Genomic DNA, 115,343 nt, shown 5'->3' with positions numbered 1-115,343 from the left:
CCCGGTCGATCACATCCTGCACTGGTCGACCTGGAGACGACGACGCCAGCACCAGGCCCGCATCAGTCACTACAAGCGACGCGGACACAGTCCCTGAACTGGTCAGCAATCAGCACAAGCACCGTTGCAGTACTAGGGTGTGTGTCGAAAGTGGATCTTGAACGTGAGATGATCTTGCTTCGTGGCACGTGGAGATCTGACGGACGCGCAATGGGCGGTGCTGGAACCGCTGTTGCCGAAGGGCAAGAAGCCCGGACGGCCGCCGACGTGGGCCAGGCGGCAGCTGATCGACGGCATACGGTTCCGGGTCCGTACTGGCGTTCCGTGGCGGGACCTGCCCGCCGAGTACGGGCCGTGGGGCCGGGCGTACGACTTGTTCCGGCGGTGGCAGCGGGACGGCACCTGGCATCGGATCTTCACCGCGCTCCAGGCCCGGGCCGACGCGAAAGAGCTGATCACCTGGGACATCAACGTCGACTCCACGGTGTGTCGGGCCCACCAGCACGCCGCCGGGGCAAGGAAAAAGGGGAGCTGCAGAAGGAGCCGCCCGGCGGCGTCGGCGTCGAGCCCGACGACCACGGCCTCGGCCGCTCGCGCGGTGGCCTGACCACCAAGCTGCACCTGGCCGTCGAACAAGGCCAGAAGCCCATGTCCATCGTGATCACGGCCGGCCAGCGGGGCGACTCCCCGCAGTTCGAGCCTGTCCTGAACAAGATCCGCGTCCCGCGTCTTGGCCCAGGCAGGCCGCGCACCCGGCCCGATCGTGTGCGCGCCGACAAGGCGTACGCCTCCCGGAAGAACCGCGCTTACCTGCGGCAGCGCAGGATCCGCTGCACCATCCCGGACAAGGCCGACCAGGCCCGCAACCGCAAGAAACGCGGCTCGCGCGGCGGCCGACCGCCGAAGTTCGACCCGCAGGACTACAAGGCTCGGCACGCGGTCGAGTGCGGCATCAACCGCCTCAAAAGGCACCGGGCCGTGGCCACGAGGTACGACAAGCTCGCGGTCCGCTACGAGGCGACCGTCCTCGTAGCGGCCATCAATGAATGGCTGTGACCAGCACATTCGATACACGCCCTAGTGAATAACGAGGTTACGCAGGAGCCAGTACTCTCCGGGCCGTGACCAGCACGGACCTTGGAGACGTCCTCACGGGCGGCGGTGTCCCGGAACAAGTGGAGCGGGTTTTCGATCACCCAGTGCGCCCTCAGGTTCTTCGCGATCCGTTCGGGGGATACCGAGCCGCTGGTCAGGTCGGTGATGACGTAGACCGTCTCCCGGCTCCGTTTACCGGTCCTGGTGTCGATGAGATGCCGTACCGCCCTGGCGACTTGATCGCCGCACCGGACGCCGACGCGTTTGCCGGTGACTGAACACACGAGCTCAAACCTAGCCCTGATCACGTTCGCCCCGCGCGCACCGTTCCGGACGGCACGAAACTCATCCGGACAGGGCCCCCACGACAGCGTTGTCACGACTCCCGGCTTGCACAGCCCACCGGCCCATCGAGGACCGCAATACCGACCAGGCAGATTTCGGTCCCGCGCCGACCACGCGGAGGCCGGGACCACGGGGCTGCCTCGGTCATCACCGCGCCGGCAAGTCAACGACTTGGCGCGTTTTTTGAGCACATCCGAACTATGGGGGGAACAGCAGGATGTTACCTGTGTCTGGTGTCGCGAATGTCCGCCGACAGAGCGGTGAGACCACGACACCGCTCTATGTCCAGATCAAGGTGAGACTCAGAGCAGACATAGCGTCCGGCCTGTATGCCCGGGGAGAACAACTTCCCCCGGCGGACCAACTCGGCAAGAAATACGGGGCCAACAAGAACACCGTTCTGCGGGCACTGCGGATGCTGCGGAGCGAGGGAATCATCGATTTCGGCCGTGGCCGCGGCCCCGTCGTCCTCCATTCCTCACATCCGATGAACATGGACGACATCTCCGCACAACTCCAGCAGGTCGTCAACCTGGCGGATGTATCCGGCATTTCACGCACCGCGATCATCTCCGCCATCGAGCGAATGCCTCGCGTGGTGGCGCGCCACGGGCGGACGCAGTGCGGTCCACTCCACTCGCCGCAGGCCCGGCGGACTCTGTGACACCACTGCTGGATCGGCGTGGTGCCAATGAAGCTCATACGGAGAGTGAAGAAGAACCTAAGAAAGCCAGGTCGATCCACTGCGCCGGGTCTACCCGCCCCACGAGTGGACGGCACGTCTTCGCGCTGGTGGCAGCCATGTCGGTGGACGCCGAACGGCGGACCGGGCGTGGCCACCCAAAGTGGTGGGCCCGGACTGCTTCTTGATCGGTTCTCGGAGTGGGACCAAGATTTTCTCTGTGAGCGGCACCCGATTTCCCGAAATCGAGTGCCGCCCCGTCAGAAATTCCCGTGAGAGAAAGGACAAGGAATATGGCCAGGAAGGTCTACGAGGTTCCGGCGCTGTCCAAGGCCGGCGACTTCCGCAAGGACACCGGATTCCTGAAGCGCGGGCCGCACGAGCCCAAGGTCCGTCTGCCTCTGGGCCTGTAGTCCGATGACAGACCACGGCGAGGGATGGTTCACGCTGTTCCCGGACTGTGAGGCCGCCCTCGCCGTGGCCTCCCGCATGGTGACACGTGCCGCTCGAACCATCGCCCACCCCTCCGGAAACCCGTTTATCTTGGGCGACTGGCTCACCTCCGTCCAAGCCCGCAACGGACACGGCCTGTTCGTGGCGCTGATCGGGCACACGCCCGTCGGTCAACGCGAACTCGAAGCCCACATCGCCGACGTGAGGGACATCGACGCACTCGACCGCCTGACCGCGCGCCTGCCCGGCGACTTCCACGCCGTCGTGGAGGCACACGGCGAGATCCACGCCCGCGGCACGGCCGGCGGGCTGCGCCGCCTGTTCCACGCCACCGTCGGCGCCGCGGTCACCGTGTCCGCCAACCGCGCCGACACTCTGGCGCGGTTGCTCGACGCACCACTGGACGAGGACATGCTCGCCCTTCGTCTCCTGGACTTCGTACCCCATCCGCTGGGTGACGTGCCGCTGTGGCGCGGTGTGCACGCCGTCGTTCCCGGCGACCTCCTCCGGTTCGGCCGGGGCAGGACCGGGACGGTCCGCTGGTGGGAACCCCCACACAACCATGTCCCGCTCGTCGAGGGTGCCGAGGCGCTGCGCGAGGCACTCGACGACGCCGTACGTTTCCGGGTGGCCGCGGCCGAAACAGTCAGCTGCGACCTGTCCGGCGGCCTGGACTCCACCACCATCTGCGCCCTAGCCGCCCGAGCGAGCGCGGAGCCGCTGCCCGCGCTCACCATGCCCAGCCGGGACATCGGTGACGACGACGTGCACTGGGCCCGGCTGGCGGCGTCCGAGATCGACGGCCTGGAACACATCCTGTTGGGCATCGACGAGATCCCGCTGTTCTACAGCGGTCTGCTCGACGTCACCGGTCCCGTCGACGAACCGCTGCCCACGATCATCGACCAGCCCCGCCAACTGGTCGGCCACGACGGACTCCTCGCCCGTGGCTCGCGGCTGCACTTCACCGGCATGGGCGGCGACCACGTCCTGTGGGGGCACCCCGCCCATCACCGGGATCTGCTGACCACCCGTCCGCTCAAGGCGCTGCGCAGCATCCGGGGTTACCGTGCCCAGAACCGCTGGTCGTTGCGGGAGACGGTGTCGGTGCTCACCGACCGGCGGCCGTACGGCCAGTGGCTGGCGGACACCGCCGACCGGATCACCGCCCCCCGGCCGGCTCCGCACAGTCCAGACGTCTTCGCCTGGGACATACCGCCGCGGTTGCCGACGTGGGTCACACCCGACGCCGCCGACTCCGTACGCAGGAAGCTACGGGAGGCCGCGGCGACGGCCGAGCCTCGTGGCGCCACCCACGCACTGCACAACGAACTCCAGACGCTTCACCACGGGACGCGCGCCACCCGCGTTCTGCACCAGGTGGCAGAGCACAGCGGACTGCCGTTGGCCAGCCCGTTCCTGGACGACCGGGTCATCACGGCGTGCTGGTCCGTACGTTCCGAGGAGCGCACCACCCCTTGGGAGTTCAAGCCGCTGCTGAAGACAGCGATGCGCGGTCATGTACCCGACGCCCTGCTGCGGCGTACCACCAAGGGCGAGGCATCGGTCGACGCGGCCAACGGCCTGCGGGAGAACCGGGTGCGGTTGGCCGAACTGTGGCGGGAGTCGCACCTCGCCAAGGCTGGCCTCGTCGATGCCGAACGCCTCGTGGACATCACCCTCCGGCCCTCGTCGCCCGAACTGCGGCACGGCGGCCTCGACGCCACGCTCGCCTGCGAGATCTGGCTTCGCACCATCTGAAGGGGAACATCTCCATGCAATTGCGCGAGGACGTGTCCTTGGTCGACACGGACTACGGCAAGGTCCTGCTGAACGGCGGTACGGGCGAGTACTGGGAACTCAACCCGACCGGCGGTCTGATCCTGGCGGCCCTACTCGAAGGCAGTCCGACCGAGGAGATCATCGGCACACTGTGCGCCGAGTTCGAGGTTGACGAGGACCGCGCGACGACCGACGTAGCCGCGCTGCTGTCCGCCCTGCGCGAGGCCCGGCTGGTGAGGGCATGAGCTTCCACCCGGTGCCGGAGACGCATACGGGAACGTCGTTCGGGCAACGCGCCCAGGCCCGTGTCGCTGTCGCCGTGGCGCGGCCGCTCCTGCTTCTCCCGCCGGCCCGCCTGGGCCGGCTGCTCCGCCGCGTGGCGCGCGGAGCCCGCCCGGCCGGTCACGACAGAGCCCTTCGCGCCCGCCGAGCGGTCACCACCGTCAGCGCGGTGTGCGCCGGACGGGAGGGCTGTCTGCCTCGTTCCGTCGCCACGGCCCTGCTGTGCCGGGCCAGGGGAGAGTGGCCCACCTGGTGCGTCGGCGTCCGCAGCGCGCCGCCGTTCGGCGCCCACGCCTGGGTCGAGGCGGATGGCCGACTGGTGGGCGAGGAGCTGCCCCAGGGCTACTTCCAGGTGCTGATCGGTGTGAGCGCCGGGGCAGGGAAGAGGGGTCGCTCATGAGCGGCGACGTCAAGGCGACCGCTGCCGGGGGCACCGGGGCGGTCCAGGACCAGGCGGGGTCGGCCCAGGAGACCGACGGCCCACGCATCGGCGATCTGCTGCGCCTGCTGCGGGGCAGCGGCCGTACCGTGGTCGCGGCGCTCGTGCTGACGGTCACGGGTACGGTGGTCGGCCTGTTCCAGCCGCTGCTGACCATGCGTCTGATCGACCGGGTCTCGGCCCACGAAGCCGTCGCTTCGCTCGTCTTGGCCCTGACCGCTCTCTTCCTCGCCCAGGCGGCGCTGGAGGCCGGCGGTCAGTACCTGCTGGACGTGACCGGCGAAAGCGTGGTCCGGCGGCTGCGGCGCCGGCTCGTCGAGCGACTGATGTTCGTCCGGATCCAGGAACTCGACGGCCGGCGGACCGGCGATCTGCTGTCACGGGTCGGGACCGACACCACCGTGCTGCGCGACATGGTGGCCGGCAGCTTCGTCCAACTCGTCACCGTAGGCGTCACCGGCATCGGTGCCGCAGGGCTGATGCTCTGGATCGACCCGGTGATGTTCCTCATGGTCGCCGCAACACTTGTGGTCGCCGCCGTCCTCGTCGCCGGTGTGATGGCCGGCATCCGCAGCAGCACCGAGCAGGCCCTCGCCGGCGTCGGAGCGATGACCGCCGACCTCGAACGCGCGCTCGGCGGCATCAGGACGGTCCGGGCCGCCCGTGCCGAGCGCCGGGAGGCCGAACGCATCGGAGCGGACGTCGACACCGCCTACACCGCGGGACTGCGCTCCGCGCGGCTGGGCTCCGTCGTGGGACCGGCCATGGAGATCGCGGTCAACGGTTCGTTCCTCCTCGTCCTGTTGATCGGCGCGGTCCGTGTGTCGAACGGATCAATGACCGTCAGCGAGCTCGTGGCGTTTCTCCTGTTCGCCACCTACCTCGTCATGCCGCTCGCGGGACTCTTCAACGCGCTCAGCCTCATCCAGCGCGGCCTGGGATCGCTCGGCCGGATCGAGGATGTCCTGGGACTGCCCGTGGAAGAGGTCACGCAGGCGCCGGCGACGCCACCCGCGGCTTCCTCATCGACGCTGCTCGATCTGCGGAACGTCACCTTCTCGTACGGTGAACGGCCCGTGCTGCGCGACGTCTCCTTCACGGTGCCGCGGACCGGCATCGTCGCGCTCGTGGGACGCTCCGGTGCCGGGAAGACCACCATCGTGTCGCTCGTGGAGAAGTTCTACGAGCCCGACGGCGGACACATCGCCTTCGACGGCACGGACATCCGCGATGTCGACCCGCGCGCACACCGTGCCCGGATCGGTCTCGTAGAGCAACACGCGCCCCTGCTGCACGGAACCCTGCGCGACAACCTGGTGTACGCGACTCCGGCGGCGGACGAGGAAAGCCTTCGCGAAACGCTGCGAATGGTCAACCTCGAAGAACTCGTCGAACGCCTTCCGGACGGGCTGCGGACAGAAGTCGGTGACCGCGGTTTCAATCTCTCCGGCGGAGAACGCCAACGAGTCGCCATTGCTCGCGCATTGCTGGGCCGACCGCACCTCCTGCTGCTGGACGAACCCACATCGCAACTCGACCTCATCAACGAACGGGAAATCACCGAGATGTTACGGAAAATATCCCGGAAACACGCTCTTCTGGTGGTGGCCCATCGAATGTCGACGGTACGCGCGGCCGACCGGATCGTCGTCCTGGACGACGGCCGGGTCAACGCCATGGGCACGCACGAACAATTGCTCACCGAAGACCCGTTCTACCGACGGCTGACCACCGACCATCTCAAACACCCTGACGCGGACAGGAGCATGGCAGCACCGTGAGTGGCACCGGCGCACCCCCTTCCGGCTCCGCATGCGCGGAGCCGCACTGGAGACCGGCCCTGGACCGAGTGGGCCGACTCACCCCCCGCGAGCAGGAGACCTTTCTTCTACTCGCCGAAGGACTGTCCAACGAGGCGATGGCGCAGCGCCTCCACGTGAGCGAGCGGACCGTACGTGCCCATGTGGCCGCCGTCATGGAGAAGCTGGAACTCGATTCCCGCCTGACCGCCTGCCTGGCGTCGTACACATTCTTGACGGAAAGACGATCCGACGCCCGCCCGGGCGAGCTGGATAAATCCAGAAGCTGACTCCGGAAATATTGTCGTCACGGCCAATAGAAACTCCCTGACACGATTCGACATGATTCTTTGCACGCCGGGAAAACACCGGCGCTCCCGGCTGGCCTCACGGCCGGGAAAGGAATCACGAAAGGAAATGAAATGTCGGACGCATTCGACCTCGACGCCCGGATCTCCGCTCCCTCCGCCGGCCCCGCCGGCGAGCAGGCGCCCCCGCCGTCCATCTCGCAGATCGCGACCAGGACGGTCTGCACCAAGAGTGTCTGCCAGGTCACCAGCACCTGCGCCTGCACCTCGGTGTGCACGGTCTTCTGCTCGCCCGGTAAGTGATCTCGGGCTGAACGCCTGACGGGTGCCGCCGTGCCCGCGTCACGGCGGCACCCGTCATACAGAGCCCGAGAGACACGCCGAACAGACAGGGACAGACCATGCAACTCGCCCACCACGGTACGGGGACCAGGATCCGCGCGGCCGACCTCGGACTCGTGCACCGCGTACGGACGGCCGTCCAGCACGTCGTCGCACAGACGTCGACCACGGCGCAGGTCGACGACCTGGCGTTGCTCGCCGCCGAACAGAGTGACACGTCCCGCGGCTGGTACCCGCCCAGTGTCGCCCACGGGCAGGCGGGTACGGCGCTCCTGCACCTCTACGCCGCACGGGCGGGCATGGGCGACCTCGACACGGCCTTCGCACACATGCGCGAGGCGGTTCTGTCCACCCAGGTCGAACCCCTCGACCACCATGGTCTGTTCGCCGGCACCAGCGGCCTCGCCCTCGCGCTCGCGGACGTCACCCGCGACGAGCCCCGCTTCCGCCCCAGCCTGGACCGGCTGTACGAACAACTCGCCGACCAGATCCTCGCCGCGCCACCGCGACAGACCGAGCGGGCCGTCAGCGACCTGGACTACGACCTCGTGACCGGAGCGGCCGGCACCCTCGTCCAGCTCAGCTCCCTCACCGAACCAACCGACCGGATCTCCGAGGCCGCCGGCGCACTCGTCGACTACCTGATCTGGCTCAGCCGACCTGCCGAGACCGCAGGCACACCGCACCGCTGGCTCATCACCCCGGCGTACTACCCGCCCGTCGCCGACTACCACGCCAAATACCCGCACGGCTACCTCAACCTGGGCCTGTCGCACGGAGTTCCGGGGGTGGCCGCCGCGCTTGCCGTCGCCTGGGAGGCTGGCCACCGCCGCCCGGGCCACCTGGAGGCCGTCGCCACCTTCACTCGCTGGATCCGGGCCCAGGCCGCCGTCGACGAGCACGGCCCCGTGTGGGGCGACGGCACGCCCGTCGACGAGCACGGTCAGGAGGTCACCTCCGGGTCCGGACACGATCGGGTCGCCTGGTGCTACGGCAGCGTGGGCGTCGCCGGCGCGCTCCTGACCATCGCCACGGCCACCGCGGACGAGGAACTGCACGCCACTGCCGTCGCGGCCTTCGACGCCGCACTGACCCGTGCTCGAGATCTCGCACCGCTGTCACCCACTCTCTGCCACGGCCTCGCCGGACTCGTCATGCTCGCCCTGGAGTTCGCGCCCTGGAGCGCGACCGCCCGCGACCGGCTGCCGGAGCTGGTCGGGCAGTTGCTCGACCGACACGATCCGGACCGCCCGCTCGGCTTCACGGACGTGCCCCGCCCCGGACAGGCCGTCGACGATCCGGGGCTCCTCACCGGGGCCACCGGCGTCGCCCTCACCCTGCTCGCTGCCATCGGCGAGGAGCGACCCCACTGGTTCCGCATCTTCCTCGCCCGGTGACGGCCATGTCCCCGTACGAGCCCGCCGGCTTCTTCCTCCTCCGCTCCCCTGTCCTGCCCGTGGACACCTATCTCGACATCATGGCCGACCCCGCCCGCACCCCGCAGGCCCTGGTCGACCTCGCCGGCCGTCCCGACATCGCCCGCGCTCTGCTCATCGCGAGCGAGGATCTGACCGGCGGTCTCGGCCGGCTCGACAGCCTGAGCGAGAAGCGCACCCGGCGGCTGCACTCCCGGCTGCTGCGGTACGCGACGCGCATGGCGACTCGGCCCACGCCCTTCGGCGCGTTTTCCGGCGTGGCGATGGGAACGTTCGGACCCGGCTCGGAAGCCCGGCTCGGCCGGCCCCAGGAGCACCGAGTCCGCGTGCGCGCCGACATGGGCTGGCTGCTCGCCCTGATCGAGCGGCTGGAGACGGACCCCGCCCTACTGCGCCAACTCCACCTCGTCCTCAACCCCATGGCCCATCTCGCCGGCGACCGCGTCGTCCTGCCGCAGGCCGACAAGTACGGCCGACACGACGCGCGCACGGTGCGCGTCCGGGCCACCCCCGCCGTGGACCTGGTCATGCGGACGGCCGCCGTACCTGTCCCCTACGAGCGGCTCACGGCCGAACTGTCGACCGCCTTCCCGGAGGTGTCGCCGGAGTCCGTCGAGAGGCTGGTCCGCCAACTGTGGGACCTCGGCTTCCTCACCGGCGACCTGCGGCCCCCGCAAACCGCGGAACGCCCTGAGCTGCACGTCCTGAAGAAACTCACCGGCGTCCCGGCCGCCACCGCCGCCGCCGAACAGCTGCGTGCGGTGGCCGACCTGGCCGACCGTGTCCACGACACCGAGTCGCTGCGGCGGCTGTCGGTCGCCCAGCGCGACCTGGTCCCCGAGCACACGGACCGGACCTACCAGGCCGACACCGCACTGGACCTGCGCGATCCGGTCCTGAACGAGTCGATTGCGCAGGAAGTCGCCGAAGCCGTGGGCGTCCTGGTCCGGCTCAGCGCAGCCCACGGCACGCGCACCCATCTGACCCGCTACCGCGAGGAGTTCACCGAGCGCTACGGCGCCGGGACACGCGTACCGGTCCTCAGCCTGCTCAGTCCCGACACCGGGCTGGACGCGCCGCCCACCTACACCAATCCGCCCCGCGGTATCGCGCTGCCTCCCGCGCCCGCCGAGGACACCTCCCGGCTGGACGGCGCGCTCGTCGAGTTCGCCCAGCAGGCGTGGTGGGACCGGGCCGTCGAGGTCGGGCTGACCGACGCCTGGCTGGACCGGCTCGCCCCGGCCCGCCCCGGGCCGGGGGACCCGCCACCCGCGCTAGAGGCGTACGTCCAGATCGACGCCTCGGACCGCAAGGCCCTGGACCGGGGCGAGTGGCGGGCGGTCCTGCGATCCGACAGCCTCGCCTACGGCGGACGCACCTTCGGACGCTTCGGCGACCTGCTCGGTGAGGCCGCCGGGGACCGGCTGCGCGACTATGCGCGGCGCGAGGAGGCCCTCTTCCCCGATGTCGCCTACGCGGACCTGGCGTTCCTGCCGCCGTACGGCCGGGCGGCCAATGTGACGCTGCGCCCCGCCATCCGGCCGTACGAGATTCCCGTCAACACGACGCCGTCGGTGGCCCCGGACCGGGTCGTCCCGCTGGACGACATCCTCGTGGGTGTCGCCGACGACCGGTTCCACCTCTGGTCCCGGCGACTGGACCGGGAGATCGTGGTCGCTCAGCACCACATGCTCAGCCCGACCCTCGCGCCGAATGTCGCGCGCTTCCTCATCGAAGTGTCTCAGGACGGCTGCATCCAGCCGACCGGATTCCACTGGGGGCCGGCCGAGGCGGCTCCGTTCCTGCCACGGGTGACCCGCGGCAGGGTGGTTCTGCGCCCCGCGCAATGGAGGCTCACCGCAGGCACCGCCGACGACCTCGACGGCTGGCGGGAGCGGTGGCGCGTACCCCGCCACGTCTACCTCGTCGAAGCCGACCAGCGGCTGTTGCTGGACCTCGACCACCCCGCCTGCCGAGTCGAACTCCGCGAGGAACTGGACAAGCAGCGCACCCTCGTCCTCCACGAGATGCTGCCGTCGTTCGACGGCATGTGGCTCCAGGACACCGCTGGCGACCGCTACGCGGCCGAGGTCGTCGTACCGGTCGTGCTCCGGGACGCAGCGCGCGCCACCCGCCGCTCCCTGCCGCGCGGCAGGCAGGAAGTCCCCGTGGAACGCCATCTACCGGGCGGCGAGTGGACCTTCCTCAAGGTCTACGCGGCACCCGAGCGGCAGGACGAGATCATCGCCGGCCCACTGCGCGACCTCGTCGCCGAACTGCGGCGACAGGGCCTGCTCGACCGCTGGTTCTACATCCGTTACGCCGACCCCTTTCCCCACCTGCGACTGCGGGTACGGGGGACGGACGCCGCCCGCGCTCTGACCCTCGTAACGACATGGGGCCGGAGCCTGGTCGGTCAGGGGCTTGCCAGGGACATCGAACTGGCCGGCTACGCACCGGAGATCGCCCGCTACGGTGGCCCGGAGGTCTTCGACGCCGCTGAGCTGATGTTCCAGGCCAGCAGCGAGACCACGGCGTCGCTGCTGGCTCGACGGCTCGACATCAGACCGGAGTTCCTCGCCGTCGCCGCCCTGGACACGCTGTACACGCAGTGGGGTGGCCGACCGTCCCTGCGCACTGGGCACATCATCGACCAGGACGATGTCCAGGTACGTGACACCCGGCAGCTGTTCCACGCGCACCGCGCCTACCTGTGCGAGCTTCTCAGCCCCTGGGATCGCGCCCCGCACGAGGAGGGCAGGAGCCACCGGCTGCTGCTCCATGAGATTTTCGCGGACCAGGCGTCCTCCGCCGGGCGGATGGCCGAGGCCGTACGCCAGGCGGAGCGGGACGGGGTGCTCGTCGGATCGGAGGACGGGATCCTTGCGAGCCTGGCCCATATGCAGATCAACCGCCTGTTGCCCATAGACCTGGACCGGGAGGCTCGCAGCCATGCCCTGTGGGCGCACGTACTGCGCGCGATCCGCGGCCGCGCCGCCGCGGCGGCCAGGGAGGAACGATGATCTGGCTCCGCGTCACCGTCCTGTTCTGGGGACTCAGCCCTCTGCGGATATCGGGCTTCGCGGCCGTGTCCATGCTTCTCGCCCTCGTCCCGGCCGCCCAGATCGGGCTCGTCGCTTCCGCGGTGCAGAGCGTGGCCGACGCCGTCGCCGGTGATGCCGACGCTGGGCGGTCCGCCCTCCTCTCGGGTGGCCTCCTGATGGCGGTGAGCCTCGCCAGCCACCTGCTGGGCACCTGCCTCCAATACCTCGACTCGCTCCTGCGGCTCGAACTCACCGCCCGCGTGGGCGAGTGGGTGATGCGCAAGGGCACGATGCTCGATCTGCAGCAGTATGAGGACGCGGCGGTCTACGACAACATGCAGCGCGCCTTCCAGGAGAGCAGCGGCGGCCGTGTCTATCAGGTGTTCACCCAACTCCTTGAGGTTGCCCGGGAGTTGGTCACTCTGGTGACCGTCAGCGTGGTGCTCTTCTCCTGGAGTCCCTGGATCGCCCTGGCGATCCTGTTCTCGCCCGTCCCGTCGGTGATCTCGTACATGTTCTTCAGCCACAAGGGCTACGAGATCGAGTATGAGCGGGCCTCCGACCGACGCCGCCTTTACTACTACCAGCACCTCACGACCAGCGACCATTCGTACAAGGAGATACGGCTCTTCCAACTGGGCCCGCACCTCCTGGACCTCTACACCCGCCTCGTGCGGACCTTCTTCGACACTGACCGGCGTCTGGCCCGTCGCCAGTCCCTGCTCGGTGGCGCTCTCGGCTTTCTCAGCGTCGCCGCCTCGTCGGGTGCCGTGTTGTGGGCCATCCACACCACCATCGACGCCGGCCGGATAGGGCAGCTCGCGGGCTACCTCCAGGCCGTCGGATCGATCCAGGTGTCCGCGCATGCCATGCTGCTCGGCATCGCCGCCCTGTACAAGGACAGCCTGTTCCTCGGCAACCTCTTCGATTTCTTCGCGCTGCCCGAACGGCAGCTCAAGGGCGGCACCAGGGCCTTCCCCGACAAGCTCCGCAAGGGCATCGAGTTCCGCGACGTGCGCTTCGTCTACCCCGGAACCGATCGCGTCGTCCTGGACGGTGTCAGTTTCACCATCCCCGCAGGCCGGTGCGTTGCTCTGGTGGGGCAGAACGGTGCTGGCAAAACCACGCTCGTCAAACTCCTCACTCGCCTGTACGAGCCGAGCGGCGGCCGGATCCTCGTTGACGACGTGCCCATCGAGGAGTACGACATCGACGACCTGCAACGTCACATGGGCGTCATTTTCCAGGACTTCATCCGCTACGAGCTGCCGGTGCGCGACAACATCGGCTTCGGCCGGGTGGAGGCTCGTCAGGACACGGAGCGAGTCGCCGAGGCGGCACGTGCGGCCGGGGCCGAGGGCATCGTCGAGTCGTTGCCGCAGAAGTACGACACCATGCTCGGACGCCACTTCGAGGACGGTCACCAGCTCTCCGGCGGGCAGTGGCAGAAGATGGCGCTGAGCCGGGCGTTCATGCGACGCGCACCGGTCGTCGTTCTGGACGAGCCGACGGCCGCCATCGACGCCGAAGCGGAAGCGGAGATCTTCACCCGGTTGAAGGAAATCGCCCGCGGCGCCACGTCCCTGGTCATAGCCCACCGTTTCTCCACGGTCCGGATGGCGGATCACATCGTCGTGGTGGAGAACGGCAAGGTGATCGAGCACGGCGTGCACCAGGACCTCGTCCGGGCCGACGGTGTCTACGCCCGTCTCTTCCGTCTCCAGGCTTCGGGCTACCTGACCGAAGCCGTGTCCCCCTAGAGGTCGAGCGATGCGTGTGTCCGTCCTGTACCCCGTCATGCCGACGGATCCTCGATCGGTGGTTCCTTTCGCCGAGTTCGTTCGTGACGGGTGGGCCGCCCGTTTGTGGCAGGGCCAGTCCCTGAGCGCGGACACCCACCAGGTGTTCGCCTACCTCGCCGGAATGGGATATCGCGTACCGGTCGGGACCAGCGTCGTCCTGATGCCGCTTCGCCACCCCATGGACGCCGCGATCCAGTCCCGCTCCCTGGCCATGCTCACCGGACACCGCATGGTCCTGGGCCTGGGAGCGGCGACGCCGGACTTCGTCACCGGACTACACGGGAAGCCGTACGACAGCCCGCGTGACGCCTGCGCCGCCTACCTCGGTGAGGTACGCCGTCTGCTGGACACCGAGCAGACACAGCCGACCAATGACGACGGTGGTGCCGTCAGCCTGCCCGGCATGCCGCACCCGTACGTGGAGACCGGGCTCGGCGTACTCCGGCCCGCCCTCGCGCGCGCCGCCGGCCGCGTGGCTGACACAGCGATCAGTTGGATGACTCCGCCCGGTTACGTGCGCGACACGCTGCTGCCCGCCATGGCGAAAGGGGCGGCCGAGGCCGGTCGGCCGGTGCCGCGCATGGTCACGGTCGTGCACGCCGCCGTCGACCGCCCCCACCGCAACGCGTATCGGCTCGCCTACACGGCGGCCCGCGCCCACCTCGCCGGCCCGCACTACACCGACATGCTGCGCCGGGCAGGCCTGCGCGTGCACCACAGCCGACCGAACCTCGGCGCCCGTGCCCTGGTCGACTCGGGCACCTTCGTGCACGGCACGCCCGAGGAAATCGCCGTACAACTGGCCGAATACGGCCGGGCCGGCGTGGACGAAGTTGTCCTCAACCTCGCCGGCGTGTATTCCGAACATGGCCAACCGGACGCCGTGCAAGACCTCCAGGACATCCTCACCTCGTGCCGGGGCCTGGAGAACGGTCACCCGATCCGGTAGGGCATCCCGGACCCGATATGCGCCGCTCAGCCGCCCGACGAGAAGAGACACCAAGTGCCCGACGACATCGCGCGCTGGCTGACCGAGCACGCCAGACCGCTCAGCACGCTGACACCGGGCGCTCCCGCCGACGACCTTGAACCGCTCCGCGACATCCTGCGCGGTGTGCGGATTGTCGGTCTCGGTGAATCCACCCACGGCACCAGCGAGTTCTTCCGGCTGAAGCACCGGATCATCGAGTTCCTGGTGCGGGAGGCGGGATTCGGCGTCCTCGCCATGGAGGCCAGCGAGTCAGCCGCCCACGCCCTGGACACGTACGTGCGGCACGGCACCGGCGACCCCGCACGGCTCGTCGCCAGGCTGGGATTCTGGACCTGGCGCACACAGGAGATGCTCGACCTCGTCGAGTGGCTGCGCAAGCACAACCGCGCTCTCCCCGAGGAACGGCGGGTCCGTTTCGTCGGCACGGACCCCCAGCGCAGCACCGACTCGGTCGAGGCGGTCGCCGCCTTCCTCCAGCGGGTCGCACCCGAGCGGACGGAGGAGATACGTGAACTCGATGTACTGAAGCAAGCTCGACCGGCGTCCCAGCCCGACCCGCGACAAACGCTCATGCGCCGCGCCGAAGCACTCGCCGACTTCCTGGAGAGCCTCCGCGAGAAGTTGTCCCGGCACACCGCGGACGAAACGTCGGAACCAGCGGACGGCATCGACGAAGCCCTGGAACACGCACGGATCCTCGTGCGTGCCGCCGATCTGGTGACCCGCTCCCCGGACCCGCACTCCGGCGCGGACAGCGTATTCGCCGTACGCGACCGCTACATGGCCGAGGCCGTGGCACGGCTCGTGGACGACAACCCCGAGGCGCGGGTCATGCTCTGGGCGCACAACGGACACATCGCGAAGAGCACATACGGCAAAAACGTGCCCGCGCTCGGCAGCGGGCTCCGCGAACGCTACGGCGACGCCTACTATGCGCTGGCCCTGCTCTTCGGTAAGGGCTCCTTCCTCGCACGACGCGGTGACGATTTCCAGGGCTCGCCGGTTCAGCATCACATCGGCACGGGATTCCGGTCCATTGAGGCACAGCTCGCCGACAGCGTCCTCGGTGACTACTACACCGACCTGCGAGTCGGCGGTACCTCACCCGAGGCCGCACAGTGGCTGTACGCCCCACATGCCCAGCGCGGCTTCGGTGCCAATGTGCCGCGATTCTTCTACCGCTTCCATGTGGCGCCGCTGGTGCCAGTGCAGGACTACGACGGCATCGCCTTCGTCGCCCGCTCAACCTGCTCGCACCTGCTGCCGCCGGAGGTGTGAGCAACGCCTTCACTCCTATGGCCACATGGCGAGCACGGCTTCAAGAGTCAACTTCCACATCGGCTCGGCTCCGGTGCCGAAGGCCGCAGCGAGCGCGTATCCGATGGCCGCGTCGCGGGGCTCCGGGGCGGCGTCCGGCTCCCATTCGGCCGTCACCTCCCCGTCTCCGGTCGACGTGAAGGCACCGATGACCACGCCGTCCCGTAACAGGCGGCTGCTGCTAAGGGAATCGGGCACCAACCGGTGCCCGGATCCCGTCTCCTCGGACCCGACGTCCACGCGGTAGGACCGGCGGGTCAGGAAACCCTTGGCAGGGCGCAGGGTCACGGCCGTGTCGTCGACCGTCATGATCAGGCACTGCGGGTCGCGCGTACCGATCGGCACATGGCTCTCCAGCGGTGTACCGGCGGCCCGCGTCATCTCGGCCCGCGGAAGACCACCGCCGTCGACAACCAAAGCCCCGTTGTCATGGTCCAGTTCGATGCCGATCGAACCGAAGAGCGGATCGTCGGCGCACACATGTGTGAACGAGTACATCAACAACTCCTTGCTTCGTGATCACCCTGTTGATCAATGTTCAGGCCAGCTTCCGTCAAGTCGCCGGACGTTGGGTGATTTTCCAGTCGGCAGGCCCTCGCCATGGGGAGCTGCCGCAGTGCGGCCAGTTTGTCTCTCTGCTCCGTCAACCGTCAGCTGCATGCCTCTCGACGACGCACGACCTCCGGCCAGCGTCGTCAGGGCCGCCGCCCCCCTACAGGAGAGCGCCGTCCGGCTTGTAGTGGCATCTCCTGTGGAAGCTGGAGGCCTGAGGAGGAAGTGCCCACACATGCTGCGCTGGTTCCGCGCCGGTCCATGCTGAACGCGTACTCGCCAGGAACGCTGTGCCACAAGGGAACAACAGGCAGCAGTGCGGCCCACCGGCCGATCCTGACCCTGTGCCCCGATCGGCTACTGAGTGGGTTCAAAGCTTGATCAACTCCAGGACCCGAGCTGGACGTGAGCCTTGAATCGCCCCGGGTTTGATGGAGACATCGAAGACCCGGAAGGATGCCGATCATGGCTGCTCCCCGTAAGTACCCCGACGAACTGCGCGAGCGTGCGACGCGTCTGGCGGTCGAGGCCCGCAAGGACCCGGCCGGTCGGGCCGGTGCGATCAAGCGGATCGCCGACCAGCTGGACGTGCACCCCGAGGCTCTGCGCGGCTGGGTCAAGCGGGCCGAGACCGATGAGGGCATCGTGCCCGGGACCACCAGCGGTGACGCCGCTCGGATCGCGGAGCTGGAGCGGGAGGTGAAGGAACTACGGCGGGCGAACGCGATATTGAAGCCTGCCTCGGCTTTCTTCGCCGCGGAGCTGGACCGTCCACTGCGATGAAGGTCGCCTACATCGACCAGTACAAGGAGACGTTCGGCGTCCAGCCGATCTGCGACGTCCTCGCTGAGACGGACGCGCCGATCGCGCCGAGCACCTACTACGCCGCCCGCACCCGCCCGCCCTCGGCCCGCAGCCTGCGAGACGAGGAGATGACCAGGGAGATACGCCGGATCCACGAGGCCAACTACAGCGTCTACGGGGCTCGCAAGGTCCACGCCGCCCTCCAGCGCGAGGGGTTCGAGGCGGCCCGCTGCACGGTCGAGCGCCTCATGCGCGCGGCCGGTCTGCGCGGGGTGATCCGGGCCAAGAGCCCACGCACCACCCGCCCCGCACCCGAGACCGACCGGCCCGCCGACCTGGTCGAGCGGCAGTTCACCGCGAGTGCGCCGAACCAGCTATGGGTCGCGGACATCACCTACATCAGAACCTTCTCCGGCTGGGTCTACGCCGCCTTCGTCATTGACGTCTTCTCCCGCATGGTCGTCGGCTGGCAGGTCGCCACCTCCCTCTATACCGACCTCGCCCTCGACGCGCTGGAGATGGCGATCTGGCGCCGCCGACACACCGGCGCCGACCTCACCGGCCTCACGCACCACTCCGACCGCGGAGTCCAATACCGGGCTCTGCGCTACACCGAACGTCTCGAGCATGAGGCCGCCGTGGCCTCGGTCGGCTCCAGGGGCGACACGTACGACAACGCCCTCGCCGAGGCGTTCAACAGCCTGTTCAAGGCCGAGCTGATCCGCAACAAGGGACCGTGGACCGGCATCAACGACATCGAGATCGCGGTCGCCGAGTACATCGACTGGTTCAACCAGCGCCGCCTCCACGGCGAGCTCGGCCACATCACCCCCGCCGAACACGAGGCCGCCCACTACCTCGCGGCCGAACCCCCTACATCACTCCAGAAAACCAGCTAACGCAGTCTCCACGAAACCCGGGGCTTGACACCTATCGGCATCGGACAGTCCCACCACTCCCGATCGCCCCATCGAAGACGATCGCACTTCACCCGTCGGTCCCGGGCCAGCGACAGCCCCCTGATGGAACGTCACGCACGCCTGTCCACCGGTTGTCCACCGAAACCGACCGCGTATGCCTGACCCGCCCCTCCTGGATGAGCAAAAGCCCAGCTCAGAGGCTCAAGCCGTCCACACGGTCACGGAAACCAAACCCCCGACCCACGCATTACGATCACAGACCCCAGAGGCGCAACTTGGGTCGATTTCAAGGTCATCCGAAACAAGAAACCCCAGGTCAAAGGCTTGACCTGGGGTTCACCATGGAGCCGCCTTCGGGATTCGAACCCGAGACCTACGCATTACGAGTGCGTTGCTCTGGCCATCTGAGCTAAGGCGGCGCGCTGTCCACACTATGGTGCGATCAGCAACGTCGGTAAGTCTACACAGTTTCTGGGGTGCTCCGAACCAGGGTCCGGAGCACCCCCGCGGCCCGGCCGCGCAGGACCGGGGGCGGGGTCGCGCGCCGTGCCCTCCGTCCGTGGAACAGGGTCCGCGTCAGGACGGTGAGCAGCGCTGTCCGTCAGCCGGAGGTGTGCCGCGCAGCAGGTACGTGTTGATCGCCGCGTCGATGCAGCCGCTGCCCCGCCCGTACGCCGTGTGACCGTCGCCGTCGTACGTGAGCAGGCGGGCGGAGGCGAGCTGGGAGGCCAGGGCCCGGGCCCAGCGGTAGGGGGTGGCGGGGTCGCGGGTGGTACCGACAACGACGATCGGGGCGGCGCCCTTCGCCTCGATCCGGTGCGGTGCCCCCGTCGGCCTCACCGGCCAGTACGCGCAGTTCAGCGAGGCCCAGGCCAGGGCCCGGCCGAACACCGGGGACGCCTTGCGGAACGCGGGCAGCGCACGCTCGACCTCGTCCGGCGTGGTGTAGGCCGCCGGGAGGTCGAGGCAGTTCACGGCCGCGTTGGCGTACATCAGGGTGGAGTAGCTGCCGTCGGCCTCCCGCTCGAAGTAGCCGTCGGAGAGGGCCAGCAGTCCGGCGCCGTTCCGGTCCCGGACGGCCTGGACGAGGGCCTGGCGGAGCCGCGGCCACGCCCTCTCGTCGTACATCGCCGCGATCACCCCTGTCGTCGCCAGGGACTCGCCGAGCCTCCGTCCGCCCGTCTCACCGGTCGGGAGCGGGTGTGCGTCCAGGCGCTCGAAGAGGGCGCTCAGGTTGTGGCCGACCTGCGCCGGCGTGCGCCCCAGTGGGCAGTTCTCCCGGCGTGCGCAGTCCTTCGCGAACGCCTGGAACGCCGTCTCGAAGCCAGCCGTCTGCTCCCGGTTCAGCCGGTCCGCGCTCAGGGACGGGTCGAGCGCCCCGTCCAGCACCAGCCGGCCGGCCCGCTCCGGGAACAGGCCCGCGTAGGTCGCGCCGAGGAACGTCCCGTACGAGGCCCCGACGTACGTCAGCTTCCGGTCCCCGAGCACGGCCCGCAGGACGTCCATGTCGCGGGCCGCCTCGACCGTGGACACATGGCGCAGCAGCTTGGGCGCCCGCTTCCCGCACCCCTCCGCGAACCGCTTGTACGCGGCGACCAGCGCGTCCTTCTCCGCCGCGTCGTCCGGGGTGAGGTCCGTCTGCGTGTACACGTCCATCTCGCGGCCGGTGAGGCACTCGACCCCCTCGCTGCCGGCCACGCCCCGCGGGTCGACGGCGACCATGTCGTACCGCGCGCGGATCCGCGCCGGGTAGGCGATGCCCGCATATCCCTGGAGGTAGCCGATGGCGGAGCCGCCGGGGCCGCCCGGGTTGACCAGCAGGGAACCTAGCCGCTCACCCGGGCCGGTGGCCTTCTTGCGGGAGACCGCCAGCTTGATGTCGCCGTCGCCCGGGTGCGCGTAGTCCAGGGGCGCCCTCAGCGTGGCGCACTGGAAGCCGGGCGTCTCGCAGTCGCGCCAGCGCAGCTTCTGCTTGTAGTAGGGCGCGAGCGCGACGGGTGTCGCGCGGGGCAGCGGGCCGAGGGCGGGCGCCCCGTCGTCCGCCGTGGCCGCCCGGCTCGCACCGCCGGAGGAACAGGCCGACACGAGCAGCGCCGCGGCGGCCAGCAACGCGCCGCCGACACGCGAGGACCGATACGGCCGGGGAGTACGAGTACGCCTGGTTCGCATCTCGCGAGCGTAACCACAGGCACCCGAATGATCACGAAAGGCGACGAATGCTCCTCGTAAGAGTGACGCGGTCAACCGAACGCCCGGTCCCACTCACCCGAACGCCCCGCACGCCACGTCCACACCCCCGTCCGCCCCCGTCCGCACCCGCTCGCCCGAGCCACCGGGCTACCGTGCGCCCCTCGCCACCGTCAGCCGGTCCGCAGGGCCATGGTCATGGCCTCCACCGCCAGCAGCGGCGCGACGTTCCGGTCCAGGGCCTCCCGGCAGGCCGCGATCGCGTCGATCCGCCGCAGCGTCGCCTCCGGCGTCCCGTTCCGGGCCATCCGCTCCAGCACGTCCTGGACCTCGACGTTGGCGAGGGCGACCCGCGACCCCAGCTGCAGGGCCAGCACGTCCCGGTAGAAGCCGGTCAGTTCGGTCAGCGCCAGGTCCAGGCTGTCCCGCTGCGCCCGCGTACGGCGCCGTTTCTGCTTGTCCTCCAGGTCCTTCATCACGCCCGCCGTGCCGCGCGGCATCCGCCCGCCCTGCACGGCCCCGAGCGCCGCCTTCAGCTCCTCGGTCTCCTTGGTGTCGACCTCTTCCGCAAGCTGCTTGGACTCCTCGGAGGCCGCGTCGACCAGCTCCTGCGCGGCCTTGAAGCAGCCCCCGATGTCGTCGATCCGCAACGGCAGCTTCAGAACGGCTGCCCGCCGCTCCCTCGCGCGCGGATCGGTCGCCAGTCGCCGCGCCCGCTCGATGTGGCCCTGGGTGGCCCGGGCGGCGACCGCGGCGGCCTCCGGCTCGATGCCCTCACGCCGTACGAGCATGTCCGCCACGGCGTCCACCGACGGCGTCAGCAGCCCGACATGCCGGCATCGCGAGCGAATGGTCGGCAGCACGTCCTCCAGCGAGGGGGCGCACAACAGCCAGACCGTCCGGGGGGCGGGCTCCTCCACGGCCTTGAGCACCGCGTTCGCCGACTTCTCGTTCAATCGCTCGGCGTCCTCGACGAGGATGACCTGCCACCGCCCGTTCGCGGGCGACGTGAACGACTTGCGGACCGTGTCGCGCATGTCCTCGGCGAGGATCTGCGTGCCCACGGCCGCGACGGTCGTCACATCGGCGTGCGTCCCCACCAGCGCCGTATGGCATCCGTCGCAGAACCCGCACCCCGGGCTCCCGCCGAGCGCCCGGTCGGGGCTCACGCACTGCAACGCCGCCGCGAACGCCCGCGCCGCCGTGTTCCGGCCCGCTCCGGGGGGCCCGGTGAACAGCCAGGCGTGCGTCATCTTCGAGGCCTCGGGAGGCGGACTGCCGCTCTCCGCCGCCGTGACGATGGCGTCCGCGTCCCGGGCGGCCGCGTCCAGCTGCCCGCTCAGCCGCTCCTGCCCCACCAGGTCGTCCCACACGGTCATGCCCTCACCGCCCTCCATCCCAAGAAGCGAAACCGAACCCGAACCCTGTCGGCCCCATTCTGCGCGACCCCACTGACACCGCCGAAACGACCGGAGGCGAAAGCCACGGTGCGCACCCCTCCGCAGCGCACCGGTAGGGGACGGTCGCGGGTGCGTACCCCCGCCCCCAACCGCCGCGTGCCCGCCCGGGAACGGAAGGGGCCGTGCCGGTGCGTCAAGTCCGTCGCGTGGAGAATCCCAGCGAACAGCGCCCCCACACCCGCGGCCGGTAGAACACCGAGCAGCGGGCTGACACACCGGCACGGCCCCGCCCCCAACGCACCGCGGGGCGACCGACACGCCGGGACCGAGCCGTGGATCGCGGAGTCGCGGCAGGCCACCGCCCACGAGAGGGGGAGGCACAGCCGGAGGCACGGGCCAAGCCCGGCCCGCGCGGGCGAACAGGCTCAGCGCAGGCACGCTGGCCGGCTCGAGTCCTGCATGAGCAGGGCTCAGCCCCGCCGCCGACCCCAGCCACGACCACGCCTGTCGTCCGGATCGTCCGAGTCGTGCGGCCCCAGCAGTTCGTCCGCCAGCGTCGGCAGATCGTCGAGCGGCGTCTCCTCGGCCCAGTCGGAGCGCTGCCGACGGCGCGGAGTCCCCTCCTCGTCGACCTGCGGCAGCTCCCGAGTCCGCTCCCCGGCCCCGTCCTGCGTGGGCCGCTCGTCGCGGAAGAACCCCGGTGGCACCCGGTCCTCACGCACCGGCGGAAGCACCGCGGCCTCGTCGGGCGCCCCCGGAGGCACCGGCGGCAGCACCGCGGTCTCATCCTCCGCACGCGTCCCCGACCCGAACGCGGACACCGACGCCGAGCCGGACGCGGACTCCGACGACCCGGCCCCGGACCCGGACCCGGTCCCGGAGCCAGCCCCCTCATCCGACGGCTGGGGCGGCCTCGGCAGCTTCGCCGTGGTCTCGGAATCGTTCGCTCCGCCGGGCCGAACCGGCGGCAGCACCGCCGTCTCGTCCCACGAGCCGCCGGACGCGTCCGTGGGCTTGACCACCGGCGTGGGCACGGTGGCGTCAGCCGAACCACCCCGCTCGGCCCGGTCACCCCGGTCACCCGGCTCGCCCTGCTCGGTCCGACGGGCGCGCTCCCCGTCGCCGTCGGCCCCCCGAGGAGCCTCGGCGTCCCGAAGCGCTGCGGCCTCGGCCTCCCGGGCCGCCGCCGCTGCCCGTTGCGCCGCCGCGGCACGCTCCGCCTCGGCCGCCGCCGCTGCCGTCCGCGCGGCCTCCGCGACCCGCTCGGCCTCCGCGGCGGCGGCCCGCTCCGCGGCGATGCGGCGCGCCTCCTCGGCGCGCAGCAGCGCCTCCTCAGCCTTGCGCTGCTTCTCCAGGCGGCGCGCCTCCGCCTCCGCCCGCAGCCGCTGCTCCTCCGCGGCCTGCCGGCGGCGCCGTTCCTCCTCGACCCGGCGCCGTTCCTCCTCCTCGGCGCGGGCCTTCTCCTCCGCGAGGAGACGGGCCTGCTCCTCCTCGGCTCGGCGCTGTGCCTCCTCGGCCCGTCGCCGGGCCTCCTCTGCCTGCCGTTCGGCCTCGCGGCGCTGCGCCTCCTCCAGCTCGCGCCGCTTGCGCTCCTCCTCCTCGGCGCGCAGCCGGGCGAGTTCCTCCTGGCGCTCCCGTTCGAGCCGCTCCTCCTCGGCCTTGCGGGCGGCCTCTTCCTCGGCCCTCTTGCGGGCCTCCTCCTCGGCCTTGCGTCGCGCTTCCTCCTGGGCCTTCACCTCGGCCTCGGACAGCGGGAGCATCACATCGAGGCGGTGCCGGATGACGGTGGTGACGGCCTCCGCGTCCTGACCGCCGTCGACGACGAGGTACCGGCCGGCGTCGGCGGCGGCGAGCGTCAGGAACCCGGCCCGTACGCGCTCGTGGAACTCGGCCGGCTCGGACTCCAGCCGGTCCGGAGCCTCGGTGAACCGCTCCCTCGCCGCCTCGGGCGAGACGTCCAGCAGCACCGTCAGATGCGGCACGAGCCCGTTCGTGGCCCACCGCGAGATCCGGGCGATCTCGGTCGGCGAGAGGTCCCGGCCCGCTCCCTGGTAGGCGACGGAGGAGTCGATGTAGCGGTCGGAGATGACGACGGCGCCCCGCTCCAGCGCGGGCCGCACCACCGTGTCCACGTGCTCCGCGCGGTCCGCGGCGTACAGCAGCGCCTCGGCCCGGTGGGACAGTCCGGCGCTGGACACGTCGAGGAGGATCGACCGCAGCCGCTTGCCCACGGGGGTCGCGCCGGGCTCGCGGGTCACGACGACCTCGTGGCCCTTGGCGCGGATCCACTCGGCGAGCGCCTCGACCTGGGTGGACTTGCCGGCGCCGTCACCGCCCTCCAGGGCGATGAAGAACCCGGTCTCGGCGGGTGCCTGGTCGGGGTCGTCACCGCCGAGCAGCGCGTCCCGCAGGTCGTGCCGCAACGGCACCCCGGACCGGTCGTCGACCTTGGCGAGCACGAGCGCGGCGACCGGCAGCAGCAGCGCCCCGACCAGCATCAGGGTGAACGCGGCGCCGCCGTGCGCGAACACGAACTTGCCGTTCTCCAGCCGGTGCGGGCCGATGGCGGCGGCGACCAGCGGTGCGACGACGGCGGCGAGGGCGACGTAGACCCGTACGACCGCGTGGAGGTGCTCGGTGGTCCGGGTCCGCCGGAGTTCCTCGGCCTCCTGGTCGAGCAGCGTGTGCCCGGTGTTCGCGGCGATGCCCGCGGCGACACCCGCCAGCCCGAAGATCAGGACGACGCTGGTGACGTCCGGTACGAGTCCGCCGGCGAGCAGTGCCACGCCGGTGAAGGCGATGGCCAGGGCGAGGAGGCGGCGGCGGGACAGCGCGGGCAGCAGGGACGGCGCCCGGCGGATCCCGAGACCCACCCCGCCGGTCAGCGCGAGGACCAGCAGGCCGTACAGCACCGGGCCGCCGCCGAGGTCCTTGGCGTGCAGCACGGCGACGGCGACCGCGGCGGCGACCGCGCCGGCGACCACCGCGCACGCGACCACCAGGATCGGGATGGCGCCCGTGCGGCCCTTGTCGACGCCGGTGGTGGTCCTGGGCCTGCGCAGCCCCTCCAGCGGGGACCGCGCGCGGGGGGTGCGCGTCCTGGGCAGTTCGAGGAAGGTCACCACGGACAGCGAGGCGGCGAAGAGTCCGGCGGCGACGTACGAGGCGAGCGCCGCCTGGTGCTGGCCGAACCAGTCGAGGCCGGCGCCGAGCAGGTTGTTGAGCAGCGCCACGACGACGAGGGTGGCGGCCGCGAGGGGCACCGCCACGAACCCGGTACGCAGGGACAGGCGCCGCAGCGCGTCCATGTGGTCCGGCAGCGGGCGTACGGTCGCGCCCTCCAGCGGCGGCGCGGGCAGCAGCGCGGGCGCCGCGCTCTCCCGGCACACCGTCCAGAACCGTTCGGCGACGCCGGTCACGAAGACGGTCACCAGGATCACCGCGAGCGCGTTGTCCGGTGTCCAGTCGATCCACAGGGGCGCGACGATCAGCAGCAGGACACGCAGTCCGTCGGCGCCGACCATGGTCCAGCGGCGGTCGAGCGGGCCGTCCTGCGAGGTCAGCGAGGTGAGAGGGCCGAGGAGTACGGCGCCGAAGAGCAGGGTCGCGAGGACCCGCGTACCGAAGACGGCGGCGACGGTCAGGGTGACGCCGCGGTACCCGCCGCCGAACGCCCCCTCCGCGATCGCCGTCTCGAAGGCCAGGAGGACGAGCACGAAAAGGGCGAGGGCATCGCCCACGCCGCCGACGAGCTGTGCGCTCCACAAGCGTTTGAGCTGAGGTCGGCGCAAGAGCGCCCGTACCGCGCGCTCCCTGGAGTCGGCTGCCAGGGCGTCGTCGGGGGCCGGAGTCAGGGCAGTCGGCTGCTCGCCTCGCATCATGCTTTCAGCCTATCGGCACCCACCGACACCCCGGACCGACGCCCGAACGCACGCACACGTCACCATCAAGTCGTGTAAAAAGCGCGGGTTCGGAGAAGCCGAGGTGAAGATTCCGGCCACCGCTCGACCCCACCGCCACCAAGGGGCGAGGGAAACCGGGCGGGACCAGCCACAACGCGCCCGCACCAGCGCATGGCTTCCCCACCCCGGCCCTCTTGGGCGTTCCGAACCCTCGACCGCTCCCGGCCCGACGGGCGTTCCGAACCCTCCGCCACCACCGACCCACCGGGAGTTCCGGGGAATCGGCCGCTACCGACCCGTCGATCCGTCAGGTGTTCCGCGCCCTCCGCCGCTGCCGCCCCGTCGGGCGCCCGGCAGCCTTGAGCCGGACGCCCGCCCGACGCCTTTCGACGCACATCGACGCGCCTCGACGTCTCTCGACGCCCGCGACGCCTCTCAGCCCTCGGACGACCCGGCGGTCTTCTTCGCCGCCGCGGTCTTCGCGGTCGCGGCCTTCTTCGCCGTGGCCGTCTTGGCCGTGGCGGTCTTCTTCGCCGCGGTCTTCTTCGCCGGCGCCGCCTTCTTCGCGGCGGCCGTCTTGGTCGTGGCCGCCTTCTTCGCGGGTGCCTTCTTCGCAGGCGCCTTCTTCGCCGTCTTCTTGGCGGGCCCCTTCGCCCGCTTCTCCGCGAGCAACTCGAACCCGCGCTCGGGCGTGATCGTCTCCACACTGTCGCCGGACCGCAGCGTCGCGTTGGTCTCGCCGTCGGTGACGTACGGGCCGAAGCGGCCGTCCTTCACCACGACGGGCTTCCCGCTGACGGGGTCCGCGCCCAGTTCCTTCAGCGGCGGCTTGGCGGCGGCCCGGCCCCGCTGCTTGGGCTGGGAGTAGATCTGCAGCGCCTCTTCCAGCGTGATCGTGAACAACTGGTCCTCGGACTGGAGGGAGCGCGAGTCCGTGCCCTTCTTCAGGTACGGCCCGTACCGCCCGTTCTGCGCGGTGATCTCCTGGCCCTCCGCGTCCACACCGACGACACGCGGCAAGGACATCAGCTTCAGGGCGTCGTCGAGCGTGACGGTGTCCAGGGACATCGTCTTGAACAGGGAGGCCGTCCTCGGCTTGACCGCGTTCTTGCCCGTCTTCGGGGTGCCCTCGGGGAGGATCTCCGTGACGTACGGGCCGTAGCGGCCGTCCTTGGCGACGATCTGGTGGCCGGTCGCCGGGTCGGTGCCCAGCTCGAAGTCGCCGCTGGGCTTCGCCAGCAGCTCCTCCGCCAGCTCGACGTTCAGCTCGTCGGGCGCCAGGTCCTCGGGGATGTCGGCGCGCTGGTGGCCCTCGCTGTCCTTCTCGCCGCGCTCGATGTAGGGGCCGTAGCGGCCGACGCGGAGCACGATGTCGTTGCCGACGGGGAACGAGGAGACCTCGCGGGCGTCGATGGCGCCCAGGTCGGTGACCAGTTCCTTCAGTCCGCCGAGGTGGTCGCCGTCGCCGTTGCCGGCCTCGGCGGCCACGCCGATGTCACCGGTGTTCTCGCCGAAGTAGAACCGCCTCAGCCACGGCACGGACTGGGCCTCCCCGCGGGCGATGCGGTCGAGGTCGTCCTCCATCTTGGCGGTGAAGTCGTAGTCGACGAGCCGCCCGAAGTGCTTCTCCAGGAGGTTGACCACGGCGAAGGACAGGAAGGACGGCACCAGGGCCGTGCCCTTCTTGAAGACGTAGCCGCGGTCGAGGATCGTGCCGATGATCGACGCGTACGTCGACGGACGGCCGATCTCGCGCTCCTCGAGCTCCTTGACCAGGCTGGCCTCGGTGTAGCGGGCGGGCGGCTTGGTGGCGTGCCCGTCGACCGTGATCTCCTCGGCGGCCAGCGCGTCGCCCTCGCTGACCTGCGGCAGCCGGCGCTCGCGGTCGTCCAGCTCGGCGTTCGGGTCGTCGGCGCCCTCGACATACGCCTTGAGGAAGCCGTGGAAGGTGATCGTCTTGCCGGAGGCGCTGAACTCGGCGTCCCGGCCGTCGGAGGCGGTGCCGCCGATCTTGACGGTGACGGAGTTGCCGGTCGCGTCCTTCATCTGGGAGGCGACGGTCCGCTTCCAGATCAGCTCGTACAGCTTGAACTGGTCGCCGGTCAGACCGGTCTCGGCGGGGGTGCGGAAACGATCGCCCGAGGGGCGGATCGCCTCGTGCGCCTCCTGCGCGTTCTTGACCTTCCCGGCGTAGGTCCGCGGCTGTGCCGGCAGGTAGTCGGCGCCGTACAGCTGGGTGACCTGGGCGCGGGCGGCGGCCACGGCGGTGTCGCTGAGCGTCGTGGAGTCCGTACGCATGTAGGTGATGAAGCCGTTCTCGTACAGCTTCTGCGCCACCTGCATGGTCGCCTTGGCCCCGAAGCCGAGCTTGCGCGAGGCCTCCTGCTGGAGGGTGGTCGTGCGGAACGGGGCGTACGGCGAGCGGCGGTACGGCTTGGACTCGACGGAGCGGACGGAGAAGCGGGTGTTCTCCAGGGCGGCGGCCAGCGCGCGGGCGTTCGCCTCGTCCAGGTGCAGGACGTTGGCGCCCTTGAGCTGCCCGAGCGAGTCGAAGTCGCGGCCCTGGGCGACCCGGCGGCCGTCCACGGACTGCAGGCGGGCGACCAGCGACGACGGGTCGGACGGGTCACCGGCGCGGCCGGTGGAGAAGGTGCCGGTCAGGTCCCAGTACTCGGCCGAGCGGAACGCGATCCGCTCCCGCTCCCGCTCCACGACGAGCCGGGTCGCCACGGACTGGACCCGGCCCGCGGACAGCCGGGGCATGACCTTCTTCCACAGGACCGGCGAGACCTCGTAGCCGTAGAGGCGGTCGAGGATGCGGCGGGTCTCCTGGGCGTCGACCAGCTTCTGGTTGAGCTGGCGCGGGTTGGCGACGGCGGCCTGGATCGCGGCCTTGGTGATCTCGTGGAAGACCATCCGCTTGACCGGGACCTTGGGCTTGAGGACCTCCTGGAGGTGCCAGGCGATGGCCTCGCCCTCCCGGTCCTCATCGGTGGCGAGGTAGAGCTCGTCGGAGTCCTTCAGCAGGTCCTTGAGCTTCTTGACCTGCGCCTTCTTGTCCGCGTTGACCACGTAGACGGGCGCGAAGTCGTGCTCGACGTCCACGCCGAGGCGCCGGACCTCGCCGGTGTACTTCTCGGGCACCTCCGCGGCGCCGTTGGGAAGGTCGCGGATGTGCCCGACGCTCGCCTCGACGATGTAGCCGGGGCCGAGATAGCCCTTGATCGTCTTCGCCTTGGCAGGCGACTCGACGATGACGAGTCGGCGGCCGCCCTTCGCGGTCTCGCTGGTCGGGGACAACTTCGCTCTTCTCTCCGGTCGACGCTGGGATCTCCCCGGGGTCGCCTTGTGTCCGGGGTCGGGCACCCCCGGAGGCCGGTGCCTCGCAGGAGGCTCGGCCATGGGCCCGGGGATCGGGTCATGCTGACGCTGCGGAGTGTGACGGTACATCCCGCCCCCGTGTCAAACGGGAAAAGCCCGCAACGGCCACTCGAACGGTAACCCGACTACCGCCATTCCTGCCGCCCGGCGTGGTCACCGGCCTTCCCGGACCGGTGCGCAGGGTCACCCCGCGGTCACCCGAAGCGCATCCTGCCCCGGCGCCCGGAACGCCCTCAGATCTGCGCGAAGCACCACGCACCGAGCAGCAGGGCGGCGACCGCGGTGACGCTCGCGAGCGTCGCCGACATCACAGGGCGCACCCCGTGCGCGACCGGAAGCCCCTGCCGCAGCCGGACGGTGGTCCACAGCAGCAGCCCGCCCCCGAACAGGGCGAACACCACTCCCGCGAAGATCGCCGATTCGCTCTCCATGTCCCGCTCTCCCACCCCTCGACACCCAGGGAGGGGAGGCTGGCACGCGCGGGAAGCGGACACGCGAACCCGAGGTGAACGCGAGGCGTCCGGACCTCAGACCGAGCCGGGCGTGGGTATCTTCCCGGTCGTCCTGGAGACGTCGGCGTTGCGCACCGTGCACACCACTTTGTTGAAGCCCTTCTTCCACTCGTCCTCGTCGGAGACCCAGCCCGACACGATCAGGTCGGCACCCGGCGCCCAAGTCGTCTCGAACCTGTTGGTGCAGAGCTTTCCCCCCTCGTCGAGGGCGCCCTGGAAGGTCATGCTGTCCGGGGCCTGCACCGATCCGACGACCTGGTCGGTGTGGGCTTGGGCACAGTCGGTCAGCGGCGCGTCATATCCCTTGTCGTCCCTGGTGGTGTAGTCCCAGCAGTCGCCGACGGCCATCTGCGTGGGCCACAGGTTCATGCCCGTGTCACGGAGCCGGCCCACTTCCCCGCCGATCGGGACGTGCTCGCCCAGGACGAGACATGCCGTGCCGCCCTTGGCCGCGGTGAAGCCCTCCTTCGTCGGCACGAGCGCGTAGACCCCGGCGTCGGGAAGGGCCTCGGCCATCGCGTCGGCCTGGCTGGCGCAGCGCTGCGGGCCGTTGTCGCGGGCGTCGTCGTGGTCGGAGGCCGTCTCTATCGCCACGACCTGGCCGTCCGGCCAGTCCTCGTCGCAGTCGACCACGCCGAGGTCGGGCAGCGACTTGAACGCCGCCCCCGTCCAGACCGCCTTGACGCAGTCCCCCACGTGCAGCGGCCGGGTGAGGGCCGCCTTCTCGCCGTAGGGGTACTTCGCGACCACCGTGCGGGACGGGGCGTCCGTGTCGCCGTCCGCGTCGCCGTTCAGCACGTTGACGACGGCCCAGGTGCCGCCGCCCGCCACCAGCAGCACCGCGACGACGAGCGCGACGAGCGCGGGCGGCGGCACCTTGCGCCGGGGCGTGCCGGGCTGCGGGGCGACGGCGGTGACGGTCGGGTACCCCGCGTGGCCCGGCGGGGTGGGGCCGCCGCCGTAGGCCGTGGACGGATGGGCCGCGTACGGCGGTGCCTGAGCGTACGACGGGGCGTGACGGCCCGCCGCGCCTGCGTAGGGCGTGGCCGGGTTGCCGGGGTAGCCGCCCTGGGCGGGGCCCTGACGGCCCGCCACATCGCCGTAGGGCGTGGGCCCGCCGGCCGCGTACGGGTTGTGGCCGTCGTACGGGCCACGGGGCTGCGCCTGCTGCCAGGGGTCGTACGGTGACGGTCCGGCCGGGGTGTCGGGGACCGCGCCCGGGGTGTTCGGGCCGCCCGCCGGGGTGTGCGGCGTGTTCGGTGTCGGCGGGGCGCCGGGCGTGTGCGGGACGGCGCCGGGGGTGTGGGGTGCGTACGGGGCGGCACCCGGCGTGTGGGGGGTGTACGGCGTGGCGGGCGCGCCGGGGGTGTTCGGTGTGCTGCCGCCCGGGGTGGCGGGGGCCGGGCCGAAGGCGTCCGGGGCCGACGAAGGGGTGGCTCCCCAGCCGGCCGGCGACGAGGGGCCGCCCCCGGCGGCGGCCCGCTCCAGGCCGCGGGCCGCGGCCTCCGGCGACAGCCGTCGTACCGGGTCCTTGATGAGCAACCCGTGGAGTACGGGCGCCAGTTCACCGGCGTGGGCGGGCGGCGCGGGGTCCTCGCCCAGCAGGGCGGTGAGGGTCGCGTACTCGCCGTGGCGGTCGAAGGGGCCGCGGCCCTCGACGGCCGCGTACAGCGTGGCGCCGAGGGAGAACAGGTCGGCGGCAGGTGTCGGCGGCTCGCCCCGCGCGCGCTCGGGCGCCAGGTAGCCGGGGGTGCCGAGGATGCCGGCGGTGGCGGTGAGCCGGGGCTCGCGGGACTCCGGCTGGAGCGCGATGCCGTAGTCGGTGAGCAGCACGCGCGCGTAGGGGTCGCCGGAGGCGTCGGCGGCCAGCAGGATGTTGGCCGGTTTCACATCGCGGTGGAGGATGCCGATCCGGTGCCCCGCGGTGAGCGCGTCGAGGACGGCGAGTCCGATCCGGGCGACCTGCTCGGGCGCGAGGGGACCCTGCCGACGGATGACGGCCTGGAGGTCGACGGCGTCCGGCACGTACTCCATGACGATCCACGGCAGGCCCTCGTGCAGCACCACGTCGTGGACCGTCGCCACATGGGGGTGGCCACGCAGGCGTGCGGCGTGCCGGGCCTCGCTGCGGGCCCGGGCGATGCGGTGGGCGGGCTCGCTCGCGTCCATCGGGACGTCGGGCAGGGAGATCTCCTTCATGGAGACCTCGCAGGCCAACTCCTCGTCGTACGCGAGCCACACCCGGCCCATGCCACCCGCGCCCAGCGTGCGCAGCAGGCGGTAGCGGCCGTTGATGATCCTTCCCTGGCCCTGCCCCGGCGTATCCCCCGCCATCGCGATCCCCCGATCCCCCAGAGACAGCGCGTGCCTCCCCCGAGGACACGTCGAACCCGTCTCTTGAAAATAGCTTCGCACGTACCACTGACAGGAGACCTTTTACTGATCAATCCAGTCAGACAGGACACATGAGCCCCAGGGGTACGAAGACGCCCCTTCTGTTACTCGAACGGGGCCCCGGGCATGTGCTCGGCGGGTCGGCGGGCCGCCCCGGGGGCCGGTCCGAGGAAGCCGCCGCGCTCAGGGGATCGGCTGAAGGAAGCCGTCGGGCCGGGGGACCGGTTCCAGGAAGCCGCCGACTCAGGGCGCCGGTTCCAGGAAGCCCTGCTCGACGAGGAGCCGGATCTGCGCCGGCGTCCGGTCGCGCAGCGCCACCGCGTCCTCGCCCACGAGCTGGGCGATGGCGTCCAGGATCCGCCCCGCGCTGAGCGAGCCGTCGCACACACCGGCGAACCCGGCGCCGACCGTGTCCACCTTCGTGGCCCGGCGCATACCGCGGTTCTGCCGCAGCACCACGTGCTCGGGATCCTCGGCGCCGGGCAGCCCGACCTGCTCCTGGACGACCTCGGAGGCGAGCCGGAAGTGCGCGCCGAGGAGCGCGGCGTCGTCGCTGGCCCGCAGGTAGTCGACGCGCGCGAAGTGGGCCCGCACCGTCTCACCGAGCGGCTGCTCGACCGGATGCGGCCATTCCTCCACGGTGACCGAGGGCTCGTCGTCGGCCGCGGCCGACTTCCGCAGGGTGATCCAGCCGAACCCGACGCCCTTGACCTTGCGGGCCTCGAACTCGTCCAGCCACGCGTCGTACCGCGCCTGGTACTCGGCCGGGTCGCCCCGGTGGTCGCCCGCGTCCCGCAGCCACAGCTCCGCGTACTGCGTGACGTCCTGGACCTCCCGTTGCACGATCCACGCGTCGCAGCCGCGCGGCACCCACGACCTGAGCCGCTCCTGCCAGTCCTCCCCCGCCACGTGCTGCCAGTTGGCGAGGAACTGCGCGAACCCGCCCTCGTTGAGCCGCTCCCCGGCCCGCTGCACGAGCGTGCGGCAGAGGTCGTCGCCGCCCATGCCGCCGTCGCGGTAGGTGAGCCGGGCGCCGGGCGAGATCACGAACGGCGGGTTGGACACGATGAGGTCGTACGTCTCGTCGTCCGCGAGCGGCTCGAAGAGCGAGCCCTGGCGCAGGTCGGCCGCCGGTGCGCCGGAGAGCGCAAGCGTGAGCGCCGTGATGTGGAGCGCGCGCGGGTTCAGGTCGGTCGCCGTCACGCGGGTGGCGTGCTGGGCGGCGTGCAGCGCCTGGATCCCGGAGCCGGTCCCGAGGTCGAGCGCGGAGCCGACCGGCGTCCGCACGGTGATGCCGGCGAGGGTCGTGGACGCGCCGCCGACACCGAGGACCACACCCTCGTCCTTGCTGCCGACGCCCCCGGCCCCGCCGACCGCGCACCCCAGGTCGGACACGATGAACCAGTCCTCGCCATCGGGTCCGCCATAGGGCCGTACGTCGACGGTGGCGGCGATGTCGTCGGAGGAATCGCCGACGGGAACGAGCCATCCACTGTCGACACACGCGTCGACAGGCAGCGCGTCCTCCACCCGCGCGCGTGCCACCGGCTGCTGCAGCAGGAACAGCCGGACGAGCGCCTTCAGCGCCGACTCGCCGCGCGTGGCCCGCAACGCGGGCACGACCTCGCTCCGGGCGAGGGCCGCGTACGCGGAGGCGCCGAGCAGGTCGAGCAGCCCGTCGGCGGTGAAGTCTGCGCCGATCAACGCCGCGCGCAACCGAGCGGCGACGTCGGGACGGTCAACGGACGGCAAGGAGGGCAGCTTGGAGTGACTCACAGACGTCAGCGTAGCCCCGGCGGGCCGCACCGCCCTCAGCAGCGCGAACCGCGGCCGGGCGCGCCGCCGACAGGCGCGCGCACCCCGACCGGAAGACCGCCGTCACCCCCGAACCGCGGCCAGGCGCGCACCCCGGTCGGCCGTCAGCCCTGCGGACCGCGGCCGGTCGTACCGCCCGAGGCGCCGTGCCCCGGCGCCGGGGTTCCGGGCCGCAGAACGGCGTTGCGGTGCCCGGACGTCGGTGGCGTCAGCTCTGGGTGGCTCCCGCCGAGACCGAGACGGACGAGGTCGCGGACTTGCAGCTCGGCTGCTCGGCCATGGCCTGGCCCACCTCGCCCTTCTCCAGCTCCTTCAGGGCGTTGCTGCCGGTCTTGCTGAGCTTCTCCAGCTCGGTGGCGACGCCTTCGAGCCCGTCGGCGAACTTCGCCTGGTCCTTCGTGTTCAGCGCGTCGGACTTCTTCTTCAGCTCGGCGTAGGCGGTCGACAGCTGGTTCAGCTCCGCGACCGCGGCCTTCTGCTTCTTCTCGCCGTCCTCGACGTTCGGCGCACCGGCCTGCTGGATGGCCGTCGCCATGGCCTTGTAGGCGTCGGAGATGTCCTGGAAGCCCTGGGAGTCGGCCTTCTGGACGTCGGCCGGCGTGCTGTCGTCCGAGGTCTCCTTCTGGATCGAGGCGTTGGCCGCCGCGATCTTCTTGATCTGTGGCTGGACGTCGTCGCAGACCTGCTTGGCCCAGGAGTTCAGCTTGTCGTTCGTCTCGTCGCCGCTGCTGCACCCGGACAGCGCCAGTGCCAGTACCGCACCGCCGGACAGTGCGGCCGCGAGCTTCTTGTTCACCGGATCGGTCCCTTCCATGGCTCTCGGCCCCGGAACATACACGGAGGACGGGAGTCACCTGCGTGCCGAGCCCCCTCTATCTATCATTTTGTAACCATTTGCACCAAGAGAGAGAAGGCTCACGGACCGGCGCCGTACACAGCGGAGCGGGCGGCCGACGCATCAACACGCACCGTCCGCCCGCCCTTTGAGCTGGGGCCTCGCCCCACCCGTCGTATGGCCGTCTACGAAACCACCGCGGGGTCCGCCGACTTGGCCAGCCGCTCGGAGTTGTCTTCGTCACCCATCGCGATCCCGCGCCGCTTGGACACGTACACCGCGCCGACGATCACGGCGACCGAGAGGACGGCGATGGTGACCCGCAGCCCGACGCTCTTGTCGTCGCCGTAGCTGAACTGGACGACGGCGGGAGCGATGAGCAGCGCGACCAGGTTCATCACCTTCAGCAGCGGGTTGATCGCCGGGCCCGCGGTGTCCTTGAAGGGATCGCCGACGGTGTCGCCGATGACGGTCGCGGCGTGGGCCTCGCTGCCCTTGCCGCCGTGGTGGCCGTCCTCGACGAGCTTCTTGGCGTTGTCCCACGCGCCACCGGAGTTGGCGAGGAACACCGCCATCAGCGTCCCGGTGCCGATCGCACCGGCGAGATACGCGCCCAGCGCGCCGACCCCGAGCGTGAACCCGATCGCGATGGGTGCCAGGACGGCGAGCAGACCGGGCGTGGCGAGTTCCCTGAGGGCGTCCTTGGTGCAGATGTCGACGACCCTGCCGTACTCGGGCTTCTCGCTGTAGTCCATGATCCCGGGCTTCTCCCGGAACTGCCGCCGCACCTCGTAGACCACCGCGCCCGCGGACCGCGAGACCGCGTTGATGGCCAGTCCGGAGAAGAGGAAGACGACCGCGGCGCCCGCGATCAGCCCGACGAGGTTGTTGGGCTGGGAGATGTCCATCATCAGGTTCATGGGCGCGCCGGCGCCGGACACCTTCTCGCCCACGTCGTTCGCCGCGGTGACGATCGCGTCGCGGTACGAGCCGAACAGCGCCGCCGCCGCGAGGACGGCCGTGGCGATGGCGATGCCCTTGGTGATGGCCTTGGTGGTGTTGCCGACGGCGTCCAGGTCGGTGAGCACCTGCGCGCCCGCGCCCTCGACGTCGCCCGACATCTCGGCGATGCCCTGGGCGTTGTCGGAGACGGGTCCGAAGGTGTCCATGGCGACGATGACGCCGACCGTGGTGAGCAGGCCGGTGCCGGCGAGCGCCACCGCGAACAGCGCGAGCGTGATCGACGTGCCGCCGAGCAGGAACGCCCCGTACACGCCGAGCCCGATCAGCAGGGCGGTGTAGACGGCCGATTCCAGGCCGACGGAGATGCCGGCGAGGATGACGGTCGCGGGGCCGGTGAGCGAGGTCTTGCCGATGTCCCGCACGGGACGCCGGGTCGTCTCGGTGAAGTAGCCGGTCAACTGCTGGATCAGCGCGGCCAGCACGATACCGATGGCCACAGCGACGAGCGCGAGGATCCGCGGGTCGCCGCCCTTGTCGAGGATCGCCTGGTCGCCGACTCCGTCCAGGCCGGCGTACGTCGACGGCAGGTAGGCGTAGACGGCGACGGCCACCAGGGCCAGCGAGATCACCGCGGAGATGAAGAAGCCGCGGTTGATCGCGGACATGCCGCTGCGGTCGTTGCGGCGTGGCGCCACCGCGAAGATGCCGACCATCGCGGTGAGGACGCCGATCGCGGGGACGATCAGCGGGAAGGCGAGTCCGGAGTCGCCGAAAGCCGCCTTGCCGAGGATCAGCGCGGCGACGAGCGTCACCGCGTACGACTCGAAGAGGTCGGCCGCCATGCCCGCGCAGTCGCCGACGTTGTCGCCCACGTTGTCGGCGATGGTCGCGGCATTGCGCGGGTCGTCCTCCGGAATGCCCTGCTCGACCTTGCCGACCAGGTCGGCGCCGACGTCGGCGGCCTTGGTGAAGATGCCGCCGCCGACCCGCATGAACATGGCGATGAGAGCGGCGCCCAGGCCGAAACCTTCCAGCACCTTCGGCGCGTCGGCCGCGTACACCAGCACCACACAGGAGGCGCCCAGCAGGCCGAGCCCCACCGTGAACATGCCGACGACGCCGCCCGTGCGAAATGCGATCCTCATCGCCTTGTGCGAAACCGTGGTGAGATCCTTTTCCGGCTCACCTTCCGCCGGTGTCGCCTCCCGGGCCGCCGCCGCGACGCGCACATTGCTGCGCACGGCGAGCCACATGCCGATATAGCCCGTGGCCGCCGAGAACGCCGCACCGATCAAGAAGAATACCGATCGGCCGGCGCGCTGATTCCAGTCGTCCGCGGGCAGCAGCATGAGCAGGAAGAACACGACGACGGCGAAAACGCCGAGCGTACGCAACTGCCGGGCCAGATAGGCGTTCGCGCCTTCCTGTACGGCAGCCGCGATCTTCTTCATGCTGTCGGTGCCCTCGCCCGCCGCGAGCACCTGGCGCACCAGGACTCCGGCGACGACGAGCGCGGCCAGCGCCACGACCCCGATCACCATGACGATGATCCGGTTGTCGTCGGTCAGCACTGCGGCTGCGAAGTTCGTGGGGTGGTCAAACCGCTGAGGGGTAGAAAGCCCCGCCATTCGTCCTCCTTGACGCTTGGGCTGAGCTCAAGATGTGGACGGATTGTAGGGAGCGGACCCTGATCAAAACAGTGCACGGTAAACGGAATTAGCCTTCGCGCGCCCATCAGCAAATGATCCGCACCCGACCACGTTACTCGAAAGAAGTAACGCCCCAAAGGCATTGACGCTTGATCGAATTATCGCGCCATTGATCGTGAATTACTTCACGAATTCCGGTGTCCCGATGAACGTTGATCAGAAGAAAAGGAAAGGGCCCTGCTCAGCAGGGCCCTTCGGGTTCATGCTCGGACGTGGGAGGAGTCAGGTCAGCACCGCGGTGGGCGGCGTGGTCGGCCAGCTCATACGGATCAGTCCGCCGTTCTCCCCGGTGCTGACCTCCATGTCGTCGACGAGGCCGCTGATGACCGCGAGGCCCATGTCGTCCTCCTCGCTGTCCGCCTCCACCTCGCCGCCGCCACCCGACGCCCTGCCACCGGGGACGGTGTGGGGCGCCTCGTCGCCGACCTCGATGGAGAACTGCTTCTCCTCCTCGATCAGCGACACGTGCACCGGCGCGGAGACGCCGCTGCTCCGGTGCAGCCCGACGGCACGCGTGCACGCCTCGCCGACGGCCAGCCTGACCTCGTCGAGGACGGCCTCGTCCACTCCGGCCCTGCGCGCCACCGCTGCCGCCACCAGTCGGGCGGTTCGGACGTGCTCGGGCAGCGCGCTGAAGCGGAGTTCAACGGTGGCCATGCATCCCCCTCGGAACTACGGGCGTGCGGTCGAAGGGCCGGGCCCTCGGGCCCGGTCCCCTCACTTGACTTGTCTGTGGCGCTTCCGGGCGCGGGGCCCGGACGGGCGTCATCAGTCGGTGGCCGCAACCGCTTCGTCGACCGAGGTGTGAATGGGGAACACCTTGGTCAGACCGGTGATGCGGAAGATCTTCAAAATGCGCTCCTGGTTGCAGACCAGGCGCAGCGAGCCCTCATGGGCCCGTACGCGCTTCAGTCCGCCCACCAGCACGCCGAGCCCGGTGGAGTCGAGGAAGTCGACGCCCTCCATGTCGACGACGAGGTGGAAACTCCCGTCGTTGACCAGCTCGACCAGCTGCTCACGCAGCTTGGGCGCGGTATAAACGTCGATTTCGCCACCGACCTCGACGACCGTACGATCGCCGACGGTACGGGTCGACAGGGACAGGTCCACGGATCCTCCAGCACCTTGCTATCGAGCGTTCGCCCCTCGGGACACCTCGGCTTGAAAGCCCCCGGGACGGTTCGCCAGCCGCGATGGCATTCAATCACTTACCGGCAGGCGTGCACGACGCCTTGGCTCCATTGTCCGTCACGCCGGTGACACACTCGGTACCGATGGCCAAGAATCACCGATCCGATCGATCCCCGACGGACACCGCACCCAGCCCCTCGCCGGGCGAGGTCCTGGACCGGCTCGCCTCGGGCCCGAGCCGGTCCTCGCGCATCACTCATACGGAGCATGTGCCCCCGCGTGCGGGTCGCCATGCCGTCTGGCCGGACCGGATCCGCGCCGAGGTCATCGCCGCCGTCCAGCACGCCGGAATCGAACATCCCTGGGCCCACCAGGCAAGGGTCGCCGAGCACGCCCTCGACGGCGAGTCGGTGGTCGTCGCCACCGGCACCGCCTCCGGCAAGTCCCTGGCCTACCTCGTGCCGGTGCTGTCGCGTCTGCTGGACGGCTCCGAGGCCCCCAACGGCCGCGGGGCCACCGCTCTCTACCTGGCCCCCACCAAGGCCCTCGCGGCGGACCAGTGCCGGTCGGTGAAGGAACTTTCACATCCTCTGGGCAACGCCGTACGCCCGGCCGTGTACGACGGCGACACCCCCGTCGAGGAACGCGAGTGGATCCGCCAGTACGCCAACTACGTCCTCACCAACCCCGACATGCTCCACCTGGGCATCCTCCCGTCCCACCCCCGCTGGTCCTCCTTCCTGCGCGCCCTCAGGTACGTGGTGATCGACGAGTGCCACACCTACCGCGGCGTCTTCGGCTCCCACGTCGCCCAGGTGCTGCGCCGCCTGCGCCGCCTGTGCGCCCGCTACGGCGCCGAGCCCGTCTTCCTGCTGGCCTCCGCCACCGCCGCCGAGCCCTCCGTCGCCGCAGGACGCCTCACCGGCGTCCGGGTGACCGAGGTCGCCGACGACGCCTCGCCCCGCGGTGAACTGGTGTTCGCCCTATGGGAGCCCCCGCTCACCGAGTTCCAGGGCGAGAAGGGCGCCCCCGTTCGGCGTACCGCGACCGCCGAGACGGCCGACCTGCTCACCGACCTCACCGTCCAGGGGATCCGCTCGGTCGCCTTCGTACGCTCCCGGCGCGGCGCCGAGCTGATCTCCGTGATCGCCCAGGAACGCCTCGCCGAGGTCGACCGCTCCCTGGCCCGGCGCGTGGCCGCCTACCGCGGCGGCTACCTCCCCGAGGAACGGCGCGCCCTGGAACGCGCCCTCCACTCCGGCGAACTCCTCGGCCTCGCCGCCACCACCGCCCTCGAACTCGGCGTCGACGTCTCCGGCCTCGACGCCGTCCTCATCGCCGGCTACCCGGGCACCCGCGCCTCCCTGTGGCAGCAGGCGGGCCGCGCCGGACGCTCCGGCGAGGGCGCCCTCGCCGTCCTCGTGGCCCGCGACGACCCGCTGGACACCTTCCTCGTCCACCATCCCGAGGCCCTGTTCGACCAACCGGTGGAGTCGACCGTCCTCGACCCCGACAACCCCTACGTGCTCGCCCCCCACCTGTGCGCGGCCGCCGCCGAGCTGCCGCTGACGGAGGAGGACTTCGCGCTGTTCGGCCCCGCCTGCGAGGAGTTGCTGCCGCAGCTGGAGGTCGCGCAGCTGCTGCGCCGCCGCACCAAGGCCTGGCACTGGACCCGCCGGGAACGGGCCGCCGACCTCGCCGACCTCCGGGGCCAGGGCGGCCGCCCCGTCCAGGTCGTCGAGGCCGCCACCGGCCGCCTCCTGGGCACGGTCGACGCGGGCGCCGCCCACACCACCGTCCACGAGGGCGCGGTTCATCTGCACCAGGGCCGTACGTACCTGGTGCGCGAACTGGACCTGGACGACTCCGTCGCCCTCGTCGAGCAGGCCGAGCCGCCCTACTCGACGGTCGCCCGCGACACGACCTCCATCTCCGTGCTGGATACGGACACCGAGATCCCCTGGGGCGACGGCCGCCTCTGCTACGGCTCCGTCGAGGTCACCAACCAGGTCGTCTCCTTCCTGAGGCGCCGGCTCATCACCGGCGAGGTCCTCGGCGAGACCAAACTCGATCTCCCTCCTCGTACGCTGCGCACCCGTGCCGTCTGGTGGACCGTCACCGAGGACCAGCTCGACGCGGCCCGCATCAACCCCGAGATCCTCGGCGGCGCCCTGCACGCCGCCGAGCACGCGTCGATCGGCATGCTGCCGCTCTTCGCCACCTGCGACCGATGGGACATCGGCGGCGTCTCCGTGCCGCTCCACCCCGACACCCTGCTGCCGACGGTCTTCGTATACGACGGCCACCCGGGCGGCGCGGGCTTCGCCGAGCGCGCCTTCCACACGGCCGCGTCCTGGCTCGACGCCACCCGCCAGGCCATCGCCGCGTGCGAGTGCGACGCCGGGTGCCCGTCCTGCATCCAGTCCCCCAAGTGCGGCAACGGCAACGACCCCTTGCACAAGCGAGGCGCTGTACGCCTCCTCACGGAACTGCTGAAGGGGGCTCCGGGGGAGGGCGGGGCGACGTAGGAGGTCGGAGCCACGTAGCCAGGCCGGAGCGACGCAGGTGGCCGGAGCCACGTAGCCACGCCGGGGCGACGCAGGAAGGTGGGTCCGCGCAGGAGGGCGGGTGGCTCAGGCTCGGGCCGCGCTCCCCCGCGTTCCTCGGCGCGTGCCCCTGCGGGGCCCTGGCCGGGGGCCGCCGGCGGCGGCCCCGCTCGCGCCCTGGCCTCGGCGCTCAGCAGGCCGGTGCCCGACGCCGCAGTGACGTCCGAGATCTCCCCCTCCACCTCGCAGCTCACGATGCGGCCGCCTTGCGCCCGAGCCACCCTCTCGGCCGTCACGCAGGCGCCCTCACCACCTTTCATCCAGTGGTCGGCGGCGGCCAGGGCCGCGAGATCCGCCGCGCCGGCCGCACGGTGCCGGATCACCACTGCCTGGCCCATGGCGTGCACGGCACCGAAGACCACGCACAGCACGAACAGCGCACCGACGACCCAGACGGTCGCTGAGCCGCGGTCCGAGCGGACGTTCGAGGGCGCGATCGAAGACGCGGTCGGCGACGCGGTCGAGCGGGTGGCCGAGGACCCGGCCGAGCGGACCAGAGAAGAGGCGGCCGGCCGGGCGGTCGACGACATTCTCATCGGCTCGCCACCCCCACCGTCTCCTCCGCGAGGGCCACGGCCGTGTGGCTCAGGTCCAGGCCCAGGCCGCCGGGGCCCGGCGAGCGGGCCGACACCTCGACACGGACGTGGTCGCCGTCCCGGCCCACGCTGACCCGCGCCCCGTCGGGCGCCGCGCGCCGGGCCACGTCCGCGACCGCGCCCGGCGGATCCTGGCGGGCGGCGGCACGGGCCCCGGCCCTCGCCGCGTCCACACACTGGATCTGGGCGCAGGCCGCGAGCAGGGCCCACACCAGGGCCATCGCGAACAGCACCAGCACGGGCAGCGCCATGGCCGCCTCGGCCGTCACGAACCCTTGGTCGCCCCCCAGGGCCCCACCGCGCCGCCGGGGCTCACTCCCCGCCACTGAGGGCCCGCCCGACGATCTCCTGCAGCTCCGCCTGGACCTGCCCGCTGGTCACCACCTTGTAGAGCACCGCGGCGAAGGCCACCGCCGCGATGATGCCGACGGCGTACTCGGAGGTCACCATCCCGGCGTCCCTGCGTGCCGCTCGCACCCGACGCATCAGGGCGCCCATCAGCCGGACCCGCATCGCATCCCGCACTGCCTTGTACATCTCAACCCCCGTGAGGTTCTGTTCCGTTGCTCGTTCGGTTCGTAGTCGCTCGTTCGTGCATCACTGGCTCTTCGGCCATCGCCCATCGCCCATCGGCCATCGGCCATCGGCCGCTGATCGCCAGTCGTAGGGCATCAGTCACTGCTCGCCGTGGCCGCCGGCGGCCGGGCATCGGTCACCGGTCAATCGCCCGCCGATGTCGTCGCGCCGCTCGCTCGCTCCCCGCCCTCACCCCTCGCCTCTCACCCCTCACCACCTCCTCCCAACAGCCCGTCCGCCAGGCCGATCACCACAGGCAGCACTCCCACCGCGATGAACGCGGGCAGGAAGCACAGGCCAACCGGGGCGGTGACCATCACGGCGGCCCGGCGGGCCCGTTCCGTCGCGGCGCGCCCCCAGTCGGCGCGGGCCTCGGCGGCGAGGCGGGCGACCGGGTCTGCGGCCGGTACGCCGGTCTGGTCGGCCCGCTCCAGGAGGCGGGCCAGCGGACCGGCCCCCGGGAGGGCGGCCAACGCACGCCACGCGTCCGCCGGTTCGCCCCCGAGGCGAGCCTCTGCGGCCCCCCTGGCCAGCCGCTCACCCACCGGTCCGCCCAGCGCCTCACCTACGGCCTGCGCGGCAACGACAGGGCTCGCCCCGGCCGCGATACAGGCGGCCAGCAAGTCCGCTGTGAGGGGCAGTTGCCGTGCGGCCTCCGCCGTGTCGACCGCCTCCGCCGACCGGCCGTCCGTCGTCCGGGTCCGGCGTAGCCACTGCCAGACCCCCGTACCGGCGGCGAGCCCCAGCGCCAGCCCCGGGAGGCCCCCGATCAGCACCCACCCGGCGCACACCCCGCCGGCGACCGGCGACCAGCGCCGCATGGCACCCCGCAGGACGAGAGGCCGTCGAGGCGGTGCGGCCGACCGGGCCAGGACCGCGTCCAGCCGGGCGAGGAGACGCCGTCGGCGCCGTGCGACGGCCAGCCACCGGGTCGGCCACCACAGGCCCACGAGAACGCACAGGGCCACCCCCAGCCTGTGGACGACTTCCTCGTTCACGCCGCCTCCGCTCCCCGTACGATCCGCAGCGCCCACCACAGGCCGACGCCCTCCAGCACCACGCCGACCACCAGGCAGCCCAACCCGGCCGCGCTGTGCAGCACCACGTGCAGCGGATCGGCGCCGAGGGCGGTGCCCAGCAACAGGCCCAGCACCGGGAGCCCGGCGAGCATCACCGCCGTCGACCGCGAGCCGGCCAACTGGGCCCGCAGGTCCGCCCGCTGGTCCCGTTCGGCGCGCAGGGCGCCCTCCAGGCGGTCGAGCCCGGCGGCGAGGCCCGCGCCCCGGTCCACGGCGACCCGCCAGCACGCGGCGAGCCCCAGCAGTCCGTCGGCACCGGGTTGGCGCGCCGCGTCGGCGAGCGCGCCCGGCACGTCCCCGCCGAACCGGGCCGCCGCCAGCACCAACGCCTGCACCTCGCCCAGGCCTCCGGAGTCCCGTGCGGCCCGCAACAATGCCTCTCCCGGCTGCCGCCCGGCCCGCACCTCCCCGGCGAGCGCCGCGCACAGCGCGACCACGGCGTCACCGCGCCGTTCGCGGGCCCGGCGCTCCTGCGCCGCCCGCCGTACCCGCCGTAGCAGCGGCACCCCGGCCGCACCGGCGAGGACCGGCAGCATGGAAGCCCCCAGCACCGCGAGAAGCGACCCCGCCACCAGCGCCCACCACTCGAACCCGAGCCGCCGCACCCGGCCGACCGCCCTCTGCCAGGGCGGCGGTCCGCTCGCCCCGCCCCCGGCCAGCAACGACCGGGCCCGTCGAGCGGCACCGTCCCGGCCATCACCCACCATCCAGGCCGCCGCCCCGGCACACACCAGGGCCACGCCGGCCGACGCCTCATCGACCCCCGTCAAAGGACCCACTCCCTTCCCGCAGTTCGCCCCGGAGCAGTGCCCGCAGCCGCTCCCAGCCCCGCTCGTACACGAACGCCTCCGCGCCCCATCGAAGGGCCGGCACCGTGACGACCAGCCCCGACGCGGCGCGCTCCAGCACATGGACCTCGGCGATCCGGCGCCGCCCGTTCCGGTCCCGCACCAGGTGAAGGACCACCGACAGCGCGGCCGCCAACTGGCTGTGCAGCGCGGCCCGGTCGAGCCCGGCGGCCGTCCCGAGCGCCTCCAGCCGGGCCGGTACCTGCGCGGCCGCGTTGGCGTGCAGGGTGCCGCAGCCTCCCTCGTGACCCGTGTTCAAAGCGGCCAGCAGGCTGACCACCTCAGAGCCTCGGACCTCGCCGACGACCAGCCGGTCCGGGCGCATCCGCAGCGCCTGCCGCACCAGGTCCTGGAGTTCGACGAGGCCGGCGCCCTCCTGGTTGGCCGGTCTGCCCTCCAGCCGCACCACGTGCGGATGGTCGGGCCGCAGCTCCGCCGAGTCCTCGGCGAGCACGATCCGCTCACCCGGGTCGACCAGGCCGAGGAGCGCGCTCAGCAGGGTCGTCTTCCCGGTGCCCGTACCGCCACTGATGACGTACGACAGCCGGGAGCGGATCAGTGCCCGCAGCACCCGGTCGCCGCCCGGCGGCACCGTGCCCGCCGCCCTCAGTTCGTCGAGCGTGAACGCCCGGGGCCGGACGACCCGCAGGGACAGGCAGGTGGAGCCCACCGCGACCGGTGGCAGCACGGCGTGAAGACGGGTGCCGTCGGGGAGCCGCGCGTCGACCCAAGGCCTGGCGTCGTCGAGGCGCCGTCCCGCGACGGCCGCCAGGCGCTGCGCGAGCCGCCGGACCGCCGCCGCGTCCGGGAAGGAGATCCCGGTCAGCTCCAGGCCGCCTCCACGGTCCACCCACACCCGGTCGGGCGCCGACACCAGCACGTCGGTGACCGACGGGTCGGCGAGCAGCGGCTCCAGCGGTCCACTGCCCACCAGTTCCGAGCGCAACCGCTCGGCCGCCCCGAGCACCTCGGTGTCCCCGAGCACCCGGCCCCGCTCCCGCAGTGCCTGAGCCACCCGGGCCGGTGTCGGCTCGGCACCGCTCTCGACGAGCCACTGCCGCACACCGTCCAGAAGCCCGTCGTCGAGCATCCCGCTCACCCGCCCCCACCTCCGCTCCACATCGCCCCGCACCCGAGCCGCAGACCTGGTGCCTGGCACCGCCGTCCCACGTTCCCCATGGCGCATCCCACGGCCGCCACAGGACGCCCGGCGCCCACCGCCCGCCCAGCGCCCACCGCTCGCCCGTTCACGCCGCCTCACCCCCGACGGCCACCCGCTCCCAGAAGCCGGCGCAGAAGCGGGCCAGCGGGCCGCGGGGGATGCCTCCCGGTGGTTGGGCGGCGTCACGGAGGTCCTGCTCGGTGGGAATCTCGCCGACGAGCGGCAGGCCGAGGAGGCGGGCGATGTCCTGGTCGTCGAGGCCCGGCGCGTACGGGCCCCGGACCGCCACGCGCAGGTCGCGCAGGACCATGCCGAAGGCCGAGGCGACCCGGGAGGCGGCCGCGACGGCGCGCAGTTCGGCGGGGACCACCAGCAGGCCGATGTCGATCTGGGCGACGGCCTCGGCGACGCCTTCGTCGACGCGGCGCGGCAGGTCGACGACGACCGCCCCGCCTCGCCGCCGGCCGGCGGCGAGGACCGCGCGCACGGCCTGCGGCGGGATGGCGACGGCGTCGCCCCGGTCCCAGCTGAGGACCCGCAGCGAGTGCAGTTCGGGAAGGGACTCCTCCAGTGCGCCGCCGCCGACCCTGCCGCGCGAGGCGGCGAACGCGGGCCAGCGGAGCCCTTCGGCGTTCTCGCCGCCGAGGAGCACGTCGAGCCCGCCGCCCAGCGGGTCGGCGTCCACGAGGAGTGTGCGCCTGCCCTGGCGCGCCGAGGTCACGGCGAGCGCGCAGGCGAGGGTGGACGCCCCGGCGCCGCCCCGTCCGCCGATCACACCGACGGTGAGCGCGGGCCTGCCGACCCCTTCGGCGACGTCGGCGATGCGATCGACGAGCCATTGCTCGCCGTCGGGCAGCATCAGCACGTGGTCCGCGCCGATCTGGACGGCACGCTGCCAGACCCCGGAGTCGTCCTGGTCCTTCCCGATGAGCACGACGCCGCGCCGGCGGACGGCCCCGCGCAGTCGCCGCGCCGCGTCGTCGCCGACGAGTACGAGCGGTGCCGCCTCCCAGTGACCCCGGCCCTCCGGCACGCCGTGGTGGACCTCCGGTCTGGCGCCGGCGGCCGCGCACAGGCGCAGCAGGTCGTCCAGGAGGTCCACGTCCTCGGTGAGGATCAGCGGCCTGCCCTGCCGCCCCTCGCCGGTCGGCCGCCGGTCGTCGGTGATGGCTCCCGCCATGATCTCCAGCCCCCTTCGCCGCGCCCCGGACCGGTGTGCGAGGCGGCGGCTCGGTGCTCGCCGACCCCGCCCGTGTCCCGGACGCCCGTGTTCAAGTCCTGTGTGAGGTGCCGGCCGCCCGCCGCCGAATGGGCGGTCGGAGGCAACCGGCCGAAGACGCCCGAGAAACCGAACCGGCCAGGAACTCGCCGCCGTCGGGACGCGCTGGAATCACGGTGCAGCGATCCCGGAAATGGTGTGGATCTTGGTCGAAAACTGTGGACGGCCCGAGGGTTGTGAATATCGCCGTCACCCGTACAGGCGATGGCCGCACGACCTCCGCAGCGCAGCACGACGGCTACCCAACGTGACGATTCCTGTGGGAGGGCAGAGAAACGCCCACGAGGGCACGGGACGACCTCGTGGGCGGGAGCGGGGAGGGGAAAAGGTATCCGGACATGCGACGACCCCCGCCGGGGGGGAGAGCGGGGGTCGTCCCCACGGCCGACTCGGGGGGGGAGGAGTCGGGCCGGGTTAGCACGGTCGCGAACGATCCGTGACTTCCATGGTGTACCCGAGAGCCTTCTCAGGCAAACCCACGCGCCCCACACTAGCCCGAATGGCGGGCGCATATGCTCAGCCTCGTGGAAAACCACTCCTTGCCCCGCACAGCGGCCTTCTTTGACCTGGACAAGACGGTCATTGCGAAGTCGAGCACGCTCACGTTCAGCAAGTCGTTCTACCAAGGCGGCCTGATCAACCGCAGGGCCGCCCTGCGGACGGCCTACACCCAGTTCGTGTTCCTCGCGGGCGGCGCCGACCACGACCAGATGGAGCGGATGCGGAAGTATCTCTCCGCGCTGTGCCGGGGCTGGAACGTCCAACAAGTGAAGGACATAGTCGCCGAGACCCTTCACGACCTGATCGACCCGATCATCTACGACGAGGCGGCCTCCCTCATCGAGGAGCATCACACCGCCGGGCGGGACGTCGTGATCGTCTCCACGTCCGGTGCCGAGGTCGTCGAACCGATCGGCGAGCTACTGGGCGCGGACCGTGTGGTGGCGACCCGGATGGTCGTCGGCGACGACGGGTGCTTCACCGGTGAGGTGGAGTACTACGCGTACGGCCCGACCAAGGCGGAGGCGATCCGGGAGCTGGCCGAGTCCGAGGAGTACGACCTGGCGCACTGCTACGCGTACAGCGACTCGGCGACGGACCTGCCGATGCTGGAGGCCGTGGGGCACCCGCACGCCGTCAACCCGGACCGGACGCTCCGCAGGGAGGCCCTCGCGCGCGGGTGGCCGATTCTGGACTTCCACCGCCCGGTGCGGCTGAAGCAGCGGCTCGCCGTCCGGCCCCGGCCCGCACTCCTCGCGGCGGCCGCCATAGGAGCAGCGGCGGCCACCGCGGGGCTCGTCTGGTACGCGAGCCGGCGGCGGGTGGCGACCGCCTGACCGACGCCGGACGACCAGCGCCGATTCACCCTCTTCGAAGGCCGGGGTAAAGAAGGACGGCGAGGGGTTCCGCTCGCTTCGGTCCTGGAGTAAAAAGGTTTCAAGGCCCGCGAGACCAAAGGACCTCCGAGAGGATCACCTTTTACAACTCATTTGGCCCCACGGACCGAGCATGAACACTGGGCACCCACGCGACGTCGACCCGTCGATTACGGGCCAGCCGCACCAGGTGACGGGCACAAGCTCCCGACCTGATGGGCACATATCGAGGACGCTTGGTAACCCGGTGGACATGCCAGCGGCGGTACGAATTCTCGTACCGCCGCACCTTATTTCCGGCTGTTTCTACGCCGCTCCGCGCTGCAGCGCCTCACACACCGCCGTCGACTCGCGCGCACCCAGTTCGACCGCCCTTCCGCAGTGGGCGATCCAGGCGGCCATTCCCTCCGGGGTACCGGAGACATAGCCGTCCAGGGCGGCGAGGTAGGCGGCACGGCCGAGTTCCGCGTGACCGACCTCCGCCGGGCAGACCGACTTGGGGTCGAGGCCGCTGCCGACCAGGACGCTCCGCTCGGCGGCCCGCGCGACGAGACCGTTGTGGAAGCCGAAGGGCCGCACGGCGACCAACTCGCCGTGCACGACGGCGGCCGTGACCAGGGCGGGCGCAGCGCTGCCCCGGATGATCAGCTCGGCGAGGCCGTCGAGACGGCCGGAGACCTCCGCCGCGCTCGGCAACGGCAGCTCCACGAGGGGTTCGTCGACGGGTTCGCCGTCCTGACGGGGACGCCCCACGCGCGCGTCGTCCTCACCGGCCGCCACCAGGTGCAGCCGGGCCAGCACCCGCAGGGGTGACTGCCGCCAGATGGACAGCAGTTGGCCGACCTCGGCGGTCAGGCGCAAGGCGGCGCCGACGGTGCGCGCCTCGTCGTCGCCCCCCTGCCCGCTGAAGTCGCTGCGTCGTCGCACCTCTTCGAGCGCCCAGTCGGCGCCGGACAGCGCGGCCGACCCGCGCGCGCCGCGCAGGGCGGCCTCGGAGGTGACCGCGTTGCTGCGCCGCCGCATCACACGGTGGCCGTAGACCCGGTCCACGGCCTTGCGTACGGACTCCACGGACTCGGGCACGCCGGGCAGCTCGGCGAGGGCCGCGAGCGGATCGGCGTTCGCACCTGTCGTACTCATGAGTACGACCCTACGCGCCTCCGCCGTACGACCCCTCGAAGGAGTGGTCTTCCATGCCGTCGGCATACCGTTGGCGATCATCCGACTACCGTTGGTGAACATGAAAATTGCTTTCGTCGGGAAGGGCGGAAGTGGCAAGACCACGCTGTCCTCCCTGTTCATCCGCCATCTCGCCGCCTCCGGGGCGCCGGTCGTCGCCATCGATGCGGACATCAACCAGCACCTGGGGGCCGCGCTGGGGCTCGACGAGTCGGAGGCCGCGGCGCTTCCGGCGATGGGAGAGCGGCTCTCACTGATCAAGAATCACCTCCGCGGCTCCAACCCGCGGATCGCCTCCGCCGAGACGATGATCAAGACGACGCCGCCCGGCGAGGGCTCCCGGCTGGTGCGGATCTGCGACCCCAACCCGATCTACGACGCCTGCGCGCGGCCGGTGGAACTCGACGGCGGGGCCATCCGTTTGATGGTCACCGGCCCCTTCACCGACTCCGACCTGGGGGTCGCCTGCTACCACTCCAAGACGGGAGCGGTGGAGCTGTTCCTGAACCACCTGGTGGACGGCCGCGACGAGTACGTGGTGGTCGACATGACGGCCGGTTCGGACTCCTTCGCGTCCGGCATGTTCACCCGCTTCGACATGACGTTCCTCGTCGCCGAGCCGACCCGGAGGGGGGTCGCCGTCTACCGCCAGTACAAGGAGTACGCCAGCGACTACGGCGTCGCCCTGAAGGTCGTCGGCAACAAGGTCCGGGGCGGCGACAGCAGCGACGACCTCGACTTCCTCCGTGGCGAGATCGGCGAGGACCTGCTGGTCGCGGTCGGCCACTCGGACTGGGTGCGCGCCCTGGAGAAGGGGCGCCCGCCCCGTTTCGACCAACTGGAGGAGCCCAATCGCCACGCCCTGCACACCCTGCACGAGGCAGCGGACGCCATGTACGAGCTGCGCGACTGGGAGCGCTACACCCGTCAGATGGTCCACTTCCATCTGAAGAACGCGAGCGGATGGGGCAATGAGCGGACCGGGATCGACCTGGCGTCACAGATCGACCCCGACTTCGTCCTCGGAGAGCAGCTCGCGGCAGCGGTCTGACCCACGACGCACTCGCCTCACCCGCACCGCACCGCACCGCTCCCCCCACCCTGGTCCGGCGCGGCCCGCACCTCCGGCGGCTCGTCCGCTCCCTGCCTACCCTTGCCTACCCCTTCGGCCGGTCCGCCGGGGCACCCGGGACCCCCTTGGGTGCCGGCACCGGTCCGCCCGCGAGGAAGGCGTCCCAGCCCTCCTTCGGGGACCGGCCGACACCGAGGGTGCGCAGCTTGTCCAGGACCTCCGGGTCCTGGGCGTCGAGCCAGTCGACGAGCTGCCGGAAGGAGACGCAGCGCACGTCCGGCTTGCCGCAGACGGTCTCGATGGTCTCCTCGACGGCGCGCATGTAGACGCCACCGTTCCAGGACTCGAAGTGGTTGCCGATGATGAGGGGCGCGCGGTTGCCCGCGTAGGCGCGTTCGAAGCCGGCGAGCAGACCGTCGCGGAACTGGTCGCCCCAGTACTGCCGCTTGGCCGCGGATCCCGCGCGGGCACCGGACTGGTTGACGTAGAAGTTGTAGTCCATGGTCAGCGTCTCGAAGGCGCGACCGGGCATCGGGACCAGTTGCATCGACAGGTCCCACAGGCCGTCCTTCTTGGCGGGCCAGACCTGGTCCCGCACGCCGCTGGTGTCGTAGCGGAAGCCCAGTTCGCGGGCGGCCTGCATGAAGTTGGTCTGGCCTTCCAGGCAAGGAGTGCGGGCGCCGATCAGCTCCCTGTCGTAGTCGAAGGGCAGCGGTTCTGCCTTGCCGGTGCCCGTGTTGGTCTTCCACGCCTTCACGAACGACTTGGCCTGGGCGATCTCGCTCTTCCAGTCCTCCACCGACCACTCACCGACCCCGCCGCCCTTGCCGCAGAAGTGGCCGTTGAAGTGGGTGCCGATCTCGTTGCCCTCCAGCCAGGCACCACGCAACTGCTCCACGGTGTCCTTGATTCCGCGGACGTCGTTGAAGCCGATGTCGGAGCGGCCCGGCGAGTGCTGGGGCGGGCGGTAGAGGTCCCGCTTCTCCTCGGGGACCATGTACACACCGCTCAGGAAGTACGTCATGGTCGCGTTGTTGGCGCGGGCCACCTTGCGGAAGTGTGAGAAGAGGCGCTGGCTGTCCTCGCCGGCGCCGTCCCAGGAGAAGACCACGAACTGCGGGGGCTTCTGACCGGGCTTCAACCGTTCCGGCCTGGGCAGATGCGGCTGCGTGCCGGTGTACGCGGTGGACCCGTCGCCGATGAGCCGCACCGCGGCCTGGGGCGGGGCCGGAGCGCCCCTCTCCGCTCGGGGTGGCGCCTCCTTGCCGCCGCGCGCGCCCTGTGCTCCCTCCTTTCCGGTGCTGTTGGCGCCGGCCGAACCGGCGGAGCCCGTGTCGCCGGAGCCACAGCCGGCGAGTGCCGCGGCGCAGGTCGCGGCGAGTGCCACGCCGACGGCGATCCTCTGGGTGACGGCCATCTTCCGCCCACCTTCTTCCTTTGCTCAGGGGCAGAGGGGCCAAGATCACACAGAGTGCCGATCAAACTAATATGACAAGCCGAAGAAATAACCGATTCACCCTCTTGAGTGATCCATTCACCCATTTGACCTGAATGTCCTTGCGTGACCTTTACTCTGCATTACGATTCATTTACTGAGCGTTGAGAAATCCCGCCGCTGTACGCCGTGACCCACGGCCGCGACCCGCCCCCCGCCCACGCGGGGGGACCACCTGTTCCGCGACCGCGCAGCCCCGGAGGAGACGGGAGAACATGTCCGCCTGCGTCCCCACCCACGCCCCCGACTCCAGCCCGCCACGGGCGGAGTCCGAGCACCAACCGCACAGCCCGCCCGGAGGACCCCGCCGGTTCCGCGTCGCGGGCGCCGATGTGTCCGCCTCCATCGCGGTCTTCCTGATCGCCCTCCCCCTGTCCCTGGGCATCGCCCTTGCCACCGGCGCCCCCCTTCAGGCCGGTCTCGTCGCCGCCGCTGTCGGGGGCATCGTCGCCGGACGCCTCGGCGGCTCCCCCCTCCAGGTCAGCGGCCCGGCCGCCGGTCTGACCGTGGTGACCGCCGACCTCATCCACCAGTACGGCTGGCGCACGACCTGTGCCATCACCGTTCTCGCCGGGCTCGCCCAACTGGGCCTGGCGCAGCTGCGCGTGGCCCGCTCGGCCCTCGCCGTGAGCCCCGCGATCGTGCACGGCATGCTCGCCGGCATCGGTGTCACCATCGCCGTCGCCCAGCTGCACATCGTGCTCGGCGGCACCCCGCAGAGCGCCGTCCTGGACAACGTCCGTGCGCTGCCCGCCCAGTTGGCGCAGCTGCATCCCGCCGCCGTCTCCATGAGCGCGCTCACGCTCGCTCTGCTGTTCGCCTGGCCCCGGCTCCCCGGCCCCGTAGGCCGCCGGCTGCGCAGCGTCCCGGCCGCCCTCGTCGCCGTCGCGGGCGCCACGGCCGCCGCCGCGCTCGCCGGGCTCAGCCTGCCCAAGGTCGAACTCCCGTCCTGGCGCAGCCACGCCCTGGCCGGACTGCCCGAGGGCCCCGTGCTCGGCCTGGTCGCCGCCGTCCTCACCACGACCCTGGTGTGCAGCGTGCAGTCACTGCTCGGGGCCGTCGCCATGGACAAGCTGGCGGCGGGCCGGACCGACGTACGGCGCTCGGACCTCGACCGTGAACTGCGCGGTCAGGGCGCGGCCAATGTCGTCTCCGGCGCCCTCGGGGGCCTGCCCATCGCCGGCGTCGCCGTCCGCAGCACGGCCAACGTCCGCGCCGGAGCCGTCAGCCGGAACTCCACGATGCTGCACGGCGTCTGGGTGGTGGCGGCCGCGCTGTTGCTGGTCCCCGCCCTCGAACTGATCCCCCTCGCCTCGCTCGCCGCGCTGGTGATGGCCGTCGGGCTCCAGATGGTGTCCCTGCACCACATCCGCACGGTCACCCGCCACCGCGAGGTGCTCGTCTACGCGGCCACCACCCTCGGGGTCGTCCTCCTCGGGGTGCTGGAAGGCGTCGCGATCGGCATCGCCGTGGCCGTCGGCGTGGCCCTGCACCGCCTCACCCGCACCCGCATCGCCCACGAGGAGAAGGACGGGGTCCACCACGTCCATGTCCGGGGACAGTTGACGTTCCTCGCCGTGCCCCGGCTCAGCCGCGCCCTGCACCAGGTCCCGCAGGGTGCCGAGACGGTGGTGGAGCTGGACGGGTCGTTCATGGACCACGCGGCGTACGAGTCCCTCCAGGACTGGCAGCACGCCCACCGCGCGCGCGGGGGCTCCGTGGAGATCACCGGACGCGCCGGGACCCGGATCGCCGAACCCGCGGGCACCTCCGCGGCCGGCTGCCGCTGCCGGCCCTGGACGGCATGGCGCAACCACCAGTGCGCGGCCCCGGCGCCCAGCCCCGCCGGCGGCCCGGCCGAGGAGCCGGCCGAGAAGCCGAGCGGCCATCAACTCGCGCGCGGCATCAGCGTGTTCCAGGCCAACACCGCTCCCCTGGTGCGCCACGAGCTTGCGCGGCTCGCCCGGGAGGGCCAGCAGCCCTCGCAGCTCTTCCTCACCTGCGCCGACTCCCGGCTCGTCACCTCGATGATCACCTCCAGCGGCCCCGGCGACCTCTTCGTCGTGCGCAATGTCGGCAATCTGGTGCCCAGGCCGGGCGAGGAGAGCGCCGACGACTCGGTGGCGGCGGCCATCGAGTACGCGGTGGAGGTGCTGAAGGTCCGGTCCATCACCGTCTGCGGGCACTCCGGCTGCGGTGCGATGCAGGCCCTGCTCACCACCGATCCCCAGGGCTCCCAGACCCCCCTCAAGCGATGGCTGCGGCACGGTCTGCCCAGCCTGGAGCGCGCCACCGACAAGGGCCGCCCCTGGGCACGCATCGCCGGACGCGAACCGGCCGACGCGGTCGAGCATCTGTGCCTGACCAACGTCATCCAGCAGTTGACGCATCTGCGGGCGCACGAGTGCGTCGAGCGGGCCCTGCGCGAGGGCAGCCTCGAACTGCACGGGATGTACTTCCACGTGGGTGAGGCCCAGGCCTACCTGCTCAAGGAGGACGCCCCGGACAGCGGCGTCTTCGACCGGGTGGCCGGAACGACGGGGGCGGGGCAGGCAGCGGGCGCGGTTCTGCACGACACGCGCGTCTGAACCGATTCTCCCGCCGGTCCGTGACAACGGGTGGCCCCGCGGCCGTGGGGCCACCCGTCCACAGGTCTAAACCAATCCCGAGAAGGCCCTTGTCACGAGTGGTCCGGGTCTGATGAGCTGTGGCCTGGGACACAACGGTCGCCCCGACAAAGCACCGTAAGGGAGATGTCGTGAGCAACGAAAGCCTGGCCAACCTCTTGAAGGAGGAGCGACGTTTCGCGCCGCCCGGTGACCTGGCCGCGCACGCCAACGTCACGGCGGAGGCGTACGAACAGGCCAAGGCTGACAGGCTCGGTTTCTGGGCGGCTCAGGCCCGGCGGCTGACCTGGGCCAAGGAGCCGACCGAGACCCTGGACTGGTCGAACCCCCCGTTCGCCAAGTGGTTCAAGGACGGCGAGCTGAACGTCGCGTACAACTGCGTCGACCGCCATGTCGAGGCAGGCCACGGCGACCGGGTCGCCATCCACTTCGAGGGCGAGCCCGGGGACAGCCGGGCCATCACCTACGCCGAGTTGAAGGACGAGGTGAGCAAGGCGGCGAACGCCCTGCTCGAACTGGGCGTCCAGGCCGGTGACCGGGTCGCCGTCTACATGCCGATGATCCCGGAGACCGCCGTGGCGATGCTCGCGTGCGCCCGTATCGGCGCCGCGCACTCCGTCGTATTCGGCGGCTTCTCCGCGGACGCGCTCGCGACCCGCATCCAGGACGCCGACGCCAAGGTCGTCATCACCGCCGACGGCGGCTACCGCCGCGGCAAGCCCTCCGCGCTCAAACCGGCCGTGGACGACGCGGTCGCCAAGGCGGGCACCATCGAGCACGTCCTCGTCGTCCGCCGCACCGGCCAGGACGTCGCCTGGACCGAGGGCCGCGACGTGTGGTGGCACGACATCGTCGACCGGCAGTCCGCCGAGCACACCCCGCAGGCGTTCGGGGCCGAACACCCCTTGTTCATCCTGTACACGTCGGGCACCACCGGTAAGCCGAAGGGCATCCTGCACACCTCCGGCGGCTACCTCACCCAGACGGCGTACACGCACCACGCCGTCTTCGACCTCAAGCCGGAGACGGACGTGTACTGGTGCACGGCCGACGTCGGCTGGGTCACCGGCCACTCGTACATCGTCTACGGACCGCTGGCGAACGGCGCGAGCCAGGTCATGTACGAGGGCACCCCCGACACCCCGCACCAGGGGCGCTTCTGGGAGATCGTGCAGAAGTACGGCGTGACGATCCTGTACACGGCGCCCACGGCCATCCGTACGTTCATGAAGTGGGGCGACGACATCCCCGCGAAGTTCGACCTCGGCAGCCTGCGCGTGCTGGGCTCGGTGGGTGAGCCGATCAACCCCGAGGCGTGGATCTGGTACCGCAAGCACATCGGTGCGGACCGGACGCCCATCGTGGACACCTGGTGGCAGACCGAGACCGGCGCCATGATGATCTCCCCGCTGCCGGGCGTCACCGAGACCAAGCCGGGCTCCGCACAGCGGCCCCTGCCGGGCATCTCCGCGACCGTCGTCGACGACGAGGCGAACGAGGTTCCCGACGGCGGCGGCGGCTATCTGGTGCTCACCGAGCCGTGGCCGTCGATGCTGCGCACCATCTGGGGCGACGACCAGCGGTTCCTCGACACGTACTGGTCGCGGTTCGAGGGCAAGTACTTCGCCGGTGACGGGGCCAAGAAGGACGACGACGGGGACATCTGGCTCCTCGGCCGCGTCGACGACGTGATGCTGGTCTCCGGCCACAACATCTCCACCACCGAGGTGGAGTCGGCGCTCGTCTCGCACCCGTCCGTCGCGGAGGCGGCCGTGGTCGGCGCCGCCGACGAGACGACCGGTCAGGCCATCGTCGCCTTCGTCATCCTGCGCGGCACGGCGGCCGAGACCGAGACCCTGGTCGGCGAGTTGCGCGACCACGTCGGCGCGACCCTCGGCCCGATCGCCAAGCCCAAGCGGATCCTGCCGGTGGCGGAGCTGCCGAAGACCCGCTCCGGCAAGATCATGCGGCGACTGCTGCGTGACGTGGCGGAGAACCGTCAGCTCGGTGACGTCACCACGCTCACGGACTCCACGGTCATGGACCTCATCCAGACCAAGCTGCCGGCGGCGCCCAGCGAGGACTGACAGCGCGCTCGTCGAGGGCTGGACCCACGCGCAGGCGGCGGCCGGACGGCCGCCGCCCCGTCGAGTGCCGACGAAGCCGTATGTGCGTGCGACGGTACGGCCGTGGGACGCGGTTCGTCCTGAGGAAGAAGCCGGTGATCGGGGCACCAGGTGCCCCGAGCTGTGCCCTTAGGTAGACTAAACAATCAGGTGTGCCGGGAAGTCTGGTCGGCGAGTGTTCCGTCCTGCCCTCGACCGGAGGTCCCGCCGTGGCCGCGTCCCGCCCCACCCCCGCCCGGAAGGTCCTCGACCGGCTCTCCCTGCCCGAGCGCACCTTCGTGGCGGACGCTCTGCGCACGGAGACCGTCGGCGGTGTGCTGCTGCTCCTCGCCGCCGTCACCGCGCTGATCTGGGCGAACGTCCCCGCTCTCCACAACAGTTACGAGAGCGTCAGCGACTTCCACTTCGGGCCCGAGGCACTCGGCCTGAACCTCTCCGTCGCCCACTGGGCCGCCGACGGACTCCTCGCGATCTTCTTCTTCGTCGCCGGCATCGAACTCAAGCGCGAGCTCGTCGCCGGTGACCTCCGGGACCCGAAGGCGGCCGTGCTGCCCGTGGTCGCCGCCCTGTGCGGCATGGCCGTACCGGCACTCGTCTACACCCTCACCAACGTCGGCGGCGGATCCCTCGCCGGCTGGGCCGTGCCCACGGCCACCGACATCGCGTTCGCGCTCGCCGTGCTGGCCGTCATCGGGACCTCACTGCCCTCCGCGCTGCGCGCGTTCCTGCTCACGCTCGCGGTCGTCGACGACCTCTTCGCGATCCTGATCATCGCGATCTTCTTCACCAACGGCCTCGACTTCGCCGCGCTCGGCGGCGCCTTCGTGGGTCTCGCCCTCTTCTGGCTACTGCTCAGGAAGGGGGTGCGCGGGTGGTACGTGTACGTTCCGCTCGCCGTCGTCATCTGGGGGCTGATGTACAACAGCGGCGTCCACGCCACCATCGCCGGTGTCGCGATGGGCCTGATGCTGCGCTGCACCCGGAACGAAGGAGAGGAGCACTCCCCCGGCGAGGCCGTCGAGCACCTCGTGCGCCCCCTCTCGGCAGGGCTGGCCGTGCCGCTGTTCGCCCTGTTCAGTGCGGGAGTCACCGTGTCGGGCGGAGCGCTGGGGAAGGTGTTCACCCAACCGGAGACGCTCGGCGTGGTGCTCGGACTGGTCGTCGGCAAGGCGGTCGGGATCTTCGGCGGGACCTGGCTGACCGCCCGTTTCACCCGGGCCTCGCTCTCCGAGGACCTGGTCTGGCCGGACGTCCTCGCCGTCTCCACCCTCGCCGGGATCGGCTTCACCGTGTCGCTGCTCATCGGCGAACTCGCCTTCGAGGGCGACCCGGCGCTCACCGACGGCGTCAAGGCGGCCGTGCTCACGGGGTCGCTCATCGCGGCCCTCCTGGCGACCGTCCTGTTGAAGCTGCGCAACGCCAAGTACCAGGCGATGTGGGCCGAGGAGCACCGCGACGAGGACCTCGACGGCATCCCCGACATCTACGAACAGGACGACCCGGCGTACCACCTGCGCATGGCCGAGATCTACGAACGCAAGGCCGCCGAGCACCGCAGGCTTGCCGAAGTGGCGGGCGGGGCAGGCGACCGGGACGACGGTCCGGCATGATCTGACAGGACCGTACAAAACGCAGGGCGCCCCCGGCACCGTACGCGCGGCCTTCGAGCCGCCGCCCGTACGGACGGGGGCGCTTCCGGACGCAGATGAGGGAGACCCCGATGAGCGCACCCGACGGCAGCCCGGTCGGTGCCGAACGCAGTGTCGGCCAGCTGTTCGCCTCGGCGACGGCCGAGATGTCCGCACTGGTGCACGACGAGATCGCGCTGGCGAAGGCCCAGCTCCGGCAGGACGTCAAGCGCGGTGTGGTCGGCGGCGGGGCCTTCGCGGCGGCCGGCGCGGTGCTGATCTTCTCCCTGCCGATGCTCAGCTTCGCGCTGGCGTACGGCATCCGCACCTGGACCAACTGGAACCTGGCGATCTGCTTCCTGCTGTCGTTCGCGGCGAACGTGCTGGTCGCCGTCGTCCTGACGCTCATCGGTGTCGCCTTCTCGAAGAAGGCCAAGAAGGGGCAGGGCCCGCAGAAGGTCGCCGCGTCCATGAAGGAGACCGCCGGAGTGCTGCAGAACGCCAAGCCGCACCCCCGTCGGCCCGCCCGGACCGACGGCGGTGTCGAGGCTGTGGCACGCTCGACCTCATGACGGACCCCTCCACCTCAGCCGCCTCCGGCCAGCCCGCCTCGGTCGTACGACTCGACGTGCCCGGCGCGAAAGAGGTGATCCACCGGGACGTGGCCGCCAACGGCGCCCGTTTCCACATCGCCGAAGTCGGCGAAGGACCGCTGGTGATGCTGCTGCACGGCTTCCCGCAGTTCTGGTGGACCTGGCGGCACCAGCTGGTCGCGCTCGCCGACGCCGGGTTCCGCGCCGTCGCCATGGACCTGCGCGGCGTCGGCGGCAGCGACCGTACGCCCCGCGGCTACGACCCGGCCAACCTCGCCCTGGACATCACGGGCGTCGTCCGGTCCCTAGGCGAGCCCGACGCCGCACTGGTCGGGCACGACCTCGGCGGCTACCTGGCGTGGACGGCCGCCGTGATGCGGCCCAAGCTGGTGCGGCGACTCGCGGTCTCCTCGATGCCGCACCCGCGGCGCTGGCGCTCGGCGATGCTGTCCGACGTCAAGCAGACCGCCGCCGGGTCCTACATCTGGGGCTTCCAGCGGCCCTGGATCCCCGAACGGCAGCTGACCGCGGACGACGGCGCCCTGGTGGGCCGGCTGATCCGGGAGTGGTCGGGTCCCCGGCTGCCCGACGACGAGGCCGTGGAGGCGTACCGGCGGGCGATCTGCATCCCGTCGACGGCCCACTGCTCGATCGAGCCGTACCGGTGGATGGTGCGCTCCCTCGCCCGCCCCGACGGCATCCAGTTCAACCGGCGCATGAAGCGGCCGGTGCGCGTGCCGACGCTCCATCTGCACGGTTCACTCGACCCGGTGATGCGCACGCGCAGCGCGGCGGGCTCCGGGGAGTACGTCGAAGCGCCCTACCGCTGGCGGCTGTTCGACGGGCTCGGGCACTTTCCGCACGAGGAGGACCCGGTGGCGTTCTCGTCGGAACTCATCAACTGGCTGAAAGACCCCGAGCCCGACCGCTGAGCAGGCCCGCCGAGCCCGCCCCGCCAGCTGAACGTGAACGCCTGTTCAACGGACAGCCACTTGCCTGGCGCATAGGCCGATTGGGGGGCGCGGGGGAGGTTACTGACCTTGGGGCGGGGGCACACGTCGGGGTATGGGCTGGACGCACGACTACAGTGACGCAGCACGCAATCGCCGCTCGGCCGGGGGCCTGAGCTCCCACCAGAGGGGCGCGCCGCAGGCGCCGGGCACGGACCCGGACGCGGACCCCCGGCTGGGCATTCCGCTGATCCTGCGCCGCCGGGCCCGCTGGGTCTCGGCCCGCCTGCGCCACCCCCGGCCCTGAGCAGCCCTCAGAGCGCGCAGCTGTCGCTGTCCACCTGCTGGTTGGCCGCCCGCCCCTGGACGATGTCCTCCTTGATCTCGTCCGCGGTGAGCGCGTAGCCGGTGTTGGGGTCGTCGAGCGACTTCGCGAAGACCACGCCGTACACCCTGCCTTCGGGTGTGAGCAGCGGTCCGCCGGAGTTGCCCTGACGAACGGTCGCGTACAGCGAGTAGACATCGCGGCGGACCGTGCCCCGGTGGTAGATGTCGGGGCCGTTGGCCGTGATGCGACCGCGCACGCGCGCGGGGCGGACGTCGTACGCGCCGTTCTCCGGGTAGCCGGCGACGATCGCGTCGTCGCCGCCGGCGGCGGCGTCGGCGGTGAACCGCAGCACCGGCGCGTTCAGGTTCGGCACGTCCAGGACGGCGATGTCGCGTTCCCAGTCGTAGAGGACGACCTTGGCGTCGTACTTGCGGCCCTCGCCGCCTATCTGGACGGTGGGCTCGTCGACTCCGCCGACCACGTGCGCGTTGGTCATCACACGGCGTTCGTCGAAGACGAAGCCGGTGCCTTCGAGGACCTTGCCGCAACTCTCGGCGGTGCCCATCACCTTGACGATGGACCGCTTGGCGCGCTGGGCGACCGGGCTGTCGGCGAGGGCGGGGTCGGGAGGCTGGACGTCGGTGATCTGCTCGTTGGCGAACGGGCTGAAGACCTGCGGGAAGCCGTTCTGCGCGAGGACCGAGGAGAAGTCCGCGAACCAGGTGTCCGCCTGGTTCGGCAGGGCGCGGGCCACGCCCTGCAGCACCTGGGAGTTGCGGACCTCCTTGCCGAGGGTGGGCAGCGTCGTGCCCGCGAGCGCGGAACCGATCAGCCAGGCGACCAGGAGCATCGCCACCACGTTGACCAGGGCACCGCCGGTGGCGTCCAGGGCGCGGGCCGGCGACCAGGTGATGTAGCGGCGCAGCTTGTTGCCGAGGTGGGTGGTGAGGGCCTGGCCGACGGAGGCGCAGACGATCACGACGACCACCGCGACGACGGCGGCGGCCGTGCTGACCTCGGAGTTGTCGGTCATCCAGTCCCAGATGACCGGCAGGGCGTAGACGGCGACGAGGCCGCCGCCCAGGAAACCGATCACCGACAGGATGCCGACGACGAAGCCCTGGCGGAAGCCGACGATCGCGAACCAGACGGCGGCGACCAGCAACAGGATGTCCAGCACGTTCACCGCTTCAAGCCTCGCCTCGTCACTTCGCGATCACTACAGGTCGGCCCGGGGTACGGCCCACCGCGCGGCGACCGGGGGACGGGACGCTCCCCACGAGACGCGGCACGGCAGACACCCTGTCATGAGCGCCAGTCGAGCGGGACCTGCTTCCCCCGGTCCCAGGGGCGCTCCCAGCCCGAGTAGTGCAGCAGGCGGTCGATCACACCTGCCGTGAAACCCCACACGAGTGCCGATTCGACCAGAAATGCCGGACCCCGGTGGCCGCTGGGGTGGACGGTGGTGGCGCGGTGGGCGGGATCCGTGAGATCCGCCACGGGAACGGTGAAGACGCGTGCCGTCTCGTTGGGGTCGACGACGCGGACCGGGCTCGGCTCACGCCACCAGCCCAGCACGGGTGTCACGACGAACCCGCTCACCGGGATGTACAGCTTCGGCAGCACGCCGATGAGCTGGACGCCCAGCGGATCGAGGCCGGTCTCCTCCTCGGCTTCGCGGAGCGCGGCCCGCAGCGGGCCGTCGGTCTGCGGGTCGCCGTCCTCGGGGTCGAGTGCGCCGCCCGGGAAGGACGGCTGGCCGGCGTGCGACCTGAGGGAACCGGCGCGCTCCATCAGCAGCAGCTCGGGGCCGCGGTCGCCCTCGCCGAAGAGGATGAGGACCGCCGACTGACGGCCCGAGCCGTTCTCCGGCGGCAGGAAGCGGCTCAGTTGGAGCGGTTGGACGGTGTCGACCGCGCGGACGACCGGGTCCAGCCAGGAGGGCAGGCCGGTCCTGTCGAGGCGCGGCCGCGCCGGACGGTGCGGGGATGCCGCGTGGGGCCCCGGTCCCGTGTCCGCATCCGTGTGCGTGTGCGTGTGCGTAGGTGTGTCGGTGTCTGTGGCGCCGTCCGTCCGGCTCGCGCGAGTCATACCCACCCCCGTCGTTTTTCCCGTGCCAACGCCCCGAAGCCGACCGATCGTTCCGCTGCGGGCGAGACTCCCTCGTGTGGGTGGCTCGGGACTCGCCGCGCGCGGTGACCGGCCGTCCCGGGCGGGCCGCTCGGGCCCGGACGGGACGGGGACGGCGTGGTGCGCTCCGGAACGGACGTCATCCGGCGGCTCCCAGCGGCGGGGCCGGGATGCCGCCCGCGTCCAGATACGACTGCGGGGGCTTCAGCCGCTGACCGGGGAAGCCGCCCTTCTCGTACTTGAGCAGCTTCTTGGCCTTCTCCGGGTCCGTCTCGCCCTCGCCGTACGCCGGGCAGAGCGGGGCGATGGGGCAGGCTCCGCAGGCGGGCTTGCGCGCGTGGCAGATACGGCGGCCGTGGAAGATCACGTGGTGCGACAGCATCGTCCACTCGCTCTTCGGGAAGAGCGCGCCGACGGCCGCCTCGATCTTGTCCGGCTCGGTCTCCTCGGTCCACTTCCAGCGCCGTACGAGCCGCTGGAAGTGCGTGTCGACGGTGATGCCGGGCCGGCCGAAGGCGTTGCCCAGCACGACGAAGGCGGTCTTGCGGCCGACGCCGGGCAGTTTGACCAGGTCGTCGAGGCGGCCGGGGACCTCGCCCTGGTAGTTCTCCACGAGAGCCTTCGACAGCCCTATCACCGACTTCGTCTTCGCCCGGAAGAACCCGCACGGCCGCAGGATCTCCTCGACCTCCTCCGGAACGGCCGCGGCGAGGTCCTCGGGGGTGGGGTACTTCGCGAAGAGGGCGGGCGTCGTCTGGTTGACCCTCAGATCGGTGGTCTGGGCGGACAGGACCGTGGCGACGATCAGCTGGAAGGGGTTCTCGAAGTCCAGTTCCGGGTGGGCGTACGGGTACACCTCGGCCAGCTCACGGTTGATCCGCCGGGCGCGACGGACCAGGGCGGTGGGGGACTCGGGCTTGGCCGGCTTGGGCGACGCCGTGGACTTGGCGGGCTTGGCGGACGCTGCGGCTCCGGCAGCCTTGCCACCCTTGGGCGACGCCGCCGGCCTGGAGGACGCCGCCGGCCTGGGGGACTTCACGGGCACGGACGCTGCGGCCCTGGCCGGTTTCCTGGCGGGCGCCTGCTTTCCTGCGCCGGACTCCGCCGGGACGGCCCGGTCGCCCGGCGTGGACTCCGCCGTCGCCGGGGGCGCCGACGCGTTCGTCTTCTTTGCCGTTCTCCTCGCTCCCGACGGGCCCTGTTCGCCCACAGCGGAATCGCGACGTACAACCACCCGTCAAGCCCCCTTGGCCTGTGCTCTCACCGGCGATTTGGACACCCGGTCAGCCTAAAGCCCGGCACCGACATCCGCTCCGGGCCCTGAGGATCGGCCCCCAATTGGACCCCTGACGCTTACCTCGGGACATGTGTGCGGCATCCTTGTGACAGATCACACTGTTTGGACCGTCCGGCTAAACGGGGAACACGGTCCCCTGGTACTACGGGGAGCAAGATCCCCTGAGCAGGTCGACAAGGAGAGAACTCGTGGACGACGTTCTGCGGCGCGCCCCGCTCTTCGCGGCGCTCGATGACGAGCAGGCCGCGGAGCTCCGCGCCTCCATGAGTGAGGTGACCCTCGCGCGCGGTGACGCTCTGTTCCACGAGGGCGACCCCGGGGACCGCCTCTACGTGGTCACCGAGGGCAAGGTCAAGCTGCACCGCGCGTCGCCCGACGGCCGCGAGAACATGCTCGCCGTGCTCGGGCCCGGTGAGCTGATCGGTGAGCTGTCGCTGTTCGACCCGGGGCCGCGTACGGCCACCGCCACCGCGCTGACCGAGGTCAAGCTGCTCGGCCTCGGCCACGGCGACCTCCAGCCGTGGCTGAACGCCCGGCCCGAGGTGGCGGCCGCGCTGCTGCGCGCTGTCGCACGGAGGCTGCGGAAGACCAACGACCAGATGTCCGACCTGGTGTTCTCGGACGTTCCGGGCCGTGTCGCCCGTGCGCTGCTGGACCTCTCCCGGAGGTTCGGTGTGCAGTCCGAGGAGGGCATCCACGTGGTGCACGACCTCACGCAGGAGGAACTGGCCCAGCTCGTGGGCGCGTCCCGCGAGACCGTCAACAAGGCGCTCGCCGACTTCGCACAGCGTGGATGGCTGCGGCTGGAGGCCCGCGCGGTGATCCTGCTGGACGTGGAGCGGCTGGCGAAGCGCTCGCGCTGACCTGGCGGGCGCCGGGGTACCGCCCTGCGGCGGCGCCGGGCGCCGGGGGCGCCGCCGTGCGCCAGGTGCCAGGTGCCAGGTGCCAGGTGCTGGCGACCACGTGAGTACACGTGTTGGGGTCCGTCCCGTTCCGGGGCGGGCCCCGGCGGTTTTCCCGGACGGGCCTGATGCCGCTGCCGTCGACCGTTCGCCCCTCCCCCTCGACGTACACCCGCCCTGACGACCTGCCCCGGACGCCGCGCGGAGGCACAGTGGTCGTATGGCTGCGAGTGGAGCCCGGAGAGGGCTGGACGAGCGGGGGTACATCGAGCGGGAGGGGTCGCTGGGGCGGGTCGCGGAGGGGTTCCGCGGGGTGGTGGCCACCGCTCGGGACCGGGTGCTGGAGGTGTTCGGGCCGCGGCTGCACAGCGCGTACCTCTACGGGTCGATCCCCCGCGGCACCGCACGCCCCGGCCACAGCGACTTCGACCTGCTGGTGGTGCTGCGCGACGAGCCCACCGACGCGGACCGCGCGGAGGCCGGGGCCCTGGACGAGGCGCTGGACCGGGAGTTCCCGCAGATCGACGGGGCGGGGACGCTGCTCGTCAGCCGGGCTCGGGTGCTCAGTGATCCGGAGCGCCACGACCTGGGCTGGTTCGTGGCCTGCCTGTGCACCCCGTTGCTGGGCCAGGACCTCGCCGAGGACCTGCCGCGGTACCGGCCGGACTCCCTCCTCGCCCGCGAGACCAACGGCGACCTCGCGCGGCTGCTGCCCCGGTGGCGGGAACGCATCGCCGACGCGTCCACCCCGCAGGCCCGGCGCTCCCTCCTGCGCTCCTGCTCCCGCCGCCTGGTCCGGACCGGGTTCACCCTCGTCATGCCCCGCTGGAACGGCTGGACCAGCGACCTGCACGAGATGGCGGAGGTGTTCGGCGAGTACTACCCCGAGCGGGCCGGACAGATGAGGGCGGCGGCTGCCGCCGCGTACGCCCCCGACGCCGATCCCGCGGACCACGAAGCCCTGCTGCGGTCCTACGTCGACGACCTCGGCCCCTGGCTGGCCGAGGAGTACGCGCGCGTGCACGGCGTCAAGGCACCTCGTCCGGCCGACGGGTGAGGCGCGGGCCGCCGAGCCGAGCGGGCAACGCACCCCGAAGCCCTCGAAGCCCTCGAAGCCCTCGAAGCAACCAAGGCAACCGAGGCCCATGAGGCCCTGCGGAGCCTCCTGAGGCCGCTCAGGCCCCTGTAGCCCCTCCGGTGGCATCCGGCCGCCTCCGGCGCGCGTCCGGGCCGCAGCGGGCCGCTGGCGGCGCTCATGGCGCCGGGAAGGCGTCCGGGTCCGTGCCCTCAGATCAGGCCATGATCGGTCAGGTACTCCATCTGCGCGCGCACCGACAGTTCCGCGGCCGGCCACAGGGAGCGGTCGACGTCCGCGTAGACACGGGCGACCACCTCGGCGGGCGTGGCGTAGCCGTCCTCGACCGCCGTCTCGACCTGGGCCAGTCGGTGGGCGCGGTGGGCGAGGTAGTACTCGACGACCCCCTGGGCGTCGTCGAGGACGGGGCCGTGGCCGGGCAGGACGGTGTGGACCCCGTCGTCCACCGTGAGGGACCTCAGGCGCCTGAGGGAGTCGAGGTAGTCGCCGAGGCGGCCGTCGGGGTGGGCGACGACCGTCGTACCGCGGCCGAGGACGGTGTCGCCCGTCAGGACGGCCCGGTCGGCCGGGAGGTGGAAGCAGAGGGAGTCGGCGGTGTGGCCGGGGGCGGGGACGACGCGGAGTTCCAGGCCGTCGACGCTCACCACGTCGCCCGCTCCGAGCCCTTCGTCGCCGAGTCTCAGCGCCGGGTCGAGGGCTCGTACGTTCGTCCGGGTCAGCTCGGCGAAGCGCGCGGCGCCCTCCGCGTGGTCGGGGTGGCCGTGCGTCAGCAGGGTCAGCGCGACGCGCTTGCCTGCCTGTTCCGCCGTCTCGACGACCGTGCGCAGGTGGCCGTCGTCCAGGGGGCCGGGGTCGATCACGACCGCGAGCGCGGAGCCCGGCTCGGAGACGATCCAGGTGTTGGTTCCGTCGAGGGTCATCGCGGACGCGTTCGGCGCGAGGACGTTCACCGCGCGCGTGGTGGCGGGGCCCGAGAGGACACCGCCCCTCGGCTGTCCGGGGAGGGCCGCGGCGTCGGTCATGCGGGGCCTCCCCCGGACGGTATGCGCTTGGTGAACTCGTCGTGGCCGGGCCAGGAGAGGATCACCTCGTCGTTCTCCAGGCGGGCCCGGGCGAGCACCGGGGTCAGATCGCGCCCGGGTGCCGCCGCGAGCGCCCCGGCGGCCGTGTCGTACGCGGTGAGCTGGCGCAGGGTCGCGATGGTGGGCGGCATCATCAGCAGCTCGCCCTCGTCGTAGCGCTCGGCGGCCTCGCGGGGGCGGATCCACACGGTGCGGTCGGCCTCCGTGGAGGCGTTGCGGGTGCGCTGGCCCTGCGGGAGGGCCGCCACGAAGAACCAGGTGTCGTAGCGGCGGGCCTCGAACTCGGGGGTGATCCAGCGGGTCCAGGCGCCGAGCAGGTCCGAGCGCAGGACCAGGCCCCGGCGGTCCAGGAACTCCGCGAAGGACAGGTCACGGGCGGCCACGGCGGCGCGGTCCGCCTCCCAGTCGTCGCCGGTGGTGTCGCCGACCACCGTGTCGGCGGTGGGGCCGGCGAGCAGGACACCGGCCTCCTCGTACGTCTCGCGGACGGCCGCGCAGACGATCGCCTGGGCGCCGGCCTCGTCCACGCCGAGCCGGTCGGCCCACCACGCGCGTGGGGGGCCCGCCCAGCGGATGCGGTGGTCGTCGTCGCGCGGGTCGACCCCGCCGCCCGGATACGCGTACGCGCCCCCGGCGAAGGCCATGGAGGCGCGTCTGCGCAGCATGTGCACGACCGGGGTGTCGGCCGTGTCCTTGAGCAGCATGACGGTGGCGGCCCGCCTGGGGGTCACCGGTGTCAGCGTGCCGGCCGCGAGCCGACGGATGCGGTCCGGCCACTCGGGTGGGTACCACTGCCCGTTTGCCATGGGCGGAGGCTAACCCGTGACGGCCGGATGTTCGAGTGATCCCCTGCGATCCCGTGGCCCCCTAGGCGGTCACGCCGACGTGAGCTCCACCTGGATCTCGACCTCGACCGGCGCGTCCAGCGGCAGCACCGCCACACCGACCGCGCTGCGCGCGTGCACGCCCTTGTCGCCGAGGACGGCGCCGAGCAGTTCGCTCGCGCCGTTCAGCACGGCGGGCTGGCCGGTGAAGTCGGCGGCCGAGGCGACGAAGCCGACGACCTTCACGACGCGGGCCACGCGGTCGAGGTCGCCCGCGACCGACTTCACGGCGGCGAGGGCGTTCAGGGCGCAGGTGCGGGCGAGGTCCTTGGCCTCCTCGGGGGTGACCTCCGCGCCGACCTTGCCGGTGACGGGCAGCTTGCCGTCCACCATGGGGAGCTGGCCGGCGGTGTACACGTACACGCCGGACTGCACGGCCGGCTGGTACGCGGCGAGCGGCGGGACCACCTCGGGCAGGCTCAGCCCGAGCTCCGCGAGCTTGGCCTCGACGGCGCTCATGCCGACTTCTCGCGCTTCAGGTAGGCGACGAGCTGCTCGGGGTTGTTCGGTCCGGGCACGACCTGGACGAGCTCCCAGCCGTCCTCGCCCCAGGTGTCCAGGATCTGCTTCGTGGCATGGACGAGCAGCGGCACGGTCGCGTATTCCCACTTCTTGGTCATGCGGCCGACTTTAGCCCCTGGCCGGCACCGGTTCCGCCGCTGCCCCGGGGAGGTCCGGACGGCCATGTGGGGAGGAGTTGTCCACAGCCTCCCGCGTATGCCGCGCGCGGACTGGTTAGGCTCGAATACGTGAGCAGGCTCCAGGTCGTCAGCGGCAAGGGCGGGACCGGAAAGACCACGGTCGCCGCCGCACTCGCGCTCGCCCTCGCGACCGAGGGGAAGCGCACCCTCCTGGTCGAGGTCGAGGGCAGACAAGGCATCGCACAGCTTTTCGAGACGGAAGCCCTTCCGTACGAGGAGCGGAAGATCGCGGTGGCTCCCGGGGGCGGGGAGGTGTACGCCCTGGCCATCGACCCCGAACTGGCACTGCTGGACTACCTCCAGATGTTCTACAAGCTCGGCAGTGCGGGCCGTGCCCTGAAGAAGCTAGGCGCGATCGACTTCGCCACCACCATCGCGCCTGGCCTCAGGGACGTCCTCCTGACCGGCAAGGCGTGCGAGGCGGTGCGCCGCAAGGAGAAGAGCGGGCGGCACACCTACGACTACGTGGTGATGGACGCCCCGCCCACCGGCCGCGTCACCCGCTTCCTGAACGTGAACGACGAGGTGGCCGGGCTCGCGAAGATCGGCCCGATACACCATCAGGCCCAGGGGGTCATGCGGGTGCTGAAGTCGCCGGATACGGCGGTGCACCTGGTGACGCTGCTGGAGGAGATGCCCGTCCAGGAGACGGCCGACGGCATCGCCGAACTGCGGGCGGCGAGACTGCCGGTGGGGCGGATCATCGTCAACATGGTGCGGCCCGAGCTGCTGGGCTTCGACGAGCTGGAGCTGGCGCGCGCGGTGCCGCGTACGGCCGTGGCCAGGTCCCTGTCCGCGGCCGGCCTCGGCGGCGCCCGACGCGGCGGCAACGCGGAGCGTCTGGTGGAACCGCTGCTCACGCAGGCCGAGGAGTACGCCGAGCGGTACACGCTGGAGCACGAGCAGCGGGGTGTCCTCGGCGAGCTGGGCCTGCCCCTGCACGAACTGCCGCTGCTCGCCGAGGGCATGGACCTGGCGGGACTGTACGAACTGGCCACGGAACTGCGTCAGCAAGGGATCTCATGACTTCGGACCCGGCCGCCGCCCCGCACGACTCGGCCCACGCCCCTGACGGACACCGTGCGATCAACTCGATCCGACCTCTCGCGATCGACCCGCTGCTCGACGACCCCGACACCCGCATCGTGGTGTGCTGCGGGGCGGGCGGCGTCGGCAAGACGACCACGGCGGCGGCCCTGGGGCTGCGGGCCGCGGAGCGCGGCCGGAAGGTGGTCGTCCTGACCATCGACCCGGCCCGGCGGCTCGCCCAGTCCATGGGCATCGACTCGCTGGACAACACCCCACGCCGGGTGAAGGGCATCGAGGACCGGCGCGAGGCCGCGTCCGAGGGCTCGGCCGACGACGGTGGGCGACGGCCGGGCGGCGAACTGCACGCCATGATGCTCGACATGAAGCGCACGTTCGACGAGATCGTCGAGGCGCACGCGGACCCCGACCGTGCGTCGGCGATCCTGAGCAACCCCTTCTACCAGTCGCTCTCCGCCGGCTTCGCGGGCACGCAGGAGTACATGGCGATGGAGAAGCTGGGCCAGTTGCGGTCCCGCGACGAGTGGGACCTGATCATCGTCGACACCCCGCCGTCGCGTTCGGCGCTGGACTTCCTGGACGCCCCGAAGCGGCTCGGCTCGTTCCTGGACGGCAAGCTGATCCGGGTGCTGCTGGCGCCCGCGAAGGTCGGCGGGCGCGCCGGGATGAAGTTCCTGAACGTCGGCATGTCGATGATGACGGGCGCCCTGGGCAAGGTGCTCGGTGGTCAACTGCTCAAGGACGTACAGACGTTCGTCGCCGCGATGGACTCCATGTTCGGCGGTTTCCGTACCCGCGCGGACGCCACGTACAAGCTGCTCCAGGCGCCCGGTACGGCGTTCCTGGTGGTGGCCGCTCCCGAGCGGGACGCGTTGCGGGAGGCGGCGTACTTCGTGGAACGGCTGGCAGCCGAGGACATGCCGCTGGCCGGTCTGGTGCTCAACCGCGTCCACGGCAGCGGCGCGGCCCAGCTCTCCGCCGAGCGCGCGCTCGCCGCCGCGGAAAATCTTGACGAGCCCCGCATTGTGGATCAGATGGACGGGAAAACAGTTCGTAACTCTCCCGACACGTCCGGCAGTTCAGAATCCTCCGCCTCGACCGGAACCCAGGACGGCTCCCCCGACCCGGACCGCGCCGTCGAGCGGCTGACCGCAGGTCTGCTCCGGCTGCACGCCGAGCGGATGCGGCTGCTCTCCCGCGAGCAGCGCACGCGTGACCGCTTCACCGCGCTGCATCCCGAGGTGGCGGTGGCCGAAGTGGCCGCGCTGCCCGGCGATGTCCACGACCTGGCTGGCCTGCGGGACATCGGGGACCGACTCGCGGCCGTACGGCCGGAACTGCCCACCACGGACGACTGACCGACGCACGATCAGTGTCCCTACGACGGAACGATGTCTCGGGGCACCCGAGAGCCGGCACACCTGCCCGACGCGCCGACACCTCAAGGGCGCCCTGGACCGACGGGACCCGCGAGGGGTCTCGTCCTCAGCTCACCGCCGCGTAGTTCTCGTACATCTCGTCATCGTCGAGCGGCAGAATCCCCGCGCCACGCTCGTACTCCGTGCGCGCGGTCTCCAGGAGCCTGCGCCACGAGGTGACAGTCGGTCGCCTGCGCAGCAGCGCGCGGCGCTCGCGCTCCGTCATTCCTCCCCACACGCCGAATTCGACGCGGTTGTCCAGCGCGTCCGCCAGGCACTCCGTCCGCACCGGGCATCCGGTGCACACTGCCTTGGCCCTGTTCTGCGCTGCTCCTTGAACGAACAGTTCATCCGGATCGGTAGTGCGGCAGGCAGCCTGCGCACTCCAGTCGGTTACCCAGCCCATACCGGCGCCGTCCTCTCCCGAATCGAGGCTCCCCCACGGCGGCAGCGGCATATTCACCGCCGCCAGTTGAGGACGTTACGGAAGGAGGGCACAGCGCAACACCCCCTTCGGGCCCAATCTTGAATGGCCCGAACGGACTATGCGTAAGCGGCAGATCACCCGCGGGAGTGACCCGAGGGCATACGTGACCATCCCGGCAGACCGGGACAGTTGACATCCGTCACAACGGACACCGAATGACACACATGGTGAATCCGGACGCAGCCCTGGAAAAAAATCGGAAGAACGTCGGAACGATTCGGGCTCGCCGGACGTACTTGATACAAGGGCCAACGGTTGTGACAGTTGAGAGCAGCTTAGGCCAAGGCCTATACGCGTGTCCGGCGAATGAGAACGTAGGCTGCCTCCATGCCAAACAAGCGCTCGGGTGGTGGTCTGTCTCCCACGCAGCAGGCCGCCAAGTTCCTCGGTGTCAGCGTGCTCGCGGGCGCCGTCATGGCGGGCATCGCGCTGCCCGCGGTCGGTGCCCTGGGGCTGGCCGCCAAGGGGTCGGTCGAGGGATTCGACGAGCTCCCGGCCAACCTCAAGCAGCCGCCTCTGAGCCAGCGCACCACGATCCTGGACAGCAAGGGCGACCAGATCGCCAGCGTCTACTCCCGCGACCGTACGGTGGTCGATCTCAAGGAGATCTCGCCGTACATGCAGAAGGCGATCGTCGCCATCGAGGACGCGCGTTTCTACCAGCACGGCGCGATCGACCTGAAGGGCGTGCTGCGCGCGCTCAACCGGAACGCTCAGGACGGCGGCGTCACCCAGGGCGCGTCCACGCTGACGCAGCAGCTGGTGAAGAACGTGGCGGTGGAGGAGGCCGGTGACGACCCGACGAAGGTCGCCGAGGCCACCCAGCAGACCCTCGGCCGCAAGATCCGCGAGCTGAAGTACGCGATCCAGCTCGAGGAGGAGCTGGGAAAGAAGAAGATCCTAGAGAACTACCTCAACATCACGTTCTTCGGTCAGCAGGCCTACGGCGTCGAGGCGGCCTCCCGCCGCTACTTCTCCAAGTCGGCCAAGGACCTGGATGTCGAGGAGGCCGCGCTCCTCGCCGGCATCGTGCAGTCACCGAGCCGCTACGACCCGGTGAACGACCCGCAGGAGGCCACCAAGCGGCGCAACGTCGTGCTGCAGCGCATGGCCGACGTGGGCGACATCTCGCAGGCGGAGGCCGACAAGGCCATGAAGAAGCCGCTCGGTCTGGACGTCAGCACGCCGAAGAACGGCTGCATCACGGCCGTCAAGGGCGCGGGCTTCTTCTGTGACTACGTCCGCGAGGTCTTCCTGAACGACCCGGTCTTCGGCAAGACGAAGGAGGCCCGGGCCAAGACGTGGAACCAGGGCGGCCTCACGATCCGGACGACGATGGACCCGAAGGCCCAGAAGTCGGTCCAGGCGTCCATCAAGAAGCACGTCTACCAGAAGGACGAGGTGGCGACCGCCGCCACCATCGTGGAGCCGGGCACCGGCAAGATCCTCGGGATGGGCCAGTCCCGGCCGTACGGCATGGACGTCAAGCAGAACGAGACGACGATCAACCTCTCGGTCGACAAGAGCATGGGCGGCGGCGCGGGCTACCAGCCCGGTTCGACGTTCAAGCCGATCGTGGCCGCGGCGGCGCTGGAGGACGGCATGTCCCCCGGCAAGACGTACTCCGCCCCGTACAAGATGGAGTACCCGAGCCCGATCCCGGTGTGCGGCGGCAAGAACTGGGTGAACACCAGCGGCACCACGCTCACCAACGAGAACGAGTCCGAGGTCGGCCCGTACTCGCTGCGCAAGGCGACCGCGCTCTCGGTCAACACGTACTTCGTCCAGATGATCGCGGACATCGGCATCTGCCCGGTGACGGAGATGGCCGGGAAGATGGGCGTCGACCGGGCCGACGGCGCGAAGATGGGCCAGAACCCGTCGATCGCGCTGGGCACGCAGGAGATGTCCCCGCTGACCATGGCCAACGCGTACGCGACGTTCGCCGCGCGCGGCATGTACTGCACGCCGATCGCGATCGAGTCCATCACCCAGCGGGTCGGCGAGAAGTCGAAGTCGCTGGAGGTCCCCAAGTCGACGTGCTCCCGCGCGATGTCGGAGAACACCGCCGACACCATCAACACCCTGCTGAAGGGTGTGGTCGAGGACGGTACGGGTACGGAGGCGGGCCTCGGCCCGAGCCGCCCGAGCGCCGGTAAGACCGGTACGACGGACTTCCGTTACGCGGCCTGGTTCGTGGGCTACACCCCGAACATGGCCGGCGCGGTCTGGGTCGGCGACCCGGCCCACAAGCGCCGCATGGTGAACATCACCATCGGTGGTGTCGGCTACGGCAAGGTCTTCGGTGGCAAGGTCCCGGGCCCGATCTGGCGCGACATGATGGCCGGCGCGCTGGCCGGCGAGCCCGCCCCCGGCTTCACCACCGTCCCGCTCCCCGAGGACCGTCCGCGCGAGCGCGACCGGGACGACGACAACAACGGCGACGGCAGCGGCAACGGCGGTGGGAACGGCAACGGCGGCGGAAGCGACGACGGCTTCATCGGCGGCACCGACGGCGGTACGTTCCCGACCCCCGAGTTCACCATCCCCGAGGGCTGGATCCAGGGCCAGACGAACGGCGGGAACCGCGGCAACGGGAACGGCGGCGGAGGCTTCGGCGACTTCGGCGGCTGACCGCCGGGGCTGACGCGCCCCGGACACCTGTGCGTGCGACGGTGGGGCGCCCCTTCTGAGAAGGGGCGCCCCACCGTCGCGCATCGGGCGCGGCCGAAGACTCAGCCGCTCGAAGGACAGGCCGCGTGGCTCGGTGGACCTGGGGACAGGGGCCGCAGGCCCCCTGGGCAGCCCGGGGCTTACGGCAGTCCGGGGCCCCAGGCATGGGGCTCCGGAGGTCTCGCCCCCTCAAGCGGTCACACTCAGCCGCTCAGCCCGCGAGCTGCTGCTTGACGATCGCGGCGACGCGGCCGCCCTCGGCGAGACCGGCCACCTTCGGGTTGACGATCTTCATGACCTGGCCCATCGCGCGGGGGCCCTCGGCGCCGGCCGCCTTCGCCTCCTCGACGGCCTGGGTGACGATCTGCTTCAGCTCCTCGTCGGAGAGCTGCTTGGGCAGGTACTCGGCGAGGATCTCGCCCTCGGCCTTCTCCCGCTCCGCCGACTCGGCCCGACCACCCTGGGCGAAGGCGTCCGCCGCCTCACGGCGCTTCTTGGCCTCCTTGGTGATCACCTTGAGGACCTCGTCGTCGGAGAGCTCGCGCTTCTCCTTACCGGCGACCTCCTCCTTGGTGATCGCGGCGAGGGTCAGCCGGAGCGTCGAGGAGCGGAGCTCGTCGCGCTCCTTGATCGCGGCGTTGAGGTCTTCCTGCAGCTTCGACTTGAGCGTGGTCATGGGGTCGATTGTCGCAGGTGTGGTGCGGGAGGCGCGCCTTGATTTCGCCGCTGTGCGCGGAACGGGCACGGTGCGACGGGACGGACCCGGAGTCGGTTGTCCACAGGCCGAGTTGGCGACCGGTGAGGTCGTGGCACCGTTGTCCACAGGCTGCACGGCTGCGCGCCGGGGTCTGACACGATGGACGCATGCGAGCGCGTTACGGAGTACCTCTGGGGATCGCGGCGGCCGGTGCCGCCGGTGTGTTGTACGCGGCGGGTTTCGAGGCCCGTTCGTTCCGGCTGCGGCGGGTGACGGTGCCGGTGCTGCCACCGGGCATGCGACCGCTGCGCATACTCCAGGTCTCCGACATCCACATGGTGAGCGGACAGCGCAAGAAGCAGCGCTGGCTGCGTTCCCTGGCCGGGCTGCGCCCCGACTTCGTGATCAACACCGGGGACAACCTGTCGGACCCCGAGGGCGTCCCGGAGGTGCTGGACGCGCTGGGCCCGCTGATGGAGTTCCCCGGCGCGTACGTCTTCGGGTCGAACGACTACTACGGCCCCAAGCTGCGCAACCCCGCGCGGTACCTGATGGAGAAGGCGCAGGGCCGCCACGGTCTGAACGGCAACAAGCCGGTGGTCGGCGCGATCCACAACCCGTGGGAGGACCTGCGGGACGGCTTCGACGGTGCCGGCTGGCTCAACCTCACGAACACCCGCGGCACGCTGAAGATCGAGGGCATGTCGGTGGAGCTCACCGGCCTGGACGACCCGCACATCAAACGGGACCGCTATGACCGGGTCGCCGGCGGGCCGTCCGACGCGGCCGACCTCTCCCTGGGCGTGGTGCACGCGCCGTACCTGCGGTCGCTGGACGCGTTCACCGCCGACGGCTACCCGTTGATCCTCGCCGGCCACACCCACGGCGGGCAGTTGTGCATCCCCTTCTACGGTGCGCTCGTCACCAACTGCGACCTCGACACGGACCGCGTGAAGGGCCTCTCCACGCACACGGCCGGCGACCACACTGCCTACATGCACGTCTCCGCGGGCTGCGGCACCAACCGCTACACCCCGGTCCGCTTCGCCTGCCCCCCGGAGGCGTCCCTGCTGACGCTGGTGGAGAGGGATCGGTAGGGCAGTGGGGTGGGGGCGGCGCGTTCGAGCCGGCGATGGACCATCGCCTGGTGTCAGCGGTCGCTGCGGACCGCTGACCACACGCCCCGGGCCACACGCCCCGGGCTGCGGGCCCTCGCACCGGCCCCTGACCTTCGGCATCCGACTTCCGTACTTCCGTCCTCCGTCCTCCCTCCTCCGTCCTCCGGACCCTGGATTCTGACGTCAGACCACCCATACGGATCGCACGAATAGCCCGATATGCCGGTGCGGCCTAGCGTGAGCGCATGACCGCACCGATACCCAGGGACATCCCAGACCTGCCCGCGATCTCGGGCATCCCCGCACCGGTGACGTCCATCGTGCCCGCGACGGCAGTGGTGGCACCGACTCGACGCCCTCTCGCGGCGGCGTTCCGCGCCCTGGTGGCACTGGCGGCGGCCGTGGCCGTACTGATCGAGATGGTCGCGGGCAGCCCCCTGCGCGCCCTCAGCTATTTCTCGGTCCAGAGCGCGGTGCTGGTGGCGCTGGTCTTCGCCGCCTCCTCCCGCCGCGCGTGGGCGGCGCGCCGACCGCTGCCACCGCTGGTGACGGGCGGCACGCTCCTGTACGCCATGGTTGCGGCACTGGTGTACCACCTGGTTCTGATGAGGGACACGACGGCCTTCTCGATGACGGTCACGTCGACGGGGGCGCCGGTGACACCGTCGGGCTGGCACGCCGTGACGAACCTGGCGTTCCACACGGCGATCCCCGCGGCGGTGGTGGCGGACTGGCTCCTGCTGACCCGCCCGGCGGCCCTGCGGCTGAGCCAGACCGTGGCCTGGACGCTCTACCCCATGGCGTTCCTGGCGTTCACGCTGGGCCGAGCGGCCCTGCTGACCCCTGACTGGCCGGCGCCGTACCTCTACCCGTTCCTGGACGTCGACCACCACGGATACAAGGGCGTGCTCGGAAACGCCCTGCTCATGGGCCTGGCCCTGTACGCCCTCGCCCTCGTCCTGGTCGCCGTCGACCACCTACGGCCCGACCTCGTCCGCCCCCGCCGAGGCCGCCCGGGCCGCCATGACCGTCGCCCCGAAAACCGGATTTCGTCTCCAGCCCCCGGTGGGCTAAAGTAAACGACGTCGCCGAGACAAGCAGCGACAATCGGGGTGTAGCGCAGCTTGGCAGCGCGCTTCGTTCGGGACGAAGAGGTCGTGGGTTCAAATCCCGCCACCCCGACACAGGTCAGAGGCCCATTCACGTGATCGTGAATGGGCCTTTGTCGTGTGTACAGCAGCGGAGTGCACGTCGCCTACCTCTCCTACGCCCTGGCGGACCTGCCTGTCGTCCTGGTCGGACGTCTGCGCTCGGACCGGGTCATGCTCCGCGACCCCGGCCCTGCCCGCTCCGGGCCGAAAGGCGGACGGCCGCGTCGGCACGGCGGCGTCCTGCCCTTCGCCAAGCCCGACAGCTGGCACGAGCCCGAGGTCACCACGGTCACAGACACCACCCCCGCTACGGCAGGGCCGAGGTCAGAGCTTGGGACCGGATGCACCCCCGGCTCACCCACCGCGGCCCATGGCTGGACCACGCCGAAGAGGAACTGCCCATCCTGCACGGCACGTTGATCCGTCTGAAGGTCGAGTACCTGCCGGGCGATCGCGACCCGAAGCCGGCCTGGCTGTGGTGCTCGGCCACCGCCGCCACACCGGCGGACGTGGACCGCTGGTGGCAGTCGTTCCTCCGCCGATTCGATCTCGAGCACACCTTCCGGCTCATGAAACAGACCCTCGGCTGGACCGCCCCGAAGGTCCGCCACGCGGACACCGCCGACCTGTGGACCTGGCTCATCGGCGCCGCCCACACCCAGCTCCGCCTCGCCCGAGCCCTCGCCGACGACCTCCGCCGGCCTCGGGAACGCCGCACCGAGCCCCGTCGGCTCACCCCCGCCCGAGTGCGGCGGGGGTTTCGCAACGTCCGCGCGACCACGACCCGTCCGGCAGCCGCACCGAAAGCGTCCCGGCCGGGACAGCCTGCAGGCTCGAAGAACTAACGCCGGGCCAGGCGCCACGACGTCGGCAAGACGGGCAAACGCGCTGAGTCGATCAAGGAACACCAAGCCCGCCCACGTTGCACGCCAAGCTCAGCCAGCTGAACGCTGACGCCAGTTGAGCCAGCAGGGGACTGTCGGTGGCTGGTGGCAGGATCACCGGCATGGGTTTCGTACGTACTACTCCGCCGCGGCCTGTCGAGGTGACCGCGGTCTTTCCCGAGCTGGCTCCGTTAGCGCGGCCTGCCATCCGGCTGCATCCTCGTCCGGGTGCGCCCTCGGCCAGAGAGAGCTCGGTCGGTGGGCCGTTGCTGTGGCCGGCTGGGGAGCCGTGGCCGCACTGCGAGGACGCGCACCTGCACGTGGACACTGGATTCCGCGAGTCACCGACCGAAGTGCGGCTCAGGAGACGCTTGCAGGCCCGGCGGCGCCCTGATGACCGACCGCCCGCGTTCACGCCCGAGGAGGAAGCGCTCAAGGAGCGCAATGCCGCATGGCTCGCCGAACGACTCGACGCCAGCCCTCCCTGGCCCGCCGACTGCCCGGTTCCGATGTTGCCCGTGGCTCAGCTGTTCCTGCGTGACATACCCCTGTTGCGGCCGCCCGGGCAGGCCGATCTGCTTCAGATCCTGTGGTGCCCGTACGAGCACGAACCGGATTACAAGCCGTCGACCGCACTGTTCTGGCGGTCGGTCGCGGAGGTCGGCGACATCCTCGCCACACCACCGGAACCGTACGAGGCGGACTATCCGGGTTACGTGCCAGAGCCGTGCGTGCTGGCGCCAGAAGCGATCACCGAGTACCCCAACAGCCTGGATCTGAGCCCGGAGCTGCAGCTGATGCTGGATGACTGGAGCAGGTGGCAGGCAGCCGGCGCCGGCGTGGACAGCTCCTACGCGGAGTATCCGCGCGAGTTCTACCACGTTCACCTGGGCAACGCACCCGGCTGGAAGGTCGGCGGCTGGCCCCCGTGGGGCCGCACCGACCCGAACCCCCAGTACTGCGCTGTGTGCACGGTGCAGATGGTCCCGCTACTGACGATCGCTTCCCGGGAGTGGAACGGCGGTGAAGGTCACAGCTGGGCGCCGCAGGAGGACCAGGCCGCCGCCCTCGCTGGTTCCTCCTACGCGGGCCGGGCTCCCTCGGGGCCGACGGGGGTAGAAGTGGGCAGCACGGACAACATGCAGATCTACGTCTGCCCGGCCTCCCCCGAACATCCACACACTGACCTGATCCAATGAAGAGCTGGTTCACGCCCTCTGCGATGATCTGAGTCATGCCGAAGTGGGCCAGGCCCAGGACCTGCTTCATCTCGCGGTAGTCGTGCTCGATGCGCCAGCGCAGTTTCGCGGTGCGCACGAGGGTGGCCGGCGCCGTGTCGGCGGGCAGGTCGGACAGCCAGAACCGGACCGGTTCGGGCTGGTCGGCGGGCCCTTCGGCCAGCAGCCGGCGCACGGGCAGTTCCGGGCCGTCGCAGGCTTTGCGGATCTCGCGTCCGGCGGGACGGATCCGCAGAGCCACGAACCGGGAGTACATGCGCTTCACACCGCTGCGGCCGCTGCCGGGACGGGAGCCCTCCCGCCATTGCACCGACCGGGCCGTCTGCTTGCCGGCCTCGATGACCAGCTTCTTCACCGCCTTGGCCGCCTGGGGACAGACAGGTTGGGGCCTCGGGCCGCGGCCGCCGTAGGGCGGGGTGTGCGGCCGTGCCGTTTCCGGGTGGGCGGTGGTCGTGGTGGCGATGCCGACGGCGTAGGTGAGGCCGCGTTCTTCCAGGCCGAGGCGGAAGGTCGCCGTATCGCCGTAGCCGCCGTCGGCGACGACGAGCGGGACGTCGATGCCCCACGACCTGGTCTCGTCGATCATGTCCAGGGCCAGCTGCCACTTCTCGACGTGTCCGACGTCGGCGGGGATGCCGCACGTGGCGCGGCGGGCCACCTTGCCCGGATCGGCCTTGGGCGAGGCCGGATCCCAGCTCTCGGGCAGGAACAGACGCCAGTCGACGGCCGCCGACGCGCTGTCGGATGCCAGGTGCAGGGACACCCCGGCCTGGCAGTTGGTGACCTTGCCCGCGGTGCCGGTGTACTCCCGGGCCACACACGCCGAGGCATCCCCGTCCTTGAGGAAGCCGGTGTCATCCACGGTCAGCGCGGCCGGTCTGATCACCTGCTGCATCCGCCAGGCCAAGCGGGCGCGGACATGTGCCGCGTCCCACGGGCTGGTGGTGACGAAGTTCGCCAGAGCCTGCCGGTTGCCGTCCTCGCCCAGGCGGGCGGCCATCGGTTCCACCGACTTGCGCCACCCCGTCCAGCAGCAGGCCCCGCAGGTAGACCGTTCCCCACCGGCGTTGATCCGCCCGCGCGAACGGCTCGAACATCTCCGCCGCGAAGTCCTCCGGATCGCACGTGCTCGTCGGGATGATCAGCGACGAGAAGTGCGTGTACAGCATTCCGTACCGCTTCTCCTGTCGCCCAACGTCTCCACGCAACCAGGGGATTGGCAGGGGCACCGGCCCTGTCCGTGGTCGCGCACCGGGACGGGTCGCGGACCCTGAGCGTGTACCGCGAGGACGATCCGGGACGACTGCGCGCTGTCGGTGCGGCTGACGTCGGGGGAGGCGGAGGGGATCGTCGACGCGACGATACCGCAGCACCACAGGCCGAGCCTGCTGGCGACGACCGAGCTGGGGCTGGTGGCCGAGCGGGGCGAGCTCGCGGCGACCTCGCGCTGGAGGGGGCGACTGCTGGGCGAGCCCCGGATGCGTACGGAGACCGGTGTGTCGGTTGTGGGTGCTGCGCAGAGCCGAGGCGGTCCCCTCGCCGGGGCCGGAGTTCCGGCTGGCCGGCGGGGAGACCCTGATCGTGATCGGCACCCGCGGGGGGGGCGTGGAGGCTGTCGTCGCGACACTCGGGTGGGCGGGAGTCCGCGCTGGAAAAAGCTCCGCTGCCGCGCGCACGGGCTCAGACGCCGGCGGGTGCGGACTCGGACGGCTCCGTGTCGGCTGGGACCTCCGTCGGTGCCGTTGCGGAGGGCCGGCGGGTGAGGCGGCGGGCCAGCGGCTCGGTGTAGCGGGCGGTGAGGGGGCCGACGATGACGAGGATGAGGACGTAGGCGGTGGCCAGTGGCCCGATGCGGGGCTCGGCACCGACCGCGAGTCCGGCGATGACGATGGAGAACTCGCCGCGGGCGACGAGGGTGCCGCCGGCGCGCCAGCGGCCCGCGCCCTGGATTCCGGCGCGGCGCGCGGCGTACCAGCCGGTGGCGACCTTCGTGCATGCGGTGACGACGGCGAGCAGCAGGGCGGGGAGGAGGACGGGCGGGATGTCGGCCGGATCGGTGGACAGGCCGAAGAAGACGAAGAAGACGGCGGCGAACAGGTCCCGCAGCGGGGTGAGGAGGTTGCTCGCGCCCTCGGCGACCTCGCCGGACAGGGCGATGCCGACGAGGAAGGCGCCCACGGCGGCCGAGACCTGGAGTTCCTGGGCGATGCCGGCGACGAGGAGGGTCAGGCCGAGCACGACCAGCAGGAGCATTTCCGCATTGTCGGAGGAGACCGCGCGGCTGATCAGCCGTCCGTGGCGCAGTGCGAGGTAGAGGACGGCGCCGACGGTGCCCAGGGAGATCAGCAGGGTGAGGGTGCCGCCGGCCAGGCTGACGCCGGCGAGCAGGGCGGTCAGGATCGGCAGGTAGAGGGCCATGGCGAGGTCCTCGATGACGAGGACGCCGAGGACGACGGGGGTTTCGCGGTTGCCGAGCCGGCGCAGGTCGCCGAGGACCTTGGCGATGACCCCGGAGGAGGAGATCCAGGTGACGCCGGCCAGCGCCACGGCGGCCACCGGTCCCCAGCCCAGGATCAGTGCGGCGATGGCTCCGGGCACGGCGTTGAGGACGAAGTCGACTGCGCCGGAGGGGTACTGGGTCTTGAGGTTGGTGACGAGTTCGGAGGCGCTGTATTCGAGGCCGAGCAGGAGCAGCAGGAGGATGACGCCGATCTCGGCGCCCGTGGCGGTGAATTCCTCGCTGGCGTTGAGCGGGAGGATCCCGCCGTGTCCGAAGGCGAGCCCGGCCAGGAGGTACAGGGGTATGGGTGAGAAGCCCACGCGTCCGGCGAGGCGTCCCAGCAGACCCAGGGCGAGGATGATGGCCCCGAGTTCGATGAGCATGGCGGTGGTGTTGTGCACGGGCGTCTGTCCTCCGGTTCGGCGACGGCGTCTGTGCCTTCGTGGCGGCGAGCGGCGAGCGGTGCTGCCGGTGAGGTCGGCGACGCGGCCGGCGTTCGGGCGCTCAGGGGCAGGCGTCAGTCAGCGTCGGGCCGAGCCCGGCCGGGCGCCGGTGCCGCCGCTGGTGTCGGGTCGCCTGCCCGTCGGGCCGACCGCCGTTCGTCCGTCGGCGGCGATGTGGATTCAGGCGGGGGGAAGCCTGATGGTGCGTCGGACCAGGAGGTCAGACGCTTGCGCGCCCTGGTTCCGGCACGCTGTCACGGGGGGTGTTGTCGATGCGCGCGGCCCTGACGGCGGGGCCGGGCCGGCGCCCTGAGGGCCCGGTGGCAGGCGGACGAAGGGCGCGGACGACACGACGCATGTCACGTCCCCCCATCGCAGCGATCTGGCTCCGCCGGAACAGCACTCCCCGAAGAAGTGAGCAATGACGCGCCCAATGGAGTGTCATGGCTCGGTAAAGAAGTTTAGCGCACGACTAATTACGTATAGTCGGCTTTTCTTTGCATAGCGACAGCAAACGGGAGCGTGGGTCGGGGCATGTGACCGAATGATGTCCGTTCGGCACTGCGCGCCCCGCGGCGCTACTCGGTGCGGGCCAGTGTGGCGGGCTCGGGGTCGGGGGATCCGTGTTCGCCCAGCCAGCGGGCGAGTTTGCCGCGTCGGCCGACGGCCCGCAGTCGGCGTTCGGCGGCTTCGCGGGTGTGCGGGGTGGTGATGAGAAGGAGTTCGTCGTCGGCGCGCAGCACGGTGTCACGGTCGGGGACGAGGGTCGCGCCGTCGCGGACGATCAGGGTGACGACGGTCGGGTGCGGCAACCGCAGTTCGAAGACGGCGACGCCGTGCAGCCGGGAGCCCGGCGGGACGGTGACGGTGAGCAGGTCGGCGTCCAGGACGTCGAGGGGAGCGGTCTCGACCTGGACGTCGCGCAGCGCGCCGGGGCGGGTCAGGCGCAGGCGCCGGGCGACGGCGGGCAGGGTGGGGCCCTGGACGAGGGTGAACAGGACCACGAGGACGAACACGATGTTGAGTACGTCGCGGGCACCGGTGACCCCTTCGACGATGGGGAAGGTGGCGAGCACGATGGGGACCGCGCCGCGCAGGCCGGCCCAGGAGATGAACGCCTGCTCGCGCCAGGGGACGCGGAACGGCACCAGACAGGCGAGGACGGAGACGGGGCGGGCCGCCAGCAGCAGAACGAGGCCGACGACGAGGGCCGGGAGGATCGCGGAGGGCAGTTCGCCGGGGTCGACGAGCAGGCCGAGCATCACGAACAGGCCGATCTGCGCCAGCCAGCCGGCACCCTCGGCGAAGGAGCGGGTGGCGGCGCGGTGCGGCAGCTTGGCGTTGCCCAGGACCAGACCGGAGAGGTAGGCGGCGATGATGCCGCTGGCGTTCACCGCTCCCGCGGTGGCGAAGGCGACGATGCCGAAGCCGACCGTGGCCAGCGGGTACAGGCCGGTGGCGGGGAGCGCGATGTGGCGCAGCGCGGCTGCGCCCAGGCGGCCGAGCAGCACGCCGAGCGTGCCGCCGACCGCGAGCTGGTAGAGCAGGCCGCCCAGGAGGGGGGCGGGCCCGGGGAGGTCGGCGGTGGCGGTGGAGAAGACCAGGACCAGGATGATGGTCGGGGCGTCGTTGAAGCCGGACTCGGCCTCCAGCAGCCCGGTCACCTTCTGCGGCAGGGGCAGCGAACGCAGGACGGCGAAGACGGCGGCGGCGTCGGTGGAGGAGACGATCGCGCCGAGCAGCAGGGCCAGATGCCAGTCCATGCCCAGCAGCCAGTGAGCGCCGGCGGCGGTCACCGCGACGGAGACGGCCACGCCGGCCGTGGCGAGCACCCCGGCCGGGGCCAGGAGGCGGCGGACGTCGCTCCACCGGGTGGTCAGGCCGCCTTCGACGAGGATGACGGCCAGGGCGGCGGTGCCCAGCGCCTGGGCCAGTTGGGCGTCGTCGAACTCCAGACCGAGCCCGTCCTCGCCGGCGATGACGCCCACCCCGAGGAACAGCAGCAGGCTGGGCAGGCCGACGCGGTGCGCGACACGGGCGGCGGCGATGCTGGCCAGCAGTACGGCGCCGCTGATCAGCAGCGTCAGGTACAGCTCGGACAGGGTCATCGACGGGTCCTCGTGCCGTCCGGACCCACTGCCGTACACCGCCGCCGCCCGGGCGGCCCTCGGCGGGCGGAGGTCCGGCGGGTGAGCAGGCGGCCGGGGGGCGGGGCCGTCTGCCGGTCGCCGGGGTCAGGACCGGGGCGGAGGGACGCGGTGTCCGCGCGCGTCCCGCTCGGGGTCCAGCAGCTCCGCGGCCATACCGGCCAGGACCAGCCCGGCGGCGATGAGGAGCCCGTGGGCCAGGGCGATGCCGGTTCCCAGCACGGCCATGGCGGCGGCCAGGAGCAGCCAGGCCCGGGTGTTCCGGTACTCTCGCGGCCGGCAGGGGCGGCCGGCCGCGAGAGCGCGGGCGAAGCGGGGATCCTCATGGCCGAGGAGGGCCTCGATCTCACTGAGCTGCCTGTCATCGGGCCGGGGCATGATGCCCACCTCCGGGCTCGGGACCGCGGGCGGGCGTCGTGGTCGACGATGCGGGCCATCTGCTCTCCTTGCGGGGTCGGGGCGTCACGATCACACCAGGGCGAAGGAGTGCGGCCGCACGTGCGCGGCCGGCGCGGCGACGGTGAACGTGGTGACCGCCGGTACGGAGCGGGTGACGTGCCGGAACGAGATCTTGCGGCCGGAGCGGGCGGCGGCACGCAGGACGACGACGCCGGTTGGCCAAGGCGCCGGTCCCCGTGGCGTCGCCGCCCGGAGCCGCGCCGGGCGCGGGCATCCAGCGCGGCACCACCGCCGGCCCGGGTCCCGTCGTCGGGGTGAGCCGATCACCGCCGACCGGGCGGACGGTGGCATCGAAGGGCACGCCGTGGACGTCCGCCGCCGACCCTGCCGTGACGCTCACGACCGCCGCCGACCCTGCCGCAACGCCCACAACCGCCGCCGACCCTGCCGCAACGCTCACGGCCGCCCCTTCCCCGTGCCGCCGGGCCGGTCCGTTCCGGCTGTGGTGGTGCCCGCTATACGGCGCACCCATCCAGCCGCGGTGCGGCGCAACCGCAGCACCAGCAGGACCGGGCCGGAGACCGCCTCGAAGTGACCAGTGGGCTGTGAAGCTGCGTACATCGGTGCCGGCTCCTCTCGTGATCCGACAGACCTGCTGCTTTCCCACCCCGCCACGAGGAGCCGCACCCCGCCCCTCTGCCGTGGAAGCGGCGACGGCAGCCGACAGACCGCCTGGGCCGTCCAAGAGCCGGGCTCGTCCGCCGGCGCCGCGAGCGGTGCGCCTCCGCGTGTCAGCCACGGGCCGACGGGGAGGACCGGCTCCACCCTCACCCGTCGGCGGCGGCGGCCGCCATCGGGTCCGGCACCCAATCGCGGGCGGGTCGAACCTGCAGAGGTGACGCGGAATGGGTGCCGGACCCGATGGACGCCCACCTTGTCCGGCGCACACTCTGGAGCTGTGCGTCCCGGGAACGAGCAGTCTCAAGAGCCGATCGGCCCACCGTGCGCTGCCGGGAGGCGCCCATGGAAGCGAGCACCAGCGTGAGGAGGCAATACCCGGTGCCCTTGTTCTGGAGGATCTTCCTGCTCAACGGCGTGGTCCTGGTCGCCGCCACCGCGCTGCTGCTGGGCCCGGTCACCGTGTCGACCCCTGTCCTGCTCACCGAGGCCGCTGTTCTGACCGTCGGGCTGGCCGCGATGCTGATCGCCAACGCGCTCCTGCTGCGCGTCGGCCTGGCTCCGCTGCAGCGCCTCGCCCGCGCCATGACCACCACCGACCTGCTGCGTCCCGAGGCCCGCCCGGCCGTGGGCGGTCACGGCGAGATCGCCGAACTGATCACCACGTTCAACACCATGCTCGACCGGCTGGAAGCCGAACGCGCCACCAGCGCCGCCCGCGCGCTGACCGCGCAGGAGGCCGAACGCCAGCGCATCGCCCAGGAACTCCACGACGAGATCGGCCAGACCCTCACCGCCGTCCTGCTCGACCTGAAACGCGTCGCAGGCCAGGCCCCCGACCCGGTCCGTGAGCAGCTGTACCAGGTCCAGGAGACCACCCGGGCCAGCCTGGACGAGATCCGCCGCATCGCCCGGCGCCTGCGCCCCGGCGTCCTCGAAGAACTGGGCCTGACCAGCGCGCTGAAATCCCTCGCCACCGAGTTCACCGGCGCCTCCCTGTCCGTACGCCCCCGTATCGCACCCGACCTGCCGCCCCTGGGCGAGAACGCCGAACTCGTCCTCTACCGCGTCGCCCAGGAAAGCCTGACCAACGCCGCCCGCCACGCCGACGCCACCCGCGTCGGCCTCACCCTGGAGCGGGCACCGGACGCCGTGGAACTGCGCGTACGCGACAACGGCCGAGGCACCGCGGGCGCGACCGAAGGCGCCGGCATCCGCGGCATGCGCGAGCGGGCCCTGCTCATCGGCGCCGACCTCGCCCTCGGCCCCGCCCCCGACGGCGGCACCGAGGTGCGCCTGACCGTCCCCACCCCCCACCGGAGCGAGTGACCATGACCGAGGCGACGCCCACCCGCATCCTGCTGGCCGACGACCACCACCTGGTCCGCCGCGGAGTCCGCCTCATCCTCGACAGCGAACCCGACCTCACCGTGGTCGACGAAGCGGGCGACGGCGCCGAAGCCGTCGACGCCGCCCGCACCCACCACCCGGACCTGGCCATCCTCGACATCGCCATGCCCCGCATGACCGGCCTCCAGGCCGCCCGCGAACTCTCCCGCACCCAGCCGGAGCTGCGCATCCTCATGCTGACCATGTACGACAACGAGCAGTTCTTCTTCGAGGCCCTGGCCGCCGGGGCCTCCGGCTACGTCCTCAAGTCCGTCGCCGACCGCGACCTCGTGGAAGCCTGCCGCGCCACCATGCGCGGCGAACCCTTCCTCTACCCCGGCGCCGTCAACGCCCTCATCCGCAACTACCTCGACCGCGTCCGCGACGGCCAGTCCCCGCCCGCCAGGGCCATCACCGACCGCGAGGAGGAGATCCTCAAACTCGTCGCGGAAGGTCACACCTCGCAGGAGATCGCCGACATCCTCGTCATCAGCGTCAAGACCGTCGAACGCCACCGGGCCAACCTGCTGCAGAAGCTCGGTCTGAGAGACCGCCTGGAGCTCACCCGCTACGCCATCCGCGTCGGACTGGTCGAGCCCTGACGGCGTCGACCTGGTCGAGCCCCGGTGACGGAGCCGCCCCGGTGGTGAACTCGCGTAGCGGCACGGTCCGTACCGACGACCACGGCCGGCCCCTTCTGCGTCCGGGGCCACGAGGCCGTCATGGGTTCGTCACGCGTCCGCGAGAGCAGGCTCGTGTCGGCCGCCTCCGTCCGGCACCGGTCCCTCCCCACGTGGGGACCGGTGCCGGACGGTGCGGGGGTGCTCGATCCGCGTCAGGGGACTGGATCGAGGTCTCTGCGGACGGATCGTCGCCGATCCCTTCCGCGAGCCTGGGTGATCGCATCCGTGCGTCAGCCCGGGTGTGATCACGTCCGCGCGCACCCGGGTCATCACGTCCGTCCGTACGCCCGGGTGATGACATCCGTCCGTACGCCCGGGTGATCACATCCGTCGCGTCGGTGATCGCGTCGGTGAAGCTGACCTGAAACGAACGGCGGCATGAGTCGTCTCTGCGTGCGGTGCGCTGGTGGCCTGCGGGGGCGCCACCCGAGGCGGTGGCTGCCTGGTCGTGATCCTGCCAGTCGGCGCCAGCGGTGAGGAGGGCCGCGCGACGTCCGGACGGCTCCGCCGCAGGTCAGGCATATAAAGTGAGTTTTCCGGTCCGGATGTCCAGCAGCGGGGGAAGTAAGGGGTGGAGGCCTTGAGTGACGACTCAGGGGCACGCACGGCCTTCGCGGAACGTCTCGCGCTGCTGTACAAGGAAGCGGGCAATCCTCCCCTCAAGAGTGTTTCCGAGTCGGTCGTCCGACTGCAAAGAGTCGATGAACGCGGGCGCCCGGTGCGGGTCTCCGCCCAGCGGATCAGCGACTGGCGGCGCGCCAAGAACGTGCCCGCGCACTTCGCCGCCCTCGCCGCCGTTCTGCACGTCCTGATCCCCGAGGCGCGGCGCGCGCGGCCCGCGCCGGTGTCCAAAGGGCTCTACGACCTGGCCCAGTGGCAGCGGCTCTGGGAGCGGGCGGTCGCCGACCCGGCCGGCGAACGGACCGCCCCGGCCGGGCTCTCCGCCGCGGAGGAGCAACCGGCCGCGGGGGACGCCCCCGCCGTCCCCGGCGGAGTCTGCCCGTACCGGGGGCTGGCCTCCTACCGGCAGCAGGACGCCCGCTGGTTCTTCGGGCGGGAGCGCAGCACGGACGCCCTCGTCGGGCAGCTCCGGGCGGTGGAGAGGACGGGCGGCCTCGTCATGCTCGTCGGCGCCTCGGGGGCGGGGAAGTCCTCGCTCCTCAACGCCGGTCTGGTCCCCGCCGTACGCGACGGCGCGCTGGACGGCGGCGGCACCCCCGGCGCGGAGGGCCCCGGCGGCGACGTCGTCCAGCTCGTCCCGGGCACCGACCCCGTGGGGGAACTGACCCGCCAGATCCCGGAACTCGCACAGGTCGTGTCCGCCGCGTACGAGCCTGGTACCGCGATGTTCGCCGAGGGGGTACGGGATGCCGTCACCGTCTGGGCGCGGCGCCGCACCCACTCAACCGCCACCGCCACCGTCACCTCCGGCAGCTCCGCAGGCGCCTCAGCCGCCTCAGCCACCGGGACCGGCGTCCCCGCCCGTCCCGTCCTGATCGTCGACCAGTTCGAGGAGACGTTCACGCTCTCCTCCGACGAGGCCGATCGGCGGACGTTCATCCAGTTGCTCAGCGCCGCCTGCACGCCCGGTGCCGCGGGGGACCTCGCGCCCGTGCTGGTCGTGCTGGGGATCCGGGCCGACTTCTACGAGGAGTGCCTCGGGTATCCGGAGCTGGCGGACGCCCTGCAGCACCGGCACATGGTGCTGGGGCCGCTGACGACGGCGGAGCTGCGGGAGGCGGTGACCGGGCCGGCCAAGGCCGTGGGGCTGGAGCTGGAGCCGGGGCTGGCGGAGCTGATCGTGCGGGAGGTGAGCGCGGACGGGCCGCGGGGCGCGCACGACGCGGGCGTGCTGCCGCTGCTGTCGCACGCGCTGCTCGTGACCTGGCAGCGGCGCAAGGCCGGGCGGCTGACGCTGGCCGGGTACCGGGCGGCCGGCGGTATCCAGGGCGCCGTGGCGGCGACCGCCGAGCGGGCGTGGTCGGGGCTGGACCCGGCGGCCCGCACGGCGGCGCGGTTGCTGCTGCTGCGGCTGGTGCGGCTCGGCGAGGACACGCAGGCCACCCGGCGGCGCGGGACGCGGCGGCAGCTCGCGGAGGAGTCGACGGACCCCGGCAAGACGGAGGAGTCGCTGGAGGCGCTGGTGCGCGCCCGGCTGGTGACGCTCGACGCGGAGACGGTGGAGATCACCCACGAGGCGCTGCTGCACGCCTGGCCCCGGCTGCGGGGCTGGATCGACGAGGGGCGGGGCGACCATCTGCTCCGCCAGCGGCTGGAGGAGGACGGCCGGGCCTGGGAGGAGTCGGACCGCGACCCGTCGCTGCTGTACCGGGGTTCCCGGCTGGAGCAGGCCCGCAGCTGGGCGAGGTCCGCCGACGACACCCTGCTGACGCGCGGCGCGGTGGAGTTCCTGGCCGCCTCGGTCAGACTGCGCAAGCGCACCGTGTGGATCAGCCGGAGCGCGGTGGCCGCGCTGGTGGCCCTCGCCCTGGTGGCCGTCGGCTCGGCGGTGGTCGCCTGGCAGCAGCGCAACGACGCCGTGTTCGAGCAGGTCGTCGCCGAGGCGGACCGCGTCCAGTACACCGACCCGTCGCTGTCGGCCCAGCTCGACCTGGTGGCGCACGGGCTGCGGCCCGACGACGAGGGCACCGACAACCGGCTGATCTCGATCGTGAACGCGCCGCTGGCCACCCCGCTGCTCGCCCACACCGGCGCCGTGTACCTCACCTCCTACAGCCCCGACGGGAAGTATCTGGCCACCGCCAGCTACGACCGGACCGTACGGCTGTGGGACGTGTCCGACCCGTCCCGCCCGAAAGCCCTGGGCGCACCCCTCACCGGGCACACGAGCTGGGTGAGCAGCGCCGTCTTCAGCCCGGACGGGCGGACCCTCGCCAGCGCCGGCGACGACGGGGAGATACGGCTGTGGGACGTCCGCGATCCCCGCGCGCCCCGGCCGTCGGGCACCCCGCTGACCGGCCATGACGGCACCGTCTACCTGGTCGCCTTCAGCCCGGACGGCAGGACGCTGGCGTCCGTCGGCGAGGACCGGACGGTACGGCTGTGGGACGTGTCCGACCCGTCCCGCCCGAAAGCCCTGGGCGCACCCCTCACCGGGCACGACGCGCCCGTGCGTTCCGTGGCGTTCAGCCCGGACGGCAGGACCCTGGCCGCCGGGGGCGACGACCGGACCGTACGGCTGTGGAACGTCGCCGACCCGCGGCGTCCGGCCGCGCTCGGCGCCCCGCTCAGCGGCCACACCGGCACGGTGCACTCGGTGGCGTTCAGCCCCGACGGGCGCACCGTCGCCAGCGGCAGCGCCGACAACACCGTGCGGCTGTGGAACGTCACCGACCCGCGGCGTCCGGCCGCGCTCGGCGCCCCGCTCAGCGGCCACACCGGCCCGGTGTGGTCGGTGGCGTACAGCCCCGACGGGGGGATGCTGGCCGTCGCCAGCGCGGACAGCACGGCGAGCCTGTGGAATGTCCGCGACCCCGCGTACCCGTCGCAGGTGGGCGAGCCGCTCGCCGGAGCCAGCGGCGAGATGTACGCGCTGGGCTTCAGCCCGGACGGGCGGACCCTGGCCACCGGGAGCGGGGACGGCAAGGTCCGGCTGTGGTCGATACCGACAGCGGACATGATCGGCCGGAACGGGGTGTTCCGGCCGGACGGGCGGGTGCTCGCCACAGCCGGGCGCGACGGCCGGATCCGGCTGTGGGACGTACACAGGCCCGGCCGGCCGGTGGCGCTGAGCAGGCCGTTCCTGGTCAAGGACGGCGGCAACCGCTCCCTCGCCTTCTCCCCCGACGGCCGCACCCTCGCGATCGTGACGGGGAACCGGGCGGTGCACCTGTGGGACGTGGGCGACCCCGCCCGCCCGGCGCCCCACGCGGAGCCCTTGGTGCTGCGGACCCGGTACACCGACGCGCTGGCGTACAGCCCGGACGGACGCACCCTGGCCACCCCGTACGACGATCACACCGTGCAGCTGTGGGACGTGAGCGACCCGGCCCGTGCCGTCCCGCTCGGCGAGCCGCTCAGCGGGCACAAGGGCTACATCCTCGCCCTCGTCTTCAGCCCCGACGGCCGCACCCTCGTCAGCGGCAGCGCCGACGGCACCGCCCGGCTGTGGGACGTGAAGGATCCGCGGCGCCCCGCCCCGCTCGGCGCGCCCCTCACCGACCACCGCGGTCCCGTCAACGACCTCGCGTACAGCCCGGACGGCGCCACCCTGGCCAGCGGCAGCGACGACGACACGGTCCGGCTGTGGGACGTCTCCGACCCCGCCCGCACGACCCGGCTCGGTGAGCCGCTCACCGGCCACACCGAGGCCGTCGCGTCGCTGACCTTCAGCGCGGACGGCCGGACCCTGGCCAGCGGCGGCAACGACAACACGGTCCGGCTGTGGGACGTCTCCGACCCCGCCGACGCCTCCCCCATCGGCCAGTCGATGAGCCCCAACGCCAAGACGGGCAACTTCCTGTCGTTCAGCCCCAGAAGCGGCATGCTCGGTGTCTCCAGCGGCGCCGACACCGTACGGCTGTGGAACCTCGACGTGGACGAGGCGGTACGGCGCATCTGCGCCGCCACCCACGGGGTGCTGACCCGGTCGAAGTGGAACGAGTACCTGCCGCGGCTGTCGTACGAACCGCCGTGCGCGGATTCCTGAACGGACCCCGGCAGTCGCCGACGGACGCCGAACCGCGCCGAACCGTTCCCGATGTGCGTCCGATCTGCGCCTGACCTGCATGAACGGATGTGCTGCGGGGAGTCGGGCGGAGCGTTCGGTGGGCGCGCGGCGCATGTCCGGACGAGGTCCGACACCACCGTCACCATCTAACAAACGTTTGGTTACTGCCCCCTTCGGGCGTGATCCCGATCACAACTTGACCACGCAGTTCGGCAGTCGCCTCCCTTCGCAGGGGCGACCTTGTTAGCCTTGGCCATAGCCCGGTCGCTGGTGCATCCCCCGTCGCCAGCGGCCGGGCCTTGTCATGCGGCCGATCGACACGACGCCTCGAAGGGTGGTGGATGCTGCCGTGACCCGGCGCATCGTCGTCGTCACCGCCGTCCACGCCCCCTCGGCCCGCTTCCTCCCCGACGCCTACGCGTCGCTGGCCGGGCAGCACTTACCCGGCGGCTGGGACTGGCACTGGGTCATCCAGGAGGACGGCACCTCGAACGATGTCGCCCCGCACGTCCCCGCCGACCCCCGGGTGACCTTCCGCCAGGGGCGCCCCGGCGGCCCCGGCGTCGCCCGCACCATCGCCCTCTCGGAGGCGGACGGCGCCTACGTGAAGGTCCTGGACGCCGACGACCGGCTGGCGCCGGGGGCGCTCGCCCGCGATCTGGCCGCCCTCGAAGCCGACCGCACGCTCGGCTGGGCCACCTCCCGCGTCCTGGACGTCCTGCCCGACGGCTCCACCCTCGGCTTCCCCGGCGACCCCGAGCACGGTCCGATCGAGCGCGGAGCCGTCCTCGACCACTGGGCGGCCCACGACTTCCTGTCGCCGGTGCACCCCGCGACCCTCTTCGTCCGCCGCGAACTGGCGCTGGCGCTCGGCGGCTGGATGGCCCTGCCCGCCTCCGAGGACACCGGACTGCTCCTCGCGCTCAACTCCGTGAGCCGCGGCTGGTTCTCCGCCGAGGTCGGCCTCCTCTACCGCAAGTGGGAGGGCCAGGCGACCGGGCAGGCGGCCCACCTCGACAAGGCCGAACGGGCCGCCCGCATGGCGGTGATAGAGGCCCGTGCCCGGGCCCTGGCAACATTCCGCTGGAGCTACCCGGACCGCCTCGACCCTCTCGTCCACAGCCACGGCCCGCCAGGGGGCGGGGAGCACCGGGACCACGACGACTGCCGGGCGCGACGCCGCCCGGGAGCGTGACGTCGAGGACGCCGACGTCCCGGCGCGACGGTTTCCGCGGGTGGCTTCCAGGAATGGCCGGCGCCCGCCACTAAGAACTCCTATCGGAATGCCCAACGTGGACTTGAGGTCCACGCCGGGGGCGTGGGCGAACGCGGTTGCTAGTGTCCGGGCGTGACCCTGACTGACCTCAACACCGGCTTCCGTGACGACGAGCAGCGGCGGCGCGTCCAGAGGGTCATTCATGACCGCCTCGCAGACGATCGTGACCCGCAGGAGTGCCGCTTCCTCATGCGGTTCTGGTGGCAGCTGGTCATGTCGTACCAAGAGGTGTCGATGGACGAGCTCAGCCGGAACGTCGGTAAGCCGAAGCTGGACGTGATCGAGGCGCTGATCAGCGCGATCAGGTCATCATGCCGAGGTCGACGCCTGGATCGCCGCTACACAGCGCGTCTTCCCGGTGATCCAGGATCGCGGCTTCAGGGCTGCCCAGGACACCGATAGTTAAAGAGGCCGGAGCTTCTTCAGCCGTCGCCAGCAGATGATGCTGCAAGCGAGGCTGAGGAAGGCTTCGTGGATGTCGTCGCGGATCTCCCAGCGGATCCGCAGGCGGCGGAACCAGTGCAGGTGGGCGAACGCGCGCTCCACGACCCATCGTTGTTTGCCGAGCCCGGAACCGTGTTCGGTGCCCCGTCGGGCGATCTGCGGCTTCACGCCGAGGTCCCAGACCAGACGGCGGTACTTGTCGTGGTCGTAGCCGCGGTCTCCGAGCACCACGTCTGGGCGGTGCCGGGGCCGGCCGCGCTTGCCCCGCACCGGTGGTACGGCCTCAAGCAGCGGGATCAGCTGGGTGACGTCGTTGCGATTGCCGCCGGTCAGGGTGGCGGCGAGTGGGATGCCGGTCGCGTCGGTGATCAGGTGGTGTTTGCTGCCCGTCCTGCCCCGGTCGACAGGGCTTCGTCCCGTCTTGGAGCCCCCTTTAACGCGCGGATGTGGGAGCCGTCGACCGCCGCGCGGGAGAAGTCCAGGGCGTTCGCGCTGCGGAGCTTGGCGAGAAGTACCTCGTGCAGCCGGGGCCAGACACCCGCCTTGGTCCATTCGGCCAGGCGGCGCCAGCACGTCATGCCGGAGCCGAAGCCGAGTTCCTGCGGAAGGTGTTCCCATGCGATCCCGGTGTGCAGCACGAACAAGATGCCCTGAAACACCAGCCGGTCCGGGTGCCGCTTGCGCCCCGGATGTCGAGCCCGACGCTCAACCCTGGGCAACAGCGGCTCGATCACCGCCCACAGGTCGTCATCGACTTCCCACGGCTTCGGCCGCGCCACCCCACACCTCCGGATCATCGGTCCCGGAGTGATCCAACCACCTCGAAGATCATTTCGTTAGGAGTTCTAAGGCCGGCCCGTGCTCGCCACGGTGAGCCAGTGGGCGACCCGGCGGACGGTGGTCTCGTCGAGGCCGTCGACGACCGCCCGGACCGCCGCCACGTCGTCCGGCGCGAGGTCGTAGAGGCCAGCCTTCCCCAGACCCGCCATGAGCACCTGCTGCCGCCGGCCGGTCATGCGCTCGGCGAGTGTGCTGGGCTTCGCGGCGGGCGCGGCGGCCCGGTCGGACGGCCGTGGCGGGACGGCGTCCGCCGTGAGGACCGCCGGGTCGTACCGCTCCCAGTGGCCGTCCCCGTCGCCGCCGCCACCCGGATCGCCCCCGGGGCCCCACAGCTCGACCGCGGGGTCCTCGCCGCGCGCCCGCAGGGTCTGGGTCATCTCCCCCACCGCGTACAGCACGGGCGAACGGTACGGCGACTGGGCGCCCGCCTTCCAGGAGGACGACGAGGGCTCGTAGAACATCGCGACCCAGCGGGGAGCGCCGGTCGGCTGCGGGCTCGGGGTGCGGGGACGTGTCGGCACGGCACTCACCTCTCGGGGGTACGGCGTTGCCGGCGACCATAACTGACGGACCATCAGCTATCCAGAGCCGTGCGCACCATCACGCGTGAGCCGGCGTCAGCCGTTCCATGCCTCGTCGTACGGGTCCTGCGGGGCCTTGACCGGGCGGGTGGACGCGACGGAGAGATACGGGACGGCCGTGCCGTTGACCGGGTCCTTCGTGCGCTTCGGGGTGTAGGTGCCGGTGACCTCGATCCAGCTGTCCGGCTGGAGGACCGGGGGGAGTTCCCCGGTGAGCGCGATCTTGACGGGCTGGGCGTCGGCGGCGCAGCAGTTGAGGGCCATGCGGACGAGGTACGGGGCGCCGTGGCCGTCGAGGGCGAGGAACCCGGCGACCTTGATCCGCCGGCCGGCGAGGGCACGGCCCTGGTCGTACACGGCACGGCCCGCGTAGTCGGCGACGGTCAGCCTCAGCGGGCCGTCGGCGGGGAGCTTCGGGTAGCCCCAGGGCTGCTCCTGCAGGGCCGATCCGGTGCGCATGGCGGTGTACGAGCCGGCGGCGGGCGGGGCGACCAGCACGAGCGCGAGGAGGGGGAGGACGAGGAGCCAGGCGACCCGGGGTTCGCGGTGGGCGTGCCGCCCGGCGGCGGCGCGCTCGGGCCCGGCACCCGGCGCGTCCGGCTCACGTTGCTGGTCCGGCCCGGCACCCGGCTCGTCCGGCTCGCGGTGCCGGTCCCGGCGGCTTCGGGCCGCCTGGCGTTCGTACCAGAGGGTCGCCACCGCCGCCGCCGTCAGCACCACGCCCGCGCCGATCAGCAGGGGCTGGAGGCCCGCCTTGACGTAGCGGAGGTAGAGGTCGGTGGAGCCGGCGTGCAGGAGGGCGCCGCCGGTCAGGAGGAGGACGACGGTCTGGGCGTGGCGGTTCACAGGAGCACCGTCCCGATGAGGGCCGACACCAGGATCGCGAGGGCGAAGGTGGCGGGGGCGAAGCGGAGGGCGAAGGCGCGGCCGAAGGTGGCGGTCTGCATGGCGAAGAGTTTCAGGTCGATCATCGGCCCGACGACCAGGAAGGCCAGCCGGGAGGTGAGGGAGAACTGGGTGAGCGACGCGGCGACGAACGCGTCCGCCTCGGAACAGATCGACAGCAGCACGGCCAGGACGGCGAGGGCGAGGATCGCGATCAGGGGGTTGCCTGCGGCCGCGTTCAGCCAGCTCGCCGGGACGACGGCCTTGAGCGTGGCCGCCGCCATGGCGCCCACGACCAGGAACCCGCCCGCGTGCATCACGTCGTGCCGCACCGAGCCCCAGAACGCCGCCCCCTTGCCGAGCCCTTCATGCGAAGGCCGCTCCGGCGGGCGCATCCACTCGCCGCGCCCCAGCCGCTGCCAGAGCCAGCCCATCGCGCACGCCACCAGCAGGCTCGCCACGAACCTGGCCAGCACCATCTCGGGGTTGCCCGGGAACGCCACGGCGGTCGCCGTCAGGACGATCGGGTTGATGGCGGGGGCGGACAGCAGGAACGCGAGCGCCGCGGCGGGCGTGACGCCGCGCCGCACCAGCGCGCCCGCCACCGGCACCGACGCGCACTCGCACCCCGGCAGCACCACACCGGCCATGCCCGCCGCGGGAACCGCCAGCGCGGGCCGCTTCGGCAGCGCGCGGGCGAAGAACGACGGCGGCACGTACACCGCGATCACCGCCGACAGCAGCACCCCGAGCACCAGGAACGGCAGCGCCTGGACGACCACCGCCACGAACACCGTCATCCAGCTCTGCGTCACGGGCGCGGCCAGGACACGGCGGAGGGGGCCCTGCGCGGCGACGGCCAGGACCAGCAGCATCGTGAGGAGGAGGGGGGAGTTGAGATGCCGGCCGGTGGAATCCCGGGGCGCGGCGTCGGTGCCGGCGGCGCCGGGAGAGCCGTGCGGTGCGACCGACCCGGCCCCGGCGCCGGGGCCGGGTCGGTCGGGGGCTTCCTCGATGATGGCCACGGGGGACGGTACCTCCGTACGGGTACGGCAGTGCTGCGCGGGTCGGTGCGCCCTCCCCTCTCCTACGGCGACGAGCGCGTTCCCGCTCACGCGCCGCGCTGCGACGCGCACCACAGGCGCGGGGCCGGTACGGGACAGTGACCCTTTTTCGTAATGGGATCCATTTTCATGTAGCGTCGCGTGCGGCATTCCGCCGTTCGTCGAGGAGGACCCCATGGCCGTGCCCAAGCGGAAGACGTCCCGCAGCAACACCCGTCACCGTCGCGCCCAGTGGAAGGCGAGCACCCCGCCGCTGGTGCCCTTCACCGTGGACGGCGTCACCCACCTCGTACCGCAGCGGCTGCTGAAGGCGTACGAGCCCGGACTGATTCACCCCGAGGGCTGAGCGCGGTGTCCACGGCGTACGACGCACCCGACCGGCTGCCCGTCACCGTCCTCTCCGGTTTCCTCGGCGCGGGCAAGACCACCCTGCTCAACCATGTCCTCGCCAACCGCGAGGGGCTGCGGGTCGCGGTCATCGTCAACGACATGAGCGAGATCAACATCGACGCGGCCCTCGTGCGCGGCGGTGAGGCGGCGCTGTCGCGGACGGAGGAGCGGCTGGTCGAGATGACCAACGGCTGCATCTGCTGCACCCTGCGCGACGATCTGCTGGAGGAGGTCGACCGGCTGGCCCGCGAGGGGCGCTTCGACCACCTGCTCATCGAGAGTTCCGGCATCTCCGAGCCGATGCCGGTCGCCGCGACCTTCGCCTTCGCGCGGGACGACGGAGCCACGCTGGGGGACCTCGCCCGGCTGGACACCATGGTCACCGTCGTCGACGCCGTGAACTTCCTGCCGGAGCTGGCGGGCGGCGACGAGTTGGCGGCGCGGGGGCTCGACCAGTACGAGGAGGACGAGCGGACGGTCAGCGATCTGCTGATCGACCAGGTCGAGTTCGCCGACGTGATCGTGCTGAACAAGCTGGACCTCGTCGACACGGCGACCGCGGAACGGCTGACGGGGACGCTGGCACGGCTGAACCCGGCCGCGCGGATCGTGCCGGCCCGCCACGGGCGGGTGCGGGTGGCGGAGGTGCTCGACACCGGTCTGTTCGACCTGGAGCGGGCCCAGGAGGCGCCGGGGTGGGTACGGGAGTTGAACGGGGATCACGTCCCGGAGACCGAGGAGTACGGCATCTCGTCGACCGTGTTCCGGGCCGGGCGGCCGTTCCATCCCGGGCGGTTGTGGACCTTCGTGACCGAGGCGCTGGACAGCGGGCGCTTCGGGGAGGTGCTGCGGTCGAAGGGGTTCTTCACGCTCGCGAGCCGGCCCCGGGTGGTCGGCCTGTGGTCACAGGCGGGGTCGGTGGCCCGCTTCGAACCGTCGGCGCCGCGGGACGGCTCCGCCGGGGACGCCCAGGAACTGGTCTTCATCGGGGTCGGATTGCGTGGGGAGGCGTTGCGCGCGGCGCTGGACGAGTGCCTGGTGCGGGAGGGGGAGTCGGAGGGCCCGGCCGGCTTCGAGGATCCGTTTCCCGTGTGGGAGACGTTCGGGGTGGAGGAGAAGTGCGAGCACGACGGGGAGTTCGTGGCGGTCTAGGTGCGGACCGCAGGGGTTCGTTCGCGGGTGGGGGTGCGGGTGCGTGGGGGATGGGGGATGTTCGCGCCGTTCCACGCGCCTCTGGGGAGGCCGGCCTGCGGGCCGCCCCTCCCCTACGGCGTGGACCGGGCCCGTCGGCCGAGGAGTTCGGCCAGGCCTCGGCGGGTCGCGGCCAGGACCACACGGTCCTCGGCGCGGAGCACGTACGTGGGGGGCAGGTCCCAGATCAGGCCCGACCCGGCGGTGGGGCCGCCGGCCCGTTCCGCGGGATCCGTGGCCGTGTCGAGGGCCAGGACCCGCCATGCCCCCGCACTGAACGCCTCGGCCACGGTGCGGCCCTCCAGCCGGGGGTGCCCCCGGACCTCGACGGCGGCGAAGAGGAGGACGCGGCGCTCGACGGGGATCGCGCCCAGGATCTGGCGGCCCATCATCGCGCCGGCGAACGCGGGTGCCGCGAGATGGGTCACGCTGCGGCTGCGGGTGAGGGCCTGCGGGTGGGCGGCGCGCAGCGTGCGGTACACGGCGGTCGCGAAGTCGTCGTCGTAGAGGCGCAGCACGACGCGCAGATCGGGGCGTACCGAACGCGCGTACAGGCCCGCCTCCAGGTTCGTCGTGTCGGAGCTCGTCACCGCCATCAGCGCGTGCGCCCGGTGGATCTTCGCGGCCTCCAGCACGCCCTCCTGGGTCACGTCGCCCAGCACGACCGGCACCCGCAGCCGCCGGGCCTCCGCGAGACCACGGGCCTCGGGATCGGCCTCGACGCACACCACGGGGATGTGCAGTTCGCGCAGGCGGGCCAGGACCCGGGTGCCGATCTTGCCGAGGCCGAGGAGGACGACGTGCCCGGAGAGACCGCGCGGCGGCTTGCGGAAGGCGGAACCGCTGCGGAACGTGCCCAGGGCCTCCAGCACGGCGGCCAGGAGCACCGGCAGCAGGAGTAAGCCCATCAGACCCGACAGCAGTTGGAGGACCTTCCGGGAGTCGCTCCCGTCGGTCGCCGGGTCGTTGATCGCGAAGAGGTCCAGGAGGGTCGTGTACGTCGCCCGCAGCGGATGCTCCCCGGTCGTCACCATCTGGGCGACGGCGAGGGCGAGCACACAGCACACCAGCCCCGCCAGCGACCACCGCAGCCGCCGGGAGAACAGCGACCTGAAGGCGCCGACCGCCCCGAGCGGGCCGCCGCCCGCCCGGCCCGCGGGCAGCGCGGGACCCGCGTACCGCACGGTGTCCAGGACGATGGACCCGCGTCCGGTGGCCTCGGCCACGGCCCGCTCGTCGGGCAGGAGTTGGGGGCCGCGATCCCCACTGCCCTCCGAACCGTCCGCACCGGCAGGGTCGTTGGTGGTGGCCGACAGCAGCGCGAGCGTGCACAGGCCGCGGCCGGGGCCCTGGCCGGTGTGTCCCGGCGGGCGTTCCACGGCCCGCAGCATCAGCCCGTCCGTCTGGACGACCTTGGTGGTGCCGGCGACGGCGGTCGCGGCGAGCGCGGGCGCGGCGGTGTCCGCGTCGGACAGGACGGTCGTGGAGGCACCGAACCCGTCGACGCCGTCGACACCCTCGGCCCCGTCGTCGGCGTTTCCGCCCGTCGCCAACGCCGCCGCCCGGTCCAGGAGTTCCTCGATGTGCTGGCCGAGCCGGCGGTTGTAGAGCCGCAGGACGAGCCGCAGTCTCGGGTTGAGCCGCCGGGCGGTGAGGGCGGCCCGGATGTTCGTCTCGTCGTCGTCGTAGACGAGCGCCAGCGCGGCGGCCCGCTCCACCCCGGCCTCGGCGAGCACCGCCTCCGTGGCCTCGCCTGCCTCCAGGAGCCGCTCGCCGTGCGGGGCGATGCCCGCAGCCGCGGTCCGGTCGTTCCCGGCACCGGAACCGGCGCCCGCGCCGGTGCCGGTCCCGGTCCCTGTGCCGGTCCCTGTGCCGGTGCCCGTGCCGGTGCGGCCGGTGGTCGCCGGATCGCCGTTGCCCGCCGCGCGGTTGACCGCGGCGGAGACCCGGTCGAGGATCGTGGCGGCCCGGGTGCGGCCCACCACCGGCCGGGGCGCGAGCCGCGCGGTCGGCGGCACCACGAGCGTCACCTGCTCCCGGTACACCGTGCACAGTTCCGCGGCGAGCCGGTGCGCGAGCCCGTCGTCCCCGCAGACGACCATGTGCGCCCCGGAATCGGCCGGTCCGCGCTGCCCGCCGAGTCCGGCGAGGATGCCGGGTCTGGGCGGGCGGGCCGATGTGCCCGGTGGTGCCTGGGAGTTCGGGCCGTCCGGGCCGGTCCGACGGCCCGGAACGGGCTGGCTGCTCTGTTGCGAAGGGCTCCCCACGAAGCAGAAGCCTGCCTCATGAAGCTGTCCGGTTCCCGCGTGATCCGGATCACACTCGCGGGTGTGAGTGCGACCGCGGGTGGACATCCGTACTCAAGGGGGACGGGGGTGACGACCGGTGTCCGAATGCGAGGATGGGGCGCCATGATCGCAGGGTGGGGTACCCGCACAGTCCGGGCCGCGCTGTTCGCGGCCGTCTGTGTGCTGCTCGCCGCCCTGGGCCACGTCACCATGTCCGGCAGCCCGGTCCCCTGGTGGGCCATGGGCGCGGCGGCGGCCGTCACCGGCGGCGTCGGCTGGTGCCTCGCGGGCCGTGAGCGGGGGCTCCCGCTGATCGTGTCCGTCGTGCTCGCCGCGCAGACCGCCCTCCACTCGGGGTTCTCCCTCGTGCAGCCCGCGCACCCGGCCGCTGCAGAAGGCCCGGTGGACGGGGGCACGACGCACGGGGGCTCGGCGCACGGGGGCTCCGTGCACCAGGGCTCCGTGCACGAGGGCTTCGGCGGCGGGGGCGCCATGGACATGGGCTCCGCCCCCATGCATCACACCGTCCCCTCGGGCTCGGCCGGTCACCTGGGCCACGCGGACCACGCCGGAAACCTCATGGGCGGGATGGACGCGCCGTTCACGGCCTCGTCCGGCATGCTCGCCGCGCACCTGCTGGCCGCGCTGCTGTGCGGACTGTGGCTGGCGTACGGCGAACGCGCCGCCTTCGGGCTGCTGCGGGCCGTGGCCGGCTGGCTGGCGGCGCCGCTGCGGATGGCGCTCGCGCTCGCCGTACCGCCGGAGCGGCCGCGTCCGCGGCTCCGCCGCGACCGCTCGGACCGCTCGCCGCGCCGTCTCCTGCTCGTCCACACCCTCACCTCTCGGGGACCTCCCGCCGGGATCGCTGTCAGCTGACGGCAGCCGGTGCCCCGGGGCAGCCGTGCGGGCCGTGCGAGCCGTGCCTCCGTGCGCACGGCCGCACCGCGTCCCGCACACGCAGCGATGCCTGCGCCGGGCCTCGGCCGTACGCACGCCGGTCACGCCGGCGACCCCGTACGGCCGCCTTTCCCCACCGGATCGCCGACGCGCGCGCCGTGCTGTCCACCGGCCGCCGCGTCCGCGTGTCCCGGATGACCCGAGAAGGACTCCAGGTGACCACCCTTACCCGTACGACGCCCCCTCTCCGCACCACGCCCTCGACCGCTCCCTCCCCCGCCCCCCTTCCCCGCCCCGCCGACCTGCCCGCGCCCCCGGCTCTCCGGCCCGCGCCCGCCGCATCACCGACGGTCGCCTCGGCACCGGCGCGTCAGGCGGACCCTTCGGCGCCGGCAACGGCCACGGCCGCCCGGACGGCTCGTTCGACGTCGGCCACGGCTACAGCCGCCCGGACGGCTCGTTCAGCCCCGGCGTCGGCCCCGGCGTCGGCGTCGGCACCAACACCCGCGCCCGCACCCGCACCCCATACACCCCGATCGGCCCCGGCGTCTGGCCCGGCGCCGGCCCCGGCCCCCTTCTCCCCGGTGGCCCGTTCGGGGCCCGAGCCGGGGGACGAGTCGATAACGGCCTGGGCGCTCGCCGCGCGCGGCGGCGATCCGGAGGCCGTCGAGCGCTTCGTCGGCGCCCTGCACCGCGACGTCCGCCGTTTCGTCGCTCACCTAGGCGCCGATCCCCAGGTGGTGGACGACCTGGCCCAGGACACGTTCCTGCGGGCGCTCGGCAGCCTGCACCGGTTCGAGGGTCGCTGCTCGGCCCGGACCTGGCTGCTGTCCATCGCCCGGCGGGCCGTGACCGACAGCTTCCGGCACGCGGCGGCCCGGCCCCGGCCCGCCGACGTACCGGACTGGCGGCTGGCCGTGGAACGCGCCCAGCCGAGCGGGCTGCCCGGCTTCGACGACGGGATCGCACTCGCCGATCTGCTGGCCACGCTGCCCGACGAGCGACGCGAGGCGTTCGTGCTCACGCAGGTGCTGGGGCTGCCCTACGAGGACGCGGCCCGGCTGACCGCGTGCCCCGTCGGGACGGTCCGCTCACGGGTCGCCCGGGCCCGGGCGACCCTGGTGGAACTGCTCATGGCGGCCGAGGCGCCCCGGGACACCGCGGAGCCCCGGGAGCCGACGGCGCTGGCGGCCGCCTGAGCAGTGCGCGGTGAGCGGTCAGCCGCCAGCCGCCAGCGGTCAGCGGTCAGCGGTCAGCGTGGTCGTGATCCGTGGGGTTCGACAGGCTCCGCGGCTCTGAAGGTTCTAGGCATCCACCCCCAGATGGCGTGCGGCGAAGGCCAGTTCCAGCCGGATCTGCTTGATGCGCTCGTCGACGACGAGGGAGCCGTGGCCCGCGTCGTAGCGGTAGACCTCGTGGACGGCGGAGCGGGCCACCAGTCTGTCGACGTAGTTGTCGATCTGGCGGATGGGGCAGCGCGGGTCGTTCACCCCGGCGGAGATGTAGACCGGGGCCTTCACCGCGTCGACGTACGTCAGCGGGGAGGACGCCGCGAAGCGTTCGGGGACCTCCTCCGGCGTGCCGCCGAGGAGGGTGCGGTCCATCGCCTTCAGCGCCTCCATCTCGTCGTGGTACGCGGTGACGTAGTCGGCGACGGGGACGGCGGCGATGCCGATGCTCCACAGGTCCGGCTGGGTGCCGAGGCCGAGGAGGGTGAGGTAGCCGCCCCAGGAGCCGCCGCTCAGGACGAGGCGGTCGGGGTCGGCGAAGCCGGTGCTCACCGCCCACTCACGGACGGCCGCGATGTCCTCCAGCTCGATCAGGCCGACCCGGTGCTTGAGGGCGTCGGTCCAGGCCCGGCCGTAGCCGGTGGAGCCCCGGTAGTTGATGCGGATCACCGCGTACCCGTGGTCGAGCCAGGCGGCCGGGCCGGCGGCGAAGGAGTCGCTGTCGTGCCAGGTGGGGCCGCCGTGGATCTCGAAGATCGTCGGGTACGGGCCGGTCACGCCGGCCGGGCGCTGGACGAGCGCGTGCACCCGGCCGCCGGGGCCGTCCACCCACACGTCCTCCACCGGCACCGAGCCCGGGCACGTCAGGCCCGGCGGGTCCAGGACGACCTCGCCCGTCGTGGACCGCACGACCGGCGGCTCGGCCGCCGACGACCACAGGTACTCCACGCTGCCGTCGGGGCGGGCCGAGGCCCCGGAGACCGTGCCCCTCGGGGTCTCGACGCGCTCCAGGCGACGCGTCGACAGCTCGTACCGCCACAACTCGCTGCGGGCCTCGAAGCTGTGGACGACGAGCAGCGCGGAGCCGTCCGGATACCACTCGGCGCTCAGGTCCCCCTCCAGCTGGTCGGCGAGACCGAGGTCGGTCTCCTCGCCGGACGCAACGTCCCAGACGAGGGGTTCCCAGCGGCCCCGGCGCTGGTGCCCGATGAGCAGCCGGGTGTCACCCACCACGGGGGCGAAGCCGAGGACCTCCAGGCCCAGTTCGATCGTGCCGCCCTTGGTGTCGTCCAGTTCGGCGACCGTGGTGCCGTCCGGGCGGATCACACGCAGCGCCGAGTGCATCGCGTCGCCGTGCTCGGTGTGCTCGACGGCGATCAGTGACCCGTCGTGCGAGAGGTCGCCCACGCCGGCCGACTCGCGATGCCGGTAGATCTCGACGGGGGCCGCACCGCGCCGGACCAGATGGATCGTCGAGCCGTCCTCGTCGGTGGAGCGGCCGACGACCGCCGTGACGCCGTCGCGGCCGATGGCAAGGCCCGCCGGGTACGACGGGTCCAGGCCCGGCGCCGCCTCCTCGTCGGGGCCGCCCAGGAAGGGCTGACGGCGCCAGACGCCGAACTCGTCGCCGTCCTTGTCGTCGAACCACCAGATCCACTCTCCGTCAGGCGAGAGCACCCCGTCCGTCGTCCCGTTGGCCCGGTCCGTGGCCTGGCGCTGCTCACCGGTCACCCGGTCCCACGCGTACAACTCGTACGTCCCCGTGGCGTTGGAGACGAACAGCGAGCGGTGCGGCGCGTCCTCGGCCCAGTCCGGCAGCGACACCCTCGGCGCCCGGAACCTCTTCTCCCAGTCGGGCATGGACCCGATCTGCTGCTGCGGGGTGGACCCGTTGCTCTCAGTCATGGCCCCATACTGCCCCGCCCGTCGGACATTGCGTCGCCGAGGCCCCCAGCCTGTGGAAAACTTCCTCCCAGCCGCACCCCGCCGCCTGTGGACAACCGGCGAACGCCCAGGTCGAGCCCGACTACTGCCGGGACCGCGGCCGGTACTACTGCCAGGGCTACGGCCGGTACGGCTGCCGGGACCGCGGCCGAGTGCGCGGGGCGGCCGCGCAGCGGCTCTCGCCCACACGGTCCGGGCGGTCCCGGCGGGCCAGGACCCGGCGGGCCGGGAGCGCCCCGTCGAGCGGCACCGAACCGTCCCGCCGCGTGGCCGGACCGGGCGACCCCGCGGCCGGGCGGGCGGTGCGGGCACCGTACGGTGGAAGGCGTGTACCGGTTTCTGCTGACGCCCCGATGGTGGGGGATCAACGTCTTCGTGCTGCTCGCCATCCCCTTCTGCGTGTTCATGGGGTCGTGGCAGCTGAGCCGGTTCGAGGACCGCATGCAGGACCACCGCACGGCGACCGAGCGTGTCGACCCCGAGGACCGGGCTCCGGCCCGGCCGCTGGCAAAGCTGCTGCCGGTCGACAAGGAGACCTCCGGCGAGCTGGCCACCGCGACCGGACGGTACGGCGAGCAGCTCCTGGTCCCCGACCGCGAGCTGGACGGCAAGGAGGGGTTCTACGTCCTGACGCTGCTGCGCACCGACGCGGGCAAGTCGCTGCCGGTCGTACGGGGCTGGCTGCCCGGCACCGCCGACCCGGCCCGGGCGCCGGCCGCGCCCACCGGCGAGGTCACCGTGACCGGCTCGCTCCAGGCGTCCGAGACCCCCGGCTCCAACGGGGTGCCCGTGCAGGGCGGTCTCCCCGCCGGCCAGACCGGGGCGATCAGTGCGGCGACGCTGGTGAACCTGGTGCCGGACGACCTGTACGACGCGTGGGTCACGCTCGACAAGGGCGACGCGGGGATGAAGGCCGTGCCGGCGACGGCGCCGCAGGGCAGCGGGCTCGACCTCAAGGCGTTCCAGAACCTCGGTTACACCGGCGAGTGGTTCGTCTTCGCCGGCTTCGTCGTCTTCATGTGGTTCCGGCTGCTGCGCCGCGAGATCGAGTTCCTCCGGGACGAACAGCTCGGGCTGGTACGGGACGATGAGCGCGCCACGGACCCGAAGGAGGCGTCGGCCCAAGGAGACGACGCTGCCGAGGACGGCCGTTCCGGCGAGGAGCGGGCCCCCTCCCGCGAAGCGGAACCCGCTCAGTGACTCTGGTCCCCGGCCCCCGTTCCGGCGCCGGGGCCGGTCCCGCGCCGGGCCGCGCCCGGCGATGCCGCCTCGCCCGTGGTGACGGACGCCCGGTGGATCGGCGGCGCCTGCGGCGCACGCGGTACCCGGGGCGCCTGGCCCGCCGGGGAAGGCCGGCCCGCCCGGGAAGGTGGGACGGTGCGGGCTTCCGGGTCGGCTGCCTTGCGGGGCCGCCGGGGGCGGGCCCGCACGGAGCGGCCGGTGGTGGTCAGGACGAGGTCAGGAGGCCCGTCCGGTAGACGGTGCCCGCGCAGGCGTTGCCGACGCCGGTGGAGTACGTGGCGACCCCGCCCTCAGCCGTGTGGGAGATGACGACGCTGCCGTCGGCCACGCCGTCCTCCCGGACGAGCTGGGTGGACATCGAGCTGCCGCCGTCGGCGGTGGCCCCGGGGTCCTCCTGCGTGGGCGTCGGGTCCGGGCTCGGGTCCGGACCGCCGGTGCCGCCGTCGGTGGTGCCGCCGCCCGTGGTGGGACAGGGCTCGGACGGCACCCAGGCGAACCGCACCTCGTACGCCGCCCCCGGCTCCAGCACCACCTGGGAGAGGGCCAGCGACGGGTCGGGCAGCCCGGTGGCCGCGTCGCCCGCGACATGGTTCGCCACGGTGATCCTCGCGGCGTCCGCGGCGCCCTGCGGTGACGCGCTCACCCCGCCCGCGCCCGCGACCGTACAGCTGGAGCCGGAGACGTTCGACACCCGGAAGCTGCCGTAGACGGCGCCGCCGGAGTCCGGGGAGCCCACGCTGGCGCTGCCGCTGAGCTGCGCGGACGTACACAGGGCCGCGCTCGCTGCGCTGGGCGTCGCCTCGGTGCCGCCGGGCACACCGGCGGACGATCCCTTGCCCTTGTCGCCCTTGCCCTTGTCGCTGTCCTTGCCGGAGTCCTTGGAGCCGCCGGAGGAGCCGTCCGACGAACCGCTGCCGCCGGTCTGCCCCTTGGACTGGCCCTCACTGCCGTGGGTGGCCGAGCCGTGGCCGACGACCGAGGGGTTGGCGTCGGAGCCGGTGGCGTTGGAGACGTGCACGAGGGCGGGGATCGCCGTGCCGATGAAGAGCGCGGCGGCCGCCATCCCGACGACGGCCTGACGCTTGCGCGCCCGCCGGGCCGGTACGGCCCGCCGCAGGTGGTCCAGAGTGCCGTCACGCGGCTCGATCTCCGAGACGGCCTGGTGCAGCAGGTTCCGCAGCACCAGCTCGTCGGCCTCGAATGCGCCGAGGCCCTGGGAACCGGCCCCGTCCAGCCCCTTCGGACCCGAGCCGGCCGACGGCGACGCCGATTCCGACTCCGACGCCGACGCCGACGCCGACTGCGACAGGCCGAAGGACAGCAGCTCCGCCGCTGCCCCGGACGGCTGCGTGCCGTTGAGGCCGCGCGGACCGCTCAGGTCGTCCCGCCCGTCGTGACCGTCGTGGTCGCCATGACCGTCGTGGCCGCCGCGGTCGTCGAGGGCAGGCAGGTCGTCCAGGCCATGAAGGTCGGCCTGATCATGTGGGTCGTTCGAGCCACGCGGGCCCTTCGGGCCGCGCGCGCCCGTCGAGTCAGCCGAGTCCGTCGAATCCGCCGAGCCCGTCGGGTCCGTCTCGCTCGGGTCCGGGGCGTCGAAGCGGTCGTCACCCGGAACGGCGTCGGCTGAGCGGGGCTCGTCCGGATCCGTGCCGTCGTTCGTCTGCGTCTCCCCCGGGGTCGGGTCGTCCGCGCGCGTGTCGTCCGGAGCCGGCTCGTCCGGACCGCGGCCTTCGAGACCCTGACCCGTGGTGGGGTCCTGTTCTTCGGGGCCGTGATTCACAGTTCCGTTCCCAGCGTGCGATTGCGTGTCTTCGTGCTCGTCGAGCCCGCGCCCCCCGACGCGCCGGTCCCGCTCTTCTTGCCCTGCGGTGCGCTCGTCGTCCCGGCGGCCCCAGGAGGGCAGCCTGCGGGCGCCGAGTTCGTCGTGCCCGTCGCGCCTGGCGTCGCCGCTCATGCCGACGCCTCCATGGCGACACGCAGGGCCGCGATGCCACGGGAGCCGTACGCCTTGACCGAGCCCAGCGAGATGCCGAGGGTGTCGGCGACCTGCGCCTCGGTCATGTCGGCGAAGTAGCGCAGCACGAGGACCTCGCGCTGACGGCGCTGGAGCCCCTTCATCGCCTTGATGAGGGAGTCCCGCTCCAACTGGTCGTAGGCGCCCTCCTCCGCGCTCGCCATGTCCGGCATCGGCTTCGACAGCAGCTTCAGACCGAGGATGCGGCGGCGCAGCGCGGAACGCGAGAGGTTCACGACCGTCTGGCGCAGATAGGCGAGCGTCTTCTCCGGGTCGCGGACCCGCTTGCGCGCGGAGTGCACGCGGATGAAGGCCTCCTGCACGACGTCCTCGCAGGAGGCGGTGTCGTCCAGGAGGAGGGCCGCGAGACCGAGGAGCGAACGGTAGTGGGCGCGGTAGGTCTCGGTGAGATGGTCGACCGTCGTGCCGGAGGCCGGCAGCGTGGTCGTGTCCTCCGCGCCGTCGCGCTGGCTGGGGATGCGGGTGGGCCGCGCCGCGGGCATGGGCGCGATCACCGGCATGCCGCCGGGCGGACCGGGCATGCGGGGACGGCGGGGTGGACGAAGGGCGGCGCCCCTCGTCTGTACCGCGGTGAAGTCGAGTACCTCTGCCACGCCTGTTGGACCCGTATCCCCCCGCCGGGGTTGTACGCGACAGGCATCACTTTTGCGTCAGACCGAGCGCCTGTTCGTACGGCGCGTATGCGTGGCAGCGCGTCCCGCGCCTCGCCTCGCACGGCCGACCGAACGACGGACAGCGCGTCGAACGCCCTCATGCGTACCAGCTCTTCCCCTGTGCCCGAGTCCGTGCGCGCCCAGCCCCGCCGAAGGACGCTCGTGAAAGACGCTCCCCGTCCGCCGCGCGGTTGCGGCTGACGGGGAGCAAAATCCTCGATCACCGGGAGGTCCTGAATCAACCCGGAAATCACACGGCTGTCCGACCGGAAATCCTTCGTCCGCCGAACCACCGACTCGAAGAACTTACACGTCACCACCGACAACACCCACGGCAGCCGACGGGGCCCACAGACCGTGCAGGCAGGTCTATCCCAACGCCGTCGGCCGCGCGAGGAATTCGGAGAACGGTGCACGCGGAGCCAACGAACAGTGCACCCCAGGACAACAACGGACGGACACCGGGGCCACCGGGCCGCCAGGGCCACCGCCGGGACGGGAGGGCGAGGGGGAGGGGGACGGAGAGGGGGGAGGCGGACGGAGAGGGGGCGAGAAGGAGGAAGGCCCCCGCCCCCGGCCACCGCTCAGGCCCGCGCCCCCACCACCAGCTCCGCGATCTGCACCGTGTTCAGCGCGGAGCCCTTGCGGAGGTTGTCGCCGCAGGCGAAGAAGTCGAGGGCGGTGGGATCGTCGAGGGCGCGGCGGACGCGGCCGACCCAGGTGGGATCCGTGCCGACGACGTCCGCGGGGGTGGGGAACTCCCCCGCCCCGGGGTCGTCGAAGAGGACCACACCGGGCGCGGTCGCGAGGATCTCCCGGGCCTTGGCGACGGTGACCTCGCTCTCGAAGCGGGCGTGCAGCGTCAGGGAGTGCGCGGTGACGACGGGGACCCGTACGCAGGTCACGGCGACCGGCAGCGCCGACAGCCCGAGGACCTTGCGGGTCTCGTCCCGCACCGTCATCTCCTCCGAGGACCAGCCGTCCGCACGCGCCTCCCCGGTCCACGGCACCACGTTCAGCGCCACCGGCTCCGGGAACGGCCCGGTGTCGTCGCCCACGGCCCGCCGTACGTCACCGGGGCTGGTGCCCAGTTCCGTACCGGCGACGAGGGACATCTGCCGGCGCAGGGTGGCGACGCCGGCCCGGCCCGCGCCGCTGACCGCCTGGTACGAGGAGGCCACCAGTTCGCGCAGCCCGTACTCGGCGTGCAGCGCGCCCACGGCCACGATCATGCAGAGGGTGGTGCAGCTGGGGTTGGCGACGATGCCGCGCGGGCGGGCACGCAGGGCGTGCGGGTTGACCTCGGGAACGACGAGGGGCACCTCCGGGTCCGACCGGAAGGCGCCGGAGTTGTCCACCACCACCGCGCCCTTGGCCGCCGCGATCGGCGCCCAGTGCTCCGCGATCTCGTCGGGCACGTCGAACAGGGCGACGTCGACCCCGTCGAAGACCTCCTCGGCGAGGGCCAGGACCTCGATCTCCTCCCCGCGCACGGCCAGCTTGCGGCCGGCCGAGCGGGGGGAGGCGATCAGACGGATCTCGCCCCAGATGTCCGCGCGGTGGGACAGGATCTGGAGCATGACGGTGCCGACGGCCCCGGTCGCCCCCACGACCGCGAGCGTCGGCCTGCCGGTCCGCCCGGCGGCGACGGTCATCAACGGCCGGTGCCGCCGCCGTGCGGACCGTACGAGGGGACCGTCATCGGCCGGTGCCTCCGTAGACGACGGCCTCGTCGCTGTCGGAGTCGAGCCCGAAGGCGCTGTGCACGGCGCGCACGGCCTCCGGGACGTCGTCGGCCCGGGTCACGACGGAGATGCGGATCTCGGAGGTGGAGATCAGCTCGATGTTCACGCCCGCGTCGGACAGCGCCTCGAAGAAGGACGCCGTGACACCGGGGTTGGTCTTCATACCGGCGCCGACCAGGGAGATCTTGCCGATCTGGTCGTCGTAGCGCAGGGAGTCGAAGCCGATGCCGGCCTTGTTCTTCTCCAGCGCGTCGATCGCCTTGCGGCCCTCGGTCTTGGGGAGGGTGAAGGAGATGTCCGTGAGACCGGTGGTCACTGCGGAGACGTTCTGCACCACCATGTCGATGTTGATCTCGGCGTCGGCGATGGCGCGGAAGATCGCGGCGGCCTCGCCCGGCTTGTCCGGGACGCCGACGACCGTGACCTTGGCCTCGGAGGTGTCGTGCGCGACACCGGAGATGATGGCCTGCTCCACCTTCTGTTCCCCTTGCTGCTGCGTCTTTCCGACGACTGGCTCGTTGCTGACCCACGTGCCCTGCAGTCCGCTGAAGGACGAGCGGACGTGGATCGGGATGTTGTAGCGGCGGGCGTACTCGACACAGCGGTGGAGCAGCACCTTGGAGCCGGACGAGGCCAGCTCCAGCATGTCCTCGAAGGAGATCCAGTCGATCTTCCGGGCCTTCGTCACGACCCGCGGGTCGGCGGTGAAGACACCGTCGACGTCGGTGTAGATCTCACAGACCTCGGCGTCGAGCGCGGCGGCCAGCGCGACGGCGGTCGTGTCAGACCCGCCGCGGCCCAGTGTGGTGATGTCCTTCTTGTCCTGGCTGACGCCCTGGAACCCGGCGACGATGGCGATGTTGCCCTGGTCGATGGACTCGCGGATACGGCCGGGCGTGACGTCGATGATCCGGGCTTTGTTGTGGACCGAGTCGGTGATGACGCCTGCCTGGCTACCGGTGAACGACTGGGCCTCGTGGCCCAGGTTTTTGATCGCCATGGCCAGCAGGGCCATGGAGATACGCTCTCCGGCGGTCAGCAGCATGTCGAACTCACGTCCGGCAGGCATCGGAGACACCTGCTCGGCGAGATCGATCAGCTCGTCCGTCGTGTCGCCCATCGCGGAGACCACGACAACCACCTGGTTGCCGTTCTTCTTGGCTTCCACGATCCGCTTGGCGACGCGCTTGATGCCCTCGGCATCGGCTACGGAGGAGCCTCCGTACTTCTGCACGACAAGGCCCACGTGCGCTCCTCGCTCGGTTTCGTCCCTTATCCGCACATACACACGTACTGCGGTCGGCTCAGTCTATCGAGCGGCCTCATTCCGCCTCCGGGCTCCCGCATGGTGAGATGTCCCGCTCACCCTTCGATCACCTCGGATTCCTGCGGGCCCCCGTAGGGTTTCACCCCGGCTTCTTCGCCGGGAGACCGTCGGTGGCAGGGCCGCTCCGGGGTGGTCCCTGCCCGCCCCGGGCACACCGCAGTCATAAAGTGGGCGAGGTCACTCGGGGGGCGCAGCCCTGCCGGCCGCCTGTCCCGCCGTCCCTCCGGCCTTCTGTCCCGCCGTCCCTCCGGCCCTCTGCCCGGCCTTCTGCCCGGCCCGCTGTCCGGCCGTCCCTCCGGCCGTCTGTCCCGCCGTCCCTCCGGCCGCCTGTCCTGCCGTCTGCACCGCCGTCCCTCCGGCCCTCTGCCCGGCCTTCTGTCCGGCCCGCTGCCCGGCCGTCCTCCGGCCGTCCTCCGGCAGCATCTCCGCGCACCGCCCGGTGCGCGTCCTCCAGGTTGTCTCGCACCTTCCGGCAGTGGGGCGGACGGATCGCCTGGCCGCGGACTAGGGCGATGAACTCGGCCTCGTCCCACCCGGCCCCGGGTGGGCGGGTGCCAGGGCCGGGTGCATGGCCATGGCGAGTTCGGTGAGGCCGGTGCCGGTCGCGGCGGGGCCGTCGGCGGCGATCCACCGCACCGGGTTGGGCGTCGGCCGCGTGCGTCCGGCCCCACCGGGCGACCACGGTGGCCCTGCCGATGCCGGCGAGGCCGTGGACGGCGACGGCGGCCGGGCGCGCCGACCGCCTCGTCCAGCAACCCCGGTTCCCGCTCCCGGCCCACGAACAGCCGGATCCGGGACGGCACTTTGAGCAGCCGCTCGGGCAAGTCCCCGACCGGCGCGAACGCTTCGGCGGGCAGGACGGCCGGCTGCTCGATCTGCGTGTCGCTCCGCGGTGGCGCCGTCGCCCGTGGCCACGTTGCGCGCGCTCCCGCCGAGCCCGACGGCCCGCTCCCCCGACGCCACCACCATGGGCGCTTGCCTCCCCGCCGGCGCCCGGCCGTCGGAGCCGGGGGCTCGTCGGCCGACCGTCTTAAAGTTCAACGATTATGGTTCGCCTGTGCGCGTACTTCTGGTGGAGGACGACGAGCCGGTGGCCGAGTCGCTCCGACGTGGCTTGCAGCGATACGGCTTCGAGGTGGAGTGGGTGACCACGGGCGGGGCGGCGCTGACATACGACGGCCCCTACGACGTGGTGCTCCTCGATCTGGGGCTACCCGACACGGACGGGCTCGACGTCTGCAAGGCGCTGCGGGACCGCAGTGCCGTGCCGATCATCGTGATCAGCGCCCGCAGCGACGAGACGGACCGCGTGGTGGGCCTCGAACTCGGCGCCGACGACTACGTCTCCAAGCCGTTCGGGGTGCGCGAGGTCATCGCCCGGATAAGGGCGGTGATGCGCCGCGTGCAGCCGCGCCCCGCGGACGCGCCCCCGGCCGGGCCCGACCGGTACGGCTCCCGGCTCAGCATCGACCGCAAGGCCGCGCGGGTGCACCTGGACGGCGCGGAGGTGGGGCTGGCTCCCAAGGAGTACGACCTGCTGGCGTTCCTCACCGAGGAGCCGGGCGCGCTGATGTCGCGCGAGCAGATCATGGAGGCCGTCTGGGACGCGAACTGGTTCGGCCCGACGAAGACCCTCGACGTGCACGTGGCGGCGCTGCGGCGCAAGCTCGCCGGGGCGATCACCATCGAGGCGGTGCGCGGGGTGGGCTTCCGGCTCATCGTGAACGGCACCGACGAAACTGACCGCGGCACCGGCGGCGCGGGCGGGAGCAGCGGCCCGACGGGGACCGTGAGCGAGGACAGCGGCGCGTCATGATCCGCCAGCTCATCCGCAGCTACGTGCTCCTCGTGGCTGTGGCGATCGCGCTGTTCACCGTGCCGGTGGCGTTCACGCTGACCGACCAACTGCGGGGCGACACCAGGGAGTCCCTCACCCGCGAGGCCAGGACGATGGCCCGTCTCCTCGGGGCCGGTGACGTCGCTTCCTGCGAGGCGCTGGCGAAGATGGCCGGGGCCTATCCGAAGAAGGAGAAGGTCGAGGTCTCGGCCACGGACCGGTGCGTACGGGAGTCGCTGCGGCGGCCGACGCCGGACGCGGCGCTGGCCAGGGCCCTGGACCGGGGCGAGGAGACCGTCGACTGGGGGGCGGACGTCATCTGGGGCAAGGACCTCGTGGTCACCGTGCCCGCGTTCGCGGGCCCCGGTGACGACGTCGTCGGCGCCGTCCGGATCAAGTTCTCCACCGACCACCTCACCGACCGGCTCTGGCAGATCTGGGGTTTCCGGGCGGCCCTCGCCGTGCTCGTCCTGCTGGCGGCCGCAGGCATCGGCGTGTTCGCCGCGCGGCGGCTGACCGCCCCGCTGCGCCAGCTCAACGAGATGGCGAGCAGGATGAGCGACGGCGACCTGAAGGCACGGTCCGCGATCACCGGCCCGCAGGAGACACAGACCCTCGCGCGCACGCTGAACCAGGCCAGCGAGCGTCTGGACACGCTCATCGCCTCGCAGCGCATCTTCGTGGCGGACGCCTCGCACCAGTTGCGCACCCCGCTGACGGCACTGCGTCTGTCCCTGGACAACATCGCGGACGGCGTCGACGACGAGTTCGTGCGGGAGGACGTGGAGCAGGCCACCGCCGAGGTGGTCCGGATGAGCCGGCTCGTCAACGGACTGCTGGTGCTGGCCCGCGCCGAGGCGAAGGTGACGGCGGCGGAACCGCTGTCCCTGCGGGACGTCGTCCAGGAGCGCCTGGACGTGTGGAGACCGGCCGCCGACGAGCGCGGAGTCACCATCACGCTCAGGGGGAGTACCGACGGCCGGCCGCTTGTGCTGGCCAGTCCCGGTCACCTGGACCAGGTCCTGGACAACGTGCTGTCGAACGCCCTGGAGGTCTCACCGGACGGTGCGACCATCACCGTGCGGGTGGAGAGCCGGGGCGACGAGGTGGTGCTGTCGGTGCTGGACGAGGGGCCCGGCATGTCGGACGCCGAGAAGTCCCGCGCCTTCGACCGCTTCTGGCGCGGTCAGGGCCTCACCGGCAGGTCCGGTTCGGGCCTCGGTCTCGCCGTCGTCAAGCAGCTCGTCACCGACGACGGCGGAACCGTGATCCTCAAGGACGCCCCCGGCGGCGGCCTGTGCGTCGCACTCACCCTGCGGGCGGCGCGGCACGGGGGCGGCTGAGCCGCGGGTCGGCCACGCCGGACGGCGACCGCGCCGGACGGCGACCACGCCGGACGGCGACCGCGCCGGACGTCCGAAGCGCCGGACGGCGACCGCGCCGGCGGGTGGCTGAGCCGGGGGGTGTGACTCAGCCACCGGTACGGGTGCCGGTGATCAGCCCTCGGGCATCGCCGACGAGTGGTGGTTCACGATCTTCCAGACGCCGCCGCGCTTCTCGTACTCGTACGTGTAACGGGCCTTGACCACGCGCTTCTCG

87 protein-coding genes, 2 tRNA genes, 5 pseudogenes and 1 other annotated feature (1 of these 95 only partly in view) are annotated in these 115,343 nt (G+C 71.8%); of the genes and pseudogenes, 47 read left to right on the top strand and 47 right to left on the bottom strand.

The window, feature by feature from the left end; translation table 11 throughout:
• Window positions 1-181 precede the first annotated feature (181 nt).
• The 14 genes from GSY65_RS20805 (at window position 182) to GSY65_RS20740 (ending at window position 16,078) form a co-directional block, all read left to right on the top strand.
• Window positions 182-1,056 (top strand): IS5 family transposase gene (locus GSY65_RS20805; RefSeq protein ID WP_443043178.1). Its coding sequence is split into 2 segments (ribosomal slippage): window positions 182-571 and window positions 574-1,056, totalling 873 coding nucleotides; the frame shifts between segments, so codons are not numbered across the junction.
• 601 nt (window positions 1,057-1,657) lie between these two features.
• On the top strand, window positions 1,658-2,104 hold the full coding sequence (locus GSY65_RS20800) for a GntR family transcriptional regulator (protein WP_159771011.1): 447 nt from the start codon (window positions 1,658-1,660) through the stop codon (window positions 2,102-2,104).
• Between the two features lie 311 nt (window positions 2,105-2,415).
• Window positions 2,416-2,535 carry a keywimysin-related RiPP gene (locus tag GSY65_RS20795; protein ID WP_009303044.1) on the top strand — a complete coding sequence of 40 codons (120 nt, stop codon included), beginning with the start codon at window positions 2,416-2,418 and terminating at the stop codon, window positions 2,533-2,535.
• Between the two features lie 4 nt (window positions 2,536-2,539).
• Window positions 2,540-4,336: an asparagine synthase-related protein gene (locus tag GSY65_RS20790; RefSeq protein WP_159771008.1), complete on the top strand. Its 1,797-nt coding sequence runs from the start codon at window positions 2,540-2,542 to the stop codon at window positions 4,334-4,336.
• Window positions 4,337-4,350: 14 nt separating this feature from the next.
• Window positions 4,351-4,602 carry a lasso peptide biosynthesis PqqD family chaperone gene (locus GSY65_RS20785; RefSeq protein WP_159771005.1) on the top strand — a complete coding sequence of 84 codons (252 nt, stop codon included), beginning with the start codon at window positions 4,351-4,353 and terminating at the stop codon, window positions 4,600-4,602.
• On the top strand, window positions 4,599-5,039 hold the full coding sequence (locus tag GSY65_RS20780) for a lasso peptide biosynthesis B2 protein (RefSeq protein ID WP_236579934.1): 441 nt from the start codon (window positions 4,599-4,601) through the stop codon (window positions 5,037-5,039). The genes GSY65_RS20785 and GSY65_RS20780 overlap by 4 nt, the downstream gene beginning before the upstream one ends.
• Window positions 5,040-5,167: 128 nt before the next feature.
• A complete protein-coding gene (locus GSY65_RS20775) occupies window positions 5,168-6,859 on the top strand; it encodes an ABC transporter ATP-binding protein (RefSeq protein ID WP_236579933.1) in 1,692 nt (563 codons plus the stop codon).
• A gap of 68 nt (window positions 6,860-6,927) precedes the next feature.
• Window positions 6,928-7,167, top strand: coding sequence for a response regulator transcription factor (locus GSY65_RS20770; RefSeq protein WP_093781613.1), 240 nt, complete (start codon window positions 6,928-6,930; stop codon window positions 7,165-7,167).
• Window positions 7,168-7,299: 132 nt separating this feature from the next.
• Window positions 7,300-7,488, top strand: coding sequence for an FDLD family class I lanthipeptide (locus GSY65_RS20765; RefSeq protein WP_159770999.1), 189 nt, complete (start codon window positions 7,300-7,302; stop codon window positions 7,486-7,488).
• A 98-nt stretch (window positions 7,489-7,586) separates the two neighbouring features.
• The gene (locus GSY65_RS20760; RefSeq protein WP_159770996.1) at window positions 7,587-8,924 is read left to right on the top strand and encodes a lanthionine synthetase C family protein; all 1,338 of its coding nucleotides are present in this window, start codon (window positions 7,587-7,589) and stop codon (window positions 8,922-8,924) included.
• Between the two features lie 5 nt (window positions 8,925-8,929).
• Window positions 8,930-11,986 carry a lantibiotic dehydratase gene (locus tag GSY65_RS20755; RefSeq protein WP_159770994.1) on the top strand — a complete coding sequence of 1,019 codons (3,057 nt, stop codon included), beginning with the start codon at window positions 8,930-8,932 and terminating at the stop codon, window positions 11,984-11,986.
• A complete protein-coding gene (locus GSY65_RS20750) occupies window positions 11,983-13,767 on the top strand; it encodes an ABC transporter ATP-binding protein (protein WP_159770991.1) in 1,785 nt (594 codons plus the stop codon). The genes GSY65_RS20755 and GSY65_RS20750 overlap by 4 nt, the downstream gene beginning before the upstream one ends.
• Window positions 13,768-13,825: 58 nt before the next feature.
• The gene (locus tag GSY65_RS20745) at window positions 13,826-14,758 is read left to right on the top strand and encodes an LLM class flavin-dependent oxidoreductase (RefSeq protein ID WP_236579931.1); all 933 of its coding nucleotides are present in this window, start codon (window positions 13,826-13,828) and stop codon (window positions 14,756-14,758) included.
• Window positions 14,759-14,812: 54 nt separating this feature from the next.
• A complete protein-coding gene (locus GSY65_RS20740; RefSeq protein WP_159770985.1) occupies window positions 14,813-16,078 on the top strand; it encodes an erythromycin esterase family protein in 1,266 nt (421 codons plus the stop codon).
• A gap of 15 nt (window positions 16,079-16,093) precedes the next feature.
• On the opposite strand, the gene GSY65_RS20735 is transcribed toward GSY65_RS20740, so the two are convergent.
• Window positions 16,094-16,615, bottom strand: coding sequence for a hypothetical protein (locus tag GSY65_RS20735; RefSeq protein ID WP_159770982.1), 522 nt, complete (start codon window positions 16,613-16,615; stop codon window positions 16,094-16,096).
• Window positions 16,616-17,134: 519 nt separating this feature from the next.
• Between GSY65_RS20735 and GSY65_RS20730 the strand changes: the two are divergent.
• Window positions 17,135-18,372: pseudogene (locus tag GSY65_RS20730) on the top strand (IS3 family transposase).
• Window positions 17,413-17,541 (top strand) — a sequence feature (AL1L pseudoknot). Its footprint overlaps the pseudogene before it by 129 nt.
• 363 nt (window positions 18,373-18,735) lie before the next feature.
• Here GSY65_RS20730 and GSY65_RS20725 read toward each other — a convergent pair.
• The 12 genes from GSY65_RS20725 to bldG all read right to left on the bottom strand — a co-directional run bounded on the left by GSY65_RS20725 (window position 18,736) and on the right by bldG (window position 38,601).
• Window positions 18,736-18,812, bottom strand: a tRNA-Thr gene (locus tag GSY65_RS20725).
• Between the two features lie 157 nt (window positions 18,813-18,969).
• On the bottom strand, window positions 18,970-20,562 hold the full coding sequence (locus GSY65_RS20720; RefSeq protein WP_159770979.1) for an alpha/beta hydrolase: 1,593 nt from the start codon (window positions 20,560-20,562) through the stop codon (window positions 18,970-18,972).
• A 191-nt stretch (window positions 20,563-20,753) separates the two neighbouring features.
• A complete protein-coding gene (locus tag GSY65_RS20715; protein ID WP_159770976.1) occupies window positions 20,754-21,959 on the bottom strand; it encodes a DNA polymerase III subunit delta' in 1,206 nt (401 codons plus the stop codon).
• Between the two features lie 491 nt (window positions 21,960-22,450).
• Entirely contained in the window at window positions 22,451-25,861 is a 3,411-nt protein-coding gene (gene tmk / locus GSY65_RS20710; RefSeq protein WP_159770973.1) for a dTMP kinase, read from the bottom strand.
• A gap of 456 nt (window positions 25,862-26,317) precedes the next feature.
• Window positions 26,318-29,182 (bottom strand): type I DNA topoisomerase, encoded by a 2,865-nt coding sequence (topA, locus tag GSY65_RS20705; protein ID WP_159770970.1) that lies wholly within the window; start codon window positions 29,180-29,182, stop codon window positions 26,318-26,320.
• A 314-nt stretch (window positions 29,183-29,496) separates the two neighbouring features.
• A complete protein-coding gene (locus GSY65_RS20700) occupies window positions 29,497-29,694 on the bottom strand; it encodes a hypothetical protein (RefSeq protein ID WP_159770967.1) in 198 nt (65 codons plus the stop codon).
• A 96-nt stretch (window positions 29,695-29,790) separates the two neighbouring features.
• Window positions 29,791-32,109 carry a serine/threonine-protein kinase gene (locus GSY65_RS20695; RefSeq protein WP_159770964.1) on the bottom strand — a complete coding sequence of 773 codons (2,319 nt, stop codon included), beginning with the start codon at window positions 32,107-32,109 and terminating at the stop codon, window positions 29,791-29,793.
• A 303-nt stretch (window positions 32,110-32,412) separates the two neighbouring features.
• Window positions 32,413-33,945, bottom strand: coding sequence for a DUF7059 domain-containing protein (locus GSY65_RS20690; RefSeq protein WP_159770961.1), 1,533 nt, complete (start codon window positions 33,943-33,945; stop codon window positions 32,413-32,415).
• A gap of 247 nt (window positions 33,946-34,192) precedes the next feature.
• Entirely contained in the window at window positions 34,193-34,798 is a 606-nt protein-coding gene (locus GSY65_RS20685; protein ID WP_159770958.1) for a small secreted protein, read from the bottom strand.
• 206 nt (window positions 34,799-35,004) lie between these two features.
• Entirely contained in the window at window positions 35,005-37,410 is a 2,406-nt protein-coding gene (locus GSY65_RS20680) for a sodium-translocating pyrophosphatase (protein WP_159770955.1), read from the bottom strand.
• Between the two features lie 303 nt (window positions 37,411-37,713).
• Window positions 37,714-38,148, bottom strand: coding sequence for an ATP-binding protein (locus GSY65_RS20675; RefSeq protein ID WP_159770952.1), 435 nt, complete (start codon window positions 38,146-38,148; stop codon window positions 37,714-37,716).
• A gap of 111 nt (window positions 38,149-38,259) precedes the next feature.
• Window positions 38,260-38,601 (bottom strand): anti-sigma factor antagonist BldG, encoded by a 342-nt coding sequence (gene bldG, locus GSY65_RS20670; RefSeq protein ID WP_005475923.1) that lies wholly within the window; start codon window positions 38,599-38,601, stop codon window positions 38,260-38,262.
• Between the two features lie 83 nt (window positions 38,602-38,684).
• Between bldG and GSY65_RS20665 the strand changes: the two genes are divergently transcribed.
• Complete coding sequence (locus tag GSY65_RS20665; RefSeq protein WP_201452611.1) at window positions 38,685-41,150, top strand: DEAD/DEAH box helicase; 2,466 nt, start codon at window positions 38,685-38,687, stop codon at window positions 41,148-41,150.
• A gap of 155 nt (window positions 41,151-41,305) precedes the next feature.
• Here GSY65_RS20665 and GSY65_RS20660 read toward each other — a convergent pair.
• From GSY65_RS20660 to ssd, 7 genes and pseudogenes are all read right to left on the bottom strand, one after another.
• Window positions 41,306-41,665: pseudogene (locus GSY65_RS20660) on the bottom strand (Rv3654c family TadE-like protein); the annotation flags it as partial.
• Between the two features lie 95 nt (window positions 41,666-41,760).
• A complete protein-coding gene (locus GSY65_RS20655; protein ID WP_159770947.1) occupies window positions 41,761-42,150 on the bottom strand; it encodes a TadE family type IV pilus minor pilin in 390 nt (129 codons plus the stop codon).
• A complete protein-coding gene (locus GSY65_RS20650; RefSeq protein WP_159770944.1) occupies window positions 42,137-42,361 on the bottom strand; it encodes a DUF4244 domain-containing protein in 225 nt (74 codons plus the stop codon). The genes GSY65_RS20655 and GSY65_RS20650 overlap by 14 nt, the downstream gene beginning before the upstream one ends.
• Window positions 42,362-42,603: 242 nt before the next feature.
• Window positions 42,604-43,398: a type II secretion system F family protein gene (locus GSY65_RS20645; RefSeq protein WP_159770941.1), complete on the bottom strand. Its 795-nt coding sequence runs from the start codon at window positions 43,396-43,398 to the stop codon at window positions 42,604-42,606.
• Entirely contained in the window at window positions 43,395-44,186 is a 792-nt protein-coding gene (locus tag GSY65_RS20640) for a type II secretion system F family protein (RefSeq protein WP_159776207.1), read from the bottom strand. The genes GSY65_RS20645 and GSY65_RS20640 overlap by 4 nt, the downstream gene beginning before the upstream one ends.
• A 46-nt stretch (window positions 44,187-44,232) precedes the next feature.
• Window positions 44,233-45,417: a TadA family conjugal transfer-associated ATPase gene (locus GSY65_RS20635; protein ID WP_236580232.1), complete on the bottom strand. Its 1,185-nt coding sequence runs from the start codon at window positions 45,415-45,417 to the stop codon at window positions 44,233-44,235.
• Window positions 45,418-45,574: 157 nt separating this feature from the next.
• Window positions 45,575-46,669 carry a septum site-determining protein Ssd gene (gene ssd, locus GSY65_RS20630; protein ID WP_159770935.1) on the bottom strand — a complete coding sequence of 365 codons (1,095 nt, stop codon included), beginning with the start codon at window positions 46,667-46,669 and terminating at the stop codon, window positions 45,575-45,577.
• Window positions 46,670-47,280: 611 nt separating this feature from the next.
• On the opposite strand from ssd, the gene GSY65_RS20625 reads away from it, so the two are divergent.
• Window positions 47,281-48,105, top strand: a complete 825-nt coding sequence (locus tag GSY65_RS20625) for an HAD family hydrolase (RefSeq protein ID WP_159770932.1) — start codon at window positions 47,281-47,283, stop codon at window positions 48,103-48,105.
• Between the two features lie 345 nt (window positions 48,106-48,450).
• Here GSY65_RS20625 and GSY65_RS20620 read toward each other — a convergent pair whose 3' ends face one another.
• A complete protein-coding gene (locus GSY65_RS20620; protein ID WP_159770929.1) occupies window positions 48,451-49,284 on the bottom strand; it encodes an oxidoreductase in 834 nt (277 codons plus the stop codon).
• Between the two features lie 100 nt (window positions 49,285-49,384).
• Here GSY65_RS20620 and GSY65_RS20615 point away from each other — a divergent pair, with 100 nt between their 5' ends.
• Entirely contained in the window at window positions 49,385-50,374 is a 990-nt protein-coding gene (locus tag GSY65_RS20615) for an ATP-binding protein (RefSeq protein ID WP_159770926.1), read from the top strand.
• Window positions 50,375-50,480: 106 nt separating this feature from the next.
• Here GSY65_RS20615 and GSY65_RS20610 read toward each other — a convergent pair whose 3' ends face one another.
• Complete coding sequence (locus GSY65_RS20610) at window positions 50,481-51,812, bottom strand: hypothetical protein (protein ID WP_159770923.1); 1,332 nt, start codon at window positions 51,810-51,812, stop codon at window positions 50,481-50,483.
• A gap of 293 nt (window positions 51,813-52,105) precedes the next feature.
• Here GSY65_RS20610 and GSY65_RS20605 point away from each other — a divergent pair, with 293 nt between their 5' ends.
• The 6 genes from GSY65_RS20605 to GSY65_RS20580 all read left to right on the top strand — a co-directional run bounded on the left by GSY65_RS20605 (window position 52,106) and on the right by GSY65_RS20580 (window position 60,121).
• On the top strand, window positions 52,106-54,478 hold the full coding sequence (locus GSY65_RS20605; protein ID WP_159770920.1) for a SulP family inorganic anion transporter: 2,373 nt from the start codon (window positions 52,106-52,108) through the stop codon (window positions 54,476-54,478).
• 170 nt (window positions 54,479-54,648) lie between these two features.
• Complete coding sequence (gene acs, locus GSY65_RS20600) at window positions 54,649-56,604, top strand: acetate--CoA ligase (protein ID WP_159770917.1); 1,956 nt, start codon at window positions 54,649-54,651, stop codon at window positions 56,602-56,604.
• Between the two features lie 248 nt (window positions 56,605-56,852).
• Window positions 56,853-58,253, top strand: a complete 1,401-nt coding sequence (nhaA, locus tag GSY65_RS20595) for a Na+/H+ antiporter NhaA (protein WP_159776206.1) — start codon at window positions 56,853-56,855, stop codon at window positions 58,251-58,253.
• 110 nt (window positions 58,254-58,363) lie between these two features.
• Complete coding sequence (locus GSY65_RS20590; protein WP_159770914.1) at window positions 58,364-58,843, top strand: phage holin family protein; 480 nt, start codon at window positions 58,364-58,366, stop codon at window positions 58,841-58,843.
• Entirely contained in the window at window positions 58,840-59,796 is a 957-nt protein-coding gene (locus GSY65_RS20585; protein ID WP_159770911.1) for an alpha/beta fold hydrolase, read from the top strand. Before GSY65_RS20590 ends, GSY65_RS20585 begins: the two co-directional genes overlap by 4 nt.
• 133 nt (window positions 59,797-59,929) lie before the next feature.
• Window positions 59,930-60,121: a hypothetical protein gene (locus tag GSY65_RS20580; protein WP_159770908.1), complete on the top strand. Its 192-nt coding sequence runs from the start codon at window positions 59,930-59,932 to the stop codon at window positions 60,119-60,121.
• Window positions 60,122-60,128: 7 nt separating this feature from the next.
• On the opposite strand, the gene GSY65_RS20575 is transcribed toward GSY65_RS20580, so the two are convergent.
• The 3 genes from GSY65_RS20575 to nth form a co-directional block, all read right to left on the bottom strand.
• Window positions 60,129-61,328, bottom strand: a complete 1,200-nt coding sequence (locus GSY65_RS20575) for a MarP family serine protease (protein ID WP_159770905.1) — start codon at window positions 61,326-61,328, stop codon at window positions 60,129-60,131.
• Between the two features lie 119 nt (window positions 61,329-61,447).
• Window positions 61,448-62,233, bottom strand: a complete 786-nt coding sequence (locus tag GSY65_RS20570; RefSeq protein ID WP_236579929.1) for an NUDIX hydrolase — start codon at window positions 62,231-62,233, stop codon at window positions 61,448-61,450.
• A gap of 178 nt (window positions 62,234-62,411) precedes the next feature.
• A complete protein-coding gene (nth, locus tag GSY65_RS20565) occupies window positions 62,412-63,506 on the bottom strand; it encodes an endonuclease III (RefSeq protein ID WP_443043242.1) in 1,095 nt (364 codons plus the stop codon).
• 251 nt (window positions 63,507-63,757) lie between these two features.
• Between nth and GSY65_RS20560 the strand changes: the two genes are divergently transcribed.
• The gene (locus GSY65_RS20560) at window positions 63,758-64,432 is read left to right on the top strand and encodes a Crp/Fnr family transcriptional regulator (protein ID WP_005476003.1); all 675 of its coding nucleotides are present in this window, start codon (window positions 63,758-63,760) and stop codon (window positions 64,430-64,432) included.
• Window positions 64,433-64,691: 259 nt separating this feature from the next.
• Window positions 64,692-65,528, top strand: coding sequence for a nucleotidyltransferase domain-containing protein (locus tag GSY65_RS20555; protein ID WP_159770899.1), 837 nt, complete (start codon window positions 64,692-64,694; stop codon window positions 65,526-65,528).
• Window positions 65,529-65,758: 230 nt separating this feature from the next.
• On the opposite strand, the gene GSY65_RS20550 is transcribed toward GSY65_RS20555, so the two are convergent.
• From GSY65_RS20550 to GSY65_RS20535, 4 genes are all read right to left on the bottom strand, one after another.
• A complete protein-coding gene (locus GSY65_RS20550; RefSeq protein WP_159770896.1) occupies window positions 65,759-66,589 on the bottom strand; it encodes an MBL fold metallo-hydrolase in 831 nt (276 codons plus the stop codon).
• The gene (locus GSY65_RS20545; RefSeq protein ID WP_159770893.1) at window positions 66,586-67,455 is read right to left on the bottom strand and encodes an NUDIX hydrolase; all 870 of its coding nucleotides are present in this window, start codon (window positions 67,453-67,455) and stop codon (window positions 66,586-66,588) included. The genes GSY65_RS20550 and GSY65_RS20545 overlap by 4 nt, the downstream gene beginning before the upstream one ends.
• A gap of 69 nt (window positions 67,456-67,524) precedes the next feature.
• Window positions 67,525-67,992 (bottom strand): RidA family protein, encoded by a 468-nt coding sequence (locus GSY65_RS20540; protein WP_055520994.1) that lies wholly within the window; start codon window positions 67,990-67,992, stop codon window positions 67,525-67,527.
• Window positions 67,989-68,153 carry a DUF4177 domain-containing protein gene (locus GSY65_RS20535; RefSeq protein WP_099966959.1) on the bottom strand — a complete coding sequence of 55 codons (165 nt, stop codon included), beginning with the start codon at window positions 68,151-68,153 and terminating at the stop codon, window positions 67,989-67,991. Before GSY65_RS20535 ends, GSY65_RS20540 begins: the two co-directional genes overlap by 4 nt.
• A gap of 129 nt (window positions 68,154-68,282) precedes the next feature.
• On the opposite strand from GSY65_RS20535, the gene GSY65_RS20530 reads away from it, so the two are divergent.
• Both GSY65_RS20530 and GSY65_RS20525 read left to right on the top strand, forming a co-directional pair.
• Window positions 68,283-69,260 (top strand): ArsA family ATPase, encoded by a 978-nt coding sequence (locus tag GSY65_RS20530; RefSeq protein WP_159770890.1) that lies wholly within the window; start codon window positions 68,283-68,285, stop codon window positions 69,258-69,260.
• Window positions 69,257-70,639, top strand: coding sequence for an ArsA family ATPase (locus tag GSY65_RS20525; protein WP_159770887.1), 1,383 nt, complete (start codon window positions 69,257-69,259; stop codon window positions 70,637-70,639). Before GSY65_RS20530 ends, GSY65_RS20525 begins: the two co-directional genes overlap by 4 nt.
• Before the next feature lie 127 nt (window positions 70,640-70,766).
• On the opposite strand, the gene wblA is transcribed toward GSY65_RS20525, so the two are convergent.
• Window positions 70,767-71,105, bottom strand: a complete 339-nt coding sequence (wblA, locus tag GSY65_RS20520) for a transcriptional regulator WblA (protein ID WP_033524587.1) — start codon at window positions 71,103-71,105, stop codon at window positions 70,767-70,769.
• Between the two features lie 408 nt (window positions 71,106-71,513).
• On the opposite strand from wblA, the gene GSY65_RS20510 reads away from it, so the two are divergent.
• Window positions 71,514-73,820, top strand: a complete 2,307-nt coding sequence (locus tag GSY65_RS20510) for a transglycosylase domain-containing protein (RefSeq protein WP_201452610.1) — start codon at window positions 71,514-71,516, stop codon at window positions 73,818-73,820.
• 250 nt (window positions 73,821-74,070) lie between these two features.
• Here GSY65_RS20510 and GSY65_RS20505 read toward each other — a convergent pair whose 3' ends face one another.
• The gene (locus tag GSY65_RS20505; protein WP_159770881.1) at window positions 74,071-74,535 is read right to left on the bottom strand and encodes a GatB/YqeY domain-containing protein; all 465 of its coding nucleotides are present in this window, start codon (window positions 74,533-74,535) and stop codon (window positions 74,071-74,073) included.
• Window positions 74,536-74,723: 188 nt separating this feature from the next.
• Between GSY65_RS20505 and GSY65_RS20500 the strand changes: the two genes are divergently transcribed.
• The 5 genes and pseudogenes from GSY65_RS20500 (at window position 74,724) to GSY65_RS20480 (ending at window position 78,908) form a co-directional block, all read left to right on the top strand.
• Window positions 74,724-75,653 carry a metallophosphoesterase gene (locus tag GSY65_RS20500; protein ID WP_159770878.1) on the top strand — a complete coding sequence of 310 codons (930 nt, stop codon included), beginning with the start codon at window positions 74,724-74,726 and terminating at the stop codon, window positions 75,651-75,653.
• Window positions 75,654-75,919: 266 nt separating this feature from the next.
• Entirely contained in the window at window positions 75,920-76,753 is an 834-nt protein-coding gene (locus tag GSY65_RS20495; RefSeq protein WP_159770875.1) for a Pr6Pr family membrane protein, read from the top strand.
• A gap of 29 nt (window positions 76,754-76,782) precedes the next feature.
• Window positions 76,783-76,856: transfer RNA gene (locus GSY65_RS20490), tRNA-Pro, on the top strand.
• A 47-nt stretch (window positions 76,857-76,903) separates the two neighbouring features.
• Window positions 76,904-77,772 (top strand): annotated as a pseudogene (locus GSY65_RS20485) (NF041680 family putative transposase); the annotation flags it as partial.
• A gap of 59 nt (window positions 77,773-77,831) precedes the next feature.
• Entirely contained in the window at window positions 77,832-78,908 is a 1,077-nt protein-coding gene (locus tag GSY65_RS20480) for a hypothetical protein (RefSeq protein ID WP_159776201.1), read from the top strand.
• Window positions 78,909-78,948: 40 nt separating this feature from the next.
• Here the strand turns inward: GSY65_RS20480 and GSY65_RS20475 are convergent.
• Window positions 78,949-80,116 (bottom strand): annotated as a pseudogene (locus GSY65_RS20475) (IS701 family transposase); the annotation flags it as partial.
• A gap of 47 nt (window positions 80,117-80,163) precedes the next feature.
• Here GSY65_RS20475 and GSY65_RS33910 point away from each other — a divergent pair.
• Window positions 80,164-80,579, top strand: a pseudogene (locus GSY65_RS33910) (cation:proton antiporter regulatory subunit); the annotation flags it as partial.
• Between the two features lie 48 nt (window positions 80,580-80,627).
• Here the strand turns inward: GSY65_RS33910 and GSY65_RS20465 are convergent.
• The 4 genes from GSY65_RS20465 to GSY65_RS20450 all read right to left on the bottom strand — a co-directional run bounded on the left by GSY65_RS20465 (window position 80,628) and on the right by GSY65_RS20450 (window position 85,057).
• Window positions 80,628-81,848 carry a cation:proton antiporter gene (locus tag GSY65_RS20465; protein WP_159770872.1) on the bottom strand — a complete coding sequence of 407 codons (1,221 nt, stop codon included), beginning with the start codon at window positions 81,846-81,848 and terminating at the stop codon, window positions 80,628-80,630.
• Window positions 81,849-82,468: 620 nt separating this feature from the next.
• A complete protein-coding gene (locus GSY65_RS20460; RefSeq protein ID WP_159770869.1) occupies window positions 82,469-83,998 on the bottom strand; it encodes a potassium/proton antiporter in 1,530 nt (509 codons plus the stop codon).
• Between the two features lie 126 nt (window positions 83,999-84,124).
• Entirely contained in the window at window positions 84,125-84,415 is a 291-nt protein-coding gene (locus tag GSY65_RS20455; protein WP_159770866.1) for a DUF3040 domain-containing protein, read from the bottom strand.
• Between the two features lie 477 nt (window positions 84,416-84,892).
• Window positions 84,893-85,057: a hypothetical protein gene (locus tag GSY65_RS20450; RefSeq protein WP_159770863.1), complete on the bottom strand. Its 165-nt coding sequence runs from the start codon at window positions 85,055-85,057 to the stop codon at window positions 84,893-84,895.
• Window positions 85,058-85,495: 438 nt separating this feature from the next.
• On the opposite strand from GSY65_RS20450, the gene GSY65_RS20445 reads away from it, so the two are divergent.
• The 5 genes from GSY65_RS20445 to GSY65_RS20425 all read left to right on the top strand — a co-directional run bounded on the left by GSY65_RS20445 (window position 85,496) and on the right by GSY65_RS20425 (window position 93,554).
• Complete coding sequence (locus GSY65_RS20445) at window positions 85,496-86,443, top strand: HAMP domain-containing sensor histidine kinase (RefSeq protein ID WP_201452609.1); 948 nt, start codon at window positions 85,496-85,498, stop codon at window positions 86,441-86,443.
• A 2-nt stretch (window positions 86,444-86,445) separates the two neighbouring features.
• Window positions 86,446-87,105 (top strand): response regulator, encoded by a 660-nt coding sequence (locus tag GSY65_RS20440; RefSeq protein WP_159770857.1) that lies wholly within the window; start codon window positions 86,446-86,448, stop codon window positions 87,103-87,105.
• Window positions 87,106-87,757: 652 nt separating this feature from the next.
• On the top strand, window positions 87,758-91,855 hold the full coding sequence (locus tag GSY65_RS20435) for an NACHT and WD repeat domain-containing protein (RefSeq protein ID WP_159770854.1): 4,098 nt from the start codon (window positions 87,758-87,760) through the stop codon (window positions 91,853-91,855).
• A 370-nt stretch (window positions 91,856-92,225) separates the two neighbouring features.
• Window positions 92,226-93,071: a glycosyltransferase family 2 protein gene (locus GSY65_RS20430; RefSeq protein ID WP_159770851.1), complete on the top strand. Its 846-nt coding sequence runs from the start codon at window positions 92,226-92,228 to the stop codon at window positions 93,069-93,071.
• 153 nt (window positions 93,072-93,224) lie between these two features.
• The gene (locus tag GSY65_RS20425; RefSeq protein WP_159767260.1) at window positions 93,225-93,554 is read left to right on the top strand and encodes a hypothetical protein; all 330 of its coding nucleotides are present in this window, start codon (window positions 93,225-93,227) and stop codon (window positions 93,552-93,554) included.
• Here GSY65_RS20425 and GSY65_RS20420 read toward each other — a convergent pair.
• The 4 genes from GSY65_RS20420 to GSY65_RS20405 all read right to left on the bottom strand — a co-directional run bounded on the left by GSY65_RS20420 (window position 93,555) and on the right by GSY65_RS20405 (window position 96,927).
• A protein-coding gene (locus tag GSY65_RS20420) for an IS5 family transposase (protein WP_236579749.1) occupies window positions 93,555-94,393 on the bottom strand; the annotation gives its coding sequence in 2 pieces (ribosomal slippage) (window positions 93,555-94,030 and window positions 94,030-94,393; 840 coding nt in all).
• 48 nt (window positions 94,394-94,441) lie between these two features.
• Window positions 94,442-94,957, bottom strand: a complete 516-nt coding sequence (locus tag GSY65_RS20415) for a hypothetical protein (RefSeq protein WP_159770848.1) — start codon at window positions 94,955-94,957, stop codon at window positions 94,442-94,444.
• Window positions 94,958-95,053: 96 nt separating this feature from the next.
• The gene (locus GSY65_RS20410) at window positions 95,054-95,863 is read right to left on the bottom strand and encodes a TIGR03943 family putative permease subunit (protein WP_159770845.1); all 810 of its coding nucleotides are present in this window, start codon (window positions 95,861-95,863) and stop codon (window positions 95,054-95,056) included.
• Complete coding sequence (locus GSY65_RS20405; RefSeq protein ID WP_159770842.1) at window positions 95,860-96,927, bottom strand: permease; 1,068 nt, start codon at window positions 96,925-96,927, stop codon at window positions 95,860-95,862. Before GSY65_RS20405 ends, GSY65_RS20410 begins: the two co-directional genes overlap by 4 nt.
• Window positions 96,928-97,141: 214 nt before the next feature.
• On the opposite strand from GSY65_RS20405, the gene rpmF reads away from it, so the two are divergent.
• Both rpmF and GSY65_RS20395 read left to right on the top strand, forming a co-directional pair.
• Window positions 97,142-97,312 (top strand): 50S ribosomal protein L32, encoded by a 171-nt coding sequence (gene rpmF, locus GSY65_RS34745; protein WP_159770839.1) that lies wholly within the window; start codon window positions 97,142-97,144, stop codon window positions 97,310-97,312.
• Window positions 97,313-97,317: 5 nt separating this feature from the next.
• Window positions 97,318-98,508: a GTP-binding protein gene (locus tag GSY65_RS20395; protein WP_159770836.1), complete on the top strand. Its 1,191-nt coding sequence runs from the start codon at window positions 97,318-97,320 to the stop codon at window positions 98,506-98,508.
• Between the two features lie 113 nt (window positions 98,509-98,621).
• Here the strand turns inward: GSY65_RS20395 and GSY65_RS20390 are convergent, their stop codons facing one another.
• Entirely contained in the window at window positions 98,622-100,649 is a 2,028-nt protein-coding gene (locus GSY65_RS20390; protein WP_159776199.1) for an NAD-binding protein, read from the bottom strand.
• Window positions 100,650-100,958: 309 nt separating this feature from the next.
• Here GSY65_RS20390 and GSY65_RS20385 point away from each other — a divergent pair, with 309 nt between their 5' ends.
• Together GSY65_RS20385 and GSY65_RS20380 are read left to right on the top strand one after the other, a co-directional pair.
• Window positions 100,959-101,711, top strand: a complete 753-nt coding sequence (locus GSY65_RS20385; protein WP_201452606.1) for a hypothetical protein — start codon at window positions 100,959-100,961, stop codon at window positions 101,709-101,711.
• 605 nt (window positions 101,712-102,316) lie between these two features.
• Window positions 102,317-102,931, top strand: a complete 615-nt coding sequence (locus tag GSY65_RS20380) for a sigma-70 family RNA polymerase sigma factor (protein WP_159770833.1) — start codon at window positions 102,317-102,319, stop codon at window positions 102,929-102,931.
• A gap of 105 nt (window positions 102,932-103,036) precedes the next feature.
• On the opposite strand, the gene GSY65_RS20375 is transcribed toward GSY65_RS20380, so the two are convergent.
• Window positions 103,037-104,866 (bottom strand): S9 family peptidase, encoded by a 1,830-nt coding sequence (locus GSY65_RS20375; protein WP_201452605.1) that lies wholly within the window; start codon window positions 104,864-104,866, stop codon window positions 103,037-103,039.
• A gap of 366 nt (window positions 104,867-105,232) precedes the next feature.
• Between GSY65_RS20375 and GSY65_RS20370 the strand changes: the two genes are divergently transcribed.
• The gene (locus tag GSY65_RS20370; protein ID WP_201452604.1) at window positions 105,233-106,105 is read left to right on the top strand and encodes an SURF1 family protein; all 873 of its coding nucleotides are present in this window, start codon (window positions 105,233-105,235) and stop codon (window positions 106,103-106,105) included.
• A 247-nt stretch (window positions 106,106-106,352) separates the two neighbouring features.
• Here the strand turns inward: GSY65_RS20370 and GSY65_RS20365 are convergent, their stop codons facing one another.
• The 4 genes from GSY65_RS20365 to GSY65_RS20350 form a co-directional block, all read right to left on the bottom strand.
• On the bottom strand, window positions 106,353-107,927 hold the full coding sequence (locus GSY65_RS20365) for a hypothetical protein (RefSeq protein ID WP_236579925.1): 1,575 nt from the start codon (window positions 107,925-107,927) through the stop codon (window positions 106,353-106,355).
• 170 nt (window positions 107,928-108,097) lie between these two features.
• A complete protein-coding gene (locus GSY65_RS20360; protein WP_159770828.1) occupies window positions 108,098-108,703 on the bottom strand; it encodes a SigE family RNA polymerase sigma factor in 606 nt (201 codons plus the stop codon).
• Window positions 108,704-109,419: 716 nt separating this feature from the next.
• Window positions 109,420-110,490: an aspartate-semialdehyde dehydrogenase gene (locus tag GSY65_RS20355; RefSeq protein ID WP_159770825.1), complete on the bottom strand. Its 1,071-nt coding sequence runs from the start codon at window positions 110,488-110,490 to the stop codon at window positions 109,420-109,422.
• 43 nt (window positions 110,491-110,533) lie between these two features.
• Complete coding sequence (locus GSY65_RS20350) at window positions 110,534-111,826, bottom strand: aspartate kinase (protein ID WP_159770823.1); 1,293 nt, start codon at window positions 111,824-111,826, stop codon at window positions 110,534-110,536.
• 1,138 nt (window positions 111,827-112,964) lie between these two features.
• Between GSY65_RS20350 and GSY65_RS20345 the strand changes: the two genes are divergently transcribed.
• Together GSY65_RS20345 and GSY65_RS20340 are read left to right on the top strand one after the other, a co-directional pair.
• Window positions 112,965-113,723, top strand: coding sequence for a response regulator transcription factor (locus GSY65_RS20345; protein WP_159770820.1), 759 nt, complete (start codon window positions 112,965-112,967; stop codon window positions 113,721-113,723).
• The gene (locus GSY65_RS20340) at window positions 113,720-115,087 is read left to right on the top strand and encodes a HAMP domain-containing sensor histidine kinase (protein ID WP_159770817.1); all 1,368 of its coding nucleotides are present in this window, start codon (window positions 113,720-113,722) and stop codon (window positions 115,085-115,087) included. The genes GSY65_RS20345 and GSY65_RS20340 overlap by 4 nt, the downstream gene beginning before the upstream one ends.
• A gap of 153 nt (window positions 115,088-115,240) precedes the next feature.
• Here GSY65_RS20340 and GSY65_RS20335 read toward each other — a convergent pair whose 3' ends face one another.
• A protein-coding gene (locus GSY65_RS20335) for an SgcJ/EcaC family oxidoreductase (RefSeq protein ID WP_159770814.1) crosses the window boundary here: on the bottom strand, window positions 115,241-115,343 show its 3' end. 398 nt of this gene lie beyond the right edge of the window; 103 of the gene's 501 nt are visible here — the last part of the coding sequence; its start codon lies off the right edge, out of view; the stop codon is at window positions 115,241-115,243.

Source organism: Streptomyces sp. HM190 (assembly GCF_009857135.1).
Classification (GTDB): domain Bacteria; phylum Actinomycetota; class Actinomycetes; order Streptomycetales; family Streptomycetaceae; genus Streptomyces; species Streptomyces heilongjiangensis.
Note: the sequence above shows the minus strand (reverse complement) of the source record. Positions and strands in the feature narration are given on the sequence as shown.

Coding starts and splice junctions, on each gene's coding strand:
- rpmF (WP_159770839.1), top strand. CDS start 97,142: ATGGCCGTGCCCAAGCGGAAGACGTCCCGCAGCAACACCCGTCACCGT.
- GSY65_RS20385 (WP_201452606.1), top strand. CDS start 100,959: ATGATCGCAGGGTGGGGTACCCGCACAGTCCGGGCCGCGCTGTTCGCG.
- GSY65_RS20750 (WP_159770991.1), top strand. CDS start 11,983: ATGATCTGGCTCCGCGTCACCGTCCTGTTCTGGGGACTCAGCCCTCTG.
- GSY65_RS20570 (WP_236579929.1), bottom strand. CDS start 62,233: ATGACTCGCGCGAGCCGGACGGACGGCGCCACAGACACCGACACACCT.
- GSY65_RS20460 (WP_159770869.1), bottom strand. CDS start 83,998: ATGACCCTGTCCGAGCTGTACCTGACGCTGCTGATCAGCGGCGCCGTA.
- GSY65_RS20790 (WP_159771008.1), top strand. CDS start 2,540: ATGACAGACCACGGCGAGGGATGGTTCACGCTGTTCCCGGACTGTGAG.
- GSY65_RS20800 (WP_159771011.1), top strand. CDS start 1,658: ATGTTACCTGTGTCTGGTGTCGCGAATGTCCGCCGACAGAGCGGTGAG.
- GSY65_RS20480 (WP_159776201.1), top strand. CDS start 77,832: ATGGGTTTCGTACGTACTACTCCGCCGCGGCCTGTCGAGGTGACCGCG.
- GSY65_RS20760 (WP_159770996.1), top strand. CDS start 7,587: ATGCAACTCGCCCACCACGGTACGGGGACCAGGATCCGCGCGGCCGAC.
- GSY65_RS20375 (WP_201452605.1), bottom strand. CDS start 104,866: ATGACTGAGAGCAACGGGTCCACCCCGCAGCAGCAGATCGGGTCCATG.
- GSY65_RS20605 (WP_159770920.1), top strand. CDS start 52,106: ATGTCCGCCTGCGTCCCCACCCACGCCCCCGACTCCAGCCCGCCACGG.
- GSY65_RS20610 (WP_159770923.1), bottom strand. CDS start 51,812: ATGGCCGTCACCCAGAGGATCGCCGTCGGCGTGGCACTCGCCGCGACC.
- GSY65_RS20360 (WP_159770828.1), bottom strand. CDS start 108,703: ATGCCCGGTCCGCCCGGCGGCATGCCGGTGATCGCGCCCATGCCCGCG.
- GSY65_RS20510 (WP_201452610.1), top strand. CDS start 71,514: ATGCCAAACAAGCGCTCGGGTGGTGGTCTGTCTCCCACGCAGCAGGCC.
- GSY65_RS20585 (WP_159770911.1), top strand. CDS start 58,840: ATGACGGACCCCTCCACCTCAGCCGCCTCCGGCCAGCCCGCCTCGGTC.
- GSY65_RS20755 (WP_159770994.1), top strand. CDS start 8,930: ATGTCCCCGTACGAGCCCGCCGGCTTCTTCCTCCTCCGCTCCCCTGTC.
- GSY65_RS20700 (WP_159770967.1), bottom strand. CDS start 29,694: ATGGAGAGCGAATCGGCGATCTTCGCGGGAGTGGTGTTCGCCCTGTTC.
- GSY65_RS20785 (WP_159771005.1), top strand. CDS start 4,351: ATGCAATTGCGCGAGGACGTGTCCTTGGTCGACACGGACTACGGCAAG.
- GSY65_RS20525 (WP_159770887.1), top strand. CDS start 69,257: ATGACTTCGGACCCGGCCGCCGCCCCGCACGACTCGGCCCACGCCCCT.
- GSY65_RS20555 (WP_159770899.1), top strand. CDS start 64,692: ATGGCTGCGAGTGGAGCCCGGAGAGGGCTGGACGAGCGGGGGTACATC.
- GSY65_RS20640 (WP_159776207.1), bottom strand. CDS start 44,186: ATGGTGGGTGATGGCCGGGACGGTGCCGCTCGACGGGCCCGGTCGTTG.
- GSY65_RS20780 (WP_236579934.1), top strand. CDS start 4,599: ATGAGCTTCCACCCGGTGCCGGAGACGCATACGGGAACGTCGTTCGGG.
- GSY65_RS20500 (WP_159770878.1), top strand. CDS start 74,724: ATGCGAGCGCGTTACGGAGTACCTCTGGGGATCGCGGCGGCCGGTGCC.
- ssd (WP_159770935.1), bottom strand. CDS start 46,669: ATGGCGGGAGCCATCACCGACGACCGGCGGCCGACCGGCGAGGGGCGG.
- GSY65_RS20795 (WP_009303044.1), top strand. CDS start 2,416: ATGGCCAGGAAGGTCTACGAGGTTCCGGCGCTGTCCAAGGCCGGCGAC.
- GSY65_RS20615 (WP_159770926.1), top strand. CDS start 49,385: ATGAAAATTGCTTTCGTCGGGAAGGGCGGAAGTGGCAAGACCACGCTG.
- GSY65_RS20340 (WP_159770817.1), top strand. CDS start 113,720: ATGATCCGCCAGCTCATCCGCAGCTACGTGCTCCTCGTGGCTGTGGCG.
- GSY65_RS20505 (WP_159770881.1), bottom strand. CDS start 74,535: ATGACCACGCTCAAGTCGAAGCTGCAGGAAGACCTCAACGCCGCGATC.
- GSY65_RS20695 (WP_159770964.1), bottom strand. CDS start 32,109: ATGGCGGGGGATACGCCGGGGCAGGGCCAGGGAAGGATCATCAACGGC.
- GSY65_RS20620 (WP_159770929.1), bottom strand. CDS start 49,284: ATGAGTACGACAGGTGCGAACGCCGATCCGCTCGCGGCCCTCGCCGAG.
- GSY65_RS20665 (WP_201452611.1), top strand. CDS start 38,685: ATGGCATTCAATCACTTACCGGCAGGCGTGCACGACGCCTTGGCTCCA.
- GSY65_RS20580 (WP_159770908.1), top strand. CDS start 59,930: ATGGGCTGGACGCACGACTACAGTGACGCAGCACGCAATCGCCGCTCG.
- GSY65_RS20545 (WP_159770893.1), bottom strand. CDS start 67,455: ATGGCAAACGGGCAGTGGTACCCACCCGAGTGGCCGGACCGCATCCGT.
- GSY65_RS20455 (WP_159770866.1), bottom strand. CDS start 84,415: ATGCCCCGGCCCGATGACAGGCAGCTCAGTGAGATCGAGGCCCTCCTC.
- wblA (WP_033524587.1), bottom strand. CDS start 71,105: ATGGGCTGGGTAACCGACTGGAGTGCGCAGGCTGCCTGCCGCACTACC.
- GSY65_RS20540 (WP_055520994.1), bottom strand. CDS start 67,992: ATGAGCGCCGTCGAGGCCAAGCTCGCGGAGCTCGGGCTGAGCCTGCCC.
- GSY65_RS20720 (WP_159770979.1), bottom strand. CDS start 20,562: ATGCGAACCAGGCGTACTCGTACTCCCCGGCCGTATCGGTCCTCGCGT.
- GSY65_RS20550 (WP_159770896.1), bottom strand. CDS start 66,589: ATGACCGACGCCGCGGCCCTCCCCGGACAGCCGAGGGGCGGTGTCCTC.
- GSY65_RS20625 (WP_159770932.1), top strand. CDS start 47,281: ATGCTCAGCCTCGTGGAAAACCACTCCTTGCCCCGCACAGCGGCCTTC.
- GSY65_RS20680 (WP_159770955.1), bottom strand. CDS start 37,410: ATGGCGGGGCTTTCTACCCCTCAGCGGTTTGACCACCCCACGAACTTC.
- GSY65_RS20650 (WP_159770944.1), bottom strand. CDS start 42,361: ATGTACAAGGCAGTGCGGGATGCGATGCGGGTCCGGCTGATGGGCGCC.
- GSY65_RS20675 (WP_159770952.1), bottom strand. CDS start 38,148: ATGGCCACCGTTGAACTCCGCTTCAGCGCGCTGCCCGAGCACGTCCGA.
- GSY65_RS20765 (WP_159770999.1), top strand. CDS start 7,300: ATGTCGGACGCATTCGACCTCGACGCCCGGATCTCCGCTCCCTCCGCC.
- tmk (WP_159770973.1), bottom strand. CDS start 25,861: ATGATGCGAGGCGAGCAGCCGACTGCCCTGACTCCGGCCCCCGACGAC.
- GSY65_RS20685 (WP_159770958.1), bottom strand. CDS start 34,798: ATGGAAGGGACCGATCCGGTGAACAAGAAGCTCGCGGCCGCACTGTCC.
- GSY65_RS20590 (WP_159770914.1), top strand. CDS start 58,364: ATGAGCGCACCCGACGGCAGCCCGGTCGGTGCCGAACGCAGTGTCGGC.
- GSY65_RS20635 (WP_236580232.1), bottom strand. CDS start 45,417: ATGCTCGACGACGGGCTTCTGGACGGTGTGCGGCAGTGGCTCGTCGAG.
- GSY65_RS20715 (WP_159770976.1), bottom strand. CDS start 21,959: ATGACCGTGTGGGACGACCTGGTGGGGCAGGAGCGGCTGAGCGGGCAG.
- GSY65_RS20495 (WP_159770875.1), top strand. CDS start 75,920: ATGACCGCACCGATACCCAGGGACATCCCAGACCTGCCCGCGATCTCG.
- GSY65_RS20440 (WP_159770857.1), top strand. CDS start 86,446: ATGACCGAGGCGACGCCCACCCGCATCCTGCTGGCCGACGACCACCAC.
- GSY65_RS20535 (WP_099966959.1), bottom strand. CDS start 68,153: ATGACCAAGAAGTGGGAATACGCGACCGTGCCGCTGCTCGTCCATGCC.
- GSY65_RS20390 (WP_159776199.1), bottom strand. CDS start 100,649: ATGGTCGTCTGCGGGGACGACGGGCTCGCGCACCGGCTCGCCGCGGAA.
- GSY65_RS20355 (WP_159770825.1), bottom strand. CDS start 110,490: ATGACCGTCGCCGCCGGGCGGACCGGCAGGCCGACGCTCGCGGTCGTG.
- GSY65_RS20450 (WP_159770863.1), bottom strand. CDS start 85,057: ATGTACGCAGCTTCACAGCCCACTGGTCACTTCGAGGCGGTCTCCGGC.
- GSY65_RS20735 (WP_159770982.1), bottom strand. CDS start 16,615: ATGTACTCGTTCACACATGTGTGCGCCGACGATCCGCTCTTCGGTTCG.